General features: G+C 63.0%; 108 protein-coding genes and 2 pseudogenes (2 of these 110 only partly in view). 67 read left to right on the plus strand and 43 right to left on the minus strand.

Translation table 11 applies throughout. From position 1 onward, the window contains the following. Positions 1-1,079, plus strand: the 3' portion of a protein-coding gene (locus tag SJI00_RS09700) for an NAD(P)/FAD-dependent oxidoreductase (RefSeq protein WP_322461514.1). Its footprint begins 202 nt before the window's first position; 1,079 of the gene's 1,281 nt are visible here — the last part of the coding sequence; its start codon lies beyond the left edge, outside the window; the stop codon is at positions 1,077-1,079. 88 nt (positions 1,080-1,167) lie between these two features. On the opposite strand, the gene SJI00_RS09705 is transcribed toward SJI00_RS09700, so the two are convergent. Beyond that, positions 1,168-1,383 carry a DUF1127 domain-containing protein gene (locus SJI00_RS09705; RefSeq protein WP_322461515.1) on the minus strand — a complete coding sequence of 72 codons (216 nt, stop codon included), beginning with the start codon at positions 1,381-1,383 and terminating at the stop codon, positions 1,168-1,170. A 177-nt stretch (positions 1,384-1,560) separates the two neighbouring features. On the opposite strand from SJI00_RS09705, the gene SJI00_RS09710 reads away from it, so the two are divergent. Further along, positions 1,561-2,991, plus strand: coding sequence for an aminotransferase-like domain-containing protein (locus SJI00_RS09710; protein ID WP_322461516.1), 1,431 nt, complete (start codon positions 1,561-1,563; stop codon positions 2,989-2,991). A gap of 59 nt (positions 2,992-3,050) precedes the next feature. Beyond that, entirely contained in the window at positions 3,051-4,607 is a 1,557-nt protein-coding gene (locus tag SJI00_RS09715; protein WP_322461517.1) for a phospholipase D family protein, read from the plus strand. A 63-nt stretch (positions 4,608-4,670) separates the two neighbouring features. Here the strand turns inward: SJI00_RS09715 and SJI00_RS09720 are convergent, their stop codons facing one another. Then, positions 4,671-5,810, minus strand: a complete 1,140-nt coding sequence (locus SJI00_RS09720; RefSeq protein ID WP_322461518.1) for an MFS transporter — start codon at positions 5,808-5,810, stop codon at positions 4,671-4,673. Between the two features lie 289 nt (positions 5,811-6,099). Next, complete coding sequence (locus tag SJI00_RS09725) at positions 6,100-7,593, minus strand: aldehyde dehydrogenase (protein ID WP_322461519.1); 1,494 nt, start codon at positions 7,591-7,593, stop codon at positions 6,100-6,102. Positions 7,594-7,786: 193 nt separating this feature from the next. On the opposite strand from SJI00_RS09725, the gene SJI00_RS09730 reads away from it, so the two are divergent. After that, the gene (locus SJI00_RS09730) at positions 7,787-8,146 is read left to right on the plus strand and encodes a cupin domain-containing protein (RefSeq protein ID WP_322461520.1); all 360 of its coding nucleotides are present in this window, start codon (positions 7,787-7,789) and stop codon (positions 8,144-8,146) included. A 92-nt stretch (positions 8,147-8,238) separates the two neighbouring features. Continuing rightward, on the plus strand, positions 8,239-8,439 hold the full coding sequence (locus SJI00_RS09735; RefSeq protein ID WP_322461521.1) for a hypothetical protein: 201 nt from the start codon (positions 8,239-8,241) through the stop codon (positions 8,437-8,439). A 75-nt stretch (positions 8,440-8,514) separates the two neighbouring features. On the opposite strand, the gene rpmG is transcribed toward SJI00_RS09735, so the two are convergent. After that, on the minus strand, positions 8,515-8,670 hold the full coding sequence (gene rpmG, locus SJI00_RS09740; RefSeq protein ID WP_013793373.1) for a 50S ribosomal protein L33: 156 nt from the start codon (positions 8,668-8,670) through the stop codon (positions 8,515-8,517). Between the two features lie 10 nt (positions 8,671-8,680). Beyond that, positions 8,681-8,917 carry a 50S ribosomal protein L28 gene (gene rpmB / locus SJI00_RS09745; RefSeq protein ID WP_322461522.1) on the minus strand — a complete coding sequence of 79 codons (237 nt, stop codon included), beginning with the start codon at positions 8,915-8,917 and terminating at the stop codon, positions 8,681-8,683. 358 nt (positions 8,918-9,275) lie between these two features. Here rpmB and SJI00_RS09750 point away from each other — a divergent pair, with 358 nt between their 5' ends. Beyond that, on the plus strand, positions 9,276-10,862 hold the full coding sequence (locus SJI00_RS09750; protein WP_322461523.1) for an ABC transporter substrate-binding protein: 1,587 nt from the start codon (positions 9,276-9,278) through the stop codon (positions 10,860-10,862). A 3-nt stretch (positions 10,863-10,865) separates the two neighbouring features. Here SJI00_RS09750 and radC read toward each other — a convergent pair whose 3' ends face one another. Beyond that, positions 10,866-11,549 (minus strand): RadC family protein, encoded by a 684-nt coding sequence (gene radC / locus SJI00_RS09755; protein ID WP_322461524.1) that lies wholly within the window; start codon positions 11,547-11,549, stop codon positions 10,866-10,868. Positions 11,550-11,674: 125 nt separating this feature from the next. Between radC and coaBC the strand changes: the two genes are divergently transcribed. The 7 genes from coaBC (at position 11,675) to SJI00_RS09790 (ending at position 17,591) form a co-directional block, all read left to right on the plus strand. Further along, positions 11,675-12,886: a bifunctional phosphopantothenoylcysteine decarboxylase/phosphopantothenate--cysteine ligase CoaBC gene (coaBC, locus tag SJI00_RS09760; RefSeq protein WP_322461711.1), complete on the plus strand. Its 1,212-nt coding sequence runs from the start codon at positions 11,675-11,677 to the stop codon at positions 12,884-12,886. Positions 12,887-12,891: 5 nt separating this feature from the next. Next, on the plus strand, positions 12,892-13,347 hold the full coding sequence (dut, locus tag SJI00_RS09765) for a dUTP diphosphatase (protein ID WP_322461525.1): 456 nt from the start codon (positions 12,892-12,894) through the stop codon (positions 13,345-13,347). 105 nt (positions 13,348-13,452) lie between these two features. Then, positions 13,453-14,841 (plus strand): phosphomannomutase/phosphoglucomutase, encoded by a 1,389-nt coding sequence (locus tag SJI00_RS09770; RefSeq protein ID WP_322461526.1) that lies wholly within the window; start codon positions 13,453-13,455, stop codon positions 14,839-14,841. A 30-nt stretch (positions 14,842-14,871) separates the two neighbouring features. Next, positions 14,872-15,786 (plus strand): acetylglutamate kinase, encoded by a 915-nt coding sequence (argB, locus tag SJI00_RS09775; RefSeq protein ID WP_322461527.1) that lies wholly within the window; start codon positions 14,872-14,874, stop codon positions 15,784-15,786. Between the two features lie 69 nt (positions 15,787-15,855). Continuing rightward, positions 15,856-16,536 carry a CsgG/HfaB family protein gene (locus SJI00_RS09780; RefSeq protein ID WP_312934537.1) on the plus strand — a complete coding sequence of 227 codons (681 nt, stop codon included), beginning with the start codon at positions 15,856-15,858 and terminating at the stop codon, positions 16,534-16,536. 30 nt (positions 16,537-16,566) lie between these two features. Beyond that, the gene (locus SJI00_RS09785; protein WP_322461528.1) at positions 16,567-16,935 is read left to right on the plus strand and encodes a DUF4810 domain-containing protein; all 369 of its coding nucleotides are present in this window, start codon (positions 16,567-16,569) and stop codon (positions 16,933-16,935) included. Beyond that, a complete protein-coding gene (locus SJI00_RS09790) occupies positions 16,932-17,591 on the plus strand; it encodes a DUF799 domain-containing protein (RefSeq protein ID WP_416221019.1) in 660 nt (219 codons plus the stop codon). Before SJI00_RS09785 ends, SJI00_RS09790 begins: the two co-directional genes overlap by 4 nt. A gap of 50 nt (positions 17,592-17,641) precedes the next feature. On the opposite strand, the gene pyrE is transcribed toward SJI00_RS09790, so the two are convergent. After that, positions 17,642-18,283: an orotate phosphoribosyltransferase gene (gene pyrE / locus SJI00_RS09795; RefSeq protein ID WP_322461529.1), complete on the minus strand. Its 642-nt coding sequence runs from the start codon at positions 18,281-18,283 to the stop codon at positions 17,642-17,644. A gap of 80 nt (positions 18,284-18,363) precedes the next feature. Between pyrE and crc the strand changes: the two genes are divergently transcribed. Then, positions 18,364-19,143, plus strand: a complete 780-nt coding sequence (gene crc / locus SJI00_RS09800) for a catabolite repression control protein Crc (RefSeq protein ID WP_322461530.1) — start codon at positions 18,364-18,366, stop codon at positions 19,141-19,143. Between the two features lie 64 nt (positions 19,144-19,207). Here crc and rph read toward each other — a convergent pair whose 3' ends face one another. After that, on the minus strand, positions 19,208-19,930 hold the full coding sequence (gene rph / locus SJI00_RS09805) for a ribonuclease PH (protein ID WP_312934541.1): 723 nt from the start codon (positions 19,928-19,930) through the stop codon (positions 19,208-19,210). A 236-nt stretch (positions 19,931-20,166) separates the two neighbouring features. Between rph and SJI00_RS09810 the strand changes: the two genes are divergently transcribed. After that, positions 20,167-21,030 (plus strand): YicC/YloC family endoribonuclease, encoded by an 864-nt coding sequence (locus tag SJI00_RS09810; protein WP_322461531.1) that lies wholly within the window; start codon positions 20,167-20,169, stop codon positions 21,028-21,030. Between the two features lie 13 nt (positions 21,031-21,043). Beyond that, positions 21,044-21,673: a guanylate kinase gene (gmk, locus tag SJI00_RS09815; protein ID WP_322461532.1), complete on the plus strand. Its 630-nt coding sequence runs from the start codon at positions 21,044-21,046 to the stop codon at positions 21,671-21,673. Between the two features lie 33 nt (positions 21,674-21,706). Here gmk and SJI00_RS09820 read toward each other — a convergent pair whose 3' ends face one another. Beyond that, positions 21,707-23,242: an APC family permease gene (locus SJI00_RS09820; protein ID WP_322461533.1), complete on the minus strand. Its 1,536-nt coding sequence runs from the start codon at positions 23,240-23,242 to the stop codon at positions 21,707-21,709. A gap of 520 nt (positions 23,243-23,762) precedes the next feature. On the opposite strand from SJI00_RS09820, the gene SJI00_RS09825 reads away from it, so the two are divergent. The 5 genes from SJI00_RS09825 to SJI00_RS09845 all read left to right on the plus strand — a co-directional run bounded on the left by SJI00_RS09825 (position 23,763) and on the right by SJI00_RS09845 (position 28,483). Then, on the plus strand, positions 23,763-24,638 hold the full coding sequence (locus tag SJI00_RS09825) for a LysR family transcriptional regulator (protein ID WP_322461534.1): 876 nt from the start codon (positions 23,763-23,765) through the stop codon (positions 24,636-24,638). Between the two features lie 240 nt (positions 24,639-24,878). Further along, the gene (gene rpoZ / locus SJI00_RS09830; RefSeq protein WP_101322874.1) at positions 24,879-25,142 is read left to right on the plus strand and encodes a DNA-directed RNA polymerase subunit omega; all 264 of its coding nucleotides are present in this window, start codon (positions 24,879-24,881) and stop codon (positions 25,140-25,142) included. Positions 25,143-25,185: 43 nt separating this feature from the next. Continuing rightward, complete coding sequence (spoT, locus tag SJI00_RS09835; protein ID WP_322461535.1) at positions 25,186-27,294, plus strand: bifunctional GTP diphosphokinase/guanosine-3',5'-bis pyrophosphate 3'-pyrophosphohydrolase; 2,109 nt, start codon at positions 25,186-25,188, stop codon at positions 27,292-27,294. Between the two features lie 23 nt (positions 27,295-27,317). After that, on the plus strand, positions 27,318-27,698 hold the full coding sequence (locus tag SJI00_RS09840) for a RidA family protein (protein ID WP_322461536.1): 381 nt from the start codon (positions 27,318-27,320) through the stop codon (positions 27,696-27,698). 56 nt (positions 27,699-27,754) lie between these two features. Then, complete coding sequence (locus SJI00_RS09845) at positions 27,755-28,483, plus strand: hypothetical protein (RefSeq protein ID WP_322461537.1); 729 nt, start codon at positions 27,755-27,757, stop codon at positions 28,481-28,483. 22 nt (positions 28,484-28,505) lie between these two features. Here SJI00_RS09845 and SJI00_RS09850 read toward each other — a convergent pair whose 3' ends face one another. After that, positions 28,506-29,357, minus strand: a complete 852-nt coding sequence (locus SJI00_RS09850) for an SDR family oxidoreductase (RefSeq protein ID WP_322461538.1) — start codon at positions 29,355-29,357, stop codon at positions 28,506-28,508. A gap of 188 nt (positions 29,358-29,545) precedes the next feature. Between SJI00_RS09850 and exbB the strand changes: the two genes are divergently transcribed. From exbB to SJI00_RS09880, 6 genes are all read left to right on the plus strand, one after another. Then, entirely contained in the window at positions 29,546-30,511 is a 966-nt protein-coding gene (gene exbB / locus SJI00_RS09855) for a tonB-system energizer ExbB (RefSeq protein ID WP_322461539.1), read from the plus strand. A 3-nt stretch (positions 30,512-30,514) separates the two neighbouring features. Then, positions 30,515-30,943, plus strand: coding sequence for a TonB system transport protein ExbD (gene exbD, locus SJI00_RS09860; protein ID WP_322461540.1), 429 nt, complete (start codon positions 30,515-30,517; stop codon positions 30,941-30,943). Beyond that, the gene (locus SJI00_RS09865) at positions 30,940-31,674 is read left to right on the plus strand and encodes an energy transducer TonB (protein ID WP_322461541.1); all 735 of its coding nucleotides are present in this window, start codon (positions 30,940-30,942) and stop codon (positions 31,672-31,674) included. Before exbD ends, SJI00_RS09865 begins: the two co-directional genes overlap by 4 nt. Positions 31,675-31,767: 93 nt before the next feature. Then, the gene (locus SJI00_RS09870) at positions 31,768-32,688 is read left to right on the plus strand and encodes a hydrogen peroxide-inducible genes activator (protein ID WP_312934553.1); all 921 of its coding nucleotides are present in this window, start codon (positions 31,768-31,770) and stop codon (positions 32,686-32,688) included. Between the two features lie 3 nt (positions 32,689-32,691). Then, positions 32,692-34,770, plus strand: coding sequence for an ATP-dependent DNA helicase RecG (gene recG / locus SJI00_RS09875; RefSeq protein ID WP_322461542.1), 2,079 nt, complete (start codon positions 32,692-32,694; stop codon positions 34,768-34,770). 79 nt (positions 34,771-34,849) lie between these two features. Further along, positions 34,850-36,253, plus strand: coding sequence for an aminoacyl-tRNA deacylase and HDOD domain-containing protein (locus tag SJI00_RS09880; protein ID WP_322461543.1), 1,404 nt, complete (start codon positions 34,850-34,852; stop codon positions 36,251-36,253). A gap of 31 nt (positions 36,254-36,284) precedes the next feature. On the opposite strand, the gene SJI00_RS09885 is transcribed toward SJI00_RS09880, so the two are convergent. Together SJI00_RS09885 and SJI00_RS09890 are read right to left on the minus strand one after the other, a co-directional pair. Then, positions 36,285-36,659 carry an SCP2 sterol-binding domain-containing protein gene (locus SJI00_RS09885; protein ID WP_322461544.1) on the minus strand — a complete coding sequence of 125 codons (375 nt, stop codon included), beginning with the start codon at positions 36,657-36,659 and terminating at the stop codon, positions 36,285-36,287. A gap of 272 nt (positions 36,660-36,931) precedes the next feature. Next, positions 36,932-37,198, minus strand: a pseudogene (locus SJI00_RS09890) (HU family DNA-binding protein); the annotation flags it as partial. Between the two features lie 320 nt (positions 37,199-37,518). Here SJI00_RS09890 and SJI00_RS09895 point away from each other — a divergent pair. The 5 genes from SJI00_RS09895 (at position 37,519) to SJI00_RS09915 (ending at position 42,976) form a co-directional block, all read left to right on the plus strand. Continuing rightward, a complete protein-coding gene (locus SJI00_RS09895; protein WP_322461545.1) occupies positions 37,519-38,076 on the plus strand; it encodes a chorismate--pyruvate lyase family protein in 558 nt (185 codons plus the stop codon). Further along, a complete protein-coding gene (ubiA, locus tag SJI00_RS09900) occupies positions 38,076-38,966 on the plus strand; it encodes a 4-hydroxybenzoate octaprenyltransferase (RefSeq protein ID WP_322461546.1) in 891 nt (296 codons plus the stop codon). Before SJI00_RS09895 ends, ubiA begins: the two co-directional genes overlap by 1 nt. A 122-nt stretch (positions 38,967-39,088) precedes the next feature. Beyond that, positions 39,089-39,778: a phosphate regulon transcriptional regulator PhoB gene (phoB, locus tag SJI00_RS09905; protein ID WP_322461547.1), complete on the plus strand. Its 690-nt coding sequence runs from the start codon at positions 39,089-39,091 to the stop codon at positions 39,776-39,778. A 41-nt stretch (positions 39,779-39,819) separates the two neighbouring features. Beyond that, a complete protein-coding gene (gene phoR / locus SJI00_RS09910; RefSeq protein ID WP_322461548.1) occupies positions 39,820-41,133 on the plus strand; it encodes a phosphate regulon sensor histidine kinase PhoR in 1,314 nt (437 codons plus the stop codon). Positions 41,134-41,635: 502 nt separating this feature from the next. After that, complete coding sequence (locus tag SJI00_RS09915) at positions 41,636-42,976, plus strand: hemolysin family protein (protein ID WP_322461549.1); 1,341 nt, start codon at positions 41,636-41,638, stop codon at positions 42,974-42,976. 209 nt (positions 42,977-43,185) lie between these two features. Here the strand turns inward: SJI00_RS09915 and SJI00_RS09920 are convergent, their stop codons facing one another. The 7 genes from SJI00_RS09920 to SJI00_RS09950 all read right to left on the minus strand — a co-directional run bounded on the left by SJI00_RS09920 (position 43,186) and on the right by SJI00_RS09950 (position 52,831). Next, on the minus strand, positions 43,186-44,085 hold the full coding sequence (locus SJI00_RS09920) for a response regulator (protein ID WP_322461550.1): 900 nt from the start codon (positions 44,083-44,085) through the stop codon (positions 43,186-43,188). Between the two features lie 163 nt (positions 44,086-44,248). Beyond that, positions 44,249-45,019: a phosphate signaling complex protein PhoU gene (phoU, locus tag SJI00_RS09925; RefSeq protein WP_322461551.1), complete on the minus strand. Its 771-nt coding sequence runs from the start codon at positions 45,017-45,019 to the stop codon at positions 44,249-44,251. 327 nt (positions 45,020-45,346) lie between these two features. Further along, a complete protein-coding gene (gene pstB / locus SJI00_RS09930; protein ID WP_322461552.1) occupies positions 45,347-46,180 on the minus strand; it encodes a phosphate ABC transporter ATP-binding protein PstB in 834 nt (277 codons plus the stop codon). Between the two features lie 103 nt (positions 46,181-46,283). Further along, positions 46,284-47,954 (minus strand): phosphate ABC transporter permease PstA, encoded by a 1,671-nt coding sequence (gene pstA / locus SJI00_RS09935; RefSeq protein WP_322461553.1) that lies wholly within the window; start codon positions 47,952-47,954, stop codon positions 46,284-46,286. 17 nt (positions 47,955-47,971) lie between these two features. Beyond that, the gene (locus SJI00_RS09940; RefSeq protein WP_322461713.1) at positions 47,972-50,005 is read right to left on the minus strand and encodes an ABC transporter permease subunit; all 2,034 of its coding nucleotides are present in this window, start codon (positions 50,003-50,005) and stop codon (positions 47,972-47,974) included. Positions 50,006-50,393: 388 nt separating this feature from the next. Continuing rightward, on the minus strand, positions 50,394-51,377 hold the full coding sequence (locus tag SJI00_RS09945) for a phosphate ABC transporter substrate-binding protein PstS (protein WP_322461554.1): 984 nt from the start codon (positions 51,375-51,377) through the stop codon (positions 50,394-50,396). A 164-nt stretch (positions 51,378-51,541) separates the two neighbouring features. Further along, on the minus strand, positions 51,542-52,831 hold the full coding sequence (locus SJI00_RS09950) for an MFS transporter (RefSeq protein ID WP_322461555.1): 1,290 nt from the start codon (positions 52,829-52,831) through the stop codon (positions 51,542-51,544). Between the two features lie 456 nt (positions 52,832-53,287). Here SJI00_RS09950 and SJI00_RS09955 point away from each other — a divergent pair, with 456 nt between their 5' ends. Both SJI00_RS09955 and SJI00_RS09960 read left to right on the plus strand, forming a co-directional pair. Beyond that, complete coding sequence (locus SJI00_RS09955; RefSeq protein ID WP_322461556.1) at positions 53,288-53,686, plus strand: acyl-CoA thioesterase; 399 nt, start codon at positions 53,288-53,290, stop codon at positions 53,684-53,686. Positions 53,687-53,814: 128 nt separating this feature from the next. Further along, on the plus strand, positions 53,815-54,720 hold the full coding sequence (locus SJI00_RS09960) for a D-hexose-6-phosphate mutarotase (RefSeq protein WP_322461557.1): 906 nt from the start codon (positions 53,815-53,817) through the stop codon (positions 54,718-54,720). A gap of 21 nt (positions 54,721-54,741) precedes the next feature. On the opposite strand, the gene SJI00_RS09965 is transcribed toward SJI00_RS09960, so the two are convergent. The 5 genes from SJI00_RS09965 to SJI00_RS09985 form a co-directional block, all read right to left on the minus strand. After that, positions 54,742-55,275 carry a DUF3299 domain-containing protein gene (locus SJI00_RS09965; protein ID WP_322461558.1) on the minus strand — a complete coding sequence of 178 codons (534 nt, stop codon included), beginning with the start codon at positions 55,273-55,275 and terminating at the stop codon, positions 54,742-54,744. A gap of 50 nt (positions 55,276-55,325) precedes the next feature. Continuing rightward, positions 55,326-55,571: a GlsB/YeaQ/YmgE family stress response membrane protein gene (locus SJI00_RS09970; protein WP_322461559.1), complete on the minus strand. Its 246-nt coding sequence runs from the start codon at positions 55,569-55,571 to the stop codon at positions 55,326-55,328. Positions 55,572-55,662: 91 nt separating this feature from the next. Further along, the gene (locus tag SJI00_RS09975; RefSeq protein ID WP_322461560.1) at positions 55,663-56,748 is read right to left on the minus strand and encodes a 5-(carboxyamino)imidazole ribonucleotide synthase; all 1,086 of its coding nucleotides are present in this window, start codon (positions 56,746-56,748) and stop codon (positions 55,663-55,665) included. Positions 56,749-56,758: 10 nt separating this feature from the next. Next, positions 56,759-57,250, minus strand: coding sequence for a 5-(carboxyamino)imidazole ribonucleotide mutase (purE, locus tag SJI00_RS09980; protein WP_322461561.1), 492 nt, complete (start codon positions 57,248-57,250; stop codon positions 56,759-56,761). Positions 57,251-57,456: 206 nt separating this feature from the next. Next, on the minus strand, positions 57,457-58,371 hold the full coding sequence (locus SJI00_RS09985) for a LysR substrate-binding domain-containing protein (protein ID WP_322461562.1): 915 nt from the start codon (positions 58,369-58,371) through the stop codon (positions 57,457-57,459). 180 nt (positions 58,372-58,551) lie between these two features. Here SJI00_RS09985 and aspA point away from each other — a divergent pair, with 180 nt between their 5' ends. The 4 genes from aspA (at position 58,552) to SJI00_RS10005 (ending at position 63,472) form a co-directional block, all read left to right on the plus strand. Next, positions 58,552-59,976 (plus strand): aspartate ammonia-lyase, encoded by a 1,425-nt coding sequence (gene aspA / locus SJI00_RS09990; protein ID WP_312933147.1) that lies wholly within the window; start codon positions 58,552-58,554, stop codon positions 59,974-59,976. A gap of 254 nt (positions 59,977-60,230) precedes the next feature. Continuing rightward, positions 60,231-61,223 carry an AraC family transcriptional regulator gene (locus SJI00_RS09995; protein WP_322461714.1) on the plus strand — a complete coding sequence of 331 codons (993 nt, stop codon included), beginning with the start codon at positions 60,231-60,233 and terminating at the stop codon, positions 61,221-61,223. A 99-nt stretch (positions 61,224-61,322) separates the two neighbouring features. Continuing rightward, on the plus strand, positions 61,323-62,363 hold the full coding sequence (locus SJI00_RS10000; RefSeq protein ID WP_322461563.1) for a histone deacetylase family protein: 1,041 nt from the start codon (positions 61,323-61,325) through the stop codon (positions 62,361-62,363). A 2-nt stretch (positions 62,364-62,365) separates the two neighbouring features. After that, positions 62,366-63,472 carry an extracellular solute-binding protein gene (locus SJI00_RS10005; RefSeq protein WP_322461564.1) on the plus strand — a complete coding sequence of 369 codons (1,107 nt, stop codon included), beginning with the start codon at positions 62,366-62,368 and terminating at the stop codon, positions 63,470-63,472. A 278-nt stretch (positions 63,473-63,750) separates the two neighbouring features. Here the strand turns inward: SJI00_RS10005 and pdxR are convergent, their stop codons facing one another. Beyond that, the gene (pdxR, locus tag SJI00_RS10010; RefSeq protein ID WP_322461565.1) at positions 63,751-65,286 is read right to left on the minus strand and encodes a MocR-like pyridoxine biosynthesis transcription factor PdxR; all 1,536 of its coding nucleotides are present in this window, start codon (positions 65,284-65,286) and stop codon (positions 63,751-63,753) included. Between the two features lie 90 nt (positions 65,287-65,376). Between pdxR and SJI00_RS10015 the strand changes: the two genes are divergently transcribed. Together SJI00_RS10015 and SJI00_RS10020 are read left to right on the plus strand one after the other, a co-directional pair. Continuing rightward, positions 65,377-66,006 (plus strand): FMN-binding negative transcriptional regulator, encoded by a 630-nt coding sequence (locus tag SJI00_RS10015; RefSeq protein ID WP_322461566.1) that lies wholly within the window; start codon positions 65,377-65,379, stop codon positions 66,004-66,006. Between the two features lie 11 nt (positions 66,007-66,017). Beyond that, entirely contained in the window at positions 66,018-66,464 is a 447-nt protein-coding gene (locus tag SJI00_RS10020) for a GNAT family N-acetyltransferase (protein WP_312933157.1), read from the plus strand. 3 nt (positions 66,465-66,467) lie between these two features. Here SJI00_RS10020 and SJI00_RS10025 read toward each other — a convergent pair whose 3' ends face one another. After that, positions 66,468-67,367 (minus strand): homocysteine S-methyltransferase family protein, encoded by a 900-nt coding sequence (locus tag SJI00_RS10025; RefSeq protein WP_322461567.1) that lies wholly within the window; start codon positions 67,365-67,367, stop codon positions 66,468-66,470. A gap of 105 nt (positions 67,368-67,472) precedes the next feature. Between SJI00_RS10025 and SJI00_RS10030 the strand changes: the two genes are divergently transcribed. Beyond that, positions 67,473-68,294: an ABC transporter substrate-binding protein gene (locus SJI00_RS10030; protein WP_322461568.1), complete on the plus strand. Its 822-nt coding sequence runs from the start codon at positions 67,473-67,475 to the stop codon at positions 68,292-68,294. Continuing rightward, positions 68,291-69,112 carry an amino acid ABC transporter permease gene (locus SJI00_RS10035; protein WP_322461569.1) on the plus strand — a complete coding sequence of 274 codons (822 nt, stop codon included), beginning with the start codon at positions 68,291-68,293 and terminating at the stop codon, positions 69,110-69,112. The genes SJI00_RS10030 and SJI00_RS10035 overlap by 4 nt, the downstream gene beginning before the upstream one ends. Before the next feature lie 6 nt (positions 69,113-69,118). On the opposite strand, the gene SJI00_RS10040 is transcribed toward SJI00_RS10035, so the two are convergent. The 3 genes from SJI00_RS10040 to SJI00_RS10050 form a co-directional block, all read right to left on the minus strand. Continuing rightward, positions 69,119-69,397: a helix-turn-helix domain-containing protein gene (locus SJI00_RS10040; RefSeq protein ID WP_322461570.1), complete on the minus strand. Its 279-nt coding sequence runs from the start codon at positions 69,395-69,397 to the stop codon at positions 69,119-69,121. A 233-nt stretch (positions 69,398-69,630) separates the two neighbouring features. Next, positions 69,631-71,439, minus strand: a complete 1,809-nt coding sequence (gene oadA, locus SJI00_RS10045; RefSeq protein WP_322461571.1) for a sodium-extruding oxaloacetate decarboxylase subunit alpha — start codon at positions 71,437-71,439, stop codon at positions 69,631-69,633. Positions 71,440-71,539: 100 nt separating this feature from the next. Further along, complete coding sequence (locus tag SJI00_RS10050; RefSeq protein ID WP_322461572.1) at positions 71,540-72,955, minus strand: acetyl-CoA carboxylase biotin carboxylase subunit; 1,416 nt, start codon at positions 72,953-72,955, stop codon at positions 71,540-71,542. Positions 72,956-73,144: 189 nt separating this feature from the next. Here SJI00_RS10050 and SJI00_RS10055 point away from each other — a divergent pair, with 189 nt between their 5' ends. Next, the gene (locus SJI00_RS10055; protein ID WP_322461573.1) at positions 73,145-74,104 is read left to right on the plus strand and encodes a LysR family transcriptional regulator; all 960 of its coding nucleotides are present in this window, start codon (positions 73,145-73,147) and stop codon (positions 74,102-74,104) included. On the opposite strand, the gene SJI00_RS10060 is transcribed toward SJI00_RS10055, so the two are convergent. Together SJI00_RS10060 and hexR are read right to left on the minus strand one after the other, a co-directional pair. Continuing rightward, the gene (locus SJI00_RS10060; RefSeq protein WP_322461574.1) at positions 74,049-74,261 is read right to left on the minus strand and encodes a PA3496 family putative envelope integrity protein; all 213 of its coding nucleotides are present in this window, start codon (positions 74,259-74,261) and stop codon (positions 74,049-74,051) included. The two genes, SJI00_RS10055 and SJI00_RS10060, sit on opposite strands and share 56 nt — an antisense overlap. Positions 74,262-74,385: 124 nt before the next feature. After that, entirely contained in the window at positions 74,386-75,252 is an 867-nt protein-coding gene (gene hexR / locus SJI00_RS10065) for a transcriptional regulator HexR (RefSeq protein ID WP_322461575.1), read from the minus strand. A 446-nt stretch (positions 75,253-75,698) separates the two neighbouring features. On the opposite strand from hexR, the gene SJI00_RS10070 reads away from it, so the two are divergent. From SJI00_RS10070 to SJI00_RS10085, 4 genes are all read left to right on the plus strand, one after another. Continuing rightward, complete coding sequence (locus tag SJI00_RS10070) at positions 75,699-76,019, plus strand: hypothetical protein (RefSeq protein WP_322461576.1); 321 nt, start codon at positions 75,699-75,701, stop codon at positions 76,017-76,019. A 226-nt stretch (positions 76,020-76,245) separates the two neighbouring features. After that, the gene (gene uvrD, locus SJI00_RS10075; RefSeq protein WP_322461577.1) at positions 76,246-78,429 is read left to right on the plus strand and encodes a DNA helicase II; all 2,184 of its coding nucleotides are present in this window, start codon (positions 76,246-76,248) and stop codon (positions 78,427-78,429) included. 154 nt (positions 78,430-78,583) lie between these two features. After that, the gene (locus SJI00_RS10080; protein WP_322461578.1) at positions 78,584-79,435 is read left to right on the plus strand and encodes a Tim44 domain-containing protein; all 852 of its coding nucleotides are present in this window, start codon (positions 78,584-78,586) and stop codon (positions 79,433-79,435) included. Positions 79,436-79,550: 115 nt separating this feature from the next. Next, entirely contained in the window at positions 79,551-79,958 is a 408-nt protein-coding gene (locus SJI00_RS10085) for an SMI1/KNR4 family protein (RefSeq protein ID WP_322461579.1), read from the plus strand. Between the two features lie 76 nt (positions 79,959-80,034). Here the strand turns inward: SJI00_RS10085 and SJI00_RS10090 are convergent, their stop codons facing one another. Further along, positions 80,035-81,798: a cation:proton antiporter gene (locus SJI00_RS10090; protein WP_322461580.1), complete on the minus strand. Its 1,764-nt coding sequence runs from the start codon at positions 81,796-81,798 to the stop codon at positions 80,035-80,037. Between the two features lie 310 nt (positions 81,799-82,108). Between SJI00_RS10090 and SJI00_RS10095 the strand changes: the two genes are divergently transcribed. Beyond that, the gene (locus SJI00_RS10095; RefSeq protein ID WP_322461581.1) at positions 82,109-82,594 is read left to right on the plus strand and encodes an acyl-CoA thioesterase; all 486 of its coding nucleotides are present in this window, start codon (positions 82,109-82,111) and stop codon (positions 82,592-82,594) included. Here SJI00_RS10095 and pdxY read toward each other — a convergent pair. Next, a complete protein-coding gene (pdxY, locus tag SJI00_RS10100) occupies positions 82,591-83,463 on the minus strand; it encodes a pyridoxal kinase PdxY (RefSeq protein ID WP_322461582.1) in 873 nt (290 codons plus the stop codon). The genes SJI00_RS10095 and pdxY overlap by 4 nt on opposite strands. A gap of 117 nt (positions 83,464-83,580) precedes the next feature. Between pdxY and SJI00_RS10105 the strand changes: the two genes are divergently transcribed. Further along, entirely contained in the window at positions 83,581-83,973 is a 393-nt protein-coding gene (locus SJI00_RS10105) for a DUF3301 domain-containing protein (protein ID WP_322461583.1), read from the plus strand. On the opposite strand, the gene SJI00_RS10110 is transcribed toward SJI00_RS10105, so the two are convergent. The 3 genes from SJI00_RS10110 to zigA are packed head-to-tail and all read right to left on the minus strand — an operon-like array spanning position 83,974 to position 86,823. Continuing rightward, the gene (locus SJI00_RS10110; RefSeq protein ID WP_322461584.1) at positions 83,974-84,945 is read right to left on the minus strand and encodes a CobW family GTP-binding protein; all 972 of its coding nucleotides are present in this window, start codon (positions 84,943-84,945) and stop codon (positions 83,974-83,976) included. A gap of 40 nt (positions 84,946-84,985) precedes the next feature. Further along, positions 84,986-85,618, minus strand: a complete 633-nt coding sequence (locus tag SJI00_RS10115; RefSeq protein WP_322461585.1) for a DUF1826 domain-containing protein — start codon at positions 85,616-85,618, stop codon at positions 84,986-84,988. Continuing rightward, entirely contained in the window at positions 85,615-86,823 is a 1,209-nt protein-coding gene (zigA, locus tag SJI00_RS10120) for a zinc metallochaperone GTPase ZigA (protein WP_322461586.1), read from the minus strand. Before zigA ends, SJI00_RS10115 begins: the two co-directional genes overlap by 4 nt. A gap of 110 nt (positions 86,824-86,933) precedes the next feature. Between zigA and SJI00_RS10125 the strand changes: the two genes are divergently transcribed. Further along, positions 86,934-87,314: a glutamine synthetase gene (locus SJI00_RS10125; protein WP_322461587.1), complete on the plus strand. Its 381-nt coding sequence runs from the start codon at positions 86,934-86,936 to the stop codon at positions 87,312-87,314. Positions 87,315-87,344: 30 nt separating this feature from the next. After that, a complete protein-coding gene (gene folE2, locus SJI00_RS10130) occupies positions 87,345-88,235 on the plus strand; it encodes a GTP cyclohydrolase FolE2 (RefSeq protein ID WP_322461588.1) in 891 nt (296 codons plus the stop codon). Between the two features lies 1 nt (position 88,236). Here the strand turns inward: folE2 and SJI00_RS10135 are convergent, their stop codons facing one another. Further along, positions 88,237-88,764, minus strand: a complete 528-nt coding sequence (locus tag SJI00_RS10135) for a DUF3617 domain-containing protein (protein ID WP_322461589.1) — start codon at positions 88,762-88,764, stop codon at positions 88,237-88,239. A 128-nt stretch (positions 88,765-88,892) separates the two neighbouring features. Between SJI00_RS10135 and cls the strand changes: the two genes are divergently transcribed. Further along, positions 88,893-90,332: a cardiolipin synthase gene (gene cls / locus SJI00_RS10140; protein ID WP_322461590.1), complete on the plus strand. Its 1,440-nt coding sequence runs from the start codon at positions 88,893-88,895 to the stop codon at positions 90,330-90,332. A gap of 4 nt (positions 90,333-90,336) precedes the next feature. On the opposite strand, the gene cfaB is transcribed toward cls, so the two are convergent. The 4 genes from cfaB to hcnA all read right to left on the minus strand — a co-directional run bounded on the left by cfaB (position 90,337) and on the right by hcnA (position 94,711). Continuing rightward, positions 90,337-91,521: a C17 cyclopropane fatty acid synthase CfaB gene (gene cfaB, locus SJI00_RS10145; RefSeq protein WP_322461591.1), complete on the minus strand. Its 1,185-nt coding sequence runs from the start codon at positions 91,519-91,521 to the stop codon at positions 90,337-90,339. 252 nt (positions 91,522-91,773) lie between these two features. Continuing rightward, the gene (gene hcnC / locus SJI00_RS10150; RefSeq protein ID WP_322461592.1) at positions 91,774-93,012 is read right to left on the minus strand and encodes a cyanide-forming glycine dehydrogenase subunit HcnC; all 1,239 of its coding nucleotides are present in this window, start codon (positions 93,010-93,012) and stop codon (positions 91,774-91,776) included. A 2-nt stretch (positions 93,013-93,014) separates the two neighbouring features. Continuing rightward, positions 93,015-94,409, minus strand: a complete 1,395-nt coding sequence (hcnB, locus tag SJI00_RS10155) for a cyanide-forming glycine dehydrogenase subunit HcnB (protein WP_322461593.1) — start codon at positions 94,407-94,409, stop codon at positions 93,015-93,017. Continuing rightward, a complete protein-coding gene (hcnA, locus tag SJI00_RS10160) occupies positions 94,406-94,711 on the minus strand; it encodes a cyanide-forming glycine dehydrogenase subunit HcnA (protein WP_322461594.1) in 306 nt (101 codons plus the stop codon). Before hcnA ends, hcnB begins: the two co-directional genes overlap by 4 nt. A 490-nt stretch (positions 94,712-95,201) precedes the next feature. Between hcnA and SJI00_RS10165 the strand changes: the two genes are divergently transcribed. Next, positions 95,202-95,468: a hypothetical protein gene (locus SJI00_RS10165; protein ID WP_322461595.1), complete on the plus strand. Its 267-nt coding sequence runs from the start codon at positions 95,202-95,204 to the stop codon at positions 95,466-95,468. 15 nt (positions 95,469-95,483) lie between these two features. On the opposite strand, the gene SJI00_RS10170 is transcribed toward SJI00_RS10165, so the two are convergent. Continuing rightward, positions 95,484-96,062 carry a hypothetical protein gene (locus tag SJI00_RS10170; RefSeq protein WP_322461596.1) on the minus strand — a complete coding sequence of 193 codons (579 nt, stop codon included), beginning with the start codon at positions 96,060-96,062 and terminating at the stop codon, positions 95,484-95,486. 280 nt (positions 96,063-96,342) lie between these two features. Between SJI00_RS10170 and zapE the strand changes: the two genes are divergently transcribed. The 14 genes from zapE to SJI00_RS10240 all read left to right on the plus strand — a co-directional run bounded on the left by zapE (position 96,343) and on the right by SJI00_RS10240 (position 113,537). Continuing rightward, complete coding sequence (gene zapE / locus SJI00_RS10175; RefSeq protein ID WP_322461597.1) at positions 96,343-97,413, plus strand: cell division protein ZapE; 1,071 nt, start codon at positions 96,343-96,345, stop codon at positions 97,411-97,413. A gap of 99 nt (positions 97,414-97,512) precedes the next feature. Then, entirely contained in the window at positions 97,513-98,280 is a 768-nt protein-coding gene (locus tag SJI00_RS10180) for a sulfite exporter TauE/SafE family protein (RefSeq protein ID WP_416221020.1), read from the plus strand. 35 nt (positions 98,281-98,315) lie between these two features. Next, positions 98,316-99,842 (plus strand): 4-hydroxyphenylacetate 3-hydroxylase family protein, encoded by a 1,527-nt coding sequence (locus SJI00_RS10185; protein WP_322461599.1) that lies wholly within the window; start codon positions 98,316-98,318, stop codon positions 99,840-99,842. Between the two features lie 72 nt (positions 99,843-99,914). Further along, positions 99,915-100,964, plus strand: a complete 1,050-nt coding sequence (locus SJI00_RS10190) for an aromatic ring-hydroxylating dioxygenase subunit alpha (protein ID WP_322461600.1) — start codon at positions 99,915-99,917, stop codon at positions 100,962-100,964. A gap of 17 nt (positions 100,965-100,981) precedes the next feature. Beyond that, on the plus strand, positions 100,982-102,358 hold the full coding sequence (locus SJI00_RS10195; RefSeq protein ID WP_322461601.1) for a diaminobutyrate--2-oxoglutarate transaminase family protein: 1,377 nt from the start codon (positions 100,982-100,984) through the stop codon (positions 102,356-102,358). After that, positions 102,355-103,656, plus strand: a complete 1,302-nt coding sequence (locus SJI00_RS10200; RefSeq protein WP_322461602.1) for a SidA/IucD/PvdA family monooxygenase — start codon at positions 102,355-102,357, stop codon at positions 103,654-103,656. The genes SJI00_RS10195 and SJI00_RS10200 overlap by 4 nt, the downstream gene beginning before the upstream one ends. Positions 103,657-103,663: 7 nt before the next feature. Then, entirely contained in the window at positions 103,664-104,314 is a 651-nt protein-coding gene (locus SJI00_RS10205; RefSeq protein ID WP_322461603.1) for an FMN-binding negative transcriptional regulator, read from the plus strand. Next, on the plus strand, positions 104,295-104,684 hold the full coding sequence (locus SJI00_RS10210; protein ID WP_322461604.1) for a tautomerase family protein: 390 nt from the start codon (positions 104,295-104,297) through the stop codon (positions 104,682-104,684). The genes SJI00_RS10205 and SJI00_RS10210 overlap by 20 nt, the downstream gene beginning before the upstream one ends. Before the next feature lie 889 nt (positions 104,685-105,573). Then, positions 105,574-106,092 (plus strand): Hcp family type VI secretion system effector, encoded by a 519-nt coding sequence (locus SJI00_RS10215; RefSeq protein ID WP_322461605.1) that lies wholly within the window; start codon positions 105,574-105,576, stop codon positions 106,090-106,092. 81 nt (positions 106,093-106,173) lie between these two features. After that, a complete protein-coding gene (locus SJI00_RS10220; protein ID WP_322461606.1) occupies positions 106,174-108,219 on the plus strand; it encodes a type VI secretion system Vgr family protein in 2,046 nt (681 codons plus the stop codon). Next, positions 108,216-109,082: a DUF4123 domain-containing protein gene (locus SJI00_RS10225; protein ID WP_322461607.1), complete on the plus strand. Its 867-nt coding sequence runs from the start codon at positions 108,216-108,218 to the stop codon at positions 109,080-109,082. The genes SJI00_RS10220 and SJI00_RS10225 overlap by 4 nt, the downstream gene beginning before the upstream one ends. Beyond that, positions 109,079-112,339 (plus strand): toxin VasX, encoded by a 3,261-nt coding sequence (locus tag SJI00_RS10230; protein WP_322461608.1) that lies wholly within the window; start codon positions 109,079-109,081, stop codon positions 112,337-112,339. The genes SJI00_RS10225 and SJI00_RS10230 overlap by 4 nt, the downstream gene beginning before the upstream one ends. Next, a complete protein-coding gene (locus SJI00_RS10235) occupies positions 112,336-113,286 on the plus strand; it encodes a hypothetical protein (RefSeq protein ID WP_322461609.1) in 951 nt (316 codons plus the stop codon). The genes SJI00_RS10230 and SJI00_RS10235 overlap by 4 nt, the downstream gene beginning before the upstream one ends. Continuing rightward, complete coding sequence (locus tag SJI00_RS10240) at positions 113,286-113,537, plus strand: ATP-binding protein (RefSeq protein ID WP_322461610.1); 252 nt, start codon at positions 113,286-113,288, stop codon at positions 113,535-113,537. The genes SJI00_RS10235 and SJI00_RS10240 overlap by 1 nt, the downstream gene beginning before the upstream one ends. A 26-nt stretch (positions 113,538-113,563) precedes the next feature. Here SJI00_RS10240 and SJI00_RS10245 read toward each other — a convergent pair. Beyond that, positions 113,564-113,674: pseudogene (locus SJI00_RS10245) on the minus strand (SMP-30/gluconolactonase/LRE family protein); it runs 712 nt beyond the window's last position.

Here is a 113,674-nt window from a genome sequence, read left to right on the forward strand (position 1 = left end):
ATGGCGGACAGTTGATCCGCGGCGTAGGGCATGGGCTGGATCAATTCCGCAAGACGCTTGGCGATGAGGGCGTGCGCAGCTTGAAGTTGATGGGCCTGGAAGCGGTGGAGATCGTGCGTCAGCGCGTCGAGCGCCATGCCATCGCCTGCGACCTGACCTGGGGTTACTGCGACCTGGCCAACAAACCCGGCGAAGTGGCGGGCCTGGCCGAAGACGCCGAGGAGCTGCGCGGCCTGGGCTATGCCCATGACATGCGCCTGGTACCCAAGGCCGACATCCATCAGGTGGTGGGCAGCGATCGGTATGCCGGCGGCCTGATCGACATGGGCTCGGGTCATCTGCACCCGCTGAACCTGGCCATCGGCGAGGCCGCCGTGGCCGCGAAACTGGGCGTCCGCCTGCATGAGCAGTCCACCGTCACCCACATCGACCATGGCCCGCAGGTCACCGTGCACACCGCCCAGGGCCAGGTCCGCGCCAACACCCTGGTGTTGTGCTGCAACGCCTACCTCAATGGCCTGAACCCCGAGCTGGGCGGCAAGGTGCTGCCGGCCGGCAGTTACATCATCGCCACCGAGCCGTTGGGCGCCGAGCGCGCTCGCCAGTTACTGCCACAGAACATGGCGGTATGCGACCAACGCGTGACCGTGGACTACTACCGGCGCTCTGCCGACCACCGTTTGCTGTTCGGCGGTGCCTGCCACTACTCCGGGCGCGACCCGCAGGACATCGCGGCCTACATGCGCCCGAAGATGCTCAATGTGTTCCCGCAACTGGCCGATGTGCGCATCGATTACCAATGGGGCGGCATGATCGGCATCGGTGCCAATCGCCTGCCGCAGATCGGTCGCCTGCGCCACCAGCCCAACGTCTACTACGCCCAGGCCTATTCGGGCCACGGCCTGAACGCCACACACCTGGCCGGGCGCTTGCTCGGTGAAGCCATCAGCGGCCAGGCCAGCGGGCGCTTCGATCTGTTCAATCAGGTACCGCACCTGACCTTCCCCGGCGGCAAACACCTGCGCTCTCCTTTGCTGGCGCTGGGCATGCTCTGGCATCGCCTGAAAGAGCTGGTGTAGCCCCAAAGTTGTTCACTCCAGCCACTGGGCCGCTCTGCGGCCCCCGGCCGATTGCAACTTGGCGTGGCTGAACCACAGTGTGGTGCAGTCAGCCTTTCCAGAACGGCTTGCTCGCCTCTGCCTGGGCCTGGCTTTCGCTCAGACCCACATCGCGCAGCTCGGCTGGCGTCAGCGTTAGCAGAGCGCGCCGGGTCCGCCAGCGGTGCAGCATGCGCTGGCAGCGCCCCATGACATCGGCATCGCGTTGTTCCGTGCTCGCCGTGCGGGCGCCCTGTGGTTGCCGAATATCGCTGAAACTTGTCATCTGTGCTGCTCCCTGACGGTCCTGAACCTGGGAACAGCATGCGGCACGAGGCCTGGCGGGATACAGATTCAACGTGGACGCATTAAATCCATACAGAAAGCGTGATTCTGGCGGTGAATGTAGTATTTTTCGTGCATCTGTACCGGTCGCTCATCGATCCATGCCAAGGAATGTTGCATGACGCTGTACGCCACCCTCGCTGACCTGCTCAGCGCTCGCATCGAACAGGGCCTGTACCGGCCTGGCCAGCGCCTGCCATCGGTTCGCGCACTGAGTGTGGAGCATGGCGTCAGCTTGAGCACCGTACAGCAGGCCTATCGCTTGCTCGAAGACAACGGCCTGGTGTCACCCCGGCCCAAATCGGGGTATTTCGTCAACGAGGCTCGGCATCAACCCGCGCTGCCCGTGGTCAGCCGGCCGGCGCAGCGCCCGGTGGACATCTCGCAGTGGGAACAGGTGCTGGAGCTGATGCGCAGCAGCCCACGCGACGACGTCATACAACTGGGCCGCGGCATGCCCGACGTCGACACCACCACACTGAGACCGCTGCTGCGCAGCCTGGCGCAGCTCAGCCGGCGCCTGGACATGCCGGGCCTGCATTACGACACCATTCACGGCAACCTGGGCCTGCGCGAGCAGATCGCCCGGCTCACCCTTGATTCGGGCTGCCACCTGGAGCCTGGCGATGTGGTGGTGACCACCGGCTGCCATGAGGCGTTGTCGTGCAGCATTCGTGCGGTGTGCGAGCCGGGCGACATCGTGGCGGTGGAATCGCCCAGCTTCCACGGCGCCATGCAGACCCTCAAAGGCTTGGGGATGAAGGCGCTGGAAATCCCCACCGACCCGATCACCGGCATCAGCCTCGAAGCGCTGGAGCTGGCCTTGGAGCAATGGCCGATCAAGCTCATTCAGGTCACCCCCAGTTGCAACAATCCGCTGGGCTACGTCATGCCTGAAACACGCAAGAAGGCCTTGCTCACTCTGGCCCAGCGCTTCGACGTGGCCATCCTCGAAGACGATGTGTATGGCGACCTGGCCTACACCTACCCGCGTCCACGCACGATCAAATCCTTCGACGACGATGGCCGCGTGCTGCTCTGCAGCTCGTTCTCGAAAACCCTGGCGCCTGGGCTGCGCATCGGTTGGGTGGCGCCGGGGCGTTACCTGGAGCGGGTGCTGCACATGAAGTACATCAGCACCGGTACCACAGCGGCCCAACCGCAACTGGCGATCGCCGACTTCATCGCCGGCGGCCATTACCAGCCGCACCTGCGCCGGTTGCGCAGCCAGTACCAACGCGGTCGGGATGTCATGAGCGATTGGGTGGCGCGCTACTTCCCGGCGGGCACGCGCGTGAGCCGGCCGCAAGGCGGCTTCATGCTGTGGGTGGAACTGCCCGAGCATTTCGACACGCTGCGGCTCAACCGCAGGCTGCTCGATCAAGGCGTGCAGATTGCCGTGGGCAGTATTTTTTCTGCCGCGGGCAAGTACCGCCACTGTCTGCGCATCAACTACGCGAGCCGTCCGTCGGTCGAGATCGAGGCGGCAGTGCGCCGCGTGGGTGAAACCGTACAGCGCCTGCTGGCGGAGGATGACAGCCCCGGGTAACGTTGCCTGCGTCGCAGGGTCCATACCTGCAGGTTCTTTCCCCACAGGACGTTTCGACCTTGAGATTCCAGCGAGCACTGCCTCTGGTGCTGGCGCTGTTGCTCGGCCTTGCCGGCTGCACCAGCGTCGGCCCGCCGCGCCAGACCAGCCAGGCCCTGCCGGCGCAAGCGTCGGCCCTTGGCCGCTCGGTGCTGCAACAGGCCGCCGCCCATGACGGCCGCTCAGGGTTCCGCCTGCTGCCTAACAGCACCGAAGCCTTCCATGCCCGCGCCGAGCTGTTACGCAACGCGCAGAAGAGCATCGACCTGCAGTACTACATCGTTCACGACGGCCTCAGCACCCGCGCGCTGGTGCATGAGCTGCTCAGTGCAGCCGATCGCGGCGTGCGCGTGCGGGTGCTGCTCGATGACACCACCAGTGATGGCCTCGACACGCTGATTGGCACCCTCGCCGCGCACCCGAACATCGAGATTCGTCTGTTCAATCCCCTGCACCTGGGCCGCGGCACCGGCGTGACGCGCATGGCGGGGCGTCTGTTCAACCTCTCCCTGCAGCACCGGCGCATGCACAACAAGCTGTTTCTGGTCGACAACAGCCTGGCCATCGTCGGCGGACGCAACCTGGGCGACGAATATTTCGACGCCGAGCCCAACCTCAATTTCACCGACATCGACATGCTCGGCATGGGCCCTGTGGCCGAGCAGCTCAGCCACAGTTTCGATCAGTACTGGAACAGTGCATTGAGCCGCCCGATCAACGATTTCCTCTGGCATCAGCCCAACGTCAACGACCTCAAGCACAGCCGCCAGCAGCTCGATGCCTCGCTGGCCAAGGCGCGTCTGGAGCGCACCGCGCTGTATGACCGATTGATGGCCTGGCAGACCCAGCCGCGCCTGAACCTCTGGCGCCGCGAGCTGATCTGGGCGCACAGCCAGGCGCTGTGGGATGCGCCGAGCAAGGTGCTGGCCAAGGGCGAGCCGGACCCACAACTGCTGATGACCCGGCAATTGCGGCCCGACCTGGAGCACGTGCAACGCGAGCTGATCCTGGTTTCCGCGTATTTCGTGCCGGGCGAAACCGGCCTGCTCTACCTCACCGGTCGTGCCGACGAAGGCGTGACCGTCAAGCTGCTGACCAATTCGCTGGAGGCCACTGACGTACCGGCGGTACATGGCGGCTATACGCCCTATCGCCGCGCGCTGCTCGAACACGGCGTGCAACTGTTCGAGCTGCGCCGCCAGCCGGGCGATCCCAGCTCGACCCGTGGCCTGAATTTCAGTGGCAGCTCGGATTCGAGCCTGCACAGCAAAGCCATGGTCTTCGACCGGCAAAAAACCTTCATCGGCTCGTTCAACTTCGACCCGCGTTCGGTGCTGTGGAACACCGAGGTCGGCGTACTGGTGGACAGCCCCAAGCTGGCCGCATACACCCGTGAGCTGGCGCTGCAGGGTATGGCCCCTGCGGTGAGCTACAAGCCTGAACTGCAAGGCGGCAAGCTTGTATGGATTACCGAAGACAACGGCAAGCTGCACACCCTCACCACCGAGCCCGGCGACCTGTGGCGCCGTTTCAACGCCTGGGTGGCCAAGGCGGTCGGGCTGGAGCGGATGCTGTAGGCCTGTGCTCGCCCTGTTACGCTCACAGCCCGGACAGTGGGGCCGGCCAATGCCCTGAACGAGTCACCCGTTGGCGGGCTCGAAGGCCCCAGGGCGCTGGGTCAACCACACCAGCCCCGCCGCGCCCGCCGCCATGATCCACAGCAAAGCGTGCCCACTGACCCACTGGCTGCCGGCCCCGGCCAGCAATGGCCCCAGCAGGCAACCGATGCCCCAGAGCTGGGCCACGTGGGCGTTGGCGCGCACCAGCGCATCATCCCGGTAGCGCTCACCGATCAGCACCAGTGACAAGGTGAACAGCCCGCCTGCGCTGGCCCCGAACAGCACCCACAGCGGCCAGATCGCCGGCGTGTGCAGCAGCAGTGGGATGGCCAGGCTGGTGCCCAGCAGCGTGGCCGCGCAGGTGGTGAACAGCGTACGCCGGGACACGCGATCGGCCAACGCGCCGATCGGCAGCTGCAACACCGCATCGCCCAGCACCACAGTACTGACCATGAACAGCGCAAGCTCCGCGCTGAAGCCCTGCTGCAGGCAGTACACCGGCAGCAAGGTAAGAATCATCGCCTCGAAGGCGGCAAACAATGCGATGGCCCACGCGATGACCGGCAAGCGCTGACAGAAGCCGCCCAGGTCACGCAGGGTCACGTTGCACGCTTCGGTACTCGGCGCCCCACCCCGGCCCACTAGCACCAAGGGCGACAGCAACAACAGACCCGTCGCGGCCCAGAAGCCGAAATCATTGTCCGACCCCAGCACACCTAGCAGCAAAGGCCCGGCCAACTGACTCAAGGCATAGCTGCTGCCGTACAACGCCACCAGGCGGCCACGCCAGTGTTCGACGACCAACTGGTTGATCCAGCTCTCGCCAAGGATGAACACCACGGTCAGCGACATGCCGATCAGCAGACGCAAGGCCAGCCATAGCGGGTAGCTGGGCAACAATGCCACCAGCCCGATCGACAGCGCCCCGCCCCACAGGCACACGCGCATCGCCGCCGGCACGCCCAACCAGCCAGCCAGACGGCTGGCGAAGCTTGCGCCCAGCAGCACACCCAAGGCCGGCATCGCCGCCATCACGCCAATGGCAAAGCCGCCATAACCCTGCTGCTCCAGGCGCAGCGAGACCAGCGGCATGCTGACACCCAGTGCCAGCCCAACGCTCAATACCGCCGAAAGCACGGCGAAATAGGTTGCCCAACGCATGAGGGTTCCTTGGCGTGAGAGATTCGAAGCGCAGAAACGACACCGCCGGGCCGACGAGATCGGCCCGGCTGCTGGCGCTGCCTGGCGGGCCAGGGCCTGTATGAAACGACTGGCGACGACGACCGGGCGAAACGAAAGCCGGCAGGCGCGCCCAGCACGGGAAGCGCAGCCTACCGGAGCAACCCAGCGGCCCGCCGCAGATGCCTGGCCCGGGCTGCCGCGTCAGCCTGTTGTCAACGCAGCATGCCCAGGTGCCGAGGCGTTGCGTACCGCGCCTGGCGCAGTGCTGTTACAGCTTGATCCAGGTCGCTTTCAACTCGGTGTACTTTTCCAGCGCATGCAGCGACTTGTCGCGGCCGTTGCCCGATTGCTTGAAGCCACCAAACGGCGCGGTCATGTCGCCCCCATCGTACTGATTCACCCACACGCTACCAGCGCGCACAGCGCGGGCGGTCTTGTGTGCCTTGGAGATGTCTGCCGTCCAGATGCCGGCGGCCAACCCGTAGGGCGTGTCGTTGGCAATGGCGATGGCTTCTTCGGCGGTGTCGAAAGTGATCACCGACAGCACGGGGCCGAAGATCTCTTCCTGGGCGATCTTCATGGCATTGGTGACGCCATCGAAGAGGGTCGGCTCGACGTAGGTGCCGCCGGTTTCCTCGAGAATGCGCTTGCCGCCGGTGAGCAGCTTGGCACCGTCTTGATGGCCGGCTTCGATGTACGACAGCACGGTGTTCATCTGCTGGGTATCGACCAGCGCGCCCACGGTGGTAGCAGGGTCCAGTGGGTTGCCCGGCTTCCAGGCCTTGAGCGCTTCAAGCACTTTGGGCAGGAATTGATCACGGATCGAACGCTCCACCAGCAGGCGCGAACCTGCGGTGCAGACTTCACCCTGGTTGAAGGCGATGGCACTGGCAGCGGCCTGGGCGGCAGCGTCCAGATCAGGGGCGTCGGCGAAGACGATGTTCGGGCTCTTGCCGCCGGCTTCCAGCCAGACACGCTTCATGTTCGACTCGCCCGCATAGATCATCAGCTGCTTGGCGATGCGGCTGGAGCCGGTGAACACCAGGGTGTCGACGTCCATGTGCAGGGCCAGCGCCTTGCCCACGGTATGGCCGTAGCCTGGCAGCACGTTGAGCACGCCGGCCGGGATACCGGCTTCGACGGCCAGCTGCGCGATGCGGATAGCGGTCAGCGGGGATTTTTCCGAGGGTTTGAGCACGACCGAGTTACCGGTGGCCAGGGCCGGGCCGAGCTTCCAGCAGGCCATCATCAACGGGAAGTTCCACGGTACGATGGCGGCGACTACGCCGACCGGCTCGCGGGTCACCAGGCCCAGTTGGTCGCTGGGGGTCGGGGCAACTTCGTCGTAGACCTTGTCGATGGCCTCGGCGGTCCAGCGGATGGCATTGGCCGAACCGGGAATGTCGATGCCGGAGGAATCACCAATCGGCTTGCCCATATCGAGGGTTTCGAGCAGCGCCAGCTCTTCGAGGTTGGCGCGCATCAGGTCGGCGAAGCGGAACAGCACGGCCTTGCGCTTGGCCGGGGCCAGAGCCGACCAGACGCCCGACTCGAAGGTGGCACGGGCGTTTTCCACGGCACGGTTGGCATCCTCCAGGTCGCAGCTGGCAACCTTGGCGAGGAAGCGGCCGTCGACTGGGCTGAGGCAGTCGAAGGTTTCCCCGGAGCGGGCAGCGCTGTACTGGCCATTGATGAAGGCGCGGCCTTCGATCTTCAATTGCTGTGCACGTTGTTCCCACTCTGCACGCGTCAGGGTCGTCATACCAAACTCCTCTTGTAAGGGGTGCAACGCCGCACTGAGGGCTTGTGGGCGTTGTCTGAATAGGGGCCCGGCGACAAGCGCATACGGGCCGTAGCACCCTAAACCAGGCCGATCAAACTATCAATATATTTGACATGGAAGCCTTATAAGCCTCCATATGTTCATTTTATTAAACACTCAAAGGGGATCAATCATGAGCATCGCCAGCATCATAGACTTCGCCCAGGCCGTGACCGAAGCCGAGCGCTATCGCCCGGCGGCGGAAAAGATTCTCGCAGGCGAGCCTGATCAGTTGGTCTACAACCATTACGCCAGTCCGTGTGGCCAGTTTGCGGCAGGGGTCTGGGAAGGCGCGGTGGGCCAGTGGACCGTCAATTACACCGAGCATGAATACTGCGAAATCGTTCAAGGCGTCTCGGTGCTGCGCGATGAGGCGGGCGATGCCAAGACCCTGCGCGCGGGCGACCGCTTCGTCATTCCCGCGGGCTTCAAGGGCACCTGGGAGGTGCTGGAGGCGTGCCGCAAGATCTATGTGATGTTCGAGCCGAAATAAGGCTCTGGGCTAGTTATCTAACGCACTTGGGACTTCGAAGAACCCGATGATGACCGTGCCCAATCCAGGGCGCCCTTCTAATGGAGAACACCATGAGCACAGATATCCTCAGCCCTGCCCGCCACATCATCGGCTCGCGTTATGTCGAAAGCGTCAAACCGTACCTTCTGGAGTTGACCGGTCTGCAGCAAGCGGCTGGCCCCAACGACATGACCACCAAAGACCTGCGCACTGATCGCGTACTGATCAAGGTGGATGGCAGCGGCCTGATTGCCGAGCTGGTCATTTCCTGAGCCTGAGCCGCTTTTCACAGGCATAAAAAAACCCGCGTCCTTACGGATGCGGGTTTTTTTCAGGTTGCCGATCAATTACTTGATCTTGGCTTCCTTGTACGCAACGTGCTTGCGAACAACCGGATCGTATTTCTTGATCTCGATTTTGTCCGGGGTAGTACGCTTGTTCTTGTCGGTGGTATAGAAATGGCCAGTGCCAGCGCTCGATACCAGACGGATCAATTCACGCATAATGCTCTCCTTAAACCTTGTTGCCAGCGCGACGGACATCAACCAGAACGGCGTCGATGCCGCGCTTGTCGATGATACGCATGCCTTTGGCGGAAACGCGCAGACGCACGAAACGCTTCTCGGACTCAACCCAGAAACGGTGATGCTGCAGGTTCGGCAGGAAACGACGACGGGTTTTGTTGTTTGCGTGGGAAATGTTATTCCCGGTTACCGGACCCTTACCGGTAACTTGACAGACTCTCGACATACCTCAGCCCTCTAAAACCACATGCCCAACCCGGCATGGGTTGGCCGCTTAATCTCTCAGTCTTGGCGCCAGGCGCCGTATTTCAGGGGTCTTATTCAACCAGACGCGCTTGCGCGGCAGACCGAGCCCCTAGAAAAGAGCGCTGCTTTATACCAGAAAGACTCAAGCACAACAACAGGCTGTGCGCCTTGGTGTCAGACAATACGGGCGCGGCCAGCACCGGCGCAAGGCCGCCGGCGGCTAAACCGTTCGTCGCCGAATTAATCAAAAACGCTGTGGTCATTTGAAAGCGCCGCCACTAGTGTAGGACTTTTCCAAACCGCACCGGCCCCAGCCACCGACCCATCGAGGATTTTCCATGCGTGCCGCCGCGCTTTGCTTCGCGTTTTCTTCACTGTTTGCCGCAGGCATCGCTCAGGCCGCCCCTCTGGTGGTGTGTACCGAGGCAAGCCCCGAGGGCTTCGATGTGGTGCAGTACAACTCACTGACCACCACCAACGCCTCCGCCGACGTGCTGATGAACCGCCTGGTGGAGTTCGATGCCGCCCAAGGCAAGGTGGTTCCCAGCCTGGCGCAGAGCTGGAGCCTCTCGCCTGATGGCCTGACGTATGAGTTTACCCTGCGCAAAGGCGTCAAATTCCACAGCACGCCGTACTTCAAACCGACCCGCGAGTTGCAGAGCGATGACGTGCTGTTCAGCTTCCAGCGCATGCTCTACCCGGCCCACGCCTGGTTCAAGACCGCCCCGGGTGGCTACCCGCATGCGCAGTCGCTGCAGTTGGGCAGCCTGATCAAGTCGGTCGAGGCGCCCACCGCCAATACCGTGCGCTTCACCCTGGATCACCCCGATGCCACGTTCCTGGCCACCTTGAGCATGGGTTTTGCCTCGATCTACTCCGCCGAATATGCCGACAAGCTGATGAAAGCCGGCACTCCGGACAAACTCAACAGCCAGCCCATCGGCACCGGCCCGTTCACCTTCCAGCGCTTCCAGAAAGATGCACTGGTGCGTTACCGCGCCAACGCCGACTATTTCGCCGGCAAGCCGGCCGTCGACCCGCTGATCTACTCGATCACGCCCGATGCCACCGTGCGCCTGCAAAAGCTCAAGCGTAACGAATGCCAGGTTGCGCTCTCGCCCAAGCCGCTGGACATCGCCGATGCGGCCAAAGACAGCGCCCTGCAGGTGGCCAGCACGCCAGCGTTCATGACCGCCTTCGTGGCCATCAACAGCCAGCATCCGCCGCTGGACAAGCCCGAAGTGCGCCAGGCCATCAACCTGGCCTTCGACAAGAACGCCTACCTGCAAGCGGTGTTCGAGAACACCGGCACCGCGGCCAACGGCCCGTACCCGCCAACCACCTGGAGCTACGCCAAGAACCTGCCCGGCTACCCCACCAACCTGGACAAGGCCAAGGCGCTGATGACCAAGGCCGGCCTGGCAGAGGGCTTCAGCACGACGATCTGGACCCGCCCCTCCGGCAGCCTGCTCAACCCCAACCCGAGCCTGGGCGCGCAGCTGCTGCAGGCAGACCTGGCCAAGCTCGGCATCAAGGCAGAAATCCGCGTGATCGAATGGGGCGAGCTGATCCGCCGCGCCAAGAAGGGCGAGCATGACCTGCTGTTCATGGGCTGGGCAGGCGACAACGGCGACCCGGACAATTTCCTCACCCCGCAGTTTTCCTGCGCGGCCGTGGAGTCGGGCACCAACTTTGCGCGCTTCTGCGACCCCCGCCTGGACCAGTTGATTACCGCGGGTCGTACCACCGCCGATCAGAGCGTGCGCAGCCGCCTGTACCAGCAAGCGCAGACGCTGATCCAGCAACAGGCACTGTGGCTGCCCCTGGCCCACCCTGCTGCCTCGACCTTGCTGCGCAAAGGCGTCGAGGGGTATCAGGTAAGCCCGTTCGGGCGCCTGGACTTTGCCAAGGTCAGCGTCAAATAGCGCTCAGTCGATGGAGAACCAGCCGTGCTCGACCATCGAGAACGGCTCGCCGTCGCCAATGATGATGTGATCGAGCACCCGCACATCGACGATGTGCAGTGCAGACTTCAGGGTCAGCGTCAGGCGCAGGTCGTCCGGGCTCGGTTCGGGCGAGCCGGACGGATGGTTGTGGCAGAGAATCACCGCCGCCGCGTTGCGCGCCAGCGAGCGGCGGATCACCTCGCGGGGGTAGACGCTGGCACGATCGATGGTGCCTTGGAACAGGACCTCGAACGCCAAGGGTCGAAGCCGGATGTCGAGGAACAGGCAGGCGAACACCTCGCTGACCTCGTGGCGCATCATCGCCTTGAGGTAGCGTCGAACTTGGGCAGGTGACTGCAACGCCGGCTCACGCTCGATGGATTCGGCCAAATGGCGCCTGCCCACTTCCAATAGCGCCTGCAGCTGCGCGTAACGTGCTGGCCCCAATCCAAGCTCGCCGAGAAAGACGGCCTTTTCAGCCTCCAGCAACTGGCGCAACCCACCAAAACGGGTCAACAGGCCCCGCGCCAGATCGACGACATTGCAGCCACGCAACCCAGACCCCAGCAATACCGCCAGCAGCTCTGCGTCCGACAACGCGCCGGCACCTTTCTTGAGCAGCTTTTCTCTCGGCCGTTCTGCCAACGGCCACTCCCTGATATTCATCCTTGCTCCTTGTGTGGTACTGCGGCGCATTTGGGCGCTGTGTTAACCTATTTCGTCCCGTAGATGCGACGATCCGCCGCAGGCCGATTCGTCGCCGCATGCTCTCTCTGGAAAAAGGCTTTTCTATGCAGCGGCTGTATCGCAAGCGCATCGTGCTCGGCGTCGGAGGCGGCATTGCTGCCTACAAAAGCGCCGAACTGATTCGCCGGCTCCTGGAACATGGCGCTCAGGTGCGCGTCGTCATGACCCGCGGCGGTGCCGAGTTCATCACCCCGCTCACGCTGCAAGCGTTGTCAGGCCACCCGGTGCACCTCGACTTGCTCGACCCGGCCGCCGAGGCTGCCATGGGCCACATCGAACTGGCCAAGTGGGCTGATCTGGTACTGATCGCTCCCGCCACCGCTGACCTCATGGCCCGCCTGGCCCAGGGCATGGCCGACGACCTGCTGACCACCCTGGTGCTGGCCACCGACGCCACCGTGGCCGTTGCCCCGGCGATGAACCAGGCGATGTGGCGCGACCCTGCGACCCAGGCCAACCTTGAGCGGCTGCAACAGCGCGGCATCCAGGTATTCGGCCCGGCTTCCGGCAGCCAGGCCTGCGGCGACGTGGGCCTGGGCCGCATGCTCGAGGCCACGGACCTGGCCTGGTGCGCAGCAGAAAGCTTCAAACGCCAGTCGTTGACCGGCAAACACGTGTTGATCACCGCAGGCCCTACCCAGGAAAACATCGATCCGGTGCGTTACATCACCAATCATAGTTCCGGGAAGATGGGCTTCGCGCTGGCCGAAGCGGCGGCTGAAGCCGGGGCCAGGGTGACCCTCGTCACCGGCCCGGTGCACCTGCCCACGCCTGATCGGGTCACCCGAATCGACGTGGTCAGCGCGCGAGACATGCTCGCTGCCTGCGAAGCCGCCATGCCCTGCGACCTGCTGATCGCCTCGGCTGCGGTTGCGGACTACCGCCCAGAGGTCATCGCCCCGCAAAAACTCAAGAAAGATCCTACAACCGGTGACGGCATGCTGCTGCAGATGGTGCGCAATCCGGATATCCTTGCCACCCTGGCCGGTCGCAGCGACCGCCCGTTCAGCGTGGGCTTCGCGGCCGAGACCGAGCATCTGCTCGACTACGCCACGCGCAAGCTCAAGGACAAGAACCTCGATCTGATCGTCGCCAACGACGTGGCCAATCCGAGCATTGGCTTCAACAGCGAGGAAAACGCCTTGACCGTGATCGACCGCCAGCAACAGCAAACCCTCTTCGCGCAGACCAGCAAGGGCAAGATCGCCCGGCAGCTGGTCAGCTTCATCGCCGAACGACTCAATCAGGTTCCCTAAGCCGCATGCACGCTCTCCAAGCCAAGATCCTCGACCCACGCCTGGGTACCGACTTCCCTCTGCCGCACTACGCAACGCCGGGCTCGGCCGGCCTCGACCTGCGCGCCCTGCTCAAGCAGGACACCGTGCTCGAACCTGGCCAGACCGTACTCATCCCCACGGGCCTGTCGATCCACATCAGCGACCCGTCGCTGGCCGCGCTGGTGCTGCCGCGCTCGGGCCTGGGCCACAAGCACGGCATCGTGCTGGGCAACCTGGTTGGCCTGATCGATTCGGACTACCAGGGCGAGCTGATGGTGTCGTGCTGGAACCGTGGCACCACCCCGTTCACCTTGGTAGTCGGCGAGCGCATCGCGCAGCTGGTGCTGGTGCCGGTCGTGCAGGCGCAGTTCGAGATCGTCGACAGCTTCGATGCCTCTGAGCGTGGCGAAGGCGGGTTCGGCCACTCCGGCAGCCACTGAGGCCGGCTTGGCGCGACTGCGCCGCTGAGGCGCGAACCGTTTGACGAAAACGACGTCCAACACGGCCAGCGGCAGACGCGACGACGGACCGACGAGATAAGCGATATGCACCCCATAGCCCCTGCAGTGCCCAGCAGCATCTTCCGCGCCTACGACATCCGCGGCGTGGTCGGCAAGGACCTGCACCCTGAAACCGCCTACTGGATCGGCCGGGCCATCGGCGCGCAAAGCCTGGCCCAGGGCGAGGCGCAGGTCGCGGTGGGCCGCGATGGCCGGGTTTCCGGACCCTTGCTGGTGGGGGAATTGATCCGCGGGCTGGTCGAAGCGGGCTGCCAGGTCAGTGACGTCGGCATGCTGCCGACCCCGGCGCTGTACTACGCCGGCCACACGCTGCCGGGCCGCTCGGCGGTGATGCTCACCGGCAGCCACAACCCGCCGGACTACAACGGCTTCAAGGTGGTCATCGCCGGCGACACCCTGGCCAACGAGCAGATCCAGGCCCTGCTCACCCGCTTGCACAGCGACGACCTCAGCCACGGCGACGGCCGGGTGCAGCAGGTCGAGATCCTGGCCCGCTACCAGCAGCGCATCGTCAGTGATGTGCAGCTGAAAAGGCCGCTCAAGGTGGTGATCGACTGCGGCAATGGCGTGGGGGGTGTGATCGCTCCGCAACTGCTGGCAGCCTTGGGCTGTGAAGTCGTCGCGCTGTTCTGCGAGGTGGACGGTACCTTCCCCAACCACCACCCGGACCCCGGCAAGCCTGAAAACCTGCAGGATCTGATCGCCAAGGTGCGGGAAACCGGCGCCGACCTGGGCCTGGCCTTCGACGGCGATGCCGACCGCGTGGGCGTGGTCACCAACACCGGCACCATCATCTACTCGGACCGCCTGATGATGCTGTTCGCCCAGGACGTGCTGGCCCGTCATCCAGGTGCCGAGATCATCTTCGACGTCAAATGCAGCCGGCGCCTGCCTGCGCTGATCAAGGCAGCAGGCGGCAAACCGCTGATGTGGAAGACCGGCCATTCGTTGATGAAGAAGAAACTCAAGGAAACCGGCGCGCCATTGGCCGGCGAGATGAGTGGCCACCTGTACATTCAGGAACGCTGGTACGGCTTCGACGATGGCCTGTATGTGGCCGCGCGCCTGCTGGAAATCCTCAGCCACAGCGACGTCGATGCCGACACGCTGTTCGCCGCATTCCCCGATGACATTTGCACACCCGAACTCAACATTGATGTGACCGACGACGCTAAATTCAGCATCATTGCTGCGCTGCAACGCGACGCCGACTGGGGCGATGCCGAACTCACCACCCTGGACGGTGTACGGGTCGACTATCCCTATGGCTGGGGTCTGGTGCGCGCCTCCAACACCACGCCGGTGCTGGTCACGCGCTTCGAGGCCGACGACCACGCGCAGCTGCAACGTATCAAGCGTATTTTCCGTACGCAGTTGCTTCGGGTCGCCCCGGACCTGCAGCTGCCGTTCTGACCGACTTTCTGTTCTTGCCTGGAGCCCTGCATGACCCTCGAACGCGATGCCGCTTCCCAAGTCGCCAAGGTACTGTCCGAAGCGCTGCCCTACATCCGCCGCTTTGTCGGCAAGACGCTGGTGATCAAGTACGGCGGCAACGCGATGGAGAGCGAAGAGCTGAAAACCGGCTTTGCCCGTGACATCGTGCTGATGAAGGCGGTGGGTATCAACCCGGTCGTCGTGCACGGCGGCGGTCCTCAGATCGGCGATCTGCTCAAGCGTCTGTCCATCGAAAGCCGCTTCGTCGATGGCATGCGCGTCACCGACGCCGCGACCATGGACGTGGTGGAAATGGTCCTGGGTGGCCAGGTCAACAAGGACATCGTCAACCTGATCAACCGCCATGGCGGTAGCGCCATCGGTCTGACCGGCAAAGACGCCGAGCTGATCCGCGCGAAAAAGCTCAAGGTCAGCCGCCAGACGCCGGAAATGACCTCCCCGGAAATCATCGACATCGGCCACGTGGGCGAGGTGGTTGGCGTCAACACCGACCTGCTGAACATGCTGGTCAAAGGCGACTTCATTCCGGTCATTGCCCCGATTGGCGTGGGCGCCGACGGTGAGTCGTACAACATCAACGCTGACCTGGTCGCCGGCAAGGTCGCCGAGGCGCTGCAAGCCGAGAAGCTGATGCTGCTGACCAACATCGCCGGCCTGATGAACAAGCAGGGCGAAGTGCTCACCGGCCTCACCACCGAGCAGGTCAACGAGCTGATCGCTGACGGGACCATCTACGGCGGCATGCTGCCGAAGATCAAATGCGCCCTCGAAGCGGTCCAGGGCGGCGTCACCACCTCGCACATCGTCGATGGCCGCGTGCCCAATGCGGTCTTGCTGGAAATCTTCACCGACAGCGGCGTGGGCACCTTGATCACCAACAAGCAGCGCGCCCTGGTCCAGTAACGCACAGACTCGATCATTCGTCCCCGAGCCCCAGCCTGCCTGGGGCTCTCATTCATCTGGAGATACAGCGTGAAATACGCACCACATGGACTCGTGCTGGCAGCCGTCATCGCCGCAGGGTCGCTGTCCGGCTGTGCCACTGAAACGTCCCAGGCCATCGCTGTGCAACAGGTCGAGAGCGTCAACCGTCCCTACAGCGGCGTTCGTGCACCGATTGCCGTGGGCAAGTTCGACAACCGCTCCAGCTACATGCGCGGCATCTTCTCCGACGGCGTCGATCGCCTCGGCAGCCAGGCCAAGACCATCCTCATCACCCACCTGCAGCAGACCAACCGGTTCAGCGTGCTGGAGCGCGACAACCTGGCTGAAATGCAGCAGGAAGCAGCGTTCAAGGGCCAGGCCCAGCGTGTGCGCGGCGCTGATTATGTGGTGACCGGTGACGTCACCGAGTTCGGCCGCAAGGAAGTCGGCGACCACCAGCTGTTCGGCATTCTCGGCCGCGGCAAGACCCAGATCGCCTATGCCAAGGTGGCATTGAACATCGTCAACATCAGCACCTCCGAAGTGGTGTACTCCACTCAGGGCGCTGGCGAGTACGCACTGTCCAACCGCGAGATCGTCGGCTTCGGCGGCACCGCCAGCTATGACTCCACGCTCAACGGCAAGGTGCTTGACCTGGCCATGCGCGAAGCGGTCAACAAGCTGGTCACGGCGGTAGACAACGGCCAATGGAACCCGCGCGCCCAGTAAGCGGCGCGCCTGACACGGAAGACACATTCGATGAACATCGCCCCCGCGGCCTGGCGCAATGGCGCCGGCCTCGTGCTGGCCAGCGTCCTGCTGGCCGGCTGCAATACGCCCAAACCGCTGTACCAGTGGGAAAGCTACCAACCGCAGGTCTACGAATACTTCAACGGCGACTCCAAGCAAGAGCAGGCGCTGGCGCTGGAGCGCGACCTGGAAAAGATCAAGGCCAAGAATGGCGCAGTGCCGCCGGGTTACCACGCGCAGCTGGGCCTGCTGTACTCGAGCCTGGGCAAGCATGACCAGATGATTCAGCAGTTCAACGCGGAAAAGGCTCTGTTCCCGGAATCGACGACCTACATGGACTTTCTGTTGAGCAATGCCGGTAAAGGAGTCAAGCCGTGATCAAGCGTCTTTCCCAGTGGATCGTCGGCGCTTGCGTGCTGGCCCTGTTTGCCGGCTGCGCCGAGCGCAAGACCGTCGACTATTCGGCCTACAAGCAAAGCCGGCCCAAATCGATCCTGGTCCTGCCGCCGCTGAACCAGTCGCCGGACGTCAAGGCCACCTACAGCATGCTGTCGCAGGTCACCTACCCCTTGGCCGAGGCTGGCTACTACGTCATGCCCGTCGCGCTGGTGGCGGAGACCTTCAACCAGAACGGCATGAACCAGCCCGAAGACGTTCACGCACTGCTGCCGCGCAAACTGCATGAAATCTTCGGTGCCGACGCCGGGCTATACGTCACGGTCAGTGATTACGGCACCCGCTACATGGTGCTCAGCAGCGCGACCATCGTCACGGCCAGCGCCAAGCTGGTCGACCTGAAGACCGGCAGTACGCTGTGGACAGGCAGTGCCACGGCCTCCAGCCAGGAAAACCAGCAAAACCAGGGCGGCCTGATCGGTATGCTGATCGTGGCGGCGGTCAACCAGATCGTCAGCAGCGTGCAAGACGATGCGGGCTATCCGATTGCCGGCATCACCAGCGCCCGCCTGCTCGCGCCCTACCCCAACGGCGGCATCCTCTACGGGCCCCGCTCACCGAAGTACGGGACTGACTGACAGGCATGAAAAAGGCGACCTAGCAGGTCGCCTTTTTTGTTCCAGTCGCGTCAGATGCCGTACTGCGCACGGTAGGCTTCCACGGCTGGGAGATGCTGCTTGAGCTGCGCATCGTCAGCGAGGAATTCCAGCACCTGGGTCAGCGAAACGATGCTCACCACCGGGATGCCGAAGTCACGCTCCACTTCCTGAATCGCCGACAGCTCGCCGTTGCCGCGCTCTTCGCGGTTCAGCGCGATCAGCACGCCAGCGGGCTTGGCGCCCTGCGCGGAGATGATCTGCATCACTTCGCGAATGGCGGTGCCGGCGGTGATCACGTCATCGATGATCAGCACCTCACCAGCCAACGGTGCGCCGACCAGGCTGCCACCTTCGCCGTGGGCCTTGGCTTCCTTGCGGTTGAAGCACCACGGCACATCGAGCTGGTGCTGCTCGGCCAGTGCCACCGCCGTGGCCGCAGCCAGGGGGATGCCCTTGTAGGCCGGCCCGAACAACACGTCGAAGGGAATCTTGCTGTCGACGATGGCCGCTGCATAGCAGCGCCCAAGTTGCGCCAGCGCCGAGCCGCTGTTGAACAGGCCGGCATTGAAGAAATAAGGGCTGGTACGCCCCGATTTCAACGTGAACTCACCGAACCGCAGAACACCACGATCGATGGCAAAACGAATGAAGTCACGCTGATACGGTTGCATGTAAAGTCCCGAATACCACGGATTTAGCTAAATGAGTTGAGCTCGGGTATCATACACGCACGAGATTTATGGGGCCATTTATGCGGATCATCAGTGTGAACGTCAATGGCATTCAGGCAGCGGCGGAGCGCGGTTTGCTCAGCTGGCTTCAAGCCCAGAATGCCGACGTCATCTGCCTGCAAGACACCCGCGCCTCGGCCTATGAACTCGATGACCCAGCTTTTCAGCTCGATGGCTATTTCCTTTATGCCTGCGAAGCGGAGGTGCCCGCCCAAGGTGGCGTGGCGCTCTATTCGCGGATGCAGCCCAAGGCAGTCATCACCGGCCTGGGTTTCGAGGCAGCCGACCGCTACGGGCGTTATCTGCAAGCAGATTTCGACAAAGTCAGTATTGCCAGCCTGCTCTTGCCTTCGGGCATGAACGGCGATGAAGACTTGAACCAGAAGTTCAAGTTGATGGACGACTTCGGCAAGTACCTGGACAAACAACGGCGCAAGCGTCGTGAATACATCTATTGCGGCTCGCTGTATGTCGCGCAGCAGAAGTTGGATATCAAGAACTGGCGCGACAGCCAGCAATCGCCGGGTTTCCTGCCACCGGAACGAGCCTGGCTCGATTCGGTCGTGGGCGACATGGGGTATGTGGATGCCCTGCGTGAAGTCAGCCGCGAGGGTGACCAGTACAGCTGGTGGCCCAACAACGAACAGGCCGAGATGCTCAACCTGGGCTACCGGTTCGACTACCAGTTGCTCACCCCAGGCCTGCGCCGCTTCGTGCGCAACGCACGCCTGCCGCGCCAGCCGCGCTTCTCGCAGCACGCGCCACTGATCGTGGACTACGACTGGACGCTGACCATCTGAACGGTCACGCCAGACACGAAAAAGCCGACATCGCTGTCGGCTTTTTCGTGTCTGGGCCAGGCGATCAGTCAGCCAGGGCCGCTGTCTGCAGGGCGAAGATCTCGTCCATGCCTTTCTGCGCCAACGCCAGCATGGCGTTGAAGTCTTCCGGCTGGAACGGCGCACCTTCGGCGGTGCCCTGGACTTCGATGAAGCCGCCGGCGCTGGTCATGACCACGTTGAGGTCGGTCTCGGCAGCCGAGTCTTCGAGGTAGTCGAGGTCCAGTACCGCTTCGCCCTTGTACATGCCCACCGACACGGCAGCGATCATGTGCTTGAGCGGGTCGCCGCCCTTGAGGCCGCCACGCTTCTTGATCACACGCAATGCGTCGACCAGCGCGACCATGGCACCGGTGATGGACGCGGTGCGGGTGCCGCCGTCGGCCTGGATGACATCGCAATCGACGTACAGCGTGATATCACCGAGCTTGCTCATGTCGAGCGCCGCGCGCAGCGAGCGGCCGATCAGGCGCTGGATTTCCAGGGTGCGGCCGCCCTGCTTGCCACGGCTCGCTTCGCGCTGGTTACGCTCGCCGGTGGCGCGCGGCAGCATGCCGTATTCGGCGGTCAGCCAGCCCTGGCCCTGGCCCTTGAGGAAGCGTGGTACGCCGTTCTCGACGCTGACGGTGCAGATCACCTTGGTGTCGCCGAACTCGACCAGCACCGAGCCTTCGGCATGCTTGGTGTAGTTGCGGGTGACGCGGATCGAGCGGAGTTGGTCGGCAGCGCGACCACTTGGACGTTTCATCTGGAGTACCTGTACCGGGTTCAAATCTGCCGAACAGTATAGGGGCCGCGGCCCAGCGAAGACATGCCTAATGTCGTCGCGCGCCGCCGATGCCGCGTGCCGGGCAAGCCGACACACCGTCGCCAAGGCCCTTGCCCCGATTGGGCGGCGAAGCCGCACTGCGTTACACTCCCGCGCCTTGCAAGCCGAAAGGCTTCCCCTTGATTAACCCCCACTGCTCGCGAGGTCGATTCACCATGGTGCACAGCATGACCGCTTTTGCTCGCGTCGAGCGCGCCGGCAGCCAAGGCACCCTGGCCTGGGAGCTGCGCTCGGTCAACCACCGCTACCTGGAGCCGCACCTGCGCCTGCCCGAGGCACTGCGCGACCTCGAAGGTGCGGTGCGTGAAGGCCTGCGCCAGGGCCTGTCGCGCGGCAAGATCGAGTGCACCTTGCGCCTGGCCGAAGACACCAGCGGCAAGCCGTTGCAGGTTGATCGCGAGCGGGCCGCGCAGTTGGTCGCAGCCGCCGAAACGGTCGCCAGCCTGATCAAGCAGCCGGCTGCGCTGAATCCGCTGGAAGTGCTGGCCTGGCCCGGCGTGCTGGTCGCTGACGCGGCCGATCCGCAGGCCCTCAACGCCCAGGCCATGCGCCTGTTCGACGAAGCGCTCAAGGAGCTGGTCGCCGGGCGCAGGCGCGAAGGCCAGGAACTGGCCCGGCTGATCATCGACCGGCTCGACGCCATGGCCCAGGAAGTCACCACCCTGCGCGCGCTGGTGCCGCAGATGCTGGGTGCCCAGCGGCAGAAAGTGCTGGATCGCTTCCACGACATGCAGGCCGAACTCGACCCGCAGCGGCTGGAGCAGGAAATGGTCCTGCTGGCGCAGAAAAGCGACGTCGCCGAAGAGCTCGACCGCCTGGAGACGCACATCACCGAAGTGCGCCGGGTGCTCAAGTCCGGTGGCGCGGCCGGGCGCCGCCTGGATTTCCTCATGCAGGAACTCAACCGCGAAGCCAACACCCTCGGCTCCAAGGCCTTTGACCCACGCAGCACTCAAGCGGCGGTCAACCTCAAGGTGCTGATCGAACAGATGCGTGAACAAGTACAGAACATCGAGTAAGGCCATCCCCACCATGAACCACAGCAGCGGCACCCTCTATATCGTTTCCGCGCCTTCGGGCGCTGGCAAGACCAGCCTGGTCACAGCCCTCACCGCGCCGGGCACCGGCGACGCCATGATTCGCGTCTCGGTCTCGCACACCACACGCGCCATGCGTCCGGGCGAGCAGCACGGGGTGAACTACCATTTCGTCGATCAACCGCGCTTCAAGACGATGATCGAGCAAGGGGATTTCCTCGAGCATGCCGAGGTCTTCGGCAATTTCTACGGCACCTCGATCAGTGCCCTGCAGCAGACCCTGGATGAAGGCTTCGACCTGATTCTGGAGATCGACTGGCAAGGCGCGCAGCAGGTGCGCACATTGATGCCCGAAGCCCTGTCGATCTTCATCCTGCCGCCCAGCTTGCAGGCCCTGCGCCATCGCCTGGATGGCCGCGGCCAGGACAGCGAGGCGATCATCGCCGGGCGCATGGACGAAGCGGTCAGCGAAATGCGCCATTTCAACGAGTTCGACTACGTCATCATCAATGACGACTTCAACGTCGCGCTCGCTGAACTCAAAGCGGTGTTCCTGGCCAATCGCGTGCTGCTGAAGAAACAGCAACAGCGCCATCAGGCGCTGCTCCAGCAACTGGTCAACTGACCCTCACAACCGGGGCTCGACCGAGCCCCCGGTTCAGTCCGGCACGTGCAGGGTGGCTTGCTGGCGCAAGGTGGCGCCGAGGAAGTAGGCCGGCGCGCGCAGCCGCGACAGCACCATCAGCACGATGCCCAACAGCGAGATGATCGCGGCGATCACGAACACCAGCCCCAGGCCGCCCACGTGCGAGCCACTGCCAAAGTCCGGCGAGGCGCTGTCGATGGCCGTGCGGACGAAAATCACTGACAAGATGGCGCCACCGAGCAACGGGCAGACCCCGCGCATGAAGCAGTGACGGACACTGCTGAACAGGCTGCGGCGGAAGTACCAGACGCAGGCGAAGGCCGTGAGCGAGTAGTAGAAGCAGATCATCATGCCCAGCGCGGTGATGGTGTCGGCCAATACGTTCTCGCTCAGGCTGCGCATGGTGACGTAGAACACCGCCGCTGCGATGCCGGCGCAGATGGTGGCGTAGCGCGGGGTCTGCGAGCGCGGGCAGACATGCGCGAAGCGCCGTGGCACCGCGCCGTAATAGCCCATGGCGAGCAGGGTGCGCGCGGGCGACACGAAGGTCGACTGCAGCGAGGCTGCGGTGCTGGCCAGTACCGCGATCGACATCAGGATCGCCAGCGGCCCCATCACCGGGCCGGCCAAGTGGGCAAACACGTTCTCTTGGATGCGCGGATTGCCCAGGCCCAGGCCGACCTCGCTGATCCCCGCGAACTGCAAGGTGGCGATGCCGGTGAGCAGGTACAGGCAGAGAATCAACACCACCGTCCAGGTCGCCGCCTTGCCAGGCACCTCTTCACTGCCGATGGACTCTTCACTGACCGTCAGGCACACATCCCAGCCCCAGAAAATGAAGATCGACAGCGACAGGCCAGCGGCAAAGGCCGAGAAGCTCTCGACGCCAAACGGGTTGAACCAAGACAGCTCGAAGGCCAGAGGCGGTGGCGCAGTGGTTTCACCGAAGGCCGCAAAGGCAAAGCCGATCAGCACCACTAGCTGCAACGCGACCAGCCCGTACTGCACCGTCATGGTGGTGCCCATGCCGCGACAGCAGATCCATACCGCCAGGGCGATGAACGCGCAACAGGTGCTGATGTTGACCAGCAGATTGTCCGCCAGCGCCGCCAAGCCTTGATGGCCGGTGATCTGCGCCAGGAACAGATAGAAGAAGTCCACCGCCACGCCCGCCAGGTTCGACAGCACGATGGTGGTCGCCACCACCAGGCCCCAGCCGCCGATCCAGCCGATCATCGGGCCGAAGGCACGCGCCGACCAGGTAAAGGACGTGCCGCTGTCGGGCTCGGCGGCGTTCAACTCGCGGTAGCCCAAGGCAACCAGCAACATCGGCAGGAAGCCGACGATGAACACCGCCGGCAGGTGCGCACCGACTTCACGCACGGTGGGGCCGAGCGCGCCAGTCAGGGTATAGACCGGCGCAATGGTAGAGATACCCAGCACCACGCTGGCCAGCAAGCCCAGGCGACCCTTGGCCAGCCCTTTGCCAGCGGGGGCCGTTTCGGCCGTCGCCACGGGCGGGCGGTCGGCTTGTGTGTATTCGCTCATGAGTCCCTGCCATTGCAGTGGGTGATGATTTCACAGGCCCGGTCTACAGGCTTGCGCTCACGGATCGGGAGATTGCGGCGACGGGCGGCGGCGGTCGGCGTGTGCGCGCCGCCTGGCGAAGGCCGGGTCAAACGGCACCAGCAGCCGTCAGAGGACGCTGCCTGGGGGCGCCATTGTAATGACGCAACCGGGCCTGGGAAGGCGGGGCGATGAAAAGAAATCGGACACGGTTCAGACAGGCCTGGTGGGCAGGCGCAGGTAAGGTTTGCCAGGTTGACGCACAGACGCTCGTAGACAAGGGATACACCGTCATGGCCGTACATCCAGCGAATCGCAGCCATGGTGCAGCGTCGTCAAGCAAACGCCGGCAACAGGGGGTGGACGCGGGGTGTTGTTATTGTTGATGCCCTTCAAGGGGCGGTGGGCCGATGGCCCGCACATTGATTCCCGGGTGCGGTTTCACTATAAAATGGCCTCAGCGCAACAGACACTGGCATTTCGGCAAGCAGAGCGTGCACCCATGCAATATCAAATCACCCATGCTGACCTGTCCCTGGTCTTGGCGCTGGAGCGCGGACGCTCCCTGGCCAAGGCCGCAGAATTGCTCAAGGTCGATGTGTCCACGGTGTTTCGGTCCATCCGGCGCTTGGAATCGGCGCTCGGCACCGCGCTGTTCGTCAAGAGCCGCAAAGGCTACCTGCCCACCGACACCGCGCAGGCGCTGGCCGAGCAGGCCGAGCGCGCCGAAGTGGCGCTGCAAGCGGCACGCATTGCCATGACCAGCGGCGAGCAGGTGGTCAGCGGCACGGTACGCCTGACCTGCACCGAAGCGGTGCTGCACGGCCTGCTGCTGCCGGCGCTGGCGAGCTTCATGCCTGGCTATCCGGCGCTGTCACTGGAGCTGGGCACGTCGAACACGTTCGCCAACCTCAGTCGGCGCGATGCCGACATCGCCCTGCGCCTGACCAACGCACCGCCCGAGCACCTGGTCGGACGCTGCCTGGGCTCGACCTCCTATGTACTGTGCGGTCGGCCTGAACTGCGCGAAGCGCTTGAAGCGGATGTGCATCGGGTGCCCTGGATCACGCCGGATGACTCGATGCCAGACCACCCCACCGTGGCCTGGCGCAACCAGCAGCATCCCGGCCTGATCCCGCGTTACCAGTGCAGCGGCATGTCCACCGTCGCCCAATTGGTGAGCAGCGGCATGGGCGTGGCCGCCCTGGCCGATTTCACCGTGCCGACCTTGCCCGGCGTCGAAGCCTTGAGTGGGCCGCTGCCGGGGTGTGATACGCAATTGTGGCTCTTGACCCGCCCCGACTGCCGCGCGCTGCGCTCGGTGCAGACCTTGTTCGAGGAACTGACACCGCGCCTGCGTGCAGCCTTGCAGCGCTAATCGAGTCGATAGCCTGGCGGCCTGTGCAAAGCCGTTGTGCACAGGCCTGGGTAATGGGTATCTTCCATTCCTGCGCACGGGTTTGCAGCTGCGTTCGAACACGCCTGTGGGCTGCTCAGGAAGCGCTGCCGTTCTGCCGCTCGCAAAACAGCGCTTCCCTATTGGCTGGTGATTTTTTAAACTATTCAGTCCGCCCGCCCATCTTGGGCACGCCCACCGTATTTGCTACCGAGGAACACCATGGCCCGCGTAACCGTAGAAGATTGTCTTGAACACGTGGATAACCGCTTTGAGCTGGTCATGCTGTCGACCAAACGTGCTCGCCAGCTGGCCACTGGTGGCAAAGAGCCTCGCGTGGCATGGGAAAACGACAAGCCGACCGTCGTTGCCCTGCGCGAAATCGCTGAAGGCATCATCACCAACGAATTCCTGGCCGCTGAAGAAATCGTCACCGAAGACCCGGTATTCGCCGCCTTCGAAGACGAGTCCAACGAGGCTGTCTGATTGAAGCCAGGTCGACGTCGAACGGTGTGTCAGAGGTGAACCCATGCCGAGCATAGACGCCCTCGCCGATCGTCTGTCGACCTATCTGGGCCCCGAACAGGTCAACCTGGTCCGGCGCGCCTACTTCTACGCCGAACAAGCCCACGACGGCCAACGCCGTCGCAGCGGCGAGCCCTACGTCACCCACCCGCTCGCGGTGGCGAACATCCTTGCCGACATGCACATGGACCATCAAAGCCTGATGGCCGCCATGCTGCACGACGTGATCGAAGACACCGGCATCGCCAAGGAAGCGCTCAGCCAGCAGTTTGGCGAAACCGTGGCCGAACTGGTCGACGGGGTCAGCAAGCTGACCCAGATGAACTTCGAGACCAAGGCCGAGGCCCAGGCCGAGAACTTCCAGAAAATGGCCATGGCCATGGCCCGCGATATTCGCGTGATCCTGGTCAAGCTGGCTGACCGCCTGCACAACATGCGCACCCTCGAGGTGCTGTCGGGCGAGAAGCGCCGGCGCATTGCCAAGGAAACCCTGGAAATCTACGCGCCCATCGCCAATCGGCTGGGCATGCACAATGTGCGCGTGGAATTCGAAGACCTTGGCTTCAAGGCCATGCACCCCATGCGTTCGTCGCTGATCCATCGGGCGGTCAAGAGCGCGCGCGGCAACCGCAAGGAAATCGTCGCCAAGATCGAGCAGTCGCTGGCCAACTGCCTGGCGGCAGACGGTATCGAAGGGGATGTCAGCGGTCGGCAAAAGCACCTCTATGGCATCTACAAGAAGATGCGCGGCAAGCGCCGCGCCTTCGCCGAGATCATGGATGTCTACGCCTTCCGCATCGTTGTCGACAAGGTAGACACCTGCTACCGCGTGCTGGGCGCCGTGCACAACCTGTACAAACCGCTGCCGGGGCGCTTCAAGGATTACATCGCGATCCCCAAGGCCAACGGCTACCAGTCGCTGCATACCACCCTGTTCGGCATGCATGGGGTGCCCATCGAAATCCAGATTCGCACCCGCGAAATGGAAGAAATGGCCAACAACGGCATCGCCGCCCATTGGCTGTACAAATCCAATGGTGACGAGCAGGCCAAGGGCAACCATGCGCGGGCGCGGCAGTGGGTCAAGGGTATTCTCGAACTGCAGCAACGGGCCGGTAATTCGCTCGAATTCATCGAGAGCGTGAAGATCGACCTGTTCCCGGACGAGGTCTACGTCTTCACCCCCAAAGGCCGGATCATGGAGCTGCCCAAGGGCTCCACTGCGGTGGACTTCGCGTATGCGGTGCACACCGACGTCGGCAACAGTTGCATCGCCTGCCGCATCAACCGCCGCCTGGCACCGCTGTCCGAACCGCTGCAAAGCGGTTCCACGGTCGAAATCGTCAGCGCCCCCGGCGCCCGGCCGAACCCGGCCTGGCTCAACTTCGTGGTCACCGGCAAGGCGCGCACGCACATCCGCCACGCGCTCAAGCAGCAGCGTCGCTCCGAGTCGATCAACCTTGGCGAGCGCCTGCTGAATAAAGTGCTGACCGGTTTCGACAGCAGCCTGGAGCACATCGCGCAGGAACGCATTCAGCCAATCCTCGACGAATACCGCCTGGAACTGGTGGAAGACTTGCTCGAAGACATCGGCCTGGGCAATCGCATGGCCTATGTGGTCGCGCGCCGCCTGCTGGCCACCGAAGGCGAGCCGCTGCCAGCAGCGGAAGGCCCGCTGGCGATCCGCGGTACCGAAGGGTTGGTGTTGAGCTATGCCAAGTGCTGCACGCCCATCCCGGGCGACCCGATCGTCGGCCACCTGTCGGCGGGCAAGGGCATGGTGGTGCACCTGGAAGACTGCCGCAATATCAGCGAAATCCGCCACAACCCGGAAAAGTGCCTGCAGTTGTCGTGGGCCAAAGACGTCACCGGCGAGTTCAACGTCGAACTGCGGGTCGAGCTTGAACACCAACGCGGCCTGATTGCGCTGCTGGCCAGCAGCGTCAATGCCGCCGACGGCAACATCGAGAAAATCAGCATGGACGAGCGCGACGGTCGTGTCAGCGTGGTCCAGTTGGTGGTCAGCGTGCACGACCGCGTGCACCTGGCCCGTGTGATCAAGAAGCTGCGCACCCTCACCGGCGTGGTCCGTATCACCCGCATGCGTGCGTAGTCCGTCAACCGCAAGGAGTCATCATGACCAAGACTGTCATCAACAGCGACAAGGCCCCGGCCGCCATCGGTACCTATTCCCAGGCGATCAAGGCTGGCAACACCGTGTACATGTCAGGCCAGATTCCGCTCGACCCGAAAACCATGGAGCTGGTCGAAGGCTTTGAAGCCCAGACCGTTCAGGTGTTCGAGAACCTCAAGTGCGTGGCTGAAGCCGCAGGCGGTTCGTTCAAGGACATCGTCAAGCTGAACATTTTCCTCACCGACCTCAGCCACTTCGCCACCGTCAACGAAGTGATGGGCCGCTACTTCCAGCAGCCCTACCCTGCACGCGCCGCGATTGGCGTGGCCGCCCTGCCCAAGGGTGCGCAGGTCGAGATGGACGCCATCCTCGTCATCGAGTGATGCCCCTGGCGACGGGCCCTCGCGCCCGTCACCCCCTCTGCAATAAGGTTCCTACCATGCGTCATGCCCTCCCTCTTGCCCTGGCAGCCCTGCTTCTGAGCGGCTGCGCCAGTCACAAGCCTGAAGATTTCCAAGGCACCTGGATCAACCAGAACGCCATCGATGCCGCCAGCAAAGGCACCAGCCTGCGCGAAGCCTTGGCAAAGTACGGCCCCATACTGGAATGGAAAATCGATGTCGAGCAACAGAAAGCCGCCTTCAGCAATGGTTTCGAAGCTGTTGATGGCCACCTCGTCGCGGACAAGAACGATTGGCAGGTCACCTACGATGCAGGCCACAGACAAGCCCTGAGCCTCGATGGCCAGGAGCTTGTACAAGCGCCCGGCCAGTTGGGCGACAGACAATCCTTCCAACGCAGCAAGGCACCGGCCAATGTCCCGTTGGGCGGATCGTTCGAGAAGGCCCTCTACCAAGGTTATCTGGGTGGCAACTGGAAAATCGTCGAAGGCCCGGGCCAAGGCGGTTATGCGCAGTTCCGCGAAGACGGCGCCGTGACCGGCCTGCCCGGCCCGGATCGCTACGCGCTGTGCCTGGCGGGCGACTGCGCCACCATGGGCGGCGAAAACGACAGCATGTGGCTGGAGCGCGAGCAGCGCGGCGCGCCGTGGATTTTCAAGCACGACGGCAAGACCCTCGAGCTGTTCCAGGCAGTGAACCGCGCGCAGCCTGACGAGATGCCGCAGCTGGCCCCAGGCACCCGTCGCTGGGTGCTGGAAAAACAGTGACCGCCGACTTCTCGGGGGCTGTTCAGCCGTTGAGAATCGCCGCGTATCCCGCTTTGTAGCTGGGGTATTGCGGCGTCCAGCCCAAGGCACGGGCCCGGGCATTGCTGCAGCGTTTGTTGCCGCTGCGCCGGACCCGCTGCTCATCGGACCATTGGGTGACGCCCATGTAGTCGCGCAGCCAGGCCACCACGTCGGCCAAGGGCGCTGGGTCGTCGTCCACGCCCAGGTAGCACTCGTCCACCCTTTCACCTTGGGCATCTTTTTCCAGCACGAACGCCAGCAACCCTGCGGCGTCGTCGGCATGGATGCGGTTGCCGTACAGGGGCGGGTCCTGCGCCACGCGATACCCCTGGCGGACCTGATCGAGCAACCACTGCCGGCCTGGACCGTAGATGCCCGTCAAGCGCACCACGCTCGCGGGGATACCGCTGGTGAGCGCCAAGCGCTCGGCTTCGAGCATGATCCGCCCTGAGTAGGCCTGAGGCTCGGTAGCGGACGACTCATCGATCCAGTCGCCGTCCTGCTGGGCATACACGCTGCTGCTGGAGACGAACAGCAGCCGACGCGGCCGCTGGCCTTTCTCCGCCAGCCAGCCCAGAACGCGGCGCAAGCCGTCGACGTAGGCCGCCTGGTAACCCGCTTCATCGTGCTGATTGGCCGACACGCAGTAGATCAGGTAGTCGGGCGTACGCTCAGGCCACGCCGCTGGCAGCGCAGGCTGGGCGAGGTCCGCCTGGATGGCTGCGACGCCCTGAGGAAGGTGTTGAACCGAACGGCGCAGCCCGCTCACGGCCCAGCCTTTGGCCAGCAGCTGACGGGCTAGGCGGCCGCCGACATCCCCGCACCCTACAAGCATCGCGGAAAGCTCTGACATCACTCCACTCCCAATAGCAAACGCTCAGACTAGACACACCAGAGGCCCATCGGCTAGCAGTTCGATAAAAAGTTAATCCTATTACTTCTGTTAACAAGAATTAATTGCAATAATGCCCGCCTCTCTGTTCTCGGCCTTACACGGGGCCGTGGTGACGTCAATTCTTTTCTTCATCAGGTCCGGCCAGCATGACACCTACCCAACCTTCCGCTTCGCCAACTCCGTCACGCGCCTGGGGCGCCATCGCCGCGCTGATGTTCAGCCTGGTGTTGGCACCTGTCGCTGTCGCTGATGAACCCGTCAACAGCAATGCTCCAACCGCCGCTGCCGCGCCTGCGCCGAACACGCAGACCCCTGCGGCCGACGCTCCCGTGGCGCCGGCAGGCAACGCTGCCGCAGCCCCTGTTCTGGATGACGAAGCGCAAGAGCTGGTGGAAGACACCAGCCTGGGCATGGCCCACGACCTGTCGCCATGGGGCATGTACAAGAACGCCGACATCGTGGTGAAGATCGTCATGATCGGCCTGGCCATCGCCTCGTTGATCACCTGGACCATCTGGATCGCCAAAGGCTTTGAACTGCTGGGCGCCAAGCGTCGCCTGCGGGGTGAAATCGCGGCCCTGAAGAAATCTGCCAGCCTCAAGGAAGCCAGTTCGGTGTCCAACAAGGAAGGCACCCTGGCGCATACCCTGGTGCATGACGCACTGGAAGAAATGCGCCTGTCGGCCAATACCCGCGAGAAAGAAGGCATCAAGGAGCGCGTCAGCTTCCGCCTCGAGCGCCTGGTGGCAGCCAGCGGTCGCAGCATGAGCAGCGGCACCGGCGTGCTTGCCACCATCGGTTCCACCGCGCCGTTCGTGGGCCTGTTCGGCACCGTGTGGGGCATCATGAACAGCTTCATCGGCATCGCCAAAACCCAGACCACCAACCTTGCCGTGGTCGCCCCTGGCATCGCCGAAGCCTTGCTGGCAACTGCTCTGGGCCTGGTTGCGGCGATTCCGGCCGTGGTCATCTACAACGTCTTCGCCCGCTCCATCGCAGGCTACAAGGCACAGGTTTCGGATGCGTCTGCACAAGTCCTGCTGCTGGTCAGCCGCGACCTCGACCACCAGGGCAGCGAGCGCGCCGCCCCGCATATGGTGAAAATGGGGTAAGCCATGGGCCTGCATCTTAATGAAGGTGGCGACGACCTCGCCGAAAACCACGAAATCAACGTCACGCCGTTCATCGACGTGATGCTGGTGCTGCTGATCATCTTCATGGTCGCCGCCCCCTTGGCCACCGTCGACATCAAGGTCGACCTGCCCGCTTCGAGCGCGAAACCTGCGCCCAGGCCGGAGAAGCCGGTGTTCGTCAGCGTCAAGGCCGACCAGAAGCTGTACGTCGGCGACGACATGGTGCCGAGCAATGAGGCGCTTGGCGCCATGCTCGATGCCAAGACCAAGGGCGACAAGGAAACCACGATCTTCTTCCAGGCCGACAAGGGCGTGGATTACGGTGACCTGATGGACGTCATGAACATCCTGCGTGCCGCCGGCTACCTGAAGGTCGGTCTGGTGGGTCTAGAGACGGCAGCCAAGAAATGACCAAGACAAGGCAAACACTGGCGCGTTACGGCGGCAGCTTGGCCCTTGTGCTCGGCCTCCATGCTGCTGCGGTACTGCTGATGCTCGACTGGTCAGTGCCGCAGGCTGTGGAACTGCCGCCCGAAGCCATGGTGGTCGAGCTGGCGCCGCTGCCCGAGCCTGCGCCGCCACCCCCGCCCAAGGCCGTACCGCCGCCGCCGGCACCGGTCGAGGAGCCGCCACTGCCGAAGCTGGCCGAGGCGCCCAAGCCAAAAATCGCCGTGGCCAAACCCAAGCCAAAGCCCAAGCCGCAGCCGCCCAAGCAGCCGGTGAAAAAGCCTGAGCCACCCAAGGACGAGCCGCCGAGCGAAGAAGTGGCCGAGACGCCGCCCAGTGTCGAGCCGCCGAAGAAGTCGGCCGCCCCGGCGCCGAGCATCGCGTCGAACAGCAATGCGTTACCGACTTGGCAGAGCGACTTGCTGCGCCACCTGGCCAAGTACAAGAAATACCCGGATGACGCTCGACGCCGCAATCTGCAGGGCGTCACCCGCTTGAGCTTCGTGGTCGATTCGCAAGGCCGTGTGGTGTCGTCGTCGGTGACGGCAGGTTCGGGCAGCGCGGCGCTGGATCGCGCCACCCTGGACATGCTGCGCCGCGCGCAACCACTGCCCAAGCCGCCTGCCGAGATTCTCAACGGTGGCAGCATCTCGGTGACCGCGCCGTTTGCGTTCACCTTGGATCGTCGTCGCTGAGGCAAGGGTTCTGTCATAAATCGGCAGGTCTGATAACGTGCGTCTATCGATTGCAGCCGCTATGCTGGCTCCGCAACTTCATGGACGCACGTTATGACCCTCACTGAACTCCGCTACATCGTTACCCTCGCCCAGGAACAGCACTTCGGCCACGCGGCTGAGCGCTGTCATGTCAGCCAGCCAACCCTGTCGGTCGGCGTGAAGAAGCTGGAAGACGAGCTTGGCGTACTGATCTTCGAGCGCAGCAAGAGCGCCGTACGCCTGACCCCGGTCGGCGAAGGCATCGTCGCCCAGGCACAGAAGGTACTGGAGCAGGCGCAGGGCATTCGCGAACTGGCCCAGGCGGGCAAGAATCAGCTCACCGCACCGCTCAAGGTCGGCGCCATCTACACCGTGGGCCCTTATCTGTTCCCCCACCTGATTCCGCAGCTGCACCGCGTGGCGCCGCAGATGCCGTTGTACATCGAAGAAAACTTCACCCACGTGCTGCGCGACAAACTGCGCAACGGCGAGCTGGACGCGGTGATCATCGCCCTGCCGTTCAACGAAGCCGACGTGCTGACCCTGCCGCTCTACGACGAACCTTTCTGCGCCCTGATGCCCAGCGACCACCCGTGGACCGCACGCAAAACCATCGACGCGTCCCTGCTCAACGACAAGAGCCTGCTGCTGCTCGGTGAAGGCCACTGCTTCCGCGATCAGGTGCTGGAAGCCTGCCCGACCCTGGCCAAGAGCGGCGACTCGCGCCACACCACGGTGGAATCCAGCTCGCTGGAGACCATCCGTCACATGGTCGCCTCGGGCCTTGGCGTGTCGATCCTACCGCTCTCGGCGGTGCACAGCCACCACTACGCGCCCGGCATCATCGAAGTGCGTCCGCTCACCGCGCCGGCGCCGTTCCGCACCGTGGCCATTGCCTGGCGCGCCAGCTTCCCGCGGCCCAAGGCAATCGAAATCCTCGCTGACTCCATTCGCTTGTGCTCGGTGGCCAAGCCGACCGAACAACCGGCCTGAGCCATGAGCGAGCTGTCGAACGTGTCGGTCACGGCGCTCAAGGGCGTCGGCGAGGCCATGGCCGAAAAGCTGGCCAAGGTGGGTCTGGAAAACCTGCAGGACGTCTTGTTCCATTTGCCCGCCCGCTACCAGGACCGCACCCGTGTGGTGCCCATTGGCGAGTTGCGCCCGGGCCAGGATGCGGTGATCGAGGGCGTGGTCAGCGGCAGCGACGTGACCATGGGCAAACGCCGCAGCCTTGTGGTGCGCCTCGGTGACGGCAGCGGCACGCTGACCTTGCGTTTCTACCACTTCAGCAATGCGCAGAAGGAAGGCCTCAAGCGCGGCACGCACTTGCGTTGCTACGGCGAAGCCCGTCCAGGTGCTTCAGGGCTCGAGATCTACCATCCCGAGTACCGGGCACTGACCGGTGACGACACCTCGCCGCCCGTCGAGCAGACCCTCACGCCGATCTACCCGACCACCGAGGGCCTGACCCAGCAGCGCCTGCGCCTGCTCTGCCAGCAGAGCCTGGCCCTGCTCGGCCCGAGCAGCCTGCCGGACTGGCTGCCCGCCGAGCTGATCCGCGACTACCACCTGGCGCCGCTGGACGATGCCATCCGCTACCTGCACAACCCACCGGCCGACGCCGATGTCGACGAGCTTGCCGAGGGCCATCACTGGGCTCAGCACCGCCTGGCCTTCGAGGAACTGCTGACCCACCAGCTGTCGCAGCAACGCCTGCGTGAAAGCCTGCGCAGACTTCGTGCGCCGGCACTGGCCAAGGCCACGCGCCTGCCCGCGCAATACCTGGCCAACCTGGGCTTTGCGCCCACCGGCGCGCAACAGCGCGTGGGCAACGAAATCGCCTACGACCTGAGCCTGCACGAACCGATGATGCGCCTGGTGCAGGGCGACGTCGGCGCGGGCAAGACCGTGGTGGCGGCGCTCGCAGCGCTGCAGGCCCTGGAGGCCGGGTATCAGGTGGCGCTCATGGCCCCGACCGAGATTCTCGCCGAGCAGCACTACATCACCTTCAAGCGCTGGTTCGAGCCACTCGGGCTGGAAGTCGCCTGGCTGGCCGGCAAGCTCAAGGGCAAGGCCCGGGTCAGTGCCCTTGAGCAGATCGCCGGCGGCGCGCCGATGGTGGTCGGCACCCATGCGCTGTTCCAGGAAGAGGTGAAGTTCAAGCACCTGGCCCTGGCGATCATCGACGAACAGCACCGCTTCGGCGTGCAACAGCGCCTGGCGTTGCGCAAGAAGGGCGTGGCGGGCGAGCTGTGCCCGCATCAGTTGATCATGACCGCCACCCCCATTCCACGCACGTTGGCCATGAGCGCCTACGCCGACCTCGATACCTCGGTGCTCGATGAGCTGCCGCCTGGCCGTACGCCGGTCAACACTGTGCTGGTGGTCGACAGCCGTCGTTTCGAGGTGGTCGAGCGGGTCCGCGCGGCCTGCGCCGAGGGCCGTCAGGCCTATTGGGTCTGCACATTGATCGAAGAGTCCGAAGAACTGACCTGCCAGGCCGCACAGAGCACCTTCGAGGACCTGGCCAGTGCGCTGGGCGAACTGCGCGTCGGGCTGATCCATGGCCGCATGAAGCCGGCCGAGAAGGCCGCCGTGATGGCCGAATTCAAGGCCGGCAACCTGCAGCTGCTGGTCGCCACCACCGTCATCGAAGTGGGTGTGGACGTACCGAACGCCAGCCTGATGATCATCGAGAACCCCGAGCGCCTGGGCCTGGCCCAGCTTCACCAGTTGCGCGGGCGCGTAGGCCGTGGCAGCGCCGCCAGCCATTGCGTACTGCTGTATCACCCGCCGCTGTCGCAGATTGGTCGCGAGCGGCTGGGCATCATGCGCGAAACCAACGATGGCTTCGTCATTGCCGAGAAAGACCTCGAACTGCGCGGCCCGGGTGAGATGCTCGGGACCCGCCAGACCGGCCTGTTACAGTTCAAGGTCGCCGATCTGATGCGCGACGCTGACCTGCTGCCGGCCGTACGCGATGCCGCACAGGCGTTGCTTGCCCGGTGGCCCTCGCACGTCAGCCCTCTGCTCGACCGCTGGCTGCGCCACGGCCAGCAATACGGCCAGGTGTGATGGGCGTCTCAGAACGCCTCCAGCCTGCCCGACCGGCTGGTTATACTTTCGCGATCGCAAAAAGAATCTGGATCAGACCATGACTGAAGTTGCCCTCGACACTGCAACCCCACCCGCACCGTCTGTCATCCGCCTGCTGCTCGACAAGCTCGGCGTAGCCTACCGGGAGGTTCAGGCACAGCAATCACTGTCTGCCGCGCGCAGGGTGCAGGCGATTCTGCTGGACGATGAAGTCGGCGCGTTGATGGTGCTGTTCCCGCAAAGCCAGCTGCTCGACCTCAAGCGTCTCGAAGAGCTGACCGGCCGCAAGCTGGTGGCAGTGTCCGGGGCTCGCCTGAAAACCATGCTCGACAAGCATGCGCTGAAGGCACTGCCGGGTATTCCTGCCCTCACCAGCTCGCCGTGCCTGTACGAACAGAGCCTGCTCAACGGCGAGTCGGTGTTTCTCGAATCTGGGGAAAGCGGTTTGTTGCTGGAGCTGCAACAGGACGCCTTCAAGCGTTTGCTGAACAAGGCCAGTGCCGGCAACTTCGGCGAGAACGTGCAGCAGATCCAGCCCAATTTCGACCGCCCCGCCGACGATTCCCGGGAAATCTTCAAGGCCGTGCAGGTGTTCACCGCCCGGCGTATCCAGCAGCGCCTGGAGCAGACCATTGAAATCCCGCCGCTGGCCGATACCGCGCAGCGCATCATCAAGCTGCGGGTCGACCCCAACGCCAGCGTCGATGACATCACCGGTGTGGTGGAAACCGACCCGGCCCTGGCCGCGCAGGTCGTGAGCTGGGCGGCATCGCCCTACTATGCGTCACCGGGCAAGGTACGCTCGGTCGAAGACGCCATCGTGCGTGTGCTGGGCTTCGATCTGGTGATCAACCTGGCGCTGGGCCTGGCTTTGGGCAAGACCCTCAGCCTGCCCAAGGACAACCCGCAACAGATGACGCCCTATTGGCAGCAGGCGATCTACACCGCCGCGGTCATCGAAGGCCTGAGCCGCGCCATGCCCCGTGCCAGCCGGCCGGAGGTCGGCCTGACCTACCTGGCAGGCCTGCTGCACAACTTCGGCTACCTGCTGCTGGCGCATGTGTTCCCGCCGCACTTTTCGCTGATCTGCCGGCACCTGGAGGTCAACCCGCACCTGTCGCACACCTATGTGGAGCAACACCTGCTGGGCATCAGCCGCGAGCAAATGGGTGCCTGGCTGATGAACCTGTGGGACATGCCTGAGGAACTCACCGCCGCCCTGCGCTTTCAGCACGACGCCACCTACGAGGGTGAGCACGCGGCCTACCCCAATCTGGTCTGCCTGGCCAATCGCCTGCTGCGCGAACGCGGCATCGGCGCCGGCCCCCGGGCGCCGATCCCGGACGCCCTGCTGGCACGGCTGGAACTGACGCGGGAAAAGGCCGAAGACGTGGTCAGTAAAGTGCTGGATGCCGAAGCGCTGCTGCGCGAGCTGGCCTCACAGTTCAACGCCCCGCACTGAGCATTTCAACGCGGGGCAAGGCGCGGCTCGCTCAGCTCTTCTTGCGCGGCTTGAGGTACTTCATCAGGCCCTGAAACCACATCACCAGCGCCGGGTTGCCCTTGATCTGGATGCGCTTGTCCTGAACACCCTGCATGAACGCCAACTGCTTGTTGCTGGCCTGCAGGGTCTGGAAGCCGTAGGCGGCATCCTGGAAGGCAATGGCGAAGGCCGGTTGAGCGTGCTGGCCGGAACGGCTGGTGACCCGCTGCTCATGCACGATGAAGTGTCGGGCGACCTTGCCGTCGAGGGTCTGCATCTGGAAAACCAGGTCCTTGCCTTCGAGCTGCTGTTGAAACGCCGGGTTGTTGCGGCTGGCACGCGCCATGAGCAGCCCCAAGGCCCACAGCAGAAAACGGAACTTCATCTGCGCATCTCGACTAAAAAATGACTGAGGCGCGCATTCTATCCACATATGCCAAAGTACGTCGCCATTTCCGTGGATCGTGCTGGATGAAAAACACAACGGGCGCCCTAAGGCGCCCGTTTCGTATCGATCAACCAGCCCGTGGCTTACTTCTTGCCCTTGGCGCTCGGCTTGGCGGGCTTCGCCGGCGTGGCGGATTTGGCTGGCGTGGTTGACTTGGCTGACTTGGCTGACTTGGCTGGCGTGGCTGGCGTGGCGGGTTTGCTCAGGGTGTCGATCATTACACGCAATGTCTTGCCGGGCTTGAACGCTACAGTATTGGTGGCCTTGATCTTCACCGGTTCACCGGTCTGCGGATTCTTGCCGGTGCGGGCGCCACGGTGGCGCTTCTCGAAGGTCCCGAAGCCCACCAGGGTAACGGAGTCTGTGTCCAGTGCGCCGGTGATCGAGTCGAGTATCGCGTTGAGTACCTGATTGGCCTTTTCTTTGGTCATATCGGTTTTTTCGGCGATGACAGCGACGAGTTCGGGTTTACGCATAAATGAAGCCTCTTTGACGGGATTTTTTTTGTTATGCCGTGCTGCTCCATCGAGCAGCGCTCAAGGCACCACAGGCTCTAACCTGCGGCAGACGCAACTGAGAATGGCACGCTACCCCTACCCACGCCAGTGCCTGAACCGGGATTGTCGCTGGGAGGTAATGCCATAGCTGCCATAGCAGACCGCTTTCGCGCCATGCCCCCGTGTGAGCTTTTACCAACCGCCGTCCCGACCCGGCCAGCGGGCGCCGCGCCCTGGCCTGGAAACACCTGTAAACATGCTAAGCTCGGCGCCTCCGTGGCCTGCATCAGCGTACCGACGTGTCTTATCAAAACCCGCAAGCAGCCGCTGCCGCGTGGCTGACGCTCCCTCATCTGCCCGCCGAGCTGGCTCCCACCCTGGTTGACTGGTTGTTCGATCAAGGGTCACTGACGCGCCGGCTTGGCGAGCTGTCTGACCAGCACTTTTGCGTGACCCCTCTGCAAGAAGGCTGGCAGCCTTTGCGTGCTGACGAATGTCAGGCGCTCGACCTGCCGGCAGGCGCCGAAGGCTGGGTGCGCGAGGTATACCTGCGTGGTCATGGCCAACCTTGGGTGTTTGCCCGCAGCGTAGCGGCACGTGCGGCGCTGGAGCGTGGCGGCCTTGACCTTGAGACCCTGGGCTCACGCTCGCTCGGCGAACTGCTGTTTTGCGACCACGCGTTCGTTCGCCATCCGATCGAGGTGTGCCGCTATCCACAAGCCTGGCTGCCAGCCGACGTTTCCCACGAGCAGCTCTGGGCTCGCCGTTCACGCTTCGAGCGCGAGGGGCTGAGCCTGCTGGTCGCTGAAATCTTCTTGCCTGCCCTGTGGCAGGCCGCCGCCGAGGACGCCCGCTGATGTACCTGCAGCTGCTCAAGTCGCTCAACCGTCTACATCCGCGGGCATGGGACTTCGTCCAGTTGAGCCGCATGGACCGCCCCATCGGCATCTACCTGCTGCTGTGGCCGACACTGTCAGCCGTGTGGATCGCCGGCAACGGCTCGCCCACCTTGGCCAACGTTCTGATCTTCGCCCTTGGCGTGGTACTGATGCGCGCCGCAGGTTGCTGCATCAACGACTTTGCCGACCGCAAGGTCGATGGCCACGTCAAACGCACCGCTGACCGCCCGCTGGCCGCCGGACGTATCACCTCGCGCGAAGCCCTGACGCTGTTCGCCACCCTGGTAGGCCTGAGCTTCGTGCTGGTGCTGTGCACCAACGCAACCACCGTCGGCCTGTCGTTCGGTGCCCTGGCGCTGGCGGCCTGCTATCCGTTCATGAAGCGCTACACCTATTACCCGCAGGTGGTGCTGGGCGCGGCGTACTCGTGGGGCATTCCCATGGCCTTCACCGCGGCCACCGGCGAGCTACCGGCCATCGCCTGGCTGCTGTACATCGCCAACGTGCTCTGGACGGTCGGCTACGACACCTACTACGCCATGGTCGATCGCGACGACGACCTGAAGATCGGCGTGAAATCCACCGCCATTCTGTTTGGCGAAGCCGACCGCGTGATCATCCTCAGCTTGCAGATGCTGTCGCTGGGTTGCCTGTTGCTGGCGGGCAACCGTTTCGAGCTGGGCGGCTGGTTCCACCTGGGCGTCCTGGGCGCCGCAGCGTGCTTCGTCTGGGAATTCTGGTCGACCCGCAGCCTGGATCGCGATGCCTGCTTCAAAGCCTTTCTGCATAACCATTGGGGTGGTTTGCTGGTGTTTGTGGGTGTGGTATTGGACTACGCGTTGCGGTAACACTCCTGACATACCTGCAGGCCCCGCTAAACGTAGCCTGCACGATCGTCTGTCACACAGCTGCAATAATTCCGTTATCTAATGCGCTGCACGACACGGTTACCCCAGGAGAGGTCCAGAGCATGGTTGGCAGAAGCATTCTGATCGTCGACGACGAAGCGCCCATTCGTGAAATGATCGCCGTGGCGTTGGAAATGGCCGGCTATGACTGTCTAGAGGCCGAAAACTCGCAGCAAGCGCACGCCATCATCGTCGACCGCAAGCCAGACCTGATCCTGCTCGACTGGATGCTGCCCGGCACCTCCGGCATCGAGCTGGCGCGGCGTCTGAAGCGCGATGAGCTGACCGGCGGCATCCCGATCATCATGCTCACCGCCAAAGGCGAAGAAGACAACAAGATCCAGGGTCTGGAGGTCGGCGCCGACGACTACATCACCAAGCCCTTCTCGCCCCGCGAGCTGGTCGCCCGGCTCAAGGCGGTGCTGCGCCGCACCGGCCCTGCCGACAGCGAAGCGCCCATCGAGATCGGCGGCCTGCTGCTCGACCCGATCAGCCACCGCGTGACCATCGACGGCAAGCCGGCCGAAATGGGCCCGACCGAATATCGCCTGTTGCAGTTCTTCATGACCCACCAGGAGCGCGCTTACACCCGCGGCCAGTTGCTCGATCAGGTCTGGGGCGGCAACGTCTACGTCGAAGAACGGACCGTCGATGTGCACATTCGCCGGTTGCGCAAAGCCTTGGGTGAGGTCTACGAGAACCTGGTGCAGACCGTTCGCGGCACCGGCTACCGCTTCTCGACCAAGCGCTGAATTCGACTGGTGCTGTACGCTTTGTGCACAAGGACCGTCCATTGAACCAGAACTGGCACGCGACCCTGATCCGCCACCTGCTCGTGCTGATCACCCTCTGCCTGCTCGGCGGTCTGGTGAGCGGCGAGTACGGCTGGAGCCTGGCCCTGGGCCTGGCGCTGTACCTGGGCTGGACGCTTAAGCAACTGTTGCGTCTGCATGCCTGGCTGGGCAACCACAAGCCCGATGAAGCGCCGCCCGATGGCTATGGCCTGTGGGGTGAGGTATTCGACAGCATCTATCACCTGCAGCGCCGCGACCAACGCGTGCGTGGGCGCCTGCAAGCGGTGATCGACCGCGTTCAGGAGTCCACTGCCGCGCTGCGTGATGCGGTGATCATGCTCGACAGCGACGGCAATCTGGAGTGGTGGAACCGCGCGGCAGAAACCCTGCTCGGCCTGAAAACACCGCAAGACGGCGGCCAGCCGGTGACCAACCTGGTGCGGCATCCGCGCTTCAAAGAGTACTTCGAGGCGGAAAACTACGCAGAACCGCTGGAAATTCCCTCGCCCATCAATGACCGCCTGCGCGTGCAGCTGGACATCACCCGCTACGGTAACAACGAGCACCTGATGCTGGTGCGCGATGTGACCCGGATCCATCAGCTCGAACAGATGCGCAAAGACTTTGTCGCCAATGTTTCCCACGAACTGCGCACGCCGCTGACCGTCATCGCCGGCTATCTGGAAACGCTGCTCGACAACGTCGATGAGGTGAATCCGCGTTGGGCGCGTGCCCTGCAGCAGATGAGCCAGCAAGGTTCGCGCATGCAGACCCTGCTCAACGACCTGCTGCTGCTGGCCAAGCTCGAAGCCACCGATTACCCGTCCGACAACCATCCCGTGGCCATCGATGCCATGCTCAAGGCCATTCAGACCGATGCCCAGGCGCTGTCCGGGCCGCGCGGGCAGCAGATCAATCTGGAGGCGCAACCGGGCGTCAGCCTCAAGGGCAGTGAAACCGAACTGCGCAGCGCCTTCTCCAACCTGGTGTTCAACGCGGTGAAATACACCCAGGACGCTGGCGTCATCCGCATTCGCTGGTGGTCGGATTCCCAGGGCGCGCATCTGACGGTGCAGGATTCGGGCCCTGGCATCGAGGCCAAGCACCTGCCGCGCCTCACCGAACGCTTCTACCGCGTCGACTCCAGCCGCGCCTCCAACACCGGCGGCACTGGCCTGGGGCTGGCAATCGTCAAGCACGTACTGCTGCGCCACCGCGCTCGCTTGGAAATCAGCAGTGTGGTGGGGCATGGCAGTACTTTTACCTGCCATTTTCCGTTGAGCCAGATCGCGGTCCGACAGGAACGGTCTTAGCCGCTGCAAACCGTGGGCGTTCGCCTGCCGCAAAGCGCCGCGCTGTCGCGCAGAGAGCGGGCCCGTGTGGGAGCCGACTGGCCTTCGGTCAAGTCTGGGCAAAGGGGTTATGTGGGCGAGTTTCGTCAGTTGAAGCCGTGTCGCCTGCACTGGACCGGCTTCGCCGTCCTTCGCGACTGAAGTCGCTCTCACAGGGACCGTATTTGCCTGCGATGACTCCTATGACGGTCATGCCAAGGCCCCTTATGGAGCGACTTCAGTCGCAATGGCCGGCGGAGCCTGTCCGGATGTTGCAATCGAGTGAGTTCGGTCAGCACTGATCAGGTGTGTCAGGGCCGCTTCGCAACCCATCGCGAGCCAGCGGATGCCTGCACAGGATGCGTGTTATCGGCACCATGCTTTGCTTTTATGGTCTCACCCGCTACATTGGATCGCCCATGCCAGCCTGTGCTGGCACTTTTTTTCCCTATCAATAACTGACGGACCCCGTAAAAAATCCATCATGGACCCTTCCCCTGCGTTTAGCCTCACCTCGCTGTTTGCCGATTTCGGCATGATTCTCTTCGCGCTGTTCCTGGTCTTGCTCAACGGCTTCTTCGTCGCCGCCGAGTTCGCCATGGTCAAGCTGCGCTCAACCCGGGTCGAATCGATCGCCGAGCTGCATGGCTGGCGCGGTGGCATCCTGCGTAAAGTGCACAGCCAGCTCGACGCCTACCTCTCGGCTTGCCAGCTGGGCATCACCCTGGCCTCGCTGGGCCTGGGCTGGGTCGGCGAGCCGGCATTCGCCCATCTGCTCGAGCCGCTGCTGGCCTACCTGGGTGTCGACAGCCCGGAGCTGATCAAAGGCGTGTCGTTCTTCATCGCCTTCTTCGTCATTTCCTACCTGCACATCGTGATCGGTGAGCTGGCGCCCAAGTCCTGGGCGATCCGCAAGCCCGAGCTGCTGTCGCTGTGGACGGCGGTGCCGCTGTACCTGTTCTACTGGGCCATGTACCCGGCGATCTACCTGCTCAACGCCAGCGCCAACGCCATCCTGCGTATCGCCGGCCAAGGCGAACCTGGCCCGCATCACGAGCACCATTACAGCCGCGACGAGCTCAAACTGATCCTGCACTCGAGCCGTGGCCATGACCCGAGCGATCAGGGCATGCGCGTGCTGGCCTCGGCCGTGGAAATGGGCGAGCTGGAAGTGGTCGACTGGGCCAACTCTCGCGAAGACATGATCAGCCTCGATTCCCGGGCGCCGCTCAAGGAAATCCTGGCGATGTTCCGTCGCCACAAGTTCAGCCGCTATCCGGTCTATGACGCCCAGCGCGAAGCGTTCATCGGCCTGCTGCACATCAAGGACCTGCTGCTGGAACTGGCCGAGCCCGACCATCGCCCCGACACCGTCGACCTCGACGACCTCACCCGTCCACTGGAACGCGTGTCGCGGCACATGCCGCTGTCGGAGTTGCTGGAGCAGTTCCGCAAAGGTGGCGCGCATTTCGTGCTGGTGGAAGAGGCCGACGGCAAGGTCATCGGCTACCTGACCATGGAAGATGTGCTGGAGGTGCTGGTCGGCGATATCCAGGACGAACACCGCAAGACCGAGCGCGGCATCCTCGCCTACCAGCCCGGTAAGCTGCTGGTGCGCGGCGACACACCGCTGTTCAAGGTCGAGCGGCTGCTGGGCGTCGACCTTGATCACATCGAAGCCGAGACCCTGGCGGGCCTGGTCTACGAGACCCTCAAGCGGGTGCCGGAAGAAGAAGAGCTGCTGGAGGTCGAGGGCCTGCGCATCATCATCAAGAAGATGAAAGGCCCGAAAATCGTACTGGCCAAAGTGCTCAAGCTCGACTGACCTGGAGTCAGCCCTGGTGCCTTTGGGTCGGCTTCGCCGCCCATCGGCGCTGAAGCGGCTCCCGCAGGATTGCGCCGTATCTGAATTTGCGCAGTCTGTGCAGGAACGGCTACCGCCGCGATGGGCGGCGCAGCCGTCCTAGCCGCTCAGTTCAAGGTACAGGTTCGATTCATTCCTATCCCCCCCAGCCATCACCCTCAGCGCGCAGCTCAGCCGCCAGGCGTGAAATGCTTCTGCGCAGTGCCGCGGGCGATCAGACGGGAGATGTAGTCGAGCTTCTGCGCGTCCTGATCGACGAACTTGAACGTCAGTTGCAGCCAGTCGCTGTCGGGGCGCGCTTCCAGCGCCGCGATGGCGTGCAGATAGCCATTCAGACGCGCCACTTCGGCGTTCTCGCCCTGCTCAAGATCCAGCACCGCGCTTTCCAGCACCTGTGGCAGGGTCTCGCCACGGCGGACCACCAGCAACGCTTCTTTCAGGCTCAACGCCTTGATCACACAACCCTGCGCACCGCTGGCCAGACGCAGTTGCCCTTGGCCGCGGCCGGCCGGGGCCGGCGTCGCGGAGGCGGCAACGGGTGCGCGGGCCGCCTGGGGTGCCAGGGCCGCTGCCGCCGCAGGCGCTGCCTTGACCGTTTCCGGGCGGCCACCGGTCAAGGCACTGAGCGAATCATTGGCAAACGCTGATGCGGCCCGAGCAGGGACGCCACTGAGCAGCAATTCGAGCTTTCCGGTCTTGCTCAGGGCCTTCTTGACCTTGCTCAGCAGCTGTTCGTTGGTGAACGGCTTGCCGACGAAGTCGGACACACCGGCCTGGATGGCCTGAATGACGTTTTCCTTGTCGCCTCGGCTGGTGACCATGATGAACGGCAGCCCTTTGAGCGACGGCTGCTGGCGGCACCAGGCGAGCAGCTCCAGACCGCTCATCTCGGGCATTTCCCAGTCGCACAGCACCAGGTCGTAGGGTTCCTTGGCCAACAGCGTCATGGCTTTGCGGCCGTTGACAGCGTCCTCCACGGCGATACCGGGAAAGGCGCTGCGCAGCGCCTTTCTGACCAGATCGCGGATGAACGAAGCGTCGTCCACCACCAGCACTTTGACTTTACTCATCGAGACTCCTCATCTACCCCGCTAGCATACCGCCGAATGATGGCTTTTTGCCAAAACGCACGCTGCGGCGGGTTGCTTGTCCATCGCCTGCACAGACCTCCGCTGTCTGCGCCGAAAACGACGACGCCCGGCACAGGCCGGGCGTCGTGTTTCACGCGCAATACTATTTATCGTCAGGTGAGGGCGGAACATTAGCCAGCAGTGCGTCATCCTTCGCCGTGCCCTGCACTTCAGCGGTCATGCGTTTGAGGCCAAGGTGGCGCACATCAGTGCCACGCACCAGGTAGATGACCAGCTCAGAGATGTTGCGCGCATGGTCGCCGATCCGCTCCAGCGAACGCAGCGCCCAGATCACGCTGAGCACCCGCGAAATCGAGCGCGGGTCTTCCATCATGTAGGTCACCAGCTCGCGCAGCGCGGTTTTGTATTCGCGGTCGATGGTCTTGTCGTACTGCGCCACCGACAAGGCCAGGTCGGCGTCGAAACGGGCAAAGGCGTCGAGGGCGTCACGCACCATGTTGCGCACCTGATCGCCGATATGACGCACTTCCACGTAACCGCGTGGCGACTCACCCTCTTCACACAGCTGAATGGCGCGGCGGGCGATCTTGGTCGATTCGTCGCCAATGCGCTCCAGGTCGATCACCGACTTGGAGATGCTGATGATCAACCGCAGGTCGGACGCTGCCGGCTGACGGCGCGCGAGGATGCGCACGCACTCCTCGTCGATGTTGCGCTCCATCTGGTTGATCTGCTCGTCAACGTCACGCACTTGCTGGGCCAGCCCGGAGTCGGCCTCGATCAGCGCGGTGACCGCATCGTTGACTTGTTTCTCCACCAGCCCGCCCATGGCCAGGAGGTGGCTGCGCACTTCCTCGAGCTCGGCATTGAACTGCTGGGAAATGTGATGGGTGAGGCTTTCTTTGTTGATCATCGTTTCGCTCCGCGCCAAAGCTGCAAGCTGGAAATCATGGGTAGTCGGTGCCAGGTCTGCCTAGGGGGCCGCGTTGCCTGGAGGGGGGCTGCGTCGCAGCCCGTCGCGGGTGAACCCACTCCTACAGGTGTGTAGGTAACCTGTGGAAGGGGATTGCCTCGCGAAGGTGTAGGCCAGTGACACCCACCGCCCTTCAGAGGCGGTTCGTCGATAAACCCGCGCCTGTAAATTGATAAAAAGACCTGCAGGAACGGGTTTACCCGCGAAGAGGCCGCATGCCATGCGCCGCGCTTCACGAATGCTCCAGACCCTACGAGCCAGTACGGTCTAGCCATAGCGACCGGTAATGTAGTCTTCGGTCTGCTTCTTCGACGGGTTGGTGAACAGCGTATCGGTATCGCCGAATTCCACCAGTTTGCCCATGTACATGAAGGCGGTGTAGTCCGACACCCGCGCGGCCTGCTGCATGTTGTGGGTCACGATGACGATGGTGTACTTGGATTTCAGCTCGTAGATCAGCTCTTCGACCTTGAGGGTCGAGATCGGGTCGAGTGCCGAGCACGGTTCGTCGAGCAGCAGCACTTCAGGCTCCACAGCGATGGTACGGGCGATCACCAGACGTTGCTGCTGACCACCGGACAAGCCCAGCGCCGAGTCATGCAGACGGTCCTTGACCTCGTCCCACAGCGCCGCCCCCTTGAGCGCCCATTCCACCGCTTCGTCGAGCACGCGCTTTTTATTGATGCCTTGGATGCGCAGGCCGTAGACCACGTTTTCATAGATGGTCTTGGGGAAAGGATTCGGCTTCTGGAACACCATGCCGACGCGACGGCGCAACTCGGCCACCTCCTCGCCCTTGCGGTAGATGTTGTTGCCGTAGAGGTTGACCGCACCTTCCACGCGGCAACCGTCGACCAGGTCGTTCATGCGGTTGAAGGTGCGCAGCAGGGTCGACTTGCCGCAGCCGGACGGGCCGATGAAGGCGGTCACGCGCTGCTTGGGGATGTTCATCTTCACATCGAACAGCGCCTGCTTGTCGCCGTAGAACAGCGACAGGCCTGGCACTTCGATGGCCACGGTTTCTTCGGCCAGACGCAGGCCCTGCTTGTCGCGACCCAGGGCAGACATGTCGATGCCGTGGTTGTGGGATTCGTGCTGCATGGTCTTACTCCATTTGTAGCGGCAGGCCTCGAGCTGCGAGCTGCGCGCTGCACGTTAGGGCAAAAGCGGCATCAGCGTGCCGCTTGTGGCTTGAGGCTGCAAATCAGCTGTCGAGGGCTTTGTACTTCTCGCGCAGGTGGTTACGAATCCACACTGCCGAGAGGTTGAGGCTGGCGATCACCAGCACCAGCAGCAGCGCGGTGGCGTACACCAGCGGCCGCGCGGCCTCGACGTTGGGGCTCTGGAAGCCGACGTCATAGATGTGGAAGCCCAGGTGCATGATCTTCTGGTCAAGGTGCAGGTACGGGTAGTTGCCATCGACCGGCAAGGACGGCGCCAGCTTGACCACACCCACCAGCATCAGCGGCGCCACTTCACCGGCGGCGCGGGCCACGGCGAGGATCATGCCGGTCATCATGGCCGGGCTGGCCATCGGAATCACGATCTTCCACAGCGTTTCGGCCTTGGTGGCGCCCAGCGCCAGCGAGCCTTCGCGCACCGTGCGTGGAATCCGCGCCAGCCCCTCTTCGGTGGCCACGATCACCACCGGTACGGCCAGCAGCGCCAGGGTCAGCGAGGCCCAGAGCAGCCCGGGCGTACCCAGCGTGGGTGCCGGCAGAGACTCGGGGAAGAACAGTCGGTCGATGGAGCCGCCCAGCACATAGACGAAGAAGCCCAGGCCGAACACGCCGTAGACGATCGCCGGGACGCCGGCCAGGTTGTTCACCGCGATGCGGATCAGCCGGGTCACCGGGCCCTGCTTGGCGTACTCGCGCAGGTACACCGCCGCCAGTACGCCGAACGGGGTCACGATCACGGCCATGATCAGGGTCATCATCACGGTGCCGAAGATCGCCGGGAAAATACCGCCTTCGGTGTTGGCTTCACGCGGGTCGTCGCTGAGGAATTCCCACACTTTGCTGAAGTAGGTCGCCAATTTGGTGGTGATGGACATGCCGTTGGGCTGGATGGCGTGCACCACCTTGCTCAGGTTGATCTCCACTTCCCGGCCATTGCCGTCACGCGCCACCAGGCTGTCGCGGGCGTAGTCCTGATGCAGGCTGCTCAGGCGTTCTTCGATGGCCTTGTAGCGGTTGTTCAGCTCAGCGCGCTCGGATTCCATGTCGGCCTGCGCCGCAGGGGTCAGCTTGCCGTCCAGCTCAAGCTTGCGACCGTGCAGACGCAAACGTTCCAGGCCATGGTTGATGGCGCCGATGTCTTTTTTCTCCAGGCTCTGCAACTGGTCGTTGAGCTGGCTGACGCGCTTCAGACGCGCCTGCAGCTCCCCCCAGGCCGCCGGGCCCTGGGCGACCACGCGGTCGCCTTGCTTGACGCTGACCAGGTAGCCATAGAAGTTGCCCCATTCGCGGCGCTCCAGGGCCATCAGGTCGGCGGGCTTGTGCTGATCGACCAGCCACTCGCCGACCACCCAGCTGAAATCGCTGCCGTTCAGGTCGCGGTTGCCGACCTTGATCAGTTCGCGGGTCATGAACTCCGGGCCTTCCTCGGGCACCGGCAGGCCGGCACCCTTCAGACGAGCCCGTGGTACTTCTTCCTTCTGTACCACTTCACCGATGATCACGTGGTTGGCCTGACCCGGCACCGTGTAGGTGGCCTGGATCAGGTCGGCCGGCCAGAAGTGCGCCAGGCCGCGCACGGCGATGACCGACAGCAGACCGAGGGTCATGATCACCGCGATGGCGACAGCACCACCGCTGATCCAGACGCCGGGGGCGCCGCTCTTGAACCAGCCTTTGAGGGAATCCTGTTTCACGGATCTCTACCTTTCTATCAAAGCGACGAGTATTTCTTGCGCAGACGCTGGCGAATCAGCTCGGCCAAGGTGTTCATGACGAAGGTGAAGAGCAACAGCACCAGCGCCGCGAGGAACAGCACGCGGTAGTGGCTGCCACCGACTTCCGATTCCGGCATTTCCACCGCCACGTTGGCGGCCAGGGTGCGCATGCCTTCGAACAGGTTCATCTCCATCACCGGCGTGTTGCCGGTGGCCATCAGCACGATCATGGTCTCGCCCACGGCGCGGCCCATGCCGATCATCAGTGCCGAGAAGATCCCCGGGCTGGCGGTCAGGATGACCACGCGGGTCAGGGTCTGCCAGGGGGTGGCGCCGAGTGCCAGCGAGCCCAGGGTCAGGCTGCGCGGCACGCTGAACACGGCGTCTTCGGCGATCGAGTAGATGTTCGGGATCACCGCAAAGCCCATGGCGATACCGACCACCAGGGCGTTGCGCTGGTCGTAGGTGATGCCCAGGTCGTTGCTGATCCACAGGCGCATGTCGCCGCCGAAGAACCAGTTCTCGAGGAACGGGCTCATGCCCAGGGCAAACCAGCCGATGCCGAGGATGACCGGGATCAGGATCGCCGCCTCCCAGCCATCCGGCACGCGCAGACGGATCGATTCGGGCAGGCGGCTCCAGGTGAAGCCGGCTAGCAGGATGCCCAGCGGCAGGATCATGAACAGGCTGAACACGCCCGGCAGATGGCCTTCGAGGTACGGCGCCAGGAACAACCCGGCGAAGAAACCAAGAATCACCGTCGGCATCGCTTCCATCAGCTCGATCACCGGCTTGACCTTGCGGCGCATGCCCGGGGCCATGAAGTAAGCGGTGTAGATAGCCGCCGCGATGGCCAGCGGTGCGGCCAGGATCATCGCGTAGAACGCCGCCTTCAGCGTACCGAAGGTCAGCGGCGAGAGGCTCAGCTTGGGCTCGAAGTCGGTGTTCGAGGCGGTCGACTGCCAGACGTATTTGGGCGCGTCGTAGTTCTCGTACCAGACCTTGCCCCACAGCGCGCTGAACGACACCTCAGGGTGCGGGTTGCGCAGGGTCAGCGGCAGCAGCTTGCCGCCTTCTTCGATGAGGATGCGGTTGGCCCGTGGCGACAGCGCCAGGACGCCTGCGCCATCAGCGGCCGGCTCGACCAGCAGAGTGCGGTGCGCGGTGCTGTGGAACACGCCGAGCATGCCATCGCGGTCCAGGGCGATGAAGCCCTTGCGGCGCTCTTCGGCATCGATCTGCACCACCGGCGCCTTGCCCAGCTGGAAGCTGCGGATCAGCTTCAGGCGTTGCTCGCCGTCGGGGTCGCGGGCCATGAACCACTGGCTCAGGCCACCCTTGGAATCGCCGAAGATCAGCGAGATACCGCCGACCAGCTGACCGCTGGCCGTGATCTCGGCATTGCCGTCTTCGAGCAGCTTGTACCGGCCATTCAGGCTCTTGTCGCGCAGGCTGAAGACATCCGCTGTGGCACGCCCGTTGACCACGTAGAGCCATTGCTGGCGCGGGTCGACGTAGAGGGCCTTGACCGGTTCGGACATCTGCGGCAGTGCGATGCGGTTCTGCTCGCTGGTGACCTCGCCGGTCATCATGTTTTCTTCGCGAGTGATCTGCAGCACTTGCAGGCTTGAACCGACAGAGCCGGCCAGCAGCAGGTTTTCGCCGTTGATGTTGGCGCTGACGTGCTCCAGCGCACGGCCTTGCTCGTCGAGCACGAACGGCTGTTCGCCATACGGGAAGTCCAGGCCCGGCTCGATGGTTTTCTTGCCATCGGGGTAGGTGATCTTGTAGCTGTGGTGGAACAGCAGCGCCTGGCCATTGGACAGGCCCAGGGTGATCAGCGGGCTGCCTGGCTGGTCGCTACCGATCGAGGTGACCTGTGTCCCGGCCGGGATGGGCAAGTCGACGCGCTTGAGCTCGGCACCGCTCTTGGTGTCGAAGAACAGCGCCTGGCCCTTGTCGGAAACGCGCAAGCCCACCAGGTTCTGCTCTTCGAGAGCAATCATCAACGGCTTGCCGGCATCTTGCAGCCAGGCGGGCGCCAGCGCTTGCTTGCGCGTCAGTTCGGCGCCCTGGAACAGCGGCAGCACCACGTAGGCGAGGTAGAAGAAGATCGTCGTGATCGCCGCCAGCACGGCCAGCCCGCCCACCAGGACATACCAGCGGGTCAGGCGGTCTTTGAAAGCGCGCACACGGCGTTTGCGTTGCATCTCCGGCGTATTGAAATCAATCCGCACGGGGGGAGAATTTTGGGTCATGGTGGAGTTGGCCAGATCATTCATGCGCACACCCTAGCGGTCTCGTATGACAGAAACATGACAGTGAAGTGACGCAAAAAAGTCCGCGGCACAGGAGGGCTGGCTACGGACTGAAGAAGAGGTGGAAGGGCACGCCAGGCGGCCCCTCCGGGGTACTCGATTACTTGGCGTGAGCCAGGCCCAGATCGTTCAGGGTCTTCTCGACGACCTTGGCCGGCAGCGGGATGTAACCATCCTTGACCACGACCTGCTGGCCCGCCTGCGACAGCACCAGCTTGATGAACTCGGCGTCCAGCGGGGCCAGTGGCTTGTTCGGCGCCTTGTTGACATAGACATAGAGGAAGCGCGACAGCGGATACTTGCCGTTCAGAGCGTTTTCTTCGTTGTCTTCGATGAACTCGCCGCCTTCTTTCTTGGCCAGCGGTACGGTTTTCACGCTGGCGGTCTTGTAGCCAATGCCCGAATAGCCGATCGAGTTCAGCGAGCTGCTGATCGACTGCACGACCGAGGCCGAGCCAGGCTGTTCGTTGACGTTAGGCTTGAAGTCGCCTTTGCACAGGGCTTCTTCCTTGAAGTAGCCATAGGTGCCCGATACCGAGTTACGGCCGAACAACTGGAGCGGCTTGCCGGCCAGGTCGCCGGTGACACCGACATCGCCCCAGGTCTTGGCATCCGCTTTGGCGCCGCACAGGCGGGTGGACGAGAAGATCGCGTCGACTTGCGCCATGGTCAGGCCCTTGATCGGGTTGTCCTTGTGCACGAACACGGCCAGGGCGTCGACGGCAACCGGGATGGCGGTTGGTTTGTAGCCGTACTTCTGCTCGAACGCCTGCAGCTCGACGTCCTTCATCTTGCGGCTCATCGGGCCCAGGTTGGCAGTGCCTTCGGTCAGCGCGGGTGGCGCGGTGGAGGAGCCGGCGGCCTGAATCTGAATGTTGACGTTCGGGTATTCCTTCTTGTAGGCCTCGGCCCACAGGGTCATCAGGTTCGCCAGGGTATCGGAACCCACGCTGGAGAGGTTGCCCGACACACCGGTGGTCTTGGTGTAGGTCGGGATCGAGGGATCGACAGCGGCGACCGCATTGGCGGTTGCAACGCCAGCGGCGGCAAATGTCAGGGCCGCCATCAAACGCTTCAGTTTCATGCCTTGCTCCTAGCAGAATTTCGAGGGGTTCAGGTCAGAACGGGGGCCAGTATCTGAGGGCCGTGTGACTAAGGTATGACCTCAATGTGACAAATAGATGAAAGGCCATCACCGCAGCGCGGGATGGCCTTTCCAGAGGTCCTGCAGGCGTCCGGGACGTGGCTTCAGCGCTTGTTTGCCAGCAGATAGCCACCGATCAACAAACCCAGCACACACAACCCCGCCACGTAATACGCCGGCGCCAGGGGGCTGAATTTGAGCAACGCGGTGACCGCCATCGGCGTCAGGCCGCCAAAGATCGCGTAGGCCACGTTGTAGGAGAACGACAGCCCAGTGAAGCGCACCACCGCCGGGAACGCCTTGACCATCACGAACGGCACCGCGCCGATCACACCGACACACAACCCGGTGACGGCATACAGCCCGAACAGCAGCTCGGGACGGGTCTCCAGGCTGTGGTAGAAGGTCCAGGAACTGGCCAGCAGCAGCAGGCTGCCGATCACCAGCACGCGACCGGCGCCAAAGCGGTCGCACAGCCAGCCGGTGCCGATGCAGCCGAGGCTGAGCAGGATGATCGCCAGGCTGTTGGCCTTGAGCGAATCAGTGGGGCTGACGTGATAGAGCGTTTGCAGCAATGCCGGGGTCATCAGGATCACCACCACGATGCCGGCCGACAGCAGCCAGGTCAGCAGCATCGACAGGATGATCGCGCCACGGTGATCGCGCAGCACCGCGCGTAACGGCAGCTCTTCGGCCAGCGCCTTGCGCTGCTGCATTTCGGCGAACACCGGGGTTTCATGCAGCCAGCGGCGCAGGTACACCGAGAACAGACCGAATACACCGCCAATCAGGAACGGGATGCGCCAGCCGTAATCGGCCACTTCTTCGGCGGTGTACACGGAGTTGATCAGGGTCGCCACCAGCGAGCCCAGCAGAATGCCGCCCGTCAGCCCTGCGGTCAGTGTGCCGCAGGCATAGCCCGTGTTGCGCGCCGGCACATGCTCCGAAACGAACACCCAGGCCCCCGGCACCTCGCCGCCGATCGCGGCGCCTTGGATGACCCGCATCAACAACAGCAGTACCGGCGCCATCAGGCCGATCTGTGCGTAGGTCGGCAGCATACCCATGATCAGTGTGGGCACGGCCATCATGAAGATGCTCAAGGTGAACATCTTCTTGCGACCCAGCAAATCGCCGAAGTGCGCCATGACGATGCCGCCCAGCGGCCTTGCCAGATATCCCGCGGCGAAGATGCCGAAGGTCTGCATCTGGCGTAGCCAATCGGGCATGTCGGGCGGGAAGAACAGCTTGCCGATCACCACCGCGAAAAACACGTAGATGATGAAGTCGTAGAACTCCAGAGCGCCGCCCAGGGCCGACAGCGACAGGGTCTTGTAATCGCGGCGGGTAAGCGGTCGCGCGGGCTGCTCGGTACTGCTGGACACGGTGGTCATCGGGTTTTGCACTCTTATTGGGCACGCAGGCCGCGTTGTCCGCGGCTTCTGGAATGGGCGGTCAAGGAAGATAACAAATTGACAAGCCGCGCTCATAGGCACCTGGCCTCGCAGAGGATATTCATGAAGCTGCGGTCGTAGCGCTTGGCAACGGCCTATATACTGCATAGTTCGTAGGAAAAGGTTGCATCCGATGTGGGATGTTGTGTGAAAACACCGGTCGGTATGCTCAGACGGCGTTGCGGAGTTGCTCCACAAGCCGCCTGCGTCAGCGAAAGGGGCGTACCATGTGCCGCTATCGTCGTTTATCTCGCACCTCCAGGGCTGTGGATGAGCAGACTGATCGGGCCCGCGTGCGAACCTGCCTACACCGCAGCATGATCGTCGCGCAGGCTCTGTTCGCATCCAGTCTGATGCGCCCTCTCACGAAGCGTCACGGGTCAGAGGCCCCTCGGCATGATTGAGCTCGAACAAGAAGATCCCATCCCACAAGGCGACCTGGCCTTGCAAATCACCGCGCTACCCCGCGAAACCAACGGCTTCGGCGATATTTTCGGCGGCTGGCTGGTGGCGCAGATGGACCTGGCCGGTACCGCCATGGCCAGCCGTATCGCCGGAGGCCGCGTGGCGACCGTGGCCATCGACCGCATGGCCTTTCTGGTGCCAGTGGCCGTGGGCGCGCAGCTGTCGTTCTACACCCAGACCCTGGAGATCGGCCGCAGCTCGATCCAGATGATGGTCGAAGTCTGGAGCGACGATCCGCAGTCCAGCGAATGGCGCAAGGTTACCGAAGCGGTGTTCGTCTTCGTTGCCATCGACAGCAGCGGCCGCACCCGCGCCGTGCCGCAGCGCTAGGCTGCGGTTCAAGGCCCGTCAGCTGGTAGATTGCCTGCCTCGGCCATCGCTTGGCGCCCTTACAGCGCCATACCGGCGCCGACGCCCGTGGCTCCAGGCTTCCCACCCACTCGCCCCCAGGACTTTTCATGACCACTGCCAATGTCGACACCCTCGTGCTGGGCGAACTCAAGTGCTGGCGCATCACCACCGCGCAGGCCGAGCTGGTGATTGCCCAGCAGGGCGCGCAGATCCTGCGCTATCAACGGGCCGGGCAAGCGCCGCTGTTATGGCTGAGCGAACAAGCGCTGTTCAAGCAGGGCAAGTCGGTACGCGGTGGTGTGCCGGTGTGCTGGCCGTGGTTCGGTCATTTGCAGCGCAACCCCGAGGCGGTGCAAGCGATGTACGACGCTGAGCCCGCGCCGGCTCATGGCTTGGTACGCGGCCGTGACTGGCAACTGCTGGGCATGCAAGAGCAAGGCGATACGGTGCGCGTCGAATTCGACATGCCGCAGGCCCAGGGCGCGTTGCCCGACTGGCCGCACAGTGTCGAACTCAGGCTGTGTGTAACCATGGGCGAGACGCTCGAAGTGACCCTCAGTAACCGCAACCTCGGTGCGCAGCCCGTTACCATCAGCCAGGCACTGCACACCTATTTCGCCGTCAGCGATGTACGCCAGGTACAGGTGCATGGCGTGGAAGAACTGACCTACATCGAGACCCTCGCCGACTGGCAGCAACGTACTCAGCAGAGCGCCCTCACCTTCGCCGGTGAAACCGACCGCATCTACCTCGACCCGCCGACGCTGCTGAGCATCGTCGATCCGCAGCACGACCGGCGCACCACCCTGCACACCCAAGGTTCGCGCTCGGCAGTGATCTGGAATCCCTGGACCGAGCGCGCTGCCGAGCTACCCGACATGGCCGACGAGGCCTGGCAGGGCATGCTCTGCATCGAAACCGCCAATGCCTGGCACGACGTGCTGACCCTCGCCCCCGGTGCCCATCACGCCCTGTCCGTGAAGATCAGCAGCGCGCCGCTCGAGCGCCGCTGAGGCCGCAGGCGCGGGCCTTGCTCACAGGTCCGCGTCTTCCACCACGCGCACCGTCTGCGCGTCCAGCGCATAGGCTGCATCGGCCAGGTCATTGCTGACCTTCTCCACTTTCAACGGCCCGCTGACCCACAGCGGCGTGTAGATGTCGCTGATCTTCAGGCCTTTGGGATAACGCACCAGGACCAGTTGGTTGGGCGGCGGCGGCGGCACATGAATACAGGCGCCTGGGTAGGGCACCAGGAAGAACAGGGTGCTGTTGCCCTTGGCGTCGCTTTCCAGCGGCACCGGGTAACCACCCAGGCGGATGCGCTTGCCATTCATGGCCGGCACGGTCTTGGTGGAATACATCACGGCCGGCAGACCTTTGCTCTGCTTCAAGCCACCCTTGTCGGTGAAGGTGCCCATGGCCTCGGGCGAGTCATGGTCGATTTCGGGCATGGCTTCGAGGGCTTTCTGATCCGAGGTGGGCATCAGTTCGAGCCAGTCGGTTTCGGGCAGTTCGGCGTGAGCCAGGGCGCTGGCCAGCAGCAGGGGAAGGAGAAACAACACGCGCATAGAGTGCTCGGCAACTCAAGAGGATGAATTGCCGGGCATTCTATCTGCAATCAGCGCTTACGAATGAGGCCGTAGATCACCAGGATGACAATGGCGCCCACCAGGGCCCCGAAGAAGCCTGCAGCCTGACCGGCCTGGTAGATGCCGAGTGCCTGGCCGCCGTAGGTGGCCAGCAGCGAGCCTGCGATACCCAGCAGGATGGTCATGATCCAGCCCATGCTGTCATCCCCTGGCTTCAGGAAACGCGCCAGCAGGCCGACGATGAAGCCGATGAAAATGGTACCGATGATGCCCATGGCAATCCCTCCTTAAATGAAATGAAACGCGCCAGCGGCGGTCGAGCACGCTGGCACCTGTTCTTTCAGAGGGCAAGAAGCCCGGCGAGGTTCAATTCGCCGCGATCAGAGCCTCTACTTCGGCGATCTTGGCTTGCAGGGTAGGCAGATCCTGGCAGCGCAGGGTCGCGTGGCCGACCTTGCGGCCGACTTTGAACGCCTTGCCGTAGTGGTGCAGGTGGCAGTCACTGATGGCCACCGTTTTGGCCACATCGGGCACGGCGCCGATGAAGTTGAGCATGGCGCTCTCACCGACCTTGGCGGTCGAGCCCAGCGGCAGGCCGGCCACGGCGCGCAGGTGGTTCTCGAACTGGCTGCACTCGGCGCCTTCGATGGTCCAGTGCCCGGAGTTGTGCACGCGCGGGGCGATCTCGTTGGCTTTCAGGCCGCCATCGACTTCGAAGAACTCGAAGGCCATGACGCCGACATAATCGAGCTTCTCCAGCACACGGCCGACGTAATCTTCGGCCAACGCTTGCAGCGGGTGCGCCTGGCTGGCCACCGACAGGCGCAGGATGCCGTTGTCATGGGTGTTGTGCACCAGCGGGTAGAAGCGCGTTTCGCCATCGCGACCGCGCACCGCCACCAGCGACACCTCGCCGGTAAACGGTACGAAGCCTTCCAGCAGGCATGGCACGCTGCCCAGCTCTGCGAAGGTGTCGACCACATCAGCAGCGCTGCGCAGCACTTTCTGGCCCTTGCCGTCGTAACCCAGGGTGCGGGTCTTGAGCACAGCCGGCAGGCCGATGCTGGCTACGGCGGCGTCGAGGTCGGCTTGGGAAAGGATGTCGGCGAACGCCGGGGTGGGGATGCCCAGGTCGCGGAACAGGCTTTTTTCGAACAAGCGGTCGCGGGCGATGCGCAGGGCGTCGGCACTGGGGTAGACCGGGACGAACTGCGAGAGGAAGGCGACGGTTTCAGCCGGTACGCTCTCGAACTCGAACGTGACCAGGTCAACTTCATCGGCCAACTGGCGCAGGTGGTCCTGATCGCCGTAGTCGGCACGCAGGTGTTCGCCCAGAGGCGCTGCGCAGGCGTCTGGCGCCGGGTCGAGGAAGGCGAAGTTCATGCCCAGCGGAGTGCCCGCCAGGGCCAGCATGCGGCCGAGCTGGCCACCACCGATTACACCGATTTTCATGGAATGAGCCTCAAGCCTGGCGCGGGTCTGGATTGTCCAGCACGGTGTCGGTCTGCTCCGTGCGGAACTGCTTGAGCGCCGTGTGGAACTGCGGGTGCTTGGCGCCCAGGATGCTGGCCGACAGCAGCGCGGCGTTGATCGCCCCGGCGCGGCCGATGGCCAGGGTAGCGACCGGGACGCCAGCGGGCATCTGCACGATCGACAGCAGCGAGTCGACGCCCGAGAGCATCGAGGACTGCACCGGCACGCCCAGCACCGGCAGGTGGGTCTTGGCCGCACACATGCCTGGCAGGTGCGCCGCGCCGCCAGCGCCGGCAATGATCACTTCGATCCCGCGGCCTTCGGCCTCTTCTGCGTACTGGAACAGCAGATCAGGGGTGCGGTGCGCCGACACCACTTTCACCTCGAAGGGGATGCCGAGCTTTTCCAGCATCTCGGCGGTGTGGCTAAGGGTGGACCAATCGGACTTGGAGCCCATGATCACGCCAACCAGTGCACTCATCGTCGAACCTCTCCTGCAAGCGCCTGCGGGCGCGCTAAAAGCAACAAGCCACGCAGGGGACCGGCGTGGCTTGTTGTGTGGATTCTGATCGACCAGCTCGGCCGAAGGCGCGGGATTATAGCCTAGTGCGCAAGGAACCGCACACCCCCGCAAGCACAGAGCGGATCAAAGGGCAAGCTGTCTAGCGGGACAACTTTTGCGCCGATTCATGGCGCCTCGCCCTGGCTGCCCACCGACTCCAGCTTGCGCCACAGCAACCGCACATTGGCCTTGCGCACCAAGGCGCAGCGGTACAAGCGGATTTCCAGCGGCACATGCCATTGCGCCGGGCCGCAAATCGCCAGTTCACCCCGTTGCAGCTCACCGCGCATCGACAGCCGCGGTACCCAGGCCACACCCATGCCTTCCAGCGCCATGCTCTTCAGGCTGTCGGCCATGGCCGTTTCGCACACGGTGGTGTAACGCAAGCTGCGCTGGCGCAGCAGCAGGCTCACCGAGCGCCCCAGGAACGCCCCGGCGCTGTACGCCAGCAGCGGCACGCTGGTCTCACCCTCAAGGTCGAACAGCGGTTTGCCGTCAGCGTCCACCGCGCACACCGGGAGCATTTCAGTGGTGCCCATGTGCAGCGAGGGAAAGATTTCCGCGTCCATCTGCAAGGCCGCGTCAGGGTCGTAGAACGCCAGCATCAGGTCGCAGCCACCCTCCCTCAGCGCATGCACCGCTTCGCCGACGTTGGTCGCGACCATGCGTGTGGCGATGTTCAGGCCGTCGTTGCGCAGTTGCGCCACCCAGTGCGGGAAGAAGCCCGAGGCCAGCGAGTGGGCGGCGGCAATCTGCACGACCTCGCCCTGCCCGCCCTCCAGATGATGCAAATGACGCAGAACTTCGCCTAACTGGTCGACAACCGTGCGCGCGGTAACCAGAAACAGCTGGCCTGCTTCGGTCAGTTCAATGGGGGTGCGCGAGCGGTTCACCAGCGTCAGGCCCAGCGCCGCTTCAAGGCTGCGGATACGCCGGCTGAACGCCGGCTGGGTCACGAAGCGTCGCTCGGCGGCCTGGGAAAAGCTGCGGGTGGCGGCCAGTGCGCTGAAGTCTTCCAGCCATTTGCTTTCAAGGTTCATGAAGCCCTTCTCCGGCGCGCACCAAAATGGAACACGCTCGCTGGTCAGTTGACGTCACATCAATCAGTATGCCGTTTGTGCATAGGTTAGCGTGCATCAGCATTGGCCGCAAAAATGCCTCAGGCCTAGGATTGGCGGCATTCCGGCACATGCCGGGTCAATATCGAGATGATATCCATCATGTCCGCTGCTGCATCGTTCCGCGTCGAAAAAGACCTGCTTGGCACTCTGGAAGTCCCTGCCGATGCCTACTACGGCATCCAGACCCTGCGCGCTGCCAACAACTTCCACCTCTCCGGTGTACCGCTGTCGCACTACCCGAAACTGGTAGTGGGCCTGGCGATGGTCAAGCAGGCTGCTGCTGACGCCAACCGTGAGCTGGGGCACCTGAGCGATGCCAAGCACGCCGCCATCAGCGCCGCGTGCGGCCGACTGATCAAGGGCGACTACCACGAGCAGTTCGTGGTCGACATGATTCAGGGCGGTGCTGGCACCTCGACCAACATGAACGCCAACGAAGTCATCGCCAACATCGCGCTGGAAGCCATGGGCCACCAGAAGGGCGAATACCAGTACCTGCACCCCAACAACGACGTGAACATGGCGCAGTCGACCAACGACGCCTACCCGACTGCGATCCGTCTGGGTCTGCTGCTGGGCCACGACGCGCTGCTGGCCAGCCTCGACAGCCTGATTCAGGCGTTCGCGGCCAAAGGCCAGGAATTCAACCACGTGCTGAAGATGGGCCGCACCCAGCTGCAAGACGCCGTGCCGATGACCCTCGGCCAGGAATTCCGCGCCTTCGCCACCACCATGACCGAAGACCTCAACCGTCTGCGTTCGCTGGCCCCTGAGCTGCTCACCGAAATCAACCTCGGCGGCACCGCCATCGGCACCGGCATCAACGCCGACCCAGGCTACCAGGCCCTGGCCGTCCAGCGTCTGGCGCTGATCAGCGGCCAGCCACTGGTTCCGGCTGCCGACCTGATCGAAGCCACTTCCGACATGGGCGCCTTCGTGCTGTTCTCCGGCATGCTCAAGCGCACCGCGGTGAAGCTGTCGAAGATCTGCAACGACCTGCGCCTGCTGTCGAGCGGCCCACGTACCGGCATCAACGAGATCAACCTGCCGGCGCGTCAGCCAGGCAGCTCGATCATGCCAGGCAAGGTCAACCCGGTGATTCCAGAGGCCGTGAACCAGGTGGCCTTCGCCATCATGGGCAACGACCTGGCCCTGACCGTGGCCGCCGAAGGTGGCCAGTTGCAGTTGAACGTGATGGAGCCGCTGATCGCCTACAAGATCTTCGACTCGATCCGCCTGCTGCAACGCGCCATGGACATGCTGCGCGAACACTGCATCGTCGGCATCACCGCCAACGAACAGCGCTGCCGCGAGCTGGTCGAGCACTCCATCGGCCTGGTCACCGCGCTGAACCCGTACATCGGCTATGAAAACGCCACCCGTATCGCCCGCGTTGCCCTGGAAACCGGCCGCGGCGTGTTGGAACTGGTGCGTGAAGAGCAGCTGCTGGACGAGGCGATGCTCGATGACATCCTGCGCCCGGAAAACATGATTGCCCCGCGTCTGGTGCCGCTCAAAGCGTAACCCACCGCTGTCACCCGTCTCACCAGGTCGAGGGGCCTAGACACCCCTCCACCCTTCAAGGGCCCGCGTGCATGCACCGGGCCCTTTTTTTATGGCAAACGCGGCGAACGGTTCACAGGCCCAGGAGCCGCAGCGCGCGGCAGTGCGCGCCAACAGCAGCAAGGCACCTCTCGCTCACTGCTTTGCAGGGTTTTACCAGCATCCGGCACACAACTTGCTCGGCAATGTCCCTCAACCCCCGCGGACGTCCGAGCATGCTGCACAGCCACCTCACCACCCTCAATGCGGTTTCGCTGACCCTCAAGGTGTTCGCGCAACACGGCGTCGACCCGCAGCACCTGCTCGCCGGCAGCGGTATCAGCGCGGCCGACCTGGGCCACGCCGATGCGCGCATCACCACCCAGCAGGAGTTGCAGGTGTGTGCCAACGCTGTAGCGCTGCGTGAGGACATCGGCCTGGAGCTGGGCCGGCGGATGCACGTGTCGTGCTACGGCATGCTTGGCTATGCGCTGCTGTCCAGTGCCACCTTGGGTGACGCGCTACGCTTGGCGCTGCAATTTCCGGCACTGTTGGGAACAATGTTCCACTTGCGCCTGGTCGAGCATGGCGAGCATGCCTGGCTCAGTGCCAGCGAGCACCATGAAGCGCCGGGGCTGGCGGCCTTCAATGCCGAGTTCTGCATGGTCTCGCTCAAAGTGATCTGCGATGACCTGCTGGGCCAACCGCTGGCCCTGCTAGCCGCCCGCTTCGCCCACCCTCGCCCCGGCTACCACGCGCTCTATGCCGACGCCTTCGCTTGCCCGCTCGAGTTCCAGGCCGCCGACAACGCCTTCGCCTTCGACCGCGCCTGGCTCGACGCCCCGCTACCGCTGGCCGACGCCATCACTCACCAGGCGATGGACGAGCGCTGCCGACGGCTGAACCTGGAGTTCACGGGCCGCCAGGCCTGGCTGGGGCGCATTCGTCAGCTGCTGCAGCAACAATTGAGCGCAGCTCCTGGGTTGGACGGGCTGGCTCGGCAGATGAACTGCTCATCGCGCACCTTGCGCCGGCACCTGCAGGCACTGGGCTGCAGTTATCAGCAACTGCTCGATGAGCTGCGCTTCGAGCAGGCCAAGCAATTGCTGAACCAAGCGCACCTGCCGATCCACCAGATCGCCGAAACGCTAGGCTTCAGCGAAACCGCGAGCTTCCGCCATGCCTTTCAGCGCTGGTGCGGTGTAGGCCCTCGGCAGTACCGCGGCTGAACGCTGGCCACATCGATCCCCTTTTGGCCATGCCTGGCGTTCTTCGACCGGGCCTGCGCGCAGCAGAATGGCTGCATGCCAGTGACCCGGAGAACAACAATGCTGACCATCTATTCCGATGACCACCGCCTGCACCATGGCCGCTGCGAGCTGATCGACGGCCAACTGATGCCCTGCTTCGAAATGCCTTCGCGCGCCGATCACGTCCTTGAGCGAGTCAAAGCCCGTCAGTTGGGCGAGGTGCGTGGCCCCACCGACTTCGGTCGCGCACCGTTGCAGCGTATCCACAGCGACGCCTACCTGGACTTCTTTGAAGGCGCCTGGGCCCGCTGGGCAGCGTTGGCGCGCGACGGTGACCTGCTGCCATTCACCTGGCCGGCGCGCACCCTGCGCCAGGTCAAGCCGACCAGCCTGCTGGGCGAGCTGGGCTATTACAGTTTCGATGCGGGTGCGCCCATCACTGCCGGTACCTGGCAAGCCGCTTACAGCGCGGCGCAGGTAGCCCTCACCGCCCAGGCTGCCATCGAGCAAGGTGCCCACGCGGCCTTCGCCCTGTGCCGACCACCGGGGCACCACGCCGCCGCCGAGGTCATGGGCGGCTACTGCTACCTGAACAACGCGGCCATTGCCGCGCAGGCGTTTCTCGACCAAGGCCGCGCCAAGGTGGCGATCCTTGATGTCGACTATCACCACGGCAACGGCACCCAAGACATCTTCTACGCGCGCAGCGATGTGTTCTTCGCCTCGATCCACGGCGATCCCCAGGCCGAGTTCCCGTTCTTCCTCGGCTATGCCGATGAGACCGGCGAAGGGACAGGCGAAGGCTGCAACATCAACTATCCCCTGCCTGCCGGCAGTGACTGGGCAGCCTGGAGCGCTGCGCTGGAGGACGCCTGCCAGCGTATTGGCGCCTACGACGCTGACGTGCTGGTGATCTCGCTGGGGGTGGACACGTTCAAGGACGACCCGATTTCGCAATTCAAGCTCGACAGCCCCGACTACCTGGAGATGGGCGCGCGCATCGCCCAGCTCGGCAAGCCGACACTGTTCGTGATGGAAGGCGGCTATGCGGTCGAGGAAATTGGTATCAACGCGGTCAATGTGCTGGAAGGTTTCCAGCGCGCCTTGCCAGGAGCCTGATCATGAGCCCAAGCAAATGCCTGCTTGCCCCGCTGGTGGCCGCCGGTCTACTGGCCGGTGCTGTCCCTGCCCAGGCCGAGGAACAACGCACCTTGCGCGTGTACAACTGGTTCGACTACATCACGCCGCAGACCCTCACCGACTTCAAGAAAGACAGCGGGGTCAAGCTGATCTACGACATCTTCGACACCAACGAAGCGCTGGAGGCCAAGCTGCTGACCGGCAACTCCGGCTATGACGTGGTGGTGCCGTCGAACGTATTCCTGGCCAAGCAGATCGAGGCTGGCGTGTTCCAGCCGCTGGACCGCAGCAAGCTGCCCAACTGGCAGCACCTGGACCCGGCGCTGATGAAGCTCATCGAAGCGAATGATCCTGGCAACACGTTCGCCGTGCCCTACATGTACGGCACGGTGCTGATCGGCTTCAACCCGGAGAAGGTCAAGGCCGCACTGGGCGAACATGCGCCGGTAGACAGCTGGGATCTGATCTTCAAGCCCGAGAACATCGCCAAACTCAAGCAGTGCGGCGTGGCCATGCTCGACTCGCCCTCGGAAATCCTGCCTCTGGCCCTGGCCTACCTGGGCCTGGACCCCAACAGCAGCGAGCCTTCGGACTACAAACAGGCCCAAGACCTGCTGTTGAAGATTCGCCCGAGCGTCACCTACTTCCACTCCTCCAAATACATGGCCGACATCGCCAATGGCGATATCTGCGTGGCGGTGGGCTATTCCGGCAGCTTCTCTCAGGCTGCCAACCGCGCGCGGGAAGCCAACAACGGCGTAGTGGTGGACATGCGCCTGCCCAAGGAAGGCGCGCCGATCTGGTTCGACATGCTGGCGATTCCGAAAAACGCCGCCAACGCCGAAGACGCCCATGTCTTCATCAACTACCTGCTGCGGCCCGAGGTGATCGCGCCGATCAGCGATTTCGTGGGTTATCCCAACCCAAACAAGGACGCCACCGAGAACGTCAGCCCGGCCATTCGCAACAACCCCAACCTCTACCCGACCGCCGAGGCAATGGCCAAGCTGTATACCCTCAAGCCGTTGCCGCGTGACGCCGAGCGGGCGCGGACGCGGGCCTGGACGCGGATCAAGTCCAGGACCTGAGGTCTGTGCATGCGCCAGCGCGGTCCCTGACCGCGCCGGGTTCGAGCCTGTCTGCTCGACCTGCAATATCACTTGGCGGTTATCAGGCCGGCTACGCCGGCCATCGCGGCTGAAGCCGCTCCAACAGGTTGCGGGGTATTTTACGTTCATGCAGCCCATGTCAGAGCGGCCGGTCTGGCGCTCCGGTTGGCCGCGATGGGCGGCGAAGCTGACCCGGTCCAAGCCTGCCCGCTCGACCTCTATCCACCCATTGCGGCCATTGAACGGTCACATGCTGATCATCCACACACTCGCCAGGCCTTGCGCAGCCGCAGCAAGGCCTCGGCGATCTGCCTTCCCGGCACTGCTGCGAAACCCAGCACCAGGCCGGCCCGGGCGTCCAGGGGTTCGTGGCTGTCTGGCAGCCAGTAGCTGCTCAACGGGTTGACCTCGATGCCCACCGCCTGCGCCCGGGCGACCAGGTCCTGCTCGCGCGCGAGGTTATCCACAGCCACTTTGACGTGCAGCCCTGCTGCAACCTCAGGCATTGCCCCCAGCCCTGGTATGTCCAGCGGCCAGCCGGCCTTGAGCACGTTGCGCCGGCTGAGCGCCGCCTTGCGCATGCGCCGGATGTGCCGCTGGAAGTGCCCTTGGGCCATGAACTCGGCCATCACGCACTGGGTGCTGACCTCGGAGTGCCGCACCGCCAGCGCACGCGCCTGGCCGAAGGCCGCTACCAGACGCTTGGGCAAGACCATATAGCCCAGGCGCAGCGCTGGAAACGCCACCTTCCCGAACGTTCCGACGTACAGCACCCGCCCCTGTCGATCCAGTGCCGCCAACGGTGCCAGTGGCGCACCCACGTAGCGATACTCGCCGTCGTAGTCATCCTCGATGATCCAGCGCCCCTCGCGCTCGGCCCATTCCAGCAAGGCCAGGCGCCGGGGCAGGCTCATGGTCACGCCGGTCGGGTACTGATGGGCAGGTGTGACATAGGCCAGCCGGCAGTCTTGCACTGCGTTGAGCCGCTCACAGTCCAAGCCTGCCTCGTCCACCGGAACGCCGACGAGCTGAGCGCCGCCCATGGCGAAGGCGTGACCGGCTGCGCGGTATCCGGGGTTTTCCACAGCGACCCGGTCACCCGGTCGCAGCAGCACCTGTGCACAAAGGCTGATGGCTTGCTGCGCACCACTGGTGATCATAATTTGTCCAGCGGTGCAGGCCAGGCCCCTCGAACGACGCAGGTAAGTCGCTATGAGCTCGCGCAATACGAGTTCTCCAGCGGGGTCGCCATAGCCCAGCAAGGCAGGGTCTGGATTTCGCCAGAAACCCGCCTGCAGCCTGGCCCAGACGTCGAAAGGGAACAGATCGAAAGCCGGCACGCCCACCCGAAATGCGCGCGGTGCACCCGTAGCGGGCGCTGGCAGATGATGGGTTTTCAGCCACCCTAGCGACTCGGAAAGCCTGTCAGGACTGGATGAATGCTCAGTATCAGAATGTGTTTTTGTGGATAAGTCTGTTGATAAGCCTAGGGATAACCCTGTGGATAGCTGTGTGGATAGTTTCTCCAGCTCGGTGACATAAGTGCCATCCCCCACCCGGCTTTCGATGAAGCCTTCGGCGTACAACTGGTCGTAGGCCCGCATCACGCTGTTACGCGACAGCCCCAGCATCTGCGCCAGATCGCGTGTAGCCGGCAGCCGCGTGCCACTGCCCAGCCGGCCATCCAGTACCCGCATGCGCAGCGCTTGATACAGCTGCTGGCTGAGGCCGCGACGCCGGTCCAGTACGATGCCGGCCGGATCGAAAGGCAACGCATGGGTACACTCGCGCATTGGATTGGACCTGTGAAAATAGCTGGAAATGGCGCTTACGCAGAGCCAATAGCCTGCCTAGGATAGGTCCATCGCACAAGGACCTTCACCATGTACAGCAGTCCACCGCACCAGATGCATGACCTCGAACTGCTGCACCAGCACATGCGGGCCACCCGCCTGGCGGTGCTCATCAGCCATGGCGAACACGGCCTGCTGGCAACTCACCTGCCGGTGCTGGTAGATGTGGAACAAGGCGAGTACGGCACCGTTCATGCCCACCTGGCGCGGGCCAATCCGCAATGGCGGGAGCTTGCACAGGGCAGCGAGGTGCTGATCGTGTTTCCCGGTGCCGATGCCTACGTCAGCCCCGGCTACTACTCGAGCAAGGCCACACAGCCCAAGGTGGTGCCCACCTGGAACTACACCGCCGTGCACGCCTACGGCGTAGCGCAGGTGATCCACGAGCCCGCACCGCTGCTGGACATCGTCACCCGCCTGAGCGAACGCCACGAGCACCATCAACCCACGCCCTGGCGCGTGGCGGATGCACCGCTCGATTATCTGGACGGCATGCTGCGCGCCATCGTCGGCGTACGTGTGCCCATCACCCGCCTGCAAGGCGCACGCAAGCTCAGCCAGAATCGCTCGGCCGCAGACATCGCCGGCGTACATGACGCGCTGACTGCCAGCACAGACCCCATGGACAACCAACTCGCGGCGCTCATGCGCCCACGCTGAAGGAGCGACTCATGCCCAACGTAACGCTGCGCCCCGTCACCGCCCAGGACCACAGCCACTGGCTCGCGCTGTGGCAGGCCTACCTGGTGTTCTACAAGACCGAACTGGCCGATGAGGTCAGCAGCAGTACCTGGCAACGCTTGCTGGACGTGAACGAGCCGACCCACTCGGCGCTGGCCTGGGTCGATGGCAAGGCCGTGGGGATGGTCAACTGGATTTATCACCGGACTAACTGGAGCATCGGTGATTCCTGCTATCTGCAGGACCTGTATGTCGATGGCGAGCAGCGCGGCCTGGGGATTGGCGCGCAGTTGATCGAACAGGTGTGCAGCGCCGCCAAGGCAGCGGGCTGCAGCAAGGTGCACTGGCTGACCCAGGACACCAACGCCACCGCCATCCGGCTCTATGAGCACGTGGCGGAGCGTTCGGGGTTCATCCAGTTCCGCCGTAACCTGTAACGATCAACGCAGATGGGCGTGCAACTGCGCAATGTGCTCCGGCCCGATGCCGCAGCAGCCGCCCAGCAAGCTGGCGCCGCGTGTGCGCCACTGTTGCGTCCAGCGCAGGTAACCGGGCGGGTCGAGGTCTTCGCGCAGCTCATCCAGGCCGTCGTTGGCCTTGGCGTCCTTGGGTTGCGGGGGGAAGGCGTTGGCGTAGGCGCCGATGGCGATGTCCACGCCCAGGCGCTCGAACACCGCCTTGGCCGCGTCGATGGCCGCGCCGATCACTTCCGGCTGGCTGCAGTTGAACAGCAGGGTTTGCACGCCCAACCCGGCCACGGCCTCGGCCGCCTCGCTGACCGGCTCGCCGGAACGCAGGCGCGGGGTGTCGTCGGTGTCTTCGTCCTGCAAGGTGAACGAGACCCAGAACGGCTTGCCGTCTTGCGGCAGGCGCGACTGGATCGCGCGCACTTCGGCGATCGCGCTCTGGGTTTCCGCCAGCCACAGGTCCACGTGGGGCGTCAGGCCTCGCAGTAGCGGGGCCAGCACTTCATCGACCCGCTCAGGGGTGTACAGGTCAGGGCGATAAGAGCCGAACAGTGGCGGCAGCGAGCCCGCCACCCGCACCTGCTGTTCACCGGCATCGGCTGCCGCCCGCGCCAACTGGCCTGCGGTCGCCGCCAGCGCCTCACCTTCCCGGGCAAAGCGCTGCTCACCAATGTGGAACGGCACCACCGCGTAGCTGTTGCTGGTAATGACGCTGGCACCTGCTTCGATGTAGGCCCGGTGTACGGCAACCACCGCCTCAGGCGCCTCTGTCAGCGCCAGTGCCGACCACTCCGGCTGACGAAATGGCGCGCCGCGACGCTGAAGTTCGCGGCCCATGCCACCATCGAGAATGACTAACGGTCGTTCGCTCATATAAATTCCGCTTATATCGATATGAATAAAATTCACTAGTGACTTAATATTTATAACTATTAAATATCGCCATTCGATTTTTTTAAAACTATTTCAGGTATTTCCATGCAATTTCCCGCCGTTATCAGTGCAGGCCTGTTGGCCTTGAGCGTTATCACCCAAGCCCATGCTGGCGCCACACTGGAGCGGGTGGAATCACGCAAGGAACTGGTCAACGTGCTGATGGAGAGTTACCCACCGTTCTCGTTCCTCAATGACCAGAATCAGCTCGATGGCTTCGACGTGGACGTGGCCAAGGCCGTGGCGGACAAGCTGGGTGTCAAGCTGCGCCTGGAAACGCCATCCTGGGACGTGATCGCCGCCGGCCGCTGGAGCGGGCGCTACGACATCTGCATCTGCTCGATGACCCCAAGCAAAGCCCGCGCCCAGGTGTTCGATTTCCCCGTCGAGTACTACGCCTCGCCCGCAGTGATCGTGGTCAACGCCAAGGACGAGCGCATCCATTCGGCCAAGGACCTCGACGGCCTGAAAGTCGGCCTGACCAGCGCGTCGAGCTACGAAAGCTACCTGAACAAGAACCTGGTCATCGAAGGCGCCGAAGACAAGAAGCTCGACTACCCCTTCGAGATGGTGCAAGTCGCCCCGTATGACACCGACAACGTCGCCTTCCAGGACCTGGGCCTGGGCGCCGGCGTTCGCCTGGATGCGATCCTCACCAACCTGGTCACTGCGCAGCCACGGCTCAAGCAGGACACCCGCTTCAAGCTGGCCGGCGCCCCGTTGTACGAAGAGCCCAACTCGGTGGCCATCGAAAAAGGTGACCCGGAGTGGGACGCCAAAGTGCGTGCGGTGTTTGCCGAGCTCAAGGCCGACGGCACGCTGGCGCGGTTGTCGCAGAAGTGGATCGGCGCCGATATCAGTAAATGAGTGCTCATCGACCTGATTCCGGGCCTGGCGTGAAAACGTCGGGCCCGCGCCTGCTGGGCTTTCGTACGCGCCTGTACCTGACCTGGCTGGCGCTGCTGGCGGTATTTGTCGGCTTCTTCCTCAGCTTCGATCTGCAGTTCGCGATCATCGTCGAGAAATTCCCCAATCTGGCCGGTTTCAAGCTGGGGCCCAACGGCTTTCTGCAAGGCGCGGCACTGACGCTGTTCCTGTGCCTCTGCTCGATTGGCGTATCGGTGGCGCTGGGCTTTGCCGCCGCCCTGGCACGGTTGTCGAACAGCGCGGTGCTGCTGGGCATCGCCAGCTTCTACACCTCGTTCTTTCGCGGCACGCCGCTGCTGATCCAGATTCTGCTGATCTACCTGGGCCTGCCGCAAATCGGCCTGGTGCCGGGTGCAATCAGCGCCGGCATCATTGCCCTGTCGCTCAACTATGGCGCCTACCTCAGCGAAATCTTCCGCGCCGGCATCATCGGCGTTGCCCACGGCCAGCGCCAGGCTGCCCTGGCCCTGGGCATGAGCCGCGGCACGATCTTCTGGCACATCACCCTGCCCCAGGCCATGCGCACCATCATCCCGCCCACGGCGAACCAGTTCATCTCCATGCTCAAGGACTCCTCCCTGGTGTCGGTGATGGGCGTGTGGGAAGTGATGTTTCTCGCGCAATCGTATGGGCGCTCCAGCTATCGCTACCTGGAGATGCTGACCACGGCGGCGGTGATCTACTGGCTGCTGTCGATCGTGCTGGAGTTGCTGCAGGCGCGGCTCGAGCGGCATTTCGGCAAGGGCTATCAGCGTTAGTTGGCGCTAGCGGAACGGGCTGGGGCGCTTGACCACGCCCATCTGCAGACCAAACGGCTTGAACACGGCGTTCAGCGACTTGAGGGTGGGGTTGCCCACGCCTTGCTCGATCTGGATCAGAGTGCGCACGGAAATCTTGCACATGCGCGCGAACGGCTCCTGCTGCATGCCCGCCGCGCTGACCCGCAAACGCCGCACGGCTGCGCCCAGGCTCAGGCTGCCGTCGGCGATGCCTTCGCGGACACCATCGATGACCAGCCCGCGGGCGTCGATTGAGAGGGTCATGGCGAACTCCCTTGGATCATCCATCAGCAAAAGTGTGCTGATAACTTTGAATCAGCAGACTCGGGATCTGCATTAAAAAACAGAATCCGACTAGAAGCGGGCTAAATTCTGCAACTAAATGCAGCTCGCGTGCCGACTTATGATAGAAATCTGCATTTTAGTGCAGGCACCTGAACAAAAAAGGGAGAGCATTGCTCTCCCAGAGATAACGTTTCGCTGATCAACGCTTGAGATCAGCCCGCGATCTCGATCAGGATCTCACCCGGCGTCACTCGGTCACCCTTGGCGACATGAATGGCTGCCACTTTGCCGGCAATCGGCGCCTGCACCTCGGTCTCCATCTTCATCGCTTCGGTGATCAGCACCGCCTGCCCAGCCTTGACCGTGTCACCTTCCTTGACCAGCACATCGACGATATTGCCTGGCATGCTGGTGCTGACGTGGCCCGGTTCGCTGGCCTGCTTGCGCTTGCTGCCGCCGCCGCCGACGAACTCGTTGAGCGGCTCGAACACCACTTCTTCCGGCATGCCATCGATAGACAGGTAGAAGTGGCGCTTGCCTTCGGCCTTGACGCCCACACCGGTGATATCGACGCGGTAGGTTTCGCCGTGCACATCGATCACGAACTCGGTCGGCACACCCTCGCCGCCTGGCGCGGCGACAGCGCCGGCTTCAGGGATCGGCAGCAGCACTTCGGGGGTCAGGGTGCCGGCTTCACGTTCTTCGAGGAACTTGCGCCCGATGTCGGGGAACATGGCGAACGTCAGCACGTCTTCTTCCGAATGCGCCAGCGCGCCGATGTCGCTGCGCAGCTTGGCCATTTCCGGCTTGAGCAGGTCGGCCGGGCGCACGTCGATCACCTCTTCGCTGCCGATGGCCTGGCGCCGCAGCGATTCGCTGACCACGCCCGGGGCCTTGCCGTAGCCGCCTTGCAGGTACAGCTTCACCTCGTTGGTGATGGTCTTGTAGCGCTCGCCAGCCAGCACGTTGAAGAACGCCTGGGTGCCGACGATCTGTGAGGTCGGGGTCACCAGCGGCGGGAAGCCGAGGTCTTCGCGCACCCGCGGAATTTCGGCCAGCACTTCGCTCATGCGGCTGAGCGCGCCTTGCTCCTTGAGCTGGTTGGCCAGGTTGGAAATCATCCCGCCAGGCACCTGGTTGACCTGCACGCGGGTATCCACGGCGGTGAACTCGCTCTCGTACTGGTGGTACTTCTTGCGCACGGCGTAGAAGTACAGGCCGATGTCCTGCAGCAGCTCCAGGTCCAGGCCGGTGTCGAACTCACTGCCCTTGAGGGCGGCGACCATCGACTCGGTGCCCGGGTGGCTGGTGCCCCAGGCGAAGCTGGAGATGGCGGTGTCGATGTGGTCAGCACCGTTTTCCACGGCTTTGAGCTGGCACATGGCGGCAAGACCCGCGGTGTCATGGGAATGGATGAACACCGGCAGCGACTGCTCGGCCTTCAGCGCCTTGACCAGCTCGCCGGTGGCGTAGGGGGTGAGCAGGCCGGCCATGTCCTTGATTGCCAACGAGTCGCAGCCCATGGCCTCCATCTGCTTGGCCTGTTGCACGAAAGCGTCGATGGTGTGCACCGGGCTGACGGTATAGGCGATGGTGCCTTGGGCGTGCTTGCCGGCGGCCTTCACCGCTTCGACGGCCACGCGCAGGTTACGCACGTCGTTCATGGCATCGAAGATGCGGAACACGTCGATGCCGTTGACCGCCGCCTTGGCCACGAAGGCCTTGACCACATCGTCGCTGTAGTGGCGGTAGCCGAGCAGGTTCTGCCCGCGCAGGAGCATCTGCAGACGGGTGTTGGGCAGCGCGGCGCGCAGTTTGCGCAGGCGCTCCCACGGGTCTTCTTTGAGGAAGCGTACGCAGGCGTCGAACGTGGCGCCGCCCCAGACTTCCAGCGACCAGTAGCCGACTTTGTCGAGCTTGTCGCAGATTGGCAGCATGTCTTCGGTGCGCATGCGGGTGGCCAGCAGCGACTGGTGAGCGTCACGCAGGATGGTGTCGGTGACATGGATTTTCTTGGACATTCTTATCTCCTGTAAGCCGCAAGCTGAGAGCGACAAAGTGCGCGTAAAAGCCGATCGGGCTTTACCTGCCTCTTGGCGCTCGACGCTTGCCGCTCCTATCTCAAAGGCCTGCGTGGGCGGCGATGGCGGCGGCGATGGCCAGGGCCAGCTCTTCGGGTTTGCGCTTGATCGAGTAGTTGGTCAGTTCCGGGTGCGCCTCGACGAAGCTGGTGTTGAACTCGCCACTGCGGAATTCGGCGTTACGCAGGATTTCCTGGTAGTACGCGGCGGTGGTCTTCACGCCTTGTACGCGCATGTCATCCAGCGCCCGCAGGCCGCGGTCCATGGCTTCTTCCCAAGTCAGCGCCCAGACCACCAGTTTCAGGCACATCGAGTCGTAGAACGGCGGAATGGTGTACCCGGTGTAGATCGCCGTGTCGGTGCGCACACCCGGGCCGCCGGGGGCGTAGTAGCGGGTGATCTTGCCGAAGCTGGGCAGGAAGTTGTTCTTCGGGTCTTCGGCGTTGATGCGAAACTGCAAGGCGAAGCCGCGATGGATGATGTCTTCCTGTTTCACCGACAGGGGCAGGCCCGAGGCGATGCGGATCTGCTCACGGACGATGTCGATCCCGGTGATTTCCTCGGTGATGGTGTGCTCCACCTGCACCCGCGTGTTCATCTCCATGAAGTACACCTCGCCATCGGCGAGCAGGAACTCCACGGTGCCGGCGTTCTCGTAGTTCACCGCCTTGGCTGCGCGTACCGACAGGTCGCCGATGTAAGCGCGCTGTTCGGGCGTCAGTTGTGGGCTGGGGGCGATTTCGATGAGCTTCTGGTTACGGCGCTGGATCGAGCAGTCGCGCTCGAACAGGTGCACCACATTGCCAAAGCTGTCACCGAGAATCTGCGCCTCGATGTGCTTGGGATTGACAATGCACTTTTCCAGAAACACTTCAGCAGAGCCGAAGGCCTTGGTGGCTTCGGAAATCACCCGCGGAAAGTTCTGTTCCAGCTCCTCGCGGCTGTTGCAGCGGCGAATGCCGCGGCCCCCGCCGCCAGAGGTGGCCTTGAGCATCACCGGGTAGCCGATGCGCTCGCCTTCTTGCAGGGCCTCATGGATATCTGCAACGTTGCCTTCGGTGCCTGGGGTCACGGGCACGCCGGCAGCGATCATGGCACGCCGCGCTTGGGTCTTGTCGCCCATGCGGCGAATCACTTCAGCCGCTGGGCCAATGAACTTGATTCCTCGCTGCGCACAGATTTCCGCGAGCTCGGCGTTTTCCGAGAGGAAACCATAGCCTGGATGCAGCGCATCGCAGCCGGTTTCCACCGCCAGGTTGACCAGCTTGCGCGGGTTCAGATAACCGGCAAGGGGTTCGGCACCGATGCTGTGCGCCTCGTCGGCACGCTTGACGTGCAACGCATGGCGGTCGGCATCGGAATAGATCGCTACCGAGCGGATACCCATCTCGGCACAGGCCCGCACGATGCGGACGGCAATTTCACCCCGGTTGGCGATCAGGATTTTTTTTATCACTTGGAGTCTTCCCAAAGCCGTGGAACATAACGAGCCGGCCAGGCCGCTCGACGCGTGACCAGACGCTGCGGTCAGTCGTGAATCCACCCTAGCGCTGTAGGACGATAAACAAAAATCAATATTTATTGGGTCCAGCATTAGTCAAAGCTTATAGTCGCCTTACAATTCATAGCCCAGAGCTTGTATAAAATGCGTAAGTCATTGATGCGTATGACATTGCGTCAGTTGCAGATTTTTAATGAAGTGTGCGACCTGCGCTCTTACAGTCGCGCGGCCGAAGAAATGTCGCTGACCCAACCCGCCGTCAGCTTGCAGATTCGCCAACTGGAAGACCTGGTCGGCCAGCCGTTGTTTGAATATGTCGGCAAAAAACTGTACCTCACCGAGGCCGCTGAGGCCCTGCAACGCGCCAGCCGCGACATTTTTGGCCGGCTGGAAAGCTTCGACATGCAGTTGTCGGACATGCAGGGGTCACTGCAGGGCCAACTGAAACTGGCGATCGAATCCAGCGCCAAGTATTTCGTGCCTCATGTGTTTGCGGCGTTCAAGCAGCGCAACCCGGAAGTGAGCCTGACACTCACGGTAGTCAATCGCGCCCAGGCGATACGGCGGCTGTCGGACAACCGCGACGACCTGATCATCATGTCGATGGTGCCGCAGGACATGGGCCTGGAGTTCCTGCCGTTCCTGAACAACCCCATTGTCGCCGTGGCACCCACCGATCATCCGCTGAGCCAGCGCGAACACCTGCACCTGCAGGACCTGGAGCCGCATACCCTGCTGATCCGCGAGCAGGGTTCGGGCACGCGCAAGGCCTGCGAGGAGTACTTCAAGGAAAAGCGCGTGCACTTTACCGAAACGCTGGAGGTGGCCTCTGGCGAGGCGCAGCGCGAGTGCGTGGTCGCCGGGCTGGGCATTGCCCTGCTGACCCGCCATGCGGTGAGCATGGAGCTGGCGCGTGGCCTGCTCACGGAACTGCCGGTCGAGGAACTGCCGCTGTACCGCAGCTGGTGCGTGGTGCAGTCCAAGGCCAAGCGCCAGTCGCCAGTGGCGCTGGCGTTTCAGGCGTTCATTCGCGGCGAGCGGGCGTTGATCAGCGAGATTGTTGAACGCTTTTCGGGGAAGCCGTTGCCACCTGCCACACGCTGACATCAGGTGAGTCGGGGAAGTGGGCGATTTCGCGAAGCAGCTGGCGCTGGTCGCAATAGCTTTCGATGGCGCGGCGGTATTCCATGCGGCGCTGGTCGCGTTCCTGCTGCTTGCGTGATTTGGCGTTGGGTTGGTACGAACCGTCTTCACGAACCATGACCTGTCTCCCGGACTGGATGCGGAAGCATCAGCCTGGGCGCAGGGGTTGACGGTTTGATGCCGAAGCTGTGACAGAATCGTGAAGATCGCTACACCAGGATGACTGCACGGAGATCGTCAGATCAATCGTCAGTCGCCTTGATCGACTTGGGCGACAGCCGCAGGCTGCGCAAGCTGCGTTTGACGCTCTTCAAGTGGTTGACCAGGCTCGGCCCTCGCGCCATGGCCACGCCCATGGCCAGTACATCGATCACCACCAGGTGGGCGATGCGCGAGGTCAGCGGGGTATAGATTTCGGTGTCTTCGTGCACATCGATCGCCAGGTTGACGGTCGACAGTTCCGCCAAGGGGGTCTGGCTCGGGCACAGGGTGATCAGGCTGGCGCCGCTTTCGCGCACCAGGTTGGCGGTGATCAGCAGGTCCTTGGAGCGACCGGACTGCGAGATGCACACGGCCACATCGCCTGGCTTCAGGGTAACGGCCGACATCGCCTGCATGTGCGGGTCGGAATAGGCCGCGGCGCTGAGCAACAGGCGGAAGAACTTGTGCTGGGCGTCGGCCGCCACCGCGCCGGAGGCGCCGAACCCATAGAACTCCACCCGTTGCGCCTGGGCCATGGCGGCCACGGCGCGCTCCAGTGCCTCCGGATCGAGGTGCTCGCGCACTTCCATCAGGGTATGCAGGGTGGTGTCGAAGATTTTCAGGCTGTAGTCGGCGACCGAGTCGTCTTCGTGAATCGCGAACTGCCCGAAGCTGGCGCCTGCCGCCAGGCTCTGCGCCAGTTTCAGCTTCAGGTCCTGGAAACCGGTGCAGCCAATCGCCCTGCAGAACCGCACGATGGTCGGTTCGCTGATGCCCACGCTGTGCGCCAGGTCTGCCATGGAGCTGTGCATGACGGCGGCCGGATCCAGTAGCACATGATCGGCGACTTTCAGCTCCGATTTGCGCAGCAGGTGGCGCGATTGGGTGATGTGTTGCAACAGATTCACGGGCGGGACTCGTTGAGGATCGGCAGGCTGGATGTAGCTTTCTTGTAGTTATACTACATGACCGCCGAGGCGCCCAGTCAAACGACCACCCTGTGTTCAAGCCGGTGTGATTTCCCGGGTTTCATTGGGTCAAGCGCCCTCAGCGCCTACGTCTGACCGCAACTTGGCACTGCGCTCACCTGCCCCCGTGCTCGCCCGGCCTGGTCGCATGGCGACTGGACAACCTCGTACAGCGGAACGTCTTCGACGCTGTTCAAGGCCAAGCCCCAGGCAGCAACGGCCACCCGCGTGCCGAACAGGCGTGCGCAGGTCGCTGGCAGCACCTGATCGCCCAAGGGCAAGTATGGCTAGGTATGAAGCACTTCACGCTGCTTTGCACACCCCTCGTCGAGCACAGTCGGTCACGCCACACCTACGTGGCGATGATAATGACGGAGTAAACACTCATGACGATCGAAAACAGCAACTGGACCGCAACGCTTGACAAGATGCCTAGCACCGAAGGCCCGAAACTGCACGTTTCAGGCACGGTGACAGTGGCAAACCCAGGCGTACGCGCAAGCCTGGTACGCCGTGACAAGCCTATGTTCAAAGACCTGGTGGTACGCCTGGACCTGTGCCTGGAAAACACCGATGCCATCGTCTTGCAAGTAGAGACAGAACAAGCAGTGCGCTTCAGCACCGACGGTACTACTGACTGGACCTTCGTCGAGATCTATCACAATGATGCGCTGCTGGTGCGCATGGGTGTCGATAGGGTCTGCTGATCCATGTTCGGCAGGCCCGATCCTGGCCTGCCTCCCTGCCCCCTTGCACCGACGGTGACACGCCCCTGCTGCAGCCCCAGGCAGCGCTTGGCTGCTGCTCGCGCATCGGCTCACGGCGCGCTTGACCCACGCCCAGCCAGACCCGGTCGATGAACGGCCCACTGCGCGCCGCATAAATCTCATCCAGGCCTTTGCCGCCGTCGTGCCCCGGCTCTAGAATGGCCGGATGCCTATAGATGACCTCTCCCTCCTGCTGAACTCCCTCAACGATGCCCAACGCCAGGCCGTAGCGGCCAAGGTCGGGCGTCAATTGGTGCTGGCCGGTGCCGGCTCCGGTAAAACCCGTGTGCTGGTGCACCGTATCGCCTGGTTGATCCAGGTCGAGCATGCCTCGCCGCATTCGATCCTGTCGGTGACGTTCACCAACAAGGCCGCCGCCGAAATGCGCCACCGGATCGAGCAGCTCATGGGTATCAGCCCGGCAGGCATGTGGGTCGGCACCTTCCACGGCCTGGCCCATCGCCTGCTGCGTGCGCACTGGCAGGAAGCAAAGCTGGTGCAGAACTTCCAGATCCTCGACAGCGACGACCAGCAGCGCCTGGTCAAGCGGGTGATGCGCGAGCTGGGCCTGGAGGAGCAGAAATGGCCGGCGCGCCAGGCGCAGTGGTTCATCAACGGGCAGAAAGACGAAGGCCTGCGCCCGCAGCACATTCAGGCCGGCGGCGACCTGTTCCTGGCCACCATGCGCGAGGTCTACACCGCCTACGAGCTGGCCTGCGAGCGCGCTGGGGTCATCGACTTCTCCGAGTTGCTGCTGCGCGCCCTCGACCTGTGGCGCGACAACCCCAGCCTGCTGCAGCACTACCAGCGGCGTTTCCGCCATGTGCTGGTCGATGAGTTCCAGGACACCAACGCCGTGCAGTACGCCTGGCTGCGTCTGCTCGCCAAGGGCGGCGACAGCCTCATGGCAGTGGGCGATGACGACCAGTCGATCTACGGCTGGCGCGGTGCCAAGATCGAGAACATCCATCAGTACACCGCCGACTTCCCCGACGCCGAGCTGATCCGCCTGGAGCAGAACTACCGCTCCACCGGCGGCATCCTCAAGGCCGCCAACGCTCTGATCGTCAACAACAGCGGGCGCCTGGGCAAGGAACTGTGGACCGACCTGGGCGAAGGCGAGCCGATCACGCTGTACGCCGCCTACAACGAGCACGACGAAGCCCGTTACGTGGTCGAGACCATCGAAAGCATCATCAAGCAAGGCAGCACGCGCAACGACATCGCCATTCTCTACCGCTCCAACGCCCAGTCGCGGGTGCTCGAAGAAGCCCTGCTGCGCGAGCGTATCCCGTATCGCATCTACGGCGGCCAGCGCTTCTTCGAGCGCGCCGAGATCAAGAACGCCATGGCTTACCTGCGCCTGCTCGAAGGCCGCGGCAATGATGCAGCGCTCGAACGGGTAATCAACGTGCCACCGCGCGGTATCGGCGAGAAAACCGTCGAGGCGATCCGCGAGCATGCCCGCCACAGCCAGGTGTCGATGTGGGAGGCCATGTGCCAACTGCTCGCCGGCAAAGGCCTCAAGGGGCGCGCCGCCAGTGCACTGGGTGGCTTCATCGAGCTGCTGGAGCAGCTAGCCGCCAAGGTGGCTGACATGCCGCTGCACCTGATGACGCAGACGGTTATCGAGCAGTCCGGGCTGATCACCTATCACCAGGAAGAAAAAGGCGAAAAGGGCCAGGCACGGGTAGAAAACCTTGAGGAACTGGTCAGCGCGGCGCGCAACTTCGTGCCCAGCGCTGAAGATGCCGAGCTCACCGAGTTGTCGGCCTTCCTTGGCCATGCCTCGCTGGAAGCCGGCGATGCGCAGGCCGATGAGCATGAAGACAGCGTGCAGTTGATGACCTTGCACAGTGCCAAAGGCCTGGAATTCCCTCACGTGTTCCTGGTCGGCCTGGAAGAGGGTCTGTTCCCGCACAAGATGAGCCTGGAAGAGCCCGGCCGCCTTGAAGAGGAACGCCGCCTGGCCTATGTCGGCATCACCCGGGCCATGCGCCAGCTGGTGATGACCTATGCCGAGACCCGCCGGCTGTACGGCAGCGAGACCTACAACAAGGTCTCACGTTTCGTACGGGAGATTCCGGCCGGTCTGGTACAGGAAGTGCGCCTGTCCAATTCCGTGAGCCGGCCGTTCGGCGGCGCGCAGACCCAAGCCAGCAGCCTGTTCGCCAACGCCAGCATCCCGCAGACCGCCTTCAGCCTGGGCCAGCGGGTGCAGCACTCGGTCTTTGGCGAGGGCACCATCCTCAATTTCGAGGGTTCCGGCGCCCAGGCGCGGGTGCAGGTCAATTTCGACGAAGGCAGCAAGTGGCTGATGCTGGGCTACGCCAAGCTCGAAGCGGTCTGACCGGGTGATAAGGCGCAGGAATCTTCCTACGCCTTTATCCGAACGGTCTTTCAAACATTTAAGCAAAAGCTCGAAACACACTCGCGCTGGCCTTGGCGTGCGCAACCTGTGCACCATTCGCGCGTGCAATTCACAAAAACGGGAAATCCCACCTATGCAACGTTTTCTTAGCATCGCCCTGGCGCTCTGCGTCGGTCTGACGCTGAGCCTCGATGCCAACGCCAAGCGTTTCGGCGGCGGCAAGAGCTCGGGTTCTGCGCCTATTCACCAAACGCGTCAGGCTACGCCTGCCGCACCTGCTCCAGGCGCTGCAGCTACGGCGCCTGGTCGCGCCCCTGCCGCAGCCAGCGGCGCTTCGCGCTGGCTGGGCCCGCTGGCCGGCATCGCCGCCGGTGGCCTGCTGGCCTCCATGTTCATGGGCGATGGCTTCCAGGGCATGCAGATGTTCGACATCCTGATCATGGGCCTGATCGCCTTCCTGGTGTTCCGCTTCATTGCCGCACGCCGTCGCAAGCAGCAGGCCGAAATGGCCCCTGCTGGTCACGCGCCGTACCAGCGTGAAGTGCACGCTCAGCCCACCCAGCAGCCGTCGTTCGGTGGTGGTGCAGCCGCCGCAGCGCCGGTGATCAACGCCCCAGCCTGGTTCAACGAAGCCAGCTTCCTGGCCGCCGCCCGCTCGCACTTCCAGACGTTGCAGCAACACTGGGATGGCAACGAGATGGACAAGATTGCCGAGTTCGTCACCCCGCAACTGCTGGAATCGCTCAAGCGTGACCGTGCAGCCGAAGGTGAAGGTTTCCAGTCCACCTACATCGATGACCTCGATGTGCAGCTTGACGGCGTCGATGATCGCGCCGATGTCACCATCGCGACCCTGACCTTCCGTGGCGTGGCGAAAACCTCGCGCTTCGAACAGGGCGAGGCGTTCAGCGAAAGCTGGCACATGCAGCGCGCACAGGGCGAAAACCAGCCTTGGCTGCTCGCCGGTATCCGCCAGAACGGTTGATCCAGAGCGCTTCAAACAAAAACCCCCGGGCTGGCCCCGGGGGTTTTGCTTTTAGCCGAGCCGGCTACTAGGGTATAACGCGCAGCATTGCCAACAAGGTCAGAGGATGTGAACCGTGGAAGAAGTGATCGAACAGCTCCGTGAAGCCAACGAGCCCGTGCCCGTGCCCCTGGAGCTTCCTGACGATGACCAGCTGGTCGAAATCGAAGAACAACTGTTCATCAACATTCCCTTCGTTTTCAAAGAATTTTTGCTGACCGTCAGCGACGTGGTCTACGGCAGCCTCGAACCGGTCACCGCGACCGACCCGCAATCCCATACCTACCTGCCGGAAGTCGCCGCCACGGCCTGGGACCTGGGTGTACCGCGCGAGTTGATCCCGCTGTGCCAGGACGGCGAGGACTACTACTGCGTGGAAGAAGACGGCACCGTGGTGCTGTGGAGCGGCGAAGACGAGCTGGTCGGTGAAGAGAGCTGGGAATCGATCTGGCACTGGGCCCGCGACGTCTGGCTGGAAAGCTGACACCTGCTCCCGCCAGAACCTGCTGAACACAAGCGGCCCCGCCCGGCAGCAACGCCGGGCGGGGCCGTTTTACGTGTCAGTGGTGAGGCTGGTCGCGGTTGTTCTCCAGCGTCTCCAGCAAGGCGATCTGCATGCGCGTGTGCACGCGGATGAACCAGCGCCAGAGCACCGCCACCACCACGGCCGCCACCACACCGATGATCAGCAGCAGCTCATTGGTCGGCAGGATGCTGGCCGACAGCGCCGAGAGCAGCAGGAAAATCACCAGCAGCGACAGCAACGGAATCACCTCGGCTATCACCCGGCGCACACGCTGTGTATGCCGGCCCGCCATCTCTGGCGACACGCCCATCTCCGCGAGCAGCATCGACAGCGCCTTGAGCTTGCGGTATGCGGCGATCAGGAACGGCAGCGACAGAAGCAACGCCGCGCCCCAGATCATCGCCTTCTGTTGCCCGACATCGCCCACCCACTGGCTCAACCACGCCCCGAGCCGACTGGCGAAGTAACCGCCGCTGAAGAAGATGGCAATCACCAGCGCCAGGTTGACCCCGACCTGCAACAGGATGCGCCGGATCATCGCCGCCAGCATCGCGCCCTCGCCCTGCGGCTGGATGCTGCGTAGCCACTCGCCATACAGCGACAGCACGCGGCTGAGCCGCTCCGGCATCACCCGGCCCAGCTTCAGCGACAGTGGGTCGGCCGCGCGGATCAGGTAGGGCGTGAGCAACGTGGTGATCGCCGAGACCGCCACAGCCACCGGATAGAGGAAGTCGCTGGTGACCTGAAGGGTCATTCCCAGCGCCGCGATGATGAACGAAAATTCGCCAATCTGTGACAGCCCCATGCCCACCCGCAGCGACGTACGCCCGTCGTTACCGGCAATGAAAGCGCCCATCCCACACGACAGCATCTTGCCCATCACGACAGCGAAGGTGATCACCACGATCGGCCAGGCGTAGTCGACCAGCACCTGTGGGTCGATCATCAGGCCGATAGCCACGAAGAAGATCGCGCTGAACAGGTCACGCACCGGCTCGATCAATTGCTCGATCTTCAGCAACTGGCGTGACTCGGCCATGATCGCACCGATCAGGAACGCCCCCAGCACCATGCTGTATTCCAGCTTGACCACCAGCAGGCAGAAGCCAAAGCACAGCCCTAGCACAGTGATCAGCAGCATCTCGTTGCTTTCGAATCTGGCCACGTAGGCCAGCAGCCGCGGCACCAGCAGAATGCCGATGACCAGCGCCACGATCATGAACAGCGACAGCTTGCCGACCGTGGAAAACACTTCGCCCGAGCTGACCGTGCCGCTCACGGCAATGCCCGACAACAGCGCGATGATGCCAATCCCAAGAATGTCTTCAACGATCAGCACGCCAAAGATCAGCTGGGCAAAACGCTCGTTCTTCATCTTCAGGTCGTTGAGCGCCTTGACGATGATGGTGGTCGAGGAAATCGCCAGAATGGCGCCGAGGAACAGCGAGTCCATGGTGTTCCAACCAAACCAGCGGCCGATCTCGAAACCGATCCAGATCATCAGGACGATTTCCAGGAACGCGGCAATGAACGCTGTGGCCCCCACCTTGAACAGCTTGCGCAAGCTGAATTCGAGCCCCAGGCAGAACATCAGGAAGATCACCCCCAGCTCGGCGAGAATCTTGATGGTGTCTTCGTCATGGATGAGGCCGAATGGCGGGGTGTGCGGGCCGATGATGAAACCCGCGACGATGTAACCGAGGACGACAGGTTGCTTGAGCCGGTGGAACAGAATCGTCACCACGCCGGCGACCAGCATGATCACTGCCAGGTCCTGGATGAAGCTGATGGCATGCATGGCGTGATGCTCCTTTTTCAATGCACGGCGCAAGGCCTCGGCGCTGCGAAGGACACTCGCGGCGCTGAGTACAAACTGTTCTAAGAATGGTAAGCCCATGTTGCATGGGCGAAGTCAGGGTAACATCGCGTCTTACTGAGGATGGCCTGCGCAATATGCCGAAACAGATCGGCTATTCAGGGGTATGGACTGGCAGGCCGTGACGCTTCGCCAACGCCCGGCGTCCGGTAACAGGAAGAAAATCATAAAGGGGAAGACTGTGCCTTCGACTTCACACCCCCGTTCAACGCAACCCCACCGTGAGCATGCTATGGAACCTGGAAACGCCCAGTTGACGATGACCGTCCTGATGACCCCGGACATGGCCAACTTTTCTGGCAATGTCCATGGCGGCACGCTGCTGAAATACCTCGATGAAGTGGCCTACGCCTGTGCCAGCCGCTATGCAGGCAGCTACGTGGTGACCTTGTCGGTGGATCAGGTGATCTTCCGCGAGCCGGTGCATGTCGGTGAGCTGGTGACCTTCCTCGCCTCGGTCAACTACACCGGCACCACCTCGATGGAGGTGGGCATCAAGGTGGTGACCGAGAACATCCGCGAGCGCTCGGTGCGCCATTCCAACAGTTGCTTCTTCACCATGGTCGCCGTCGATGACCAGCGCCGCCCGGTGCCAGTACCGCCGCGCCAGCCGCAGAGCAGCGAAGAAAAGCGCCGGTTCCTGCAGGGCCAGCAGCGTCGGCAGATTCGCCAGGAGCTGGAGAAGCGCTACCAGGACCTGAAAACCGACGGCCTCTAGGCGTCCAGCGGCGTGGCCTCGAAGCGCACCCGTGGATGGGCGATACGGTCCTGGGCGCGCACCAGTTGCAGCTCGTAGCGGGCGCAGGCCTGGGTTTCCAGCAGCACTTCATGCACGGCGGCGGCAGCGAATTCGAAGGCCTGTAGCCAAGCGTCGCCCAGCAGGACGCGGGCCAGGAACAATCCAGAAGTCAGGTCGCCCACGCCGACCGGTTGGCGTGGGAAGGCCAGCAGCGGCCGGCGCAGGTGCCAGGTCTGTTCGGCGGTGACCAGCAGCATTTCAAAGGCATCCTCGGCGCGGCCGGGGTAGGCCAGGTGCTTGACCAGTACCACCTGCGGACCGCGTGCCAGCAGGCTACGGGCCATGATGACGCAATCGTCCAGCGACTGCGCGCGGCGCCCGCAGAAGGTGTCGAGTTCAAGCTGGTTAGGGCACAGGATGTCGGCCTTGGCCAGAGCGTGGTTGACCAGAAAGTCGCTGACCGCGGCCGGCACGCTGCAACCCTTTTCCGCATGGCCCATGACCGGGTCGCACAGGTACAGCGCCCTGGGGTTACTCGCCTTGATCCGTTCGACGCCGGCCAGGATCGCCCACCCCTGCTCGGCACTGCCCAGGTAGCCAGAGAGCACTGCGTCGCATTCGCCAAGCTCACCGATAGCGCTTATCCCTTCCACCAACGCAGGAATTTGCGCCGGGGCGAGCACTTCGCCAGCCCACTGGCCATACTGAGTGTGGTTGGAAAACTGCACCGTGTTGAGGGGCCAGACATTCACCCCAAGGCGCTGCATGGGAAACACCGCCGCACTGTTACCGGCGTGGCCGAAGACGACATGAGACTGGATGGCGAGCAGATGCGGCGTACGTTTCATGCAGGGTTTTCCAAAACGGTCGTAGGATTTGCGCCGCGCAGTATGAACCCGAAAGCCACCTGTACGACAGGCCAGCGTCGCAGTTAAGCTGCGCCGTCCTGTCTGGAGCCCGAGCACATGTTGACCCTGGAAAACCTTTTCGTTCTGATGGTGCTGGCCAGCATTGGCGCGTGGATATGGCACAACCATGGGCTGCGGGAAAAAGCGCTGGAACGGGTCAAGCAGCATTGCGCCAAGCTCGATCTGGAATTGCTCGACGATGCCGTGGCGCTCAAGCGCGTCGGTTTCGTTCGCGATGCCAAGGGCAAGAAGCGCCTGGCGCGCATCTACAACTTCGAATTCACCGTGACCGGCGAGCAGCGCCACCCTGGCGTGGTCACTCAGTTTGGCGCCCACACGATGCTCATCGAGCTGGCGCCCTACCCGTTCGAGATCAACACCCCGCCCAAAGCCACCAACGTGGTTGAAATGCAGCAGTGGCGCCAGCAGCACGATCGCTGGCACCCCTGATCAATCAGGTGACCGGCAGGCCGCCAGTGCCTGCCCGAGCGCTTCGACGTTCTGCGCCTGATCGAAGATCAGCTCGATACGCGTATCGGTGCGCCATTCGCTGCTGCTCCAGCGCACCGGCTCGGGCGCAAGCGCATTGACCGACCGCCATCCGTCCAGGCGATGGATAACGCCCTTGGCCCGCTTCCAGGGCCAGCCTGCAAGCCAGTCGATCAGCAGGTCGCTGGCAAATTGCTGGCTGGGGTGCCAGCGCCAACCGATGCTCCAGCCGCCTTCACCTTCAGCGACCTGACAGATTGGCTGACGGATGTCCGGCCACAGCGTACCCACGCTCGAATAGATATCCACAGGCGGAGCCACCTGTACTGCGCGAACAAGATCGCTCGATTGGCTGATCGGCAGGCTGTGGAAAAACAGCTCGCCGTAATTTGTCCACAGGCGCTCTATTTCAGGTAGATCAGCGCTTATCAACAGCCTTCTCTCGCTATCCACAGCGGAGGCCTTGTTGATAACTAACAACCCCGCCTCCCCCAGCCCCTGCGCATGGGCCTCAGGCAGGGCTTGGCCACACGCCAGACTTTGCGCATCCAGCACCATGACCATCGGCTGCACCTCGAGCACGTCTCGCCAAGGCGTCTGGCGCAGCTGTTTCAGCAACTGCAACGGATGCCCCAGCCCGGACGGCTCGATAAACACACGGTGCGGCTTGATACGGCGCAGCAGGCGCCCAAGGCCCACCTGAAAAGGCACGCCGTTCACACAGCACAGGCAGCCGCCGGCCACCTCGGCGATCTCCAGACCCGCTTCCTGCCGGGTCAACAGCGCGGCATCCAGGCCGACTTGGCCAAACTCGTTGATCAGCACTGCCCAGCGCTCGTCGGCAGGGCGCTGCCCGAGCAGGGAACGCAGCACGCTGGTCTTACCAGCGCCCAAGGGGCCGGCGATGACGTGGGTAGGAATATGTTGCAGCATGGTCGGCGCCGTGGATAAGGTTATCCCCAACTATGGGGCCTTATGCCAACCAGTCAAGGCTCAGCAGCAATCGGCGCCTGCCCACAGGCACGTCCGGCGACCTGTGGATAATTCCATGCCCTTCATTTCCCTGGAATTTTTCCCCCTTTAGCAGGCAGACATCGCCTGTACACAGCCGTTTAATCTTATCCACAGGCGGTATTTCTGCGTGAAGCCGTGTGCGATTCACGCTGCCTTCCTCCACCCATTCGCTGCCTGCGCCGGTGTAGGTGGTCAGCATGCGTAGCGGCACATGGTCCACATGGAACCGCGGACACATCGCCGCTTCCAGCACCCGCAGGCGCACGCCGATACGTCGCGCCCCGAGCAAACAGGTATAAGCCGCGATCAGCCAAGTGACATCCGCGACGAAGGCCTCATAGCCGTACACATCTTCCGCCCCCCTCAGCAGCCCTGCCAGTACCGGTGCTTCATGCTCGTCGACGTCAATCACTCGCTCGTCGGCCAGCAGCGGATGCAAGCCCACCACCAAACTGGCGAAGTCTTGTAGCTGAGGCGGCAACTGGCGCTGCCAGACCGCCAGGTTGACCTCATCACGCAGAATGTCCGCCAGCACCTGGGGCGACGAATCGAACACCTGCACGCTGTCGAAGCCACGCGACGCCGGCATCATGCCGCGGCCTCCTCGACCCACGGCCCGAACGGGTCCTCCAGCCGCTGCCAAGCAGCAGGGCCTTCGGCCATTTCAGCCTCGGTCAGCAAGCACGCTTGAAGGTCGCTGGATAACCGTGCGAAATCGATGCCCTGGCCGATGAACACCAGCTCCTGACGGCAATCGCCAGTGTCGGCTGTCCAATGCTTGAAGATTTCAGCCGCGCTGTCGGCATCCTGCGGCCATTGCGCGCCGGGAACGAAGCGCCACCAGCGACCGGCCAAGCCATGGCGCATCATGCCGCCGGCCTGTGACCAGCTACCGGCGTCCTGATGCTTGCTCGCCAGCCAGAAAAAGCCTTTGGAACGCAGCAGGCGACCGTTCTGCCAAGGCCGCTGGATGAAGTCATGAAAACGCTGTGGATGAAACGGCCGACGCGCCTGCCACGTGGTCGCGGCAATGCCATACGCCTCGGTTTCCGGAACGTGCTCACCGCGCAGTTCTTGCAACCAGCCTGGCGCTTGCGACGCCTGCTCGAAGTCGAACAGGCCGGTGTCGAGGATGCGGCTCAATGCAACCTGGCCCATGACCATCGGCACGACCTGCGCGCGCGGATTGAGCCGCGCCAGAATCGCCGCCAGTTCTTCGCGTTCGTGCTGGCTGACCAGATCGATCTTGCTCAGCAGGAGTACGTCGGCGAACTCCACTTGTTCGATCAGCAGGTCACTGATCGAGCGCTCGTCCTCTTCCCCCAAGGTTTCGCCGCGGCTGGCCAAGGCCTCGGCGGCTTGGTAGTCGGTCATGAAATTCAGCGCATCGACCACAGTGACCATGGTATCGAGGCGCGCCAGATCCGACAGGCTGCGGCCCTGTTCGTCACGGAAGGTGAACGTCTCTGCCACAGGCAATGGCTCGGAGATGCCGGTGGACTCGATCAACAGGTAGTCGAAACGCCCCTCTTGCGCCAAACGCGCGACTTCTTCGAGCAGGTCTTCGCGCAAGGTGCAGCAGATGCAGCCATTGCTCATCTCCACGAGTTTTTCTTCGGCGCGGTTGAGGCTGACGTTGCGCTGCACGTCGCTGGCATCAATGTTGATTTCACTCATGTCATTGACGATGACCGCCACGCGCAGGTTGTCGCGGTTGCGCAGCACGTGGGTGAGCAGCGTGCTTTTGCCAGCGCCAAGAAAGCCTGACAGCACAGTGACGGGAAGACGGGTGGACATGATCTTGGGCCTCATCGACAGGCGCATTCGAGCGATGCGTTGTAATACGTTATATTATAACAATACAATGATGCAAAGCCGTTTCCGTCTGATTCATCCCTGGTGCTGCAATGACCCTCCAACGCTTACCTGCCGTTCTGTTGTTGCTTGTGCTGTGCCCAATGGCCTACGGCCTGCCTCGGGTGGACCTACCGCTCTGCACACGTTCGGCCACCCTGGTGGCGTGCAAAGATGCACGCGGTAATTACTACAGCGTGCGCACTGCCGACAACTCGCTCTATTTGAGGGGCTATGAAGCGGCAGGCAGGCGTTTATGGGCGCAGACCAACACGCGCTACGGCCCGATCACCTTTTTCACGGGCTTGGCCTCAAACGGCGAAGCCTGGGTGGGTTATAGCCGGCGCGTGGGGTGGACATCCATCAGCCGGGTGTCCAGTTCCAGTGGGCAACGCTTCAATCTGCATTGCGGCTTGATCGGCGGCTGCCACTGATTTTCTTTTTCCTCTCTGGAGCCCCGTACCATGAACAGCTTCATCCTGCCGGACATCGCCGCCCAAACCGCACCACAGTCCACCGCGCTGGAGTGGGTCGGCATGTGTGGCATTGCCCTGCCGCTTCAGCTGAACGGGCAACGCCTCAGTGCCGTCGCCGATGCCGGTGTCAGCCTGGATGATCCACAAGCGCGCGGCATCCACATGTCTCGGCTCTATGTGGCACTTGAACGTCTTGAGAGCACTGAGCTGACGCCAGCCAATCTGCGAACGTTGTTGCAGGTATTTCTGGACAGTCATGCCGGGCTATCGAAAGCGGCGTATGTGAGCGTGCGCTTTCAACATCTGTTGAAACGCCCAGCCCTGATCAGCCCGCTTGCGGGGTGGAAGCAGTACCCCATCGAGATCCATGCACGCAGGGTCAACGGAATGTTCCACGTGGAACTATTTGTGCAAATCGCCTATTCCTCGACCTGCCCCTGCTCGGCTGCGCTGGCCAGGCAGCTGATCCAGGAGCGGTTCATTGCCCGTTTCGGCACGACCGCACACCTGGACCACAGCCAGATCGTGGAGTGGCTGGGCACCAGTGAAGGCATCGTTGCCACGCCTCATAGCCAACGAAGTTTTGCACGGATAAAAGTCAGACTCGCCCAGGAGACCGCAGTGTTTCCGCTACCCGGGCTGATCGACAGGCTGGAAGCGGCGCTGGGTACGGCCGTGCAGACCGCTGTGAAACGTGCAGACGAACAGGCATTCGCTTTGGCCAACGGCCAGAATCCGATGTTCTGTGAGGACGCAGCGCGGCGGCTGCACAGCGCGCTGTCAGGCGCAGAAGGATTGCAGGCATTTCACCTGCGCGTGGAACATGCAGAAAGCCTGCATGCCCACGATGCGGTGGCTGAAAGCCAATGGCGGTGGTGACTCAGGTGCGTGGGCGAACGTTACCGCAGTCATTGCTCACCCAGGTCGCGCGGGTGTTCATGCTGCCCTGCTGCTGAACGCCCGAAGCGTTGAATGTACCGCTCACGTTGGTCACGAACTCACGGTCGCTAAGGAACGTGGCTTGGCCCGTCCCCTGCGCGCGCGGGCAACTGAACTGGAATTTCCACACCTTGCCCTGGCGGTCGGTGATCTTCTGAGTACAGCCAGACTGTGGGTCTTGCAGCGGAATGTCGTTGGTATTGACCTGCTCTTGGGTCAAGCAGGAACGTACCCCTTTGCCGGCAACGGTGATGCCTTGCTTGGCCAGCACCCCTTCCATCATCGCCCGCTGCTCAGGCGGCAGGTTCTTCAGTTGGCCAAGCATGAAGTCCATGTCAGGCAGCGGCTTGCCGTCGACCTGCATGTTGCTGGTGGTCAGCTCCCACAAGCCTGGCTGCAGCATCTGGGCCTGCAGCGCAGGAGAGGACAGGCCCAAGGCCAGGGCAAGCAGTGGCAGACGCATGTTCATCGATGAGTGCTCCTTAAAGGTCCCGGCCCCAAGCCGGACCCAGCTTAGACGTCGTTTTGGCGCCCAGGTTGCACGCCGCGACGGGTTCGTGGTCTGTTAACGCTCTGCCCACGGATTGCAGGCATTACATGGATTACCACAGCCCGTACTTCTTCGGTTACTTGCTTGGCACGGTTCACGTGTTGGGTAGCGTTGCCGCCTTGCATGCCCTGTTCACCGTACGCACTGCACAGGGCTCGATCGCCTGGGCCATGTCGCTGTTGTTCGTGCCCTACCTCACGCTCATCCCCTATCTGATCTTTGGCGCACGCTCGTTTTCGGCCTACATCAAGGCGCGGCGCCAAGCCAATCAGGAGCTGCATGTGGCCATGGCCGACCTGAACTGGCGGCCTTGGGTGGAGGAGGCACTGGCAGCCCGTGAATCGCAGAGTTATCGGGCCTTGCGGGCGATGCCCAAACTGAGCCGCATGCCGTGCCTGGCTAACAATCAAGTGGCGCTGCTGGTCAACGGCAAGGCGACCTTCGAGGCGATATTCCAGGCCATCGACAACGCCCGCGACACTGTACTGATCCAGTTCTTCATCATCCACGATGACACCCTCGGCCTGGAGCTGCAGCAGCTCCTGTTGAAGAAAGCCGCCGAGGGCGTGCGCATCTTCGTGCTTTACGACCAGGTCGGCAGCCATGCCCTGCCCGGCCGCTATGACAAGGTTTTGCGCGACGGCGGCGTGGAAATCGAATCCTTCGCGACCCGCCGCGGCCTGTTCAATCGCTTCCAGGTCAACTTCCGCAACCACCGCAAGATCGTCGTGGTCGATGGTCAGGTGGGCTTTGTCGGAGGGCACAACGTCGGCGACGAATACCTGGGCGGCAACCCGCGCCTTTCACCCTGGCGCGACACGCACATACAGATCAACGGGCCAGTGCTGGCGTGCTTGCAGGAATCCTTCGCCGAAGACTGGTACTGGGCCACACGACGCTTGCCGCCCTTGATCCTGCAAGACAGCTACCCCGACGACGGTGTGCTGTGCCAGGTGCTGGCCAGCGGCCCGGCCGACCCGCAGGAAACCTGCGCGCTGTTCTTCCTCGAAGCCATCCACTCCGCCACGCGCCGGGTGTGGATCACCAGCCCCTACTTCATTCCTGATGAGGCGGTCTCGGCAGCGCTGCGCCTGGCCGTGCTGCGCGGGGTGGACGTGCGCATCCTGATCCCCGCCCGTCCCGACCATCGCATCGTTTATGCCGCCACCACCTTGTTCGCATTCGAAGCGGTGCGGGCCGGTGTGCGGGTGTTCCGCTACCAGCCCGGTTTCCTGCATCAAAAAGTGGTGCTGGTGGACGATGAGGTCAGTGCCATCGGCAGCGCCAACCTCGACAACCGCTCGTTCCGCCTGAACTTCGAGATCATGCTGCTGACCATCGACCGCGCCTTCGCCGATGAGGTAGAGCACATGCTGCTCGAAGACTTCGAGCACGCCCGCGAAATCAGCCCGCAAGAACGCCGCGATACGCACCGCCTACACCAACTGGGCATGCGCATCGCGCGGTTGATTTCCCCGATTCTGTAAGCCGTCAGCGGTACAGGTCATCACGGGTCCAAGGCAGCGCGTGGTGGCCGTCAGCGTAGGGTTTCACGGCCAGCACCTGGTGCAGGTTGATCCAGCCACGGGTGAACGCGTAGGCACAGCCGGCCAGGTACAAGCGCCAGATGCGCAAGGTGTGCTCGGGTACCAGCGCGGCCGCCCGGTGCAACTGGTTCTCCAGGTTCTGGCTCCACAGGCTGAGCGTGCGCGCATAGTGCAAGCGCAGGCTTTCCACATCGACCACTTCCAGCCCCGCCTCACCACAGGCCGCGCTGATCATCGACAGGTGTGGCAGCTCGCCGTTGGGGAACACGTAACGGTCGATGAACGCCCCGGCGCCTTTGCCCACGGGCCGGCCGTCGACACTCCTGGCCGTAATGCCGTGGTTCATCACCAGGCCACCCTCACGCACCGCGCCGAACAATGTCTTGCAGTACAGCGGCAGGTTGGCGTGGCCCACATGCTCGAACATGCCGACGCTGACCACTTTGTCGAAGCGGCCATCGCTCGGCAGGTCGCGGTAGTCGAGCAGCTGCAGCTCGACCTTGTCCGCCAGCCCCTCCTCCACGACCCGCTGCCGCGCGAGCGCCAGTTGCGCCTTGCTCAAGGTGATGCCGAACACCTGAGCGCCATACTCACGCGCCGCGAACCGCGCCAGCCCTCCCCAGCCGCAACCCACGTCCAGCAGAGCGTCGCCCGCTTGCAGGCGCAGCTTGCGGCACAGGTGGTCGAACTTGTTCTGCTGGGCCGCATCGAGGGTGTCGTCCGGCTCGCGAAAGTAGGCACACGAGTAGGCCATGTCGCGGTCCAGCCACAGCTGATAGAAGGCGTTGGAAACATCGTAGTGATAGGCGATCGACTGCGCGTCTGTCTGCTTGTCGTGGGCGGCGCGCACGGGCAGCGATTCGTCGAGGGGATCGATGAGCGCTTCACTGAGTTCATCGCACATCCGCACCGCTTCGCCGATGTCGCCCTCCAGTTCGAGCTTGCCATCGACGAACGCCGAACCCAGCGAGTCGAGGCTGGGGTGGGCCAGTTCGCCGATCAGCCGCGGTTCCTTGATCAGGAGGGTCACCTGCGGGTCGGGGCCCAGATCGAACTGGTTGCCATCCCATAGTTTCAGCCGCAGTGGCAGATGCAGGTTTTGTAACGCCGGTGGAAGTTGCCCAAACATGAATCTCCCCTCCCATGAATGAACGAGGGCGTGGCCGTCAGAAGCCGCGCTTCGAGATTCAGGGTAGTTGATCGGCCTGGATTTTCCGCTTGCACCAAAACCACGAGCTCAGACTGCGCACCCGCGCGCTTGCTGGCAGGGACCGTTCGTGACTAAGGTCTGCCGGCCAGCAGCGCTTCAGGCAACGCCACGTGTGCCGATCACCGCGCGCAGCGCGCTGTCATCGACAGGCGCTGACCGCCTTGGGTCTGCTCACACCCCCACCGCCACCGGCGCAAAGCGCTGCGCCAGGAACGGCGTTATCTCGACCGGCGATTCCTCGTTGTGGATAACCTTGTCCAGCATCACCCCAGTGATCGCCGACGTCAGAATCCCCGTACGGAAATGGCCACAGGCATTGAAATACCCCGGCATTTCATCCACAGGCCCAAGAATCGGCAGCTCGTCCGGGGATCCCGGCCGCAGCCCGGCCCAGGTGCGCTTGAGGTTCACGTGCGCCAGCGCCGGTACGCAGCGGGTCGCGCCTTGCACCAGGCTGGTGATCTCGGGAAGCGTGGTGCTGACGTCGAAGCCTTTCTCTTCGGTGGTGCTGCCAATGAGGATCTCGCCGTTGTCCTTCTGCGCCATGTAGCAATCGCTGGTGGTGATGCAACCGTCGAGCAGCTTGGGCAGGCGCTCGGTCAGCACGATCTGCCCTTTCACGGGCTTGACCGGGATCGACAGGCCCGTAGCCCACTCGCTGAGTTCGGCAGCCCAGGCACCGGCAGCGTTGACCAGGGTGTCGCAATGGAAGTCACCGGCCTGTTCGGTGCGCACGCCCTTGATCCGCCCGCCGTGGTGCAGCACATCGGTGACCCGCGTGTTGAGGTACAGGTCGACACCGTTCTGCCGCGCCGCCTCCATGTACGAATCACCCAGGCGGAACGGGCTGAGCTGGTGGTCGCAGAGAAACTCCAGCGCGCCGTTGGCCTCGGCCGACACCGCCGGCTCAGTGGCGCGCAGGGCCTTGCGGTCGAGCCAGCGGATCTGCTCCTGCAGGTGCGGGATATGCTTGACGATGTGCTCGGCGTAGAGCTGGTCTTCGTCGTCCTGGATCACGTACTTGAGCCCGGTGCGTTCGAACTTGAAGTCCATGCCGTGGCGCTCGATCAGCTCCTGGTGCAACTGCGGGTACATCGCGTTCGACTGCAACGCCAGGTCGAAGAAGCACGGCGGCAGGATGTGCGGCGTGCTCGAATCCACCGCCACCGCGGCACCATGGGCCTGGCGCTTGGCCTGGGACGACAGCATGCGGAAGAAGATCACCCCACAGCCCAGGCCCACCGATTCGCCAATGGCCCACAAGCCGCCGGCCGAGGCGCGGGTGGCGTTGCCCGGGCGCTTGTCGTCGATCAGGGCGATGCGCAGGTTGCCGCGCTTGGACAGCTGGTACGCACACGAGGCGCCGATCACACCGGCGCCGGCAATCACGATGTCGTAAGTCTTGGTCATGCTCAGGCCTCCGTGCCCAGGTTCTGGAATGCTGAAAACGGTACGGGGTCAACCGGGAAACGCGGCCGCAGCCAACCCACATCCGCGCGCCCGGTGGACGCCCGCAGGCGGTCGCTGCAATAGCCCACGCACATGCGCCCCTGGCAATCGCCCATGCTCACCCGGGTGCGCATCTTCAGGCCGGCCATGTCCTGCACGCCCTGGGCCAGGGCCAGGTCGATGGCATCGCGGGTCACCTGCTCGCAGCGGCAGATCACCGTGTCTGGCTGCGGCAACTCGATCTGCGCCGGGCCACGCGCGGTGTAGCGCTCCACCCCGGAGCGGAAGCGTTTGATGGCAGCCAGCTGCCCCAGGTAACGCTCGCGCCGCTCGATGGCCTGCTCGGCGTTCAGCACCTTGAGCTGCTGCAGCATCGACACCGCCGCAATCCGCCCCGTGAGCATCGCCGCCTCGCCACCACGGATGCCCGCCATGTCGCCGGCCAGGTGGATGTGCGACACGCTGCTCTGCTGCCACACGTTGCACTCGGCGCGCAGATAGCCATCGTCGCTGAAGCCATGGGCCAGGCCCAGTTGCTGGCTGAGCTGGGTACGCGGGATGAAGCCATAGCCCACCGCCAGGGTCTGTACCGACTCGCGCCGCATGCGGGTCAGGTCGGCTTTCCAGTCCTGGTCATAGGGCGCCACGCTGACTTCATCCAGCTCGCCCTCCCCTCGCGCTTGCACCACACCCCAGCCGTAGTGCATGGGAATGCCATTGAGCTTGAGGTAGCCAAGCATGCTCAGGCCATCGAGAAACAGCTGCGGCTTGTTCATCAGCGCCAGGCTTTCGCGGGCTATACGGCCAAACGCACAGGCCTCGTACACCCCCGCCACCTTGGCCCCAGCCGCATGCAGCTGGCAGGCCACCAACGGCAGCAACGGCCCGGTGCCAGCGATCAAGGTTGCGCCGAGCGGCTTGACCACGTTGCTCTTGATCTGCAACTGCAGCCCGCCCAGCAGCATCACCCCCGGCAGCGTCCAGCCCGGGAATGGCACGTTGCGCTCATGGCAACCCGCCGCCAGCAACAGCTGCTCGAAACCCACCGGCTGCAACTGCTCGTGCTCATCGAGCACTGCCAGCGACCGCTCGTCACCGCCCACCACGCGGCTGTTCAAGCGTACGTCGACCCAATCGGCACACGCCGCAAACTCTGCGTGCAGCGTGCTCAGAGCTTTGCTGTAGCGCGCGCCCAGATAGCCCAGGTCGACCCCCGCCCGCAGCGGCCCGCGAAACACCACACCGCCCGGGCGCGACGCCTCATCGATCAGCACACTGGCCACGCCCTCCCCGGCCAACTCGATGGCCGCCGCCATTCCCGCCGACCCGCCGCCAACGATCACCGGACGCACGCTCATACGCCCACCTCGCTGCTGATCGCGTTCACCTGGGTTTCGATGCGCATCCCCGCGCGCACCACCGTCTGGCAAGCGCGGCGCTTGGGCCGACCGTCGATGGCGACCAGGCAGCAATGGCACACGCCCATGCCACAGAACGCGCCACTGAGCTGGCCGTGGTCGTTGCGCGCCAGTTGGCGTAGGCCCACGGCGTTGAGCACGCTGAGCACGGTTTCGCCCGGGGCGGCGGTGACGGCGGTGCCGTTGATGTGCAACGAGAGCTGATCAGCCGCCAGGGGCTGGATGTCGAGGGTGCGTTCCATGAGGGTCTGCCTTGTCGTCCATGTCAAAGAGGTCGGACAGGGTAGGCGAGGTGTCTGTACGGAAAATTGACTTGTGACGGGTAGAGGGTGGATAGCGAGGGGGAGGACGATGAAAGGTGGTGTGGCGTGGCTTAGCTGGCCAGGGCGTTGTCCCTCAGGTAGCGATACTGGTCGTAATCGCTGACCAAGCCGTCAGCGAGGAGGCGTTGGCCGTCGAATGCATTGTGCGCGTACAGGCGAAAGACTTATAGTTCGCGCGTCGCTCATATAGCGATTCGGGTTTGGCGACCTGACGGTGGAGAAATGCGCAAGCTTGCAGCGTTCTGCAGCAGCTCGCGCGCGCAAAGTCGTTTCATGACGGCTGTGCGTGGGAGACCTTCGGGTCTGCCGGTTTTCTCTACTGCCGGTTCGCCAACCTGCGTACAGCTGTCACCCATTCGTTTGGCGACGTTTGAGTGATGGTATTTATCACTTGAGTAGAGAGCCTACGATGAGCAGATACATTCCCTTAACAGACATCGATTCAAACGCGCCAGCACTGTGGATCGACACACAGGCGCCGCTTGGCATCTTGCATGATGCAGCGGTGCGTCGGATTCGTGTTGTGACTGAAGCGTTGGAAGAATTTGCCAACGAGCAAAATGAAAACTGTGAAGCGTCTATGCCAAGCTCTTGGGCAAAGGTGCTGGCGGTGCAACTGCGAGACGGATGCGACTTGCTTGATGTTCTTGGGAAAAATCTTCATCAAATAATTTAAAAAGAGGCTGGGCAGTTAAATTCTAACTGCCTTTGAAAAACAATTTTTAAAGAGCCTTACGGTAAAGTCGTGCTCTTTTCCCATAGAAAAGTCTCTGGATAAAACGAATCTCTTTACCCTCTGCGGCTCATCAGACTGATAATCCGCCGTGATTCCTGAACTCGATTGCCAAGCTTCAGACAGCGACAGGGAGCCTAATGCACCAGTACTTGCGGGTATCAAGCATCCAACACCGGTCAAACAGGCAGAAGCGGTAGCCACCATCGCGCCGTATCCCCCAACGCCTACAACAAGGCCAGCAACGGTAACGCCAGCCGCAGTTGCTCTTTTCACGACGGTGTTATGCGCACCAAGCTTGTCATCGCTCCACTCCCGGACCTCGCTGAACAAGCCTCGCCCATCAAACTCGCCTGTCGCCTTGAGCTGTGCGATCTCTTCCTTGTAGCTCGCGCCTTCACCCTGAACGCCTTTCCAGTAACGGTACTCGGCAGTGTCTTTAGGAATCGATTCCGCACAGCGTTTCAATGCACAGGCTGCCGCATTCAAACGATCAGCTTTGGCAGGATAAAGCTTGCGCTGTTCATCCAGCGCCACGATCTGGGACTCATGCAGCGCATGGTTGTACTGCGTGGCGTTCCTTGCGACCCACCCGCCCCCTGGGCCTGGGCGACGTTTCCGTACGCCGCGACACTCCGTGCCCTGCCCTGGAAGCCTCGCGCCCCGGCATCGCCTGGAATGCGGCCCTCACCTCGTGCGAATACCGTTTGCCCCCGGCGTCGGTCACCTGATGACGATCAGCCAGCGCTCCGGAAGATGTCTCTACGCTGCAATAGCCCCTAGAATGCCTTCCCTTGGCCTGCAAGGAACGAAGACCATGACCTCGACCTCACCCGGCGCGCGCGTGATCGCCGCGCTGCACGCAAACGCTGCCCAGCGCAGCTACACGCTCGATGCTTTCCAGCTCGCCGCCATCGACCGCCTCGGGCGCATGGCCGAGGAGCTGCTGACCCCCGGCCACCGTAGCCAGCCCCGCAGCCTCTACCTCTGGGGCCCGGTGGGGCGTGGCAAGAGTTTCGTGCTGGACGGCTTCTTCGACGCCATCGCGCTGGCGCAGAAACGCCGCGTGCATTTCCACGCGTTCTTCCGCGAACTGCACCAGCGCCTGTTCGAGCATGCCGACAGCGGCCACGCCATGGACACGGCGCTGGAACAGATGCTGGGCGATTGCCGGCTGCTCTGCTTCGACGAATTCCACCTGCATGACATCGGCGACGCGATGCTCATCAGTCGCCTGTTCAAGGCCATCTTCGCCCGCGGCGTGGTGCTGCTGACCACCTCCAACTACGCGCCCGACCAACTCCTGCCCAACCCGCTCTACCACGAGCGTTTCCTGCCGACCATCGAGCTGATCGAGCAGCGCATGGACGTTCTTTCGGTGGCAGGGGACGTGGACTACCGAGGGCTGGAAGGCGCCGAGCCCGATCCGTTTCACCAAGGCGCCTTCGTGTGTCCGGGCACTGCGGCGCAGCGCACGTCGCTGGGGGTGGCGCCGCGGCCCGCTGGCGGTCAGGACCTGAAGGTGGGGTATCGCCTGCTGCGGGTGCTGGGCGTGGAAGGTCGGACCTTGCAGTGTTCGTTCAAGCACCTCTGTGAAGGACCGACTGCAACCATGGACTATCTGGCGCTGGTGGCCGACTACGACCGCTGGATTGTCGAAGACCTGCCGCAGTTATCCACAGCCTCGGCTGCGGCCCAGCAGCGCTTCATCAATCTGGTGGATGTGCTGTACGACCAGCGCTGTGAACTGTATCTGATCAGCGCACTGCCGCTGAACGAGGCTGTGGATAACTCTGAAGTGGCGGACATTTCCCGAACGCGCAGTCGCTTGTCGCAACTTCGGCAATTGACCGCGCTCGCGAGCGATAGCTTATCTACGCCAGCGTGAGAAGTAGACTTAAGTTCAATGGTGAGGGGGTAAATTCTTTCTAACCTTTTTACCGTATTGTCCGAGCCAAGGAAGTCTCGGTGCCTGTAATTCAATCAAATGGAACTTGATTCAATGGCTGAGGTGTTTTCGTTTGGCTGGTCCGGCTACGCAGTCGTGTTCATCACGCTGCTGTGCGCCTACATCATCTTTGGCATTGCCGGCTTCGGCACCGCGCTGGTTGCCAGCCCGATCCTTGCCCTTTACATCCCGATCGCCAAGATCGTGCCGCTGCTGGCGCTGATGGACATGTGCGCGGCCTTCATCAACGTCAGCCGCGATGGGCGCAAGGCCGACTGGAGCGAGCTGCGCCGGTTGGTGCCGATGATGGTGGTCGGCAGCCTGATCGGCGCGGCCATTCTGCTCAAGACCCGCCCTGATTTCCTCTTGCTGGCCCTGGGTGTGTTCGTGGTCGGCTATGCCCTCTATTCGCTCAGCGGGCTCAAACCGCAACGGCGCTTCAGCCCCGCCAGCGCTGTGCCGTTTGGCGCCATCGGTGGGGTCTTCAGTGCACTGTTCGGCAGCGGCGGCTTCATCTACGCCATTTACCTGAGTGGGCGCATCGACAGCAAGGAAGCGATGCGCATCACCCAGACCACCCTGATCGGCCTCAGCACCCTGACCCGCGTGGTGCTGTTCGCCCTGGCCGGGGTCTACCTCGACACCTCGTTGCTGTGGCTGGCCTTGCTGCTGGCGCCCGGCATGGTGCTGGGCATCGCGCTCGGACGCCGCATGACGCTGAAGATGTCACGCGAACAATTTCTCAAGCTGATCAACGTGGTGGTGCTGGGTTCGGGCGTCATGTTGATCGCGCGGTATTTTTCCTGATTCATTCATAACCACAAAAAAAAGCAGGCGCGCTTATGGAAGAGCTGCATCGTAACGAGATGATGACAGGCCGTGACTACCTGGAAAGTTTGCAAGATGGACGCGAGGTTTATATCTATGGCGAGCGTGTCGAGGATGTGACGCAACACCCGGCACTGCGCAACAGTGCGTATTCGGTGTCGCGCCTCTACGACGCCCTGCATGACCCGGCCAGCCGCGACGTGATGACCTGCGCCGACCCTGACGGCTACCTGACCCACCGCTACTTCACCCCGGCACGCTCGGCCGAGGACCTGCTCAAGGCCCGCGATGCCATCGCCCACTGGTCGCGCCTGTCCTACGGCTTCATGGGACGCACCCCTGACTACAAGGCCGGCTTCACCGCCACTTTGCGCTCGGACCCGAACCTCTATGCGCCGTTTCATGACAACGCCCTGAGCTGGTACCAGAAGAGCGCGCGCAAGGTTCTGTTCCTCAACCACGTACTGGTCAATCCGCCCGTGGGCAAGGCGCGCAACATCGCCGACATGCGCGACATCTACCTGCATGTGGAGCGTGAGACCGACCAAGGCATCATCGTGCGCGGGGTGAAGATGGTTGCCACCAGCGCCGCCTTGTCCAACGCCACGTTCGTGGCGCAGAACAGCGCCACGCAGTACCGCACCGGCGCCGAAGAAGACTTCGCCCTGTGCTTCATCCTGCCGATGAATGCCCCCAACCTGAAGATCATGTGCCGCCGCTCGTATGAAGCGTCCGCCTTGAGCCCGTTCGACCATCCGTTGTCGAGTCGCTTCGACGAAAACGATTCGGTGCTGATCTTCGACGGCGTGCTGGTGCCGTGGGAAAACGTGCTGATCTACCGTGACATCGAGCGCGCGCGCAGCTTCTACGCCGCTTCCGGCTTTCTCAATCGCTACCCGTTGCAGTCCGGTACGCGCCTGGCCGTGAAAATGGACTTCATCTGCGGCCTGCTGGCCAAGGTCCTGGAGTCCAACGGCTCGGCGGAGTTTCGCGGCATCCGCGCGCGGTTGGCCGACATCGTCGCGCTGCGCAACCTGATGTGGTCACTGACCGAGAACCTCTGCCTCAACCCTGAATCGCGCAGCGACGGCTCTGTGGTGCCGCGCCTGGAAGCGGCAGCCACGGTGCGCTATTTCGGCACGCAGATGATGAGCCAGCTCAAACCGGTGTTCAACACCATCCTCGGCGGTTCACCGATCATGCAGGTGTCGAGCTGGCTGGACATGCAGAACCCTGCCGTGCAGCCGCTGATCGACTGTTACTACCAGGGCACCGACCAGAGCGCCGGCGAGCGCATGAAGCTGATCAAGCTGCTCTGGGACGCCATGGGCAGCGAGTTCGCCGGGCGCCACGAGCTCTACGAGCACAACTACGCCGGCAACAACGAACAGGTACGCCTGGACATGCTGCGCCACTGCGAGAGCGCCGGGGTACTGCGCCAGTGCACCCACCTGGTCGACCAATGCATGGCCGACTACGACCTGCAAGGGTGGACCCGGCCGGGCTGGCGCTTCGACCCGAATCAACCGGAAATCCGCTAATTCAACCGTGTGTCGACGGGCAGCCAACGGGCCTGCCCCGGCAGCCCTTTGCCTGAAAAATGGGAGCGTCCGATGTTGTATGACGGTGATTGGAAGCGAGAAGAACTCGATTACTGCGCCTTGGTGAACCAATGGCACGTGGTCGCGCGCAGCGAAGAGGTAGACGGCGACACGCCTGTGGCCGTGCGCCTGTTGGGTGAAGACCTGGTGGTGTGGCGCGACGCCGAGGGCACGGTGCAGGCGTGGAAAGACTACTGCGGCCATCGGGGGGCGCGCTTGTCGCTCGGGGCCATCAAAGGCGGCGAGATCGAGTGCCCTTACCATGGCTGGCGCTACAACGCGCAGGGCGACTGCACCCGCGTTCCGGCCCACCCGGACCGCGCGTGTCCATCGTCCAAGCGCTTGGTGTTCCGCCACTACGCGCAGGAACGCTATGGCCTGGTCTGGGCCAGCCTGGAGGCGCCCCAACGGCCGCTGCCGGAATTTCCTCAATGGCAGGACGCCAGCTACCGCAAGGTCCACGCCGGCCCCTATCGCTACAAAGCCAATGCGCTGCGCTCGCTGGAAAACTTCATCGACGCGTCGCACTTTCCGTTCGTCCATGCCCACCTCAACGGCCTGCCCGATGCCCCGGAGCCGTTGAAGAAATACACCGTCAGCGAAGACGAGCGCGGTCTGCACTCGTCCGAGATCTGCGTGTTCCAGCCTTTCGGCGACCACCGTGGTATCCCGGTCAACGCCCGTTACACCTATTCAGTGCTCAACCCCACCACGGCCTACTTCAAGAAGAAGACCGGTGAAACCGAGCGCTTCTGCACCTTCTTCAACGCCACGCCGGTGGATGAAGCCGAGTGTGTGATCTGGCTGATCGTGGCGATCAATTTCGGCGCCGAGCTGAGCCTGGAACAGATTCTGTCCCGGCAGAACACGGTATTCGAGCAGGACCGTCACATCGTCGAATCGCAGCGCCCGGCGCGTCTGCCGCTCGACCCGAAAGCCGAAATGCATGTCGTCAGCGACCGCATGGGCCTTGAGTACCGGCGCTGGTTGCGCGGCTTGGGCGAAGCGCGGCAACGCCAGGCACTGCCAGGTCTGGACATGATCCCCACGTTATCCGTGTAGCCAAGGAAGGTGAACCGATGAACAGCGAACTGCTTGAATCCCTCGATCGACGTGAATCCAGCGCGCGCACCTACTCGCGCAGCATCCAGCGCGTACTGAACTGGGGCTCCCTGGCCCAGGTGCAGGACGACCAAGGCCGCCGCTACATCGACTGCCTGGCCTGCGCCGGCGCCCTGCCCTTGGGCCACAATCACCCTTACGTGCAACAACGGGTGATCGAATTCCTCCAGTCCGGCCAGTTGCAGCAGGCCCTGGACCTGGCCACCCCGGCCAAGCTGCGCTTCATGGACAAGCTGTTCGCAGCGCTACCAGAGACGTTGTCGCGCCAAGCCAAGGTGCAGTTCTGCGGGCCGACGGGCGCCGATGCCGTGGAGGCTGCGCTGAAGCTGTTCAAGACCGCTACCGGCCGCCGTTCGGTGCTGGTGTTCCAAGGCGCCTACCACGGCATGACCCACGCCACCCTCGGCATGATGGGCAATCTGGCGCCCAAGCAGGCCATCAGCGGCATGCCGGCGGAAGTCCAGTTCCTGCCCTTCCCCTACACCTACCGCAGCCCGTTTGGTGCCCAGGTCGATGCGCAGGAAACCGAACGGCTCAGCCTGGCTTACCTGGAAAACCTGTTGAGCGACCCGGAAAGCGGCGTGAACAAACCGGCAATGCTGCTGGTGGAGCCGATCCAGGGCGAAGGCGGCTGTATTCCGGCCAGCGCCGAGTGGCTGCGCCAGGTCCGCGAAATCACCGCCCGCCACGATGTGCCGCTGGTGGTGGATGAAGTACAGAGCGGCATTGGCCGCAGCGGCGACATGTTCGCCTTCGAGCACGCCGGCATCGTGCCGGATGCGGTGTTGTTGTCCAAAGCCATCGGCGGCGGGTACCCGCTGTCGGTCCTGGTGTACCGCGATGAGTACGACCGCTGGCAGCCGGGCGCTCACGCCGGCACCTTCCGCGGCAACCAGATCGCCCTGGTCAGCGGCGCGGCAACCTTGGATTTCCTGCGCGAAGAGAATCTTCTGGCGCACGTACGGCGCACCGGCGAGCGACTGCGCCAAGGTTTGCTGGCGCTGCAGCGCCGCTTCCCATGCATCGGCGATGTGCGCGGCCGTGGCCTGATGATCGGCGTGGAGCTCATAGACCCCGACGGCGCCGTCGATGCCCTGGGCCATCCGCCTGCGGCGGGGGACCTGGCGCGCGCAGTGAAGCGCGCGTGCCTGGACGAAGGCCTGATCATCGAGAGCGGGGGGCGGCATGGCGCCGTGCTGCGCTTCCTGCCGCCGCTGACCATCAGCGAGCACGAGATCGACGCCATCCTCGAACGCCTGGCGCGCGCGCTGGCCGCGCAGCAGCCTGCGGCGCGAGCGGCCGCGCAGCGATCGGTCGGGGGGATGCCAGCATGAACACGCCCACTCCCCTGCTGGACGTGCTTGGTATCGGCTTCGGCCCGGCCAACCTGGCCCTGGCCATCGCCCTGGAAGAATTGGCACCTGACCTGTCGGTGCGCTTTCTCGAACGCCGCGACGGTCCTCACTGGCAACCGGGCATGCTGTTGCCCGGCTCGGACATTCAGAACCACCCGCTGCGCGACCTGGTCACCCCGCGCAACCCACGCAGCCGGTACTCGTTTACCAATTTCCTGTTCGAGAACCAGCGCCTCTACGAGCACCTGAACCTGCCGCTGCATTATCCGCTGCGCCTGGAATACGCCCAGTACGTGAAATGGGTCGCGCAGTTCTTCACCCACCAGGTGGACTACCAGCGCGAGGCGGTAAGCCTGGAGGCGGTGGCCGAACGCGGCGGCTACTACCGCGTGACGACCGCCGACGGCAGCGTCTACCACGCCCGCAGCCTGGCCTTTGCCCCTGGCCGCACGCCGCACGTGCCGGCGCCATTCGCCGGCCTGCAGGACTCGCGTATTCGCCACCTCAATCATTACCTGCCAAGCCTTGCCGCGACCCTGGAGCATCACCCCGAGGCCCGTGTGGCGGTGATTGGCGGTAGTCAGAGCGCGGTGGAAATCCTCCTGCACGCCAGTGAGCAGGCGGGGGTCGCCCACCTGGTGGGCTATACCCGCAACTTCGGCTATCGGCAGAAAGACACCAGCCCGTTCTCCGACGAGGTGTATTTCCCCGGTTTCGTCGACGCCTTCCATGCCGCCAGCCCCGAGAACAAGGCGCGCTTACGCCGGGAGCTGGTGCACACCAACTACTCGGCCTCGGACATCGATGTGCTCAACCAACTGTACGTTCGGCGTTATGAAGACCGGTTGCACCAGCGCCAGCGCATCAACCTGCACACCTGCCAGGAAATCCTCGCCTGTCGCCCCGGGCCAGACGCAGTGGAGCTGGAAAGCCAGCATTTTCTCAGCGGCGAGGTCAGCCGCCAACGCTTCGACCTGGTGGTGCTTGCCACCGGTTTCCTCGACCTGGGCAGCGGCGATCGACAGGAGCCATGGCCACCGCTGCTGGCCCCCTTGGCGCAAGGGCACGACACGCTGACCATCGCCCGCGACTACCGCGTCGCGCTGCCCGAGCACCCACCGCTGTATTTCAACGGGCTGTGCGAATCGAGCCATGGCATGGGCGATGCGGGCTCGTTCAGCCTGCTGGCGTTGCGCTCGCAAAGCATCGTCGAATCGCTGCAGCAACAACTGGCGCCACCCCGTGCCGCGTTGGCACGCGTCTTTTCAGCTTTGTGAGGCCCCCATGAGCCAGTGCCCCTTCCATTACACCGATTACCGCTGCACTGACCTGGGCGCGATCAACCGCTTCATCGACGCGTTTCCCCTTGCGCTGATCACCTCAACGGCCGACGGTCGCTTCTGCAGCAGCCATATCCCGTTGCTGCGCAACCCGGATGGCAGCTTGTTCGGGCATGTCGACCGACGCAACCCACAGTTCGAAGCGCGCACCCCCCTGGAGGCCCAGCTGGTATTCATGGGCCCCTCCAGTTACGTGCCGCCCGAAGGCTATCGACACCGCCAACTGCCCACCTGGAACTACCTTGCCGTGCACATGCATGCACGTATCCAGGTGCTTGATCAGGCGCCTGAAACTCTCGCCATCCTTGAGCGAACGGCAGAGCGCCTGGCCCACCACAGCTCCACTTACCGGGTCGACCCACACGACCCGCGCGTGGTGGCCAACCTCCCCCACATCCTCGGCCTGGCCATCGAGCCCTTGCAGGTCGAGGGGCGCTTCAAGCTCTCTCAAGACAAACGCGAGGAAGACCGCGACGCTGCCCTGGACTGGTTCATCGAAGCCCAAGGCCGCGACCTGCGCGGGTTACTGGAACACCTGAAAGCGTTCGCCAACCCCACCACCCGAGGAGACGCTCATGCCCATCGTCCGGATTGAAGACGGCGTGCAACGCCATGCCGAGCAAAAGCACGCCGTGATAGAGACGGTGTACGCCTGCCTGCGGGAGGTGTTCGGGGTCAGCGACGAAGAGCTGCAAGCGCGCTATCACTGCCTTGCGCCGCAAGACTGGCGCACCCCGGGCGACCGTGCGCAGTACCTGCATGTGCAGATCACCGTATTCGCAGGCCGCACCCTGGCCACCAAGCGGCGGCTGTACCAACAGGTCAGCGAACGCCTGGCCGCTCTGCTGAAGATACCTGCGGACGCGGTGCTGGTGCTGTTGGACGAGCACCCCGCGCAGAACTGGGGTATGCGGGGCGGAGTGGCGGCGTGCGATATCGATTTTGGTTATGACGTGGAGGTGTAGCAGGATTTGTGGGCAAGTGGCTTGGCGATGCAGCGCGTACTGATGAAGGAAACTTGCTGGTCAAGCAATTGAAAACACGCTCTGTCTGAACAGTCTTGAGCGACGGTTGGATAAAGCCGATGGCGGCCCCGCAAAAACAGCCGAGAAACAGCCGGGGGCGCGCTCGACTTTACGGGAGTAAATGAGCATTACGACGGGGGCGCCCAGTTGGGCACGCCTAGTCGGGGCCGGCCTTCCAGGCTGTTTTTAACGCAGCATACCGAGTCTCAAGGCTTTCCAGACAGAGCCTAAAAGGCACCGTGAAAGTTGTTAAAACTTGTTCAAGCTTAAATCGACTTACCCACAGCGGCTGTGATCGCTAGGCTCTGTCTGAAAAGTTCTGAGACGAAGGCCAGGCAAGGCGAAAACCGGCGAGGAAGCGGAGTGTACTGGAGTACATGAGCATTCCGAGCCGGTTTTCAACGCAGCATGGACGAGTATCAGGACTTTTCAGACAGAGCCTAGAAGCCTCTCTGGATCACAACCAGATAACTCGGCAATACCAGCCGCGCTCTGAGCTCGCTGGTTGTTAATTAACCCCCCTCCCCCCAGTTTCTAAACTGCGCAAATAGTTGCACAACTGTTTATCGAAAACCCTGTGGATAGATCTCTGCAGCCCTTGCACGCCGTGGCGTCCAACCGAGTGCGCAAGAACTTGCACAGCACTGCGCAAGTTCTTGCGCACTTTTAACCAGTTTTCGCGATAAATACCCGGTACATATTCCTACAAAAATCTTATGTCCATGATTTATATGAAGAATATATAAACTGGCACGATGCTTGATAACTAAGTTCACCCACCGGCGAATTTTCGCCTGGGCATCCTTACTTATCCACAGGGAGTATCTCCATGGCTACACCAGCATACATGTCGATTACAGGCTCCAAACAAGGCCTGATTACCGCCGGTGCCTTTACCGCCGACTCGGTCGGCAACACCTACCAGGAAGGTCACGAAGACCAGGTCATGATTCAGGGCTTCAGCCACCAGGTGATCATCCCGCGTGATCCGCAATCCGGCCAGCCAACAGGCCAGCGCATTCACAAGCCGGTGAAGATCACCAAGGTCTTCGACAAGTCCTCGCCGCTGCTGCAGGCGGCGCTGACCTCGGGCGAGCGCCTGAGCGAAATCACCATTCAGTGGTATCGAACCTCGGCGATGGGCACCCAGGAGCACTACTACACCACCACGCTCGAAGACGCGATCGTCGTCGACATCAGGGGTGCCATGCATAACTGCCAAGACCCTTCGCTCTCGCACTTCACCCACCTGGAAGAGGTGGAGTTCAGCTACCGCAAAATCACCTGGACCCACGAAGTCTCAGGCACGTCGGGCTCCGATGACTGGCGCGCTCCGGTCACCGCCTGAGCCTGGTTGACTGTGTAGACACATCGGCCAGCGGTGCTGGTCGATGCTGTTCCTCTCGCCGCATGACGCAAGGAGCCCAGGATGTTCGCGCCTGCCAACCAGACCCACTTCAGCCTGACCATCGCGGGGCTGGACAATGACCTTCAGGTCCTCTCTCTGACCGGCCGCGAGGCCATCAGCCAACCGTTCGTATTCGACATCGAGCTGGTCAGCGAGCACGCGTCCCTCGACCTCGAAACCCTGTTGCACAAACTCGCCTTTTTACAGCTGTCAGCCGATGGCAGCGGTATTCACGGTCAGGTCGCTCGCGTCCTCCAGGGCGACGCTGGTAAACGCCTGACCCGCTACGCCGTGACGCTGCGCCCGCAGTTGGCAAACCTGGCGCACCGCATCAACCAGCGCATGTTCCAAAACCTTAGCGTGCCCACCCTCATTGGCCAGGTGCTCGAAGAGCATGGCATCCAGCGTGACGCCTATGCCTTTCACCTCGGGGCGACTTACCCCCCACGTGTCTACTGCGTTCAGTACGATGAGTCGGACCTGCAGTTCATCCAGCGCCTGTGCGAGGAAGAGGGTATCCATTACCACTTCCAGCACAGCGCCACGGCCCACACGCTGGTGTTTGGCGATGACCAGACGGTCTTCCCGAAACTCGAGCCTGTGGCCTACCAGCAAGACGCCGGCATGGTCGCTGACCACCCGGTTATCAAGCGCTTCGACCTGCGCCTGGAAACCCGCACCAGTCGCGTTACCCAGCGCGACTACGACTTTGAAAAACCGCGTATCGAGCTCGACGCAGAACACCGCAGCGACGCCCTCCCCGACCTTGAAGCCTACGCCTATCCCGGTCGATTCACTGACCGCGAGCGCGGCAAGCACCTGGCCAAACGCGCGCTTGAACGCCACCGCAGTGACTATCAGCAGGCCGAGGGTCAGAGCGACCAGCCCTTGCTGGTCAGCGGCCATTTCCTGCCCCTGACCCAGCACAGTGAGGCGCGCTGGAATGACCTGTGGCTGCTCACTGAAGTCCTCCACGAGGGCAAACAGCCCCACGTACTTGAAGAATCGGTGACCAGCGACACGCGGGCGCTGAGCGATGATTTTCAACACGGTTATCGCAATCGCTTCAAGGCCACCCCTTGGGATGTGCCGAACCGCCCGCCCTTGATGCACCCGAAACCACGCATGCTCGGCGCGCAAAGCGCAGTGGTCACCGGCCCCAAAGGCGAAGAGATCCACTGCGATCAGTACGGCCGCGTGAAGGTGCAATTCCACTGGGACCGCGAGGGCCAGGGCGACGACAAGACCAGTTGCTGGTTGCGCGTCTGCTCGGCCTGGGCCGGCGCGCGCTACGGCGGTATCGCCATTCCGCGCATTGGCATGGAAGTGCTGGTGACCTTTCTTGAAGGCGACCCCGACCAGCCACTGATCAGCGGTTGCCTGTACCACAGGGAACACCTCGCCCCGTACGACCTGCCGGCGAACAAGACCCGCAGCACCTTCAAGACCCTCAGCTCGCCCGGTGGCGGCGGTTTCAATGAACTGCGCATCGAGGATAAAAAAGGCCAGGAGCAGATCTTTGTGCACGCCCAGCGCGACTGGGACGAGAACATCGAGCACAACCAGACCATCCGCGTGGGCCATGAGCGCCACGACACCGTTGAAGCCAACACCTACAGCGAGTTCAAGGCCGAAGAACACCGCACCGTGCATGCCGACCGCAAAGTGGAGGCGCGGGCGGATGACCATCTGACCGTGGCGCTGAATCAGCACGCCCGGATTGGTCAGGGGCAGTTTGTCGAAGCGGGCCAGGAAATTCACCTGAGCAGTGGCCTGAAGATGGTGCTGGAAGCGGGCAGTGAGCTGACGCTCAAGGCCGGCGGAAGCTTTATCAAGATCGATGCCGGGGGCGTCACGATCAGCGGGCCGGTGGTGAATGTGAACAGTGGCGGCAGCCCGGGCAGTGGCGCGGGTGCAGCGCCGGTGTTGCCGGGGGCGTTGAGGGAGGTGGATGCGGACCAGGCCGGTGAATTGCTCATGCCCGCCTTGCGTCAGGCCTTGCAGCGAGCCGCCACAGCGGCTCAACCCGTTTGCGAGATATGCCAACAACTGGAAGTGACGCCATGACCAGCAACGTCTCACGTTATCTGCTGCTCGATGGTGCACAGATCGAAAACCTGCCGGGCCGTTTGTGCCGTCTGGATGACAACCCGATTGCCGAGTGGCTCTACCATCAAACACCTTATCGGGCGGTGTTTGAGGTCGGCCCTCTACTGGTCGCATTGCGACCCCACAGCGAACTTGAAGCAACCTTCACGGATCACTGGCAGCACAGCGCCGGTCTCCTCATCGAAAGCACTGCCCCTCTGCAGCGACTGGCTGAACATCTGCGCAGCCTGGTTCACGCGCGTGTGAGCGGCGATGCCTGCATGCTGTTTCGTTACTACGACCCACGCATTATGCGGTACTGGCTGCCCGCGTTAAGCCCCGCCGAAAAGGATCATGTGCTGGGCCCGGTCAGCCGCGTGCGCCTACCCGCCGGGGAAGGCCAGGACGAACACTGGATCGTTCGTGAGCAAGACCGACAAAGCGCTCAGCCCTTTTCCACACGGCCCTGGCTATACCTGGACGAGCAGCAACTGCAAAGGCTCAACCAAGGCAAGCTGACGCTGTTCGACCAGCAACTGCTGGCGCACGTACGCCGCTATTTCCCTGATTGCCTGAGCCCATATTCAGACACCGAGCAGCAGGAATGGGCAGCACTGTGTCGCGAAGGGGCCGCACGTTATGGGTACTCCGCGCCCAACCAAGTGGCGCGCTGGTCCGCCTTGGTCGCCGAACACGGCACGGTATTCCCACACGCCTGCGACCATCAGGCCCACCGCCAGATTCTTCAACAGCCAACACTCAACCCCACACAACGCCTGGACGCCCTGTTGCTGGAGCTGCATCGGCGTTGGCTGCTGACTGACAAGGAGCCGTTCGCATGACCACTCGAACACTTGAGAAAATCCGTAACCTCGCCGCCGCTGACCAGGCCGCGAAAAGCCAGTTCGGCAGCGAGGAGTTATCGAGCCCCGTCGCCACCTGCCCTGCGCGCCAACCGGATATTTTCGTGGTGCCCTGCCGTTACGCAATGGCAGAACAAGGCGCCGAACACGCCGATTTCGCACCGCCCTGCCCGACCCAAAGTCACCCGATGGCACTGCGCCGTTTGCGCGCAGGCTATGTGTACCTGTGGCAGGCCGACGGGCCGCTGCAACGCTATGCGGTAGCGGCGGATGGCCTATTGCTCGAGCAACCGTTGACGCAACCCCACGCAGCGCTCACAACAGGCGCATTGGCCGGCATCGCGCTGAAAAAGAACGCCGACGCCTGGATGCTCTACAGCGAAATGCCCTTGGGCCAAGCCGCTTGCGATCGCCTGAAAAGGAGCGATGAACGGCGCCAGCGCATGCGCCAGATCGGCCTCCCTCAGATTGCCAAAACACTCTCAGCCAAACACTGTCCGCCCCTCGCCAAAGCGCCAGCGTTGATCGCCGAACTCATGCCGAACGTGCGCGACCGAACCTTGGCCCATGATTTTCAGGAGAACGGCGCGAAGTATCGTGCGGGCACCGAAGCCTTGGGTGAAGCCATGTTCGCTACGCCTACGGCGGACAACGTCAAAGCCTACGTCGCCAGTCTCGAATGGCTGCAAAAGCTTGAAGGCGTGGCCGGCAAGCAACCGCCTGGGCAACCCGTAGAAGAGCCCGGGAGCTGGAGCGCGAGCCCTTGGGCGCTCAGACCTGCCCAAGCCTGGCTCGATGCCGCCCTTCAACAGGCCGGGCCGCTGTACGGCGTGTTTGCTGCGCTGGATGATGATTTGGGCGTGTTACGGGATATCAACCATGAGCAGAACAAAGCCGAGGCAGACCATGAAGAATGGGTCGCCGACAATAGCCTGCGGCAAACCGTAGGTAGTTTCGTTCGCAGCCTGCTCAGCGAGGATGGAGGCGAAGTCGCCAACCTGCTTACTTACCGTTATCGCGAACACACGCTGCAGCTAACACCAGAACAGGGCGACACCCTGCTCGATTGCCAGAAGCAGCTCAGTAGCCTCCTGGCTGAAGAAACGAATATCAACCAACAACGTGGCCGACAGTATGGACATACCCAAGCGAACGCGATGCTGGCCCGAGTGCATAGCCAACGAGAGGCAGCATTGAGCAAGGTGCGCACCCTCATCCCGAGCGTCCTGCACCGCGAAGTGTTACAGGTTGTGCATGAGTATCACCAAGAAAAAGTCAGCGCCCATCAAGGCGGACAGGGGGCGACAAAGGTCGGAGACTACATTGACCTGAAGCGAATGAATCATTGGCTCGATCATGAAGCTCCGCATCACTTCGAACAGGTCGAGGCACGCCATAAGCTGCTCTACACAGATCGTAAAACCTACCTGCACCGCAGTGAGCGCGGTACCTGGTTTGTCGACCAAAGCAGCGAAGCCCATCTTCAATGGCTAGAAAGCCTGACGGTGGCGTGCCTGAGTGCACAGTGCAGCCGCAGCGAAGGTGCCAAGCAGTTTTCCGATTACGTCAGCAGCGACGATCCGGGCTTGCTGCGCCTGGTGTTTCAGGCCTGGAGCCCAAGCCTGGAGGCTGCGGTCAATAACACCTCGCGCCTGAATGAACTAATAACGGCTTTGAGCCTTGAAAACCTCGCCGATACCCGCGCTGCCATCGCCAGGGTTTTGGACCCCGATACGCTACGCACGATCGAGCGCCTGGCAGGCAATCTCGAAGGCGCCTGGACCGCGACACTGACACGCTTGGGCGCCTCGCTGATACAGACCCGCAAGGGCACGGCACTTCCAATAGGGCTCTTTATCGTCCTGCGTTTGGGTGAAGACACCCGCTTGCTTCGAGGTCTCGAGAACGGCGTGGCAGTCTGGCGCCTGGTGGGCCAAAAGGCCGATGCCTTGGCGCAATGGACACGCACCACCGCTCAGGCCATCGCCCTTGGACGGGTCGGCGCAATCGTCAATGCCCCCGTGGTCAAGGCTTCCGGCGGTCTGTTGCCGTTGGCGGCTCTGGTGGTCAACGCGCTTAACGCCGGTAGTTATGCCGGACAGGCTGACTTGATAGAGGGCAGCGATGCGCAGCGTCAGGCGGAGAGCGTGTCTGCGTATCTGTATGCGGGGGCGGCGTTAGGGGCAGTGGTTCAGAATTGGATGATTTTGGGGAAGGGCATCAATGAGATGAGTGCAAGGCTGCCTTTTGGGCATTCTGTAACGGCTCCGATGCTCACGTTATTTGGTGGGATTGTAGGATGGCTATCCGCTAGAGCGGCCTTGAGCGAGCTTAAATCGCTTCAAATTCAAATAGACAGCGCTCAAAGCAGCATTGACCCGTGGCTTAAAATAAAGCAATTGGCCGTTACCGGACAAGTTTCTGTATTTGGAACACAAGCGCTCCTGGGACTTGGTCTGACTGGGCTGCGGTTATCAAATAAAATCCCCACCACAACAGCCATACGGCTCTTTCGCCTTGGTATGGGGCCGATGAACCTGTTGCTGTTGGCGCTGGGTGCTCTTTACTTGATTGCCTGGCTGCGCCAAGCCAGTCCTATGCAAAACTACTTGAGAAAATGCTGTTGGTCCCATGGGCGTGCTGGTGACAACAAGCCAATTACTCCTCAGACCCAACTGGATGAGCTCAATGAGCTGATGCTGCTTCTGTATCAGCCGCGCTTGTCTGTAGAAACCAGATACTTGCATATCCATGGCTCGCTCGATGACACGATTGTTCAGAGCGGTATTAACCGACTCATTATCGACTTGCCTGGTGCTGCTCCAACAGCTGCACAAATCGACCTGGCCATGAGCGGCAATCCTACTCCATCCTCAGTCAGCTTTGGCACCAGCCCCCGGGGCACTCCGACTGATCTCGGAGCCACTTGGCTAAAGACTAGCCAGTGCAGCTGGATTCCAGTCGATGCCGGCCAGGGACTACGTCTGAGTGGCCAATTCCAAGTGCCCCTCACCCGCTTATCCATACGTTTGTGTTACCTCAGTCCAGTAGCGTTGTTGGCTAACGACGGAGCCGTTATCGGCGGAGAGCGAGGCCTTGTCTACACCTTATCGCCGGACGACGAAATCATTACATTGCGCTCCGGTGAGGATATCCCCGAGCTGAATGGGGCCAGCATCTACCGCCTGGGCCCCAATCAGAATTCCAGCTATTTGACGCCCAAGGACAAAGCATGACGTTAGCCTCGCCTTGCAGCCGAAAAAGAATGTTCTCACGCGAAGACTATCTTGCGCCCCCAGCTGTACCCACTGGCAGAGAGCCCAAGGATGTACTCAACACTATTTGGCGGAAGAACGAGATATTTCTCGATATTGGTTCTTACAGCATCGGTTCTGCCGTGATGACTATTTGGCCAGTCCTCATAATGAGTATATTATTTTTATATTACGAGAGCTTCTCTGATGAATACTTTGAATGGTCATTAGCGCTGACATTATTTGTCCTCGGCATACCGATTTTTCTAGTCATTAGAGGATTGATAAGCCCCGTTCCTCTCCCCGTTCGCTTCAACCGCCAACGCCGTGAAGTGTGCATACCATTTGAAGATGGCCGCTACTGGATCGTCCCCTGGGAACAAGTTACCGCCCAGGCAGTAGCGGTCAGCTCCGTCGGCCAGCACGGCAAAACGACACAGGGTCTGTTGGTAATAGGATTCCGAAACCCTGATCCTGACGCGCATGAGAAGGACCGTGATTTCAGTATCGGATTCAACTGCGGTGGCGGTGAAACAGCGATGAGCCTCTGGGAGTGTATGCGCAGTTACATGGAGATTGGAGCAGACGCGATCTCGCTCGACAACGACTTGGAAAATATCCGTGGGAAGCTTGGCAGGAAAGGGGTTGTTTTAGGCATCTGCTACGGTTTTTTAACAGGGATCATTGATCATCTTATGGCTAGAAGATTTGGTCAGGCGCTGTGGCTCTTTTCCTCAATTTTTCTCCTTGGCACGCCGCTGGCCATGATGCTTCAGACCTGGAAGCTCGCTCCTCCACCTGAGTTGCCCTACCCCGAAATCATCGAATGGTCAAAACCCCTTCCTCCCGAACAATGGGCCAAGCGCTCACCTGAGCTCGAAGCCGCCATCGCCAAACGTGAAGCCGAACTGGCTGCGCAGACCGCATAGTGATTGAAATCCAAGTCGCATTGGCGTGCGTGCACAATGGCACGCTAATGCTTCGCGTGCAGGTTCACGGGCCCGGCATTGATGCGTCGCACGCGCCGCGCCCGCCGAAGCGGTTCTACAGCAGGGGCAGCGACCAAGGCGCCGGGCTGGGCCTGGCCATCGTCGAGATGATCATGAACGCACTCAGTGGCCGGCTGCTGATCGGCAACCGTGAGGGGCGAACGCTGTGCTTTGCAGGGCCCACGGGATGACGCCCTGCCCCTCCATCGCGCGGCCTTTATTGGCTTGCTGTAACCGGCGGGGGCACCAGCTCCAGCACCCGGTCACGCCCTCCTTCGGCCAGCAGATAGGTGCCTTGGGCTGTGCGTACGATGGACTGCGGGGCTTT

The sequence above is a fragment of the Pseudomonas gebzensis genome, assembly GCF_034427815.1.
Taxonomy (GTDB): domain Bacteria; phylum Pseudomonadota; class Gammaproteobacteria; order Pseudomonadales; family Pseudomonadaceae; genus Aquipseudomonas.

Bases quoted from the DNA above. Each gene is read 5' to 3' on its own strand.
- SJI00_RS09705 (WP_322461515.1), bottom strand. From the start codon at position 1,383: ATGACAAGTTTCAGCGATATTCGGCAACCACAGGGCGCCCGCACGGCG.
- SJI00_RS09710 (WP_322461516.1), top strand. From the start codon at position 1,561: ATGACGCTGTACGCCACCCTCGCTGACCTGCTCAGCGCTCGCATCGAA.
- SJI00_RS09720 (WP_322461518.1), bottom strand. From the start codon at position 5,810: ATGCGTTGGGCAACCTATTTCGCCGTGCTTTCGGCGGTATTGAGCGTT.
- SJI00_RS09725 (WP_322461519.1), bottom strand. From the start codon at position 7,593: ATGACGACCCTGACGCGTGCAGAGTGGGAACAACGTGCACAGCAATTG.
- SJI00_RS09730 (WP_322461520.1), top strand. From the start codon at position 7,787: ATGAGCATCGCCAGCATCATAGACTTCGCCCAGGCCGTGACCGAAGCC.
- SJI00_RS09735 (WP_322461521.1), top strand. From the start codon at position 8,239: ATGAGCACAGATATCCTCAGCCCTGCCCGCCACATCATCGGCTCGCGT.
- rpmG (WP_013793373.1), bottom strand. From the start codon at position 8,670: ATGCGTGAATTGATCCGTCTGGTATCGAGCGCTGGCACTGGCCATTTC.
- rpmB (WP_322461522.1), bottom strand. From the start codon at position 8,917: ATGTCGAGAGTCTGTCAAGTTACCGGTAAGGGTCCGGTAACCGGGAAT.
- SJI00_RS09750 (WP_322461523.1), top strand. From the start codon at position 9,276: ATGCGTGCCGCCGCGCTTTGCTTCGCGTTTTCTTCACTGTTTGCCGCA.
- radC (WP_322461524.1), bottom strand. From the start codon at position 11,549: ATGAATATCAGGGAGTGGCCGTTGGCAGAACGGCCGAGAGAAAAGCTG.
- coaBC (WP_322461711.1), top strand. From the start codon at position 11,675: ATGCAGCGGCTGTATCGCAAGCGCATCGTGCTCGGCGTCGGAGGCGGC.
- dut (WP_322461525.1), top strand. From the start codon at position 12,892: ATGCACGCTCTCCAAGCCAAGATCCTCGACCCACGCCTGGGTACCGAC.
- SJI00_RS09770 (WP_322461526.1), top strand. From the start codon at position 13,453: ATGCACCCCATAGCCCCTGCAGTGCCCAGCAGCATCTTCCGCGCCTAC.
- argB (WP_322461527.1), top strand. From the start codon at position 14,872: ATGACCCTCGAACGCGATGCCGCTTCCCAAGTCGCCAAGGTACTGTCC.
- SJI00_RS09785 (WP_322461528.1), top strand. From the start codon at position 16,567: ATGAACATCGCCCCCGCGGCCTGGCGCAATGGCGCCGGCCTCGTGCTG.
- pyrE (WP_322461529.1), bottom strand. From the start codon at position 18,283: ATGCAACCGTATCAGCGTGACTTCATTCGTTTTGCCATCGATCGTGGT.
- crc (WP_322461530.1), top strand. From the start codon at position 18,364: ATGCGGATCATCAGTGTGAACGTCAATGGCATTCAGGCAGCGGCGGAG.
- rph (WP_312934541.1), bottom strand. From the start codon at position 19,930: ATGAAACGTCCAAGTGGTCGCGCTGCCGACCAACTCCGCTCGATCCGC.
- SJI00_RS09810 (WP_322461531.1), top strand. From the start codon at position 20,167: ATGGTGCACAGCATGACCGCTTTTGCTCGCGTCGAGCGCGCCGGCAGC.
- gmk (WP_322461532.1), top strand. From the start codon at position 21,044: ATGAACCACAGCAGCGGCACCCTCTATATCGTTTCCGCGCCTTCGGGC.
- SJI00_RS09820 (WP_322461533.1), bottom strand. From the start codon at position 23,242: ATGAGCGAATACACACAAGCCGACCGCCCGCCCGTGGCGACGGCCGAA.
- SJI00_RS09825 (WP_322461534.1), top strand. From the start codon at position 23,763: ATGCAATATCAAATCACCCATGCTGACCTGTCCCTGGTCTTGGCGCTG.
- rpoZ (WP_101322874.1), top strand. From the start codon at position 24,879: ATGGCCCGCGTAACCGTAGAAGATTGTCTTGAACACGTGGATAACCGC.
- spoT (WP_322461535.1), top strand. From the start codon at position 25,186: ATGCCGAGCATAGACGCCCTCGCCGATCGTCTGTCGACCTATCTGGGC.
- SJI00_RS09840 (WP_322461536.1), top strand. From the start codon at position 27,318: ATGACCAAGACTGTCATCAACAGCGACAAGGCCCCGGCCGCCATCGGT.
- SJI00_RS09845 (WP_322461537.1), top strand. From the start codon at position 27,755: ATGCGTCATGCCCTCCCTCTTGCCCTGGCAGCCCTGCTTCTGAGCGGC.
- SJI00_RS09850 (WP_322461538.1), bottom strand. From the start codon at position 29,357: ATGTCAGAGCTTTCCGCGATGCTTGTAGGGTGCGGGGATGTCGGCGGC.
- exbB (WP_322461539.1), top strand. From the start codon at position 29,546: ATGACACCTACCCAACCTTCCGCTTCGCCAACTCCGTCACGCGCCTGG.
- exbD (WP_322461540.1), top strand. From the start codon at position 30,515: ATGGGCCTGCATCTTAATGAAGGTGGCGACGACCTCGCCGAAAACCAC.
- SJI00_RS09865 (WP_322461541.1), top strand. From the start codon at position 30,940: ATGACCAAGACAAGGCAAACACTGGCGCGTTACGGCGGCAGCTTGGCC.
- SJI00_RS09870 (WP_312934553.1), top strand. From the start codon at position 31,768: ATGACCCTCACTGAACTCCGCTACATCGTTACCCTCGCCCAGGAACAG.
- recG (WP_322461542.1), top strand. From the start codon at position 32,692: ATGAGCGAGCTGTCGAACGTGTCGGTCACGGCGCTCAAGGGCGTCGGC.
- SJI00_RS09880 (WP_322461543.1), top strand. From the start codon at position 34,850: ATGACTGAAGTTGCCCTCGACACTGCAACCCCACCCGCACCGTCTGTC.
- SJI00_RS09885 (WP_322461544.1), bottom strand. From the start codon at position 36,659: ATGAAGTTCCGTTTTCTGCTGTGGGCCTTGGGGCTGCTCATGGCGCGT.
- ubiA (WP_322461546.1), top strand. From the start codon at position 38,076: ATGTACCTGCAGCTGCTCAAGTCGCTCAACCGTCTACATCCGCGGGCA.
- phoB (WP_322461547.1), top strand. From the start codon at position 39,089: ATGGTTGGCAGAAGCATTCTGATCGTCGACGACGAAGCGCCCATTCGT.
- SJI00_RS09915 (WP_322461549.1), top strand. From the start codon at position 41,636: ATGGACCCTTCCCCTGCGTTTAGCCTCACCTCGCTGTTTGCCGATTTC.
- SJI00_RS09920 (WP_322461550.1), bottom strand. From the start codon at position 44,085: ATGAGTAAAGTCAAAGTGCTGGTGGTGGACGACGCTTCGTTCATCCGC.
- phoU (WP_322461551.1), bottom strand. From the start codon at position 45,019: ATGATCAACAAAGAAAGCCTCACCCATCACATTTCCCAGCAGTTCAAT.
- pstB (WP_322461552.1), bottom strand. From the start codon at position 46,180: ATGCAGCACGAATCCCACAACCACGGCATCGACATGTCTGCCCTGGGT.
- SJI00_RS09945 (WP_322461554.1), bottom strand. From the start codon at position 51,377: ATGAAACTGAAGCGTTTGATGGCGGCCCTGACATTTGCCGCCGCTGGC.
- SJI00_RS09950 (WP_322461555.1), bottom strand. From the start codon at position 52,831: ATGACCACCGTGTCCAGCAGTACCGAGCAGCCCGCGCGACCGCTTACC.
- SJI00_RS09955 (WP_322461556.1), top strand. From the start codon at position 53,288: ATGATTGAGCTCGAACAAGAAGATCCCATCCCACAAGGCGACCTGGCC.
- SJI00_RS09960 (WP_322461557.1), top strand. From the start codon at position 53,815: ATGACCACTGCCAATGTCGACACCCTCGTGCTGGGCGAACTCAAGTGC.
- SJI00_RS09965 (WP_322461558.1), bottom strand. From the start codon at position 55,275: ATGCGCGTGTTGTTTCTCCTTCCCCTGCTGCTGGCCAGCGCCCTGGCT.
- SJI00_RS09970 (WP_322461559.1), bottom strand. From the start codon at position 55,571: ATGGGCATCATCGGTACCATTTTCATCGGCTTCATCGTCGGCCTGCTG.
- SJI00_RS09975 (WP_322461560.1), bottom strand. From the start codon at position 56,748: ATGAAAATCGGTGTAATCGGTGGTGGCCAGCTCGGCCGCATGCTGGCC.
- purE (WP_322461561.1), bottom strand. From the start codon at position 57,250: ATGAGTGCACTGGTTGGCGTGATCATGGGCTCCAAGTCCGATTGGTCC.
- SJI00_RS09985 (WP_322461562.1), bottom strand. From the start codon at position 58,371: ATGAACCTTGAAAGCAAATGGCTGGAAGACTTCAGCGCACTGGCCGCC.
- aspA (WP_312933147.1), top strand. From the start codon at position 58,552: ATGTCCGCTGCTGCATCGTTCCGCGTCGAAAAAGACCTGCTTGGCACT.
- SJI00_RS09995 (WP_322461714.1), top strand. From the start codon at position 60,231: ATGCTGCACAGCCACCTCACCACCCTCAATGCGGTTTCGCTGACCCTC.
- SJI00_RS10000 (WP_322461563.1), top strand. From the start codon at position 61,323: ATGCTGACCATCTATTCCGATGACCACCGCCTGCACCATGGCCGCTGC.
- SJI00_RS10005 (WP_322461564.1), top strand. From the start codon at position 62,366: ATGAGCCCAAGCAAATGCCTGCTTGCCCCGCTGGTGGCCGCCGGTCTA.
- pdxR (WP_322461565.1), bottom strand. From the start codon at position 65,286: ATGCGCGAGTGTACCCATGCGTTGCCTTTCGATCCGGCCGGCATCGTA.
- SJI00_RS10015 (WP_322461566.1), top strand. From the start codon at position 65,377: ATGTACAGCAGTCCACCGCACCAGATGCATGACCTCGAACTGCTGCAC.
- SJI00_RS10020 (WP_312933157.1), top strand. From the start codon at position 66,018: ATGCCCAACGTAACGCTGCGCCCCGTCACCGCCCAGGACCACAGCCAC.
- SJI00_RS10025 (WP_322461567.1), bottom strand. From the start codon at position 67,367: ATGAGCGAACGACCGTTAGTCATTCTCGATGGTGGCATGGGCCGCGAA.
- SJI00_RS10030 (WP_322461568.1), top strand. From the start codon at position 67,473: ATGCAATTTCCCGCCGTTATCAGTGCAGGCCTGTTGGCCTTGAGCGTT.
- SJI00_RS10035 (WP_322461569.1), top strand. From the start codon at position 68,291: ATGAGTGCTCATCGACCTGATTCCGGGCCTGGCGTGAAAACGTCGGGC.
- SJI00_RS10040 (WP_322461570.1), bottom strand. From the start codon at position 69,397: ATGACCCTCTCAATCGACGCCCGCGGGCTGGTCATCGATGGTGTCCGC.
- oadA (WP_322461571.1), bottom strand. From the start codon at position 71,439: ATGTCCAAGAAAATCCATGTCACCGACACCATCCTGCGTGACGCTCAC.
- SJI00_RS10055 (WP_322461573.1), top strand. From the start codon at position 73,145: ATGCGTAAGTCATTGATGCGTATGACATTGCGTCAGTTGCAGATTTTT.
- SJI00_RS10060 (WP_322461574.1), bottom strand. From the start codon at position 74,261: ATGGTTCGTGAAGACGGTTCGTACCAACCCAACGCCAAATCACGCAAG.
- SJI00_RS10070 (WP_322461576.1), top strand. From the start codon at position 75,699: ATGACGATCGAAAACAGCAACTGGACCGCAACGCTTGACAAGATGCCT.
- uvrD (WP_322461577.1), top strand. From the start codon at position 76,246: ATGCCTATAGATGACCTCTCCCTCCTGCTGAACTCCCTCAACGATGCC.
- SJI00_RS10080 (WP_322461578.1), top strand. From the start codon at position 78,584: ATGCAACGTTTTCTTAGCATCGCCCTGGCGCTCTGCGTCGGTCTGACG.
- SJI00_RS10090 (WP_322461580.1), bottom strand. From the start codon at position 81,798: ATGCATGCCATCAGCTTCATCCAGGACCTGGCAGTGATCATGCTGGTC.
- SJI00_RS10095 (WP_322461581.1), top strand. From the start codon at position 82,109: ATGGAACCTGGAAACGCCCAGTTGACGATGACCGTCCTGATGACCCCG.
- pdxY (WP_322461582.1), bottom strand. From the start codon at position 83,463: ATGAAACGTACGCCGCATCTGCTCGCCATCCAGTCTCATGTCGTCTTC.
- SJI00_RS10105 (WP_322461583.1), top strand. From the start codon at position 83,581: ATGTTGACCCTGGAAAACCTTTTCGTTCTGATGGTGCTGGCCAGCATT.
- SJI00_RS10110 (WP_322461584.1), bottom strand. From the start codon at position 84,945: ATGCTGCAACATATTCCTACCCACGTCATCGCCGGCCCCTTGGGCGCT.
- SJI00_RS10115 (WP_322461585.1), bottom strand. From the start codon at position 85,618: ATGATGCCGGCGTCGCGTGGCTTCGACAGCGTGCAGGTGTTCGATTCG.
- zigA (WP_322461586.1), bottom strand. From the start codon at position 86,823: ATGTCCACCCGTCTTCCCGTCACTGTGCTGTCAGGCTTTCTTGGCGCT.
- SJI00_RS10125 (WP_322461587.1), top strand. From the start codon at position 86,934: ATGACCCTCCAACGCTTACCTGCCGTTCTGTTGTTGCTTGTGCTGTGC.
- folE2 (WP_322461588.1), top strand. From the start codon at position 87,345: ATGAACAGCTTCATCCTGCCGGACATCGCCGCCCAAACCGCACCACAG.
- SJI00_RS10135 (WP_322461589.1), bottom strand. From the start codon at position 88,764: ATGAACATGCGTCTGCCACTGCTTGCCCTGGCCTTGGGCCTGTCCTCT.
- cls (WP_322461590.1), top strand. From the start codon at position 88,893: ATGGATTACCACAGCCCGTACTTCTTCGGTTACTTGCTTGGCACGGTT.
- cfaB (WP_322461591.1), bottom strand. From the start codon at position 91,521: ATGTTTGGGCAACTTCCACCGGCGTTACAAAACCTGCATCTGCCACTG.
- hcnC (WP_322461592.1), bottom strand. From the start codon at position 93,012: ATGACCAAGACTTACGACATCGTGATTGCCGGCGCCGGTGTGATCGGC.
- hcnB (WP_322461593.1), bottom strand. From the start codon at position 94,409: ATGAGCGTGCGTCCGGTGATCGTTGGCGGCGGGTCGGCGGGAATGGCG.
- hcnA (WP_322461594.1), bottom strand. From the start codon at position 94,711: ATGGAACGCACCCTCGACATCCAGCCCCTGGCGGCTGATCAGCTCTCG.
- SJI00_RS10165 (WP_322461595.1), top strand. From the start codon at position 95,202: ATGAGCAGATACATTCCCTTAACAGACATCGATTCAAACGCGCCAGCA.
- zapE (WP_322461597.1), top strand. From the start codon at position 96,343: ATGACCTCGACCTCACCCGGCGCGCGCGTGATCGCCGCGCTGCACGCA.
- SJI00_RS10180 (WP_416221020.1), top strand. From the start codon at position 97,513: ATGGAACTTGATTCAATGGCTGAGGTGTTTTCGTTTGGCTGGTCCGGC.
- SJI00_RS10185 (WP_322461599.1), top strand. From the start codon at position 98,316: ATGGAAGAGCTGCATCGTAACGAGATGATGACAGGCCGTGACTACCTG.
- SJI00_RS10190 (WP_322461600.1), top strand. From the start codon at position 99,915: ATGTTGTATGACGGTGATTGGAAGCGAGAAGAACTCGATTACTGCGCC.
- SJI00_RS10195 (WP_322461601.1), top strand. From the start codon at position 100,982: ATGAACAGCGAACTGCTTGAATCCCTCGATCGACGTGAATCCAGCGCG.
- SJI00_RS10200 (WP_322461602.1), top strand. From the start codon at position 102,355: ATGAACACGCCCACTCCCCTGCTGGACGTGCTTGGTATCGGCTTCGGC.
- SJI00_RS10205 (WP_322461603.1), top strand. From the start codon at position 103,664: ATGAGCCAGTGCCCCTTCCATTACACCGATTACCGCTGCACTGACCTG.
- SJI00_RS10210 (WP_322461604.1), top strand. From the start codon at position 104,295: ATGCCCATCGTCCGGATTGAAGACGGCGTGCAACGCCATGCCGAGCAA.
- SJI00_RS10215 (WP_322461605.1), top strand. From the start codon at position 105,574: ATGGCTACACCAGCATACATGTCGATTACAGGCTCCAAACAAGGCCTG.
- SJI00_RS10220 (WP_322461606.1), top strand. From the start codon at position 106,174: ATGTTCGCGCCTGCCAACCAGACCCACTTCAGCCTGACCATCGCGGGG.
- SJI00_RS10225 (WP_322461607.1), top strand. From the start codon at position 108,216: ATGACCAGCAACGTCTCACGTTATCTGCTGCTCGATGGTGCACAGATC.
- SJI00_RS10230 (WP_322461608.1), top strand. From the start codon at position 109,079: ATGACCACTCGAACACTTGAGAAAATCCGTAACCTCGCCGCCGCTGAC.
- SJI00_RS10235 (WP_322461609.1), top strand. From the start codon at position 112,336: ATGACGTTAGCCTCGCCTTGCAGCCGAAAAAGAATGTTCTCACGCGAA.